General features: G+C 63.1%; 98 protein-coding genes, 1 tRNA gene and 1 pseudogene. 63 read left to right on the forward strand and 37 right to left on the reverse strand.

Annotation, left to right across the window (positions count from 1 at the left end):
- From folD to QM659_RS00025, 5 genes are all read right to left on the reverse strand, one after another.
- The coding region (gene folD / locus QM659_RS00005) for a bifunctional methylenetetrahydrofolate dehydrogenase/methenyltetrahydrofolate cyclohydrolase FolD (RefSeq protein ID WP_415186905.1) at positions 1-863 on the reverse strand (863 nt) is incomplete at its 3' end.
- 169 nt (positions 864-1,032) lie between these two features.
- Positions 1,033-1,350, reverse strand: coding sequence for a DUF167 domain-containing protein (locus tag QM659_RS00010; protein ID WP_415186906.1), 318 nt, complete (start codon positions 1,348-1,350; stop codon positions 1,033-1,035).
- A gap of 19 nt (positions 1,351-1,369) precedes the next feature.
- A complete protein-coding gene (locus tag QM659_RS00015) occupies positions 1,370-1,651 on the reverse strand; it encodes a YggT family protein (RefSeq protein WP_127077735.1) in 282 nt (93 codons plus the stop codon).
- Between the two features lie 442 nt (positions 1,652-2,093).
- Positions 2,094-3,380 (reverse strand): porin, encoded by a 1,287-nt coding sequence (locus QM659_RS00020; protein WP_415186907.1) that lies wholly within the window; start codon positions 3,378-3,380, stop codon positions 2,094-2,096.
- A 653-nt stretch (positions 3,381-4,033) separates the two neighbouring features.
- Positions 4,034-5,407 carry a (Fe-S)-binding protein gene (locus QM659_RS00025; RefSeq protein ID WP_415186908.1) on the reverse strand — a complete coding sequence of 458 codons (1,374 nt, stop codon included), beginning with the start codon at positions 5,405-5,407 and terminating at the stop codon, positions 4,034-4,036.
- A 259-nt stretch (positions 5,408-5,666) separates the two neighbouring features.
- On the opposite strand from QM659_RS00025, the gene QM659_RS00030 reads away from it, so the two are divergent.
- Entirely contained in the window at positions 5,667-6,107 is a 441-nt protein-coding gene (locus QM659_RS00030; RefSeq protein ID WP_415186909.1) for a hypothetical protein, read from the forward strand.
- Between the two features lie 52 nt (positions 6,108-6,159).
- Here QM659_RS00030 and QM659_RS00035 read toward each other — a convergent pair whose 3' ends face one another.
- The 6 genes from QM659_RS00035 to QM659_RS00060 form a co-directional block, all read right to left on the reverse strand.
- Positions 6,160-6,582 carry an EVE domain-containing protein gene (locus QM659_RS00035; RefSeq protein WP_415186910.1) on the reverse strand — a complete coding sequence of 141 codons (423 nt, stop codon included), beginning with the start codon at positions 6,580-6,582 and terminating at the stop codon, positions 6,160-6,162.
- A 7-nt stretch (positions 6,583-6,589) separates the two neighbouring features.
- A complete protein-coding gene (locus QM659_RS00040; protein ID WP_415186911.1) occupies positions 6,590-7,354 on the reverse strand; it encodes a DUF1223 domain-containing protein in 765 nt (254 codons plus the stop codon).
- Positions 7,355-7,557: 203 nt separating this feature from the next.
- Positions 7,558-8,490 (reverse strand): methionyl-tRNA formyltransferase, encoded by a 933-nt coding sequence (fmt, locus tag QM659_RS00045; protein ID WP_415186912.1) that lies wholly within the window; start codon positions 8,488-8,490, stop codon positions 7,558-7,560.
- 216 nt (positions 8,491-8,706) lie between these two features.
- Positions 8,707-10,251, reverse strand: a complete 1,545-nt coding sequence (gene proS, locus QM659_RS00050) for a proline--tRNA ligase (RefSeq protein WP_415186913.1) — start codon at positions 10,249-10,251, stop codon at positions 8,707-8,709.
- A 63-nt stretch (positions 10,252-10,314) separates the two neighbouring features.
- Positions 10,315-10,746 carry an HPP family protein gene (locus QM659_RS00055; protein WP_303484808.1) on the reverse strand — a complete coding sequence of 144 codons (432 nt, stop codon included), beginning with the start codon at positions 10,744-10,746 and terminating at the stop codon, positions 10,315-10,317.
- A gap of 102 nt (positions 10,747-10,848) precedes the next feature.
- Complete coding sequence (locus QM659_RS00060; RefSeq protein ID WP_415186914.1) at positions 10,849-12,012, reverse strand: NAD(P)/FAD-dependent oxidoreductase; 1,164 nt, start codon at positions 12,010-12,012, stop codon at positions 10,849-10,851.
- Positions 12,013-12,200: 188 nt separating this feature from the next.
- Here QM659_RS00060 and ubiE point away from each other — a divergent pair, with 188 nt between their 5' ends.
- The 10 genes from ubiE to QM659_RS00110 all read left to right on the forward strand — a co-directional run bounded on the left by ubiE (position 12,201) and on the right by QM659_RS00110 (position 22,281).
- Entirely contained in the window at positions 12,201-12,932 is a 732-nt protein-coding gene (gene ubiE, locus QM659_RS00065) for a bifunctional demethylmenaquinone methyltransferase/2-methoxy-6-polyprenyl-1,4-benzoquinol methylase UbiE (protein ID WP_303484814.1), read from the forward strand.
- 11 nt (positions 12,933-12,943) lie between these two features.
- On the forward strand, positions 12,944-13,126 hold the full coding sequence (locus QM659_RS00070) for a hypothetical protein (RefSeq protein WP_415186915.1): 183 nt from the start codon (positions 12,944-12,946) through the stop codon (positions 13,124-13,126).
- A gap of 87 nt (positions 13,127-13,213) precedes the next feature.
- Positions 13,214-13,570: an ArsR/SmtB family transcription factor gene (locus tag QM659_RS00075; RefSeq protein WP_415186916.1), complete on the forward strand. Its 357-nt coding sequence runs from the start codon at positions 13,214-13,216 to the stop codon at positions 13,568-13,570.
- Complete coding sequence (locus QM659_RS00080) at positions 13,567-14,397, forward strand: arsenite methyltransferase (protein ID WP_303484818.1); 831 nt, start codon at positions 13,567-13,569, stop codon at positions 14,395-14,397. The genes QM659_RS00075 and QM659_RS00080 overlap by 4 nt, the downstream gene beginning before the upstream one ends.
- Positions 14,398-14,414: 17 nt before the next feature.
- Entirely contained in the window at positions 14,415-14,942 is a 528-nt protein-coding gene (locus QM659_RS00085; RefSeq protein ID WP_415186917.1) for an arsenate reductase ArsC, read from the forward strand.
- The gene (gene arsB / locus QM659_RS00090) at positions 14,939-16,021 is read left to right on the forward strand and encodes an ACR3 family arsenite efflux transporter (protein ID WP_415186918.1); all 1,083 of its coding nucleotides are present in this window, start codon (positions 14,939-14,941) and stop codon (positions 16,019-16,021) included. Before QM659_RS00085 ends, arsB begins: the two co-directional genes overlap by 4 nt.
- 229 nt (positions 16,022-16,250) lie before the next feature.
- Positions 16,251-17,582, forward strand: coding sequence for a homoserine dehydrogenase (locus tag QM659_RS00095; RefSeq protein WP_415186919.1), 1,332 nt, complete (start codon positions 16,251-16,253; stop codon positions 17,580-17,582).
- Positions 17,583-17,627: 45 nt separating this feature from the next.
- Positions 17,628-18,623, forward strand: coding sequence for a class II fructose-bisphosphatase (glpX, locus tag QM659_RS00100; RefSeq protein WP_415186920.1), 996 nt, complete (start codon positions 17,628-17,630; stop codon positions 18,621-18,623).
- 182 nt (positions 18,624-18,805) lie between these two features.
- Positions 18,806-19,789 carry a polysaccharide deacetylase family protein gene (locus QM659_RS00105; RefSeq protein WP_415186921.1) on the forward strand — a complete coding sequence of 328 codons (984 nt, stop codon included), beginning with the start codon at positions 18,806-18,808 and terminating at the stop codon, positions 19,787-19,789.
- A gap of 557 nt (positions 19,790-20,346) precedes the next feature.
- A complete protein-coding gene (locus QM659_RS00110) occupies positions 20,347-22,281 on the forward strand; it encodes an ATP-binding protein (protein WP_415186922.1) in 1,935 nt (644 codons plus the stop codon).
- On the opposite strand, the pseudogene QM659_RS00115 reads toward QM659_RS00110, so the two are convergent.
- The 14 genes and pseudogenes from QM659_RS00115 to QM659_RS00180 form a co-directional block, all read right to left on the reverse strand.
- A pseudogene (locus QM659_RS00115) lies at positions 22,257-22,652 on the reverse strand (transposase); the annotation flags it as partial. The gene QM659_RS00110 and the pseudogene QM659_RS00115 sit on opposite strands and share 25 nt — an antisense overlap.
- A 50-nt stretch (positions 22,653-22,702) precedes the next feature.
- Positions 22,703-23,995 (reverse strand): NADH-quinone oxidoreductase subunit NuoF, encoded by a 1,293-nt coding sequence (gene nuoF / locus QM659_RS00120; RefSeq protein WP_303484836.1) that lies wholly within the window; start codon positions 23,993-23,995, stop codon positions 22,703-22,705.
- A 2-nt stretch (positions 23,996-23,997) separates the two neighbouring features.
- Positions 23,998-25,026, reverse strand: coding sequence for an NADH-quinone oxidoreductase subunit NuoE (gene nuoE / locus QM659_RS00125; protein WP_415186923.1), 1,029 nt, complete (start codon positions 25,024-25,026; stop codon positions 23,998-24,000).
- Between the two features lie 99 nt (positions 25,027-25,125).
- The gene (locus tag QM659_RS00130; RefSeq protein ID WP_415186924.1) at positions 25,126-25,614 is read right to left on the reverse strand and encodes a hypothetical protein; all 489 of its coding nucleotides are present in this window, start codon (positions 25,612-25,614) and stop codon (positions 25,126-25,128) included.
- 71 nt (positions 25,615-25,685) lie between these two features.
- Positions 25,686-25,964, reverse strand: a complete 279-nt coding sequence (locus QM659_RS00135) for a hypothetical protein (RefSeq protein WP_127077691.1) — start codon at positions 25,962-25,964, stop codon at positions 25,686-25,688.
- A gap of 115 nt (positions 25,965-26,079) precedes the next feature.
- Complete coding sequence (locus QM659_RS00140; RefSeq protein WP_415186925.1) at positions 26,080-27,324, reverse strand: NADH-quinone oxidoreductase subunit D; 1,245 nt, start codon at positions 27,322-27,324, stop codon at positions 26,080-26,082.
- Between the two features lie 41 nt (positions 27,325-27,365).
- Positions 27,366-28,016 carry a methyltransferase domain-containing protein gene (locus QM659_RS00145; protein WP_415186926.1) on the reverse strand — a complete coding sequence of 217 codons (651 nt, stop codon included), beginning with the start codon at positions 28,014-28,016 and terminating at the stop codon, positions 27,366-27,368.
- Between the two features lie 190 nt (positions 28,017-28,206).
- Positions 28,207-28,815 (reverse strand): NADH-quinone oxidoreductase subunit C, encoded by a 609-nt coding sequence (locus QM659_RS00150; RefSeq protein WP_415186927.1) that lies wholly within the window; start codon positions 28,813-28,815, stop codon positions 28,207-28,209.
- 8 nt (positions 28,816-28,823) lie between these two features.
- Complete coding sequence (locus tag QM659_RS00155) at positions 28,824-29,378, reverse strand: NADH-quinone oxidoreductase subunit NuoB (RefSeq protein WP_127077685.1); 555 nt, start codon at positions 29,376-29,378, stop codon at positions 28,824-28,826.
- Between the two features lie 88 nt (positions 29,379-29,466).
- A complete protein-coding gene (locus tag QM659_RS00160) occupies positions 29,467-29,832 on the reverse strand; it encodes an NADH-quinone oxidoreductase subunit A (RefSeq protein ID WP_127077683.1) in 366 nt (121 codons plus the stop codon).
- 265 nt (positions 29,833-30,097) lie between these two features.
- The gene (locus QM659_RS00165) at positions 30,098-32,188 is read right to left on the reverse strand and encodes a hypothetical protein (RefSeq protein ID WP_415186928.1); all 2,091 of its coding nucleotides are present in this window, start codon (positions 32,186-32,188) and stop codon (positions 30,098-30,100) included.
- A gap of 7 nt (positions 32,189-32,195) precedes the next feature.
- Positions 32,196-35,078, reverse strand: a complete 2,883-nt coding sequence (locus tag QM659_RS00170; protein ID WP_415186929.1) for a DUF4159 domain-containing protein — start codon at positions 35,076-35,078, stop codon at positions 32,196-32,198.
- Positions 35,075-36,031, reverse strand: coding sequence for a DUF58 domain-containing protein (locus tag QM659_RS00175; protein WP_415186930.1), 957 nt, complete (start codon positions 36,029-36,031; stop codon positions 35,075-35,077). The genes QM659_RS00170 and QM659_RS00175 overlap by 4 nt, the downstream gene beginning before the upstream one ends.
- A 15-nt stretch (positions 36,032-36,046) precedes the next feature.
- The gene (locus tag QM659_RS00180; protein ID WP_127077675.1) at positions 36,047-37,039 is read right to left on the reverse strand and encodes an AAA family ATPase; all 993 of its coding nucleotides are present in this window, start codon (positions 37,037-37,039) and stop codon (positions 36,047-36,049) included.
- A 172-nt stretch (positions 37,040-37,211) separates the two neighbouring features.
- Here QM659_RS00180 and QM659_RS00185 point away from each other — a divergent pair, with 172 nt between their 5' ends.
- The 17 genes from QM659_RS00185 to QM659_RS00265 all read left to right on the forward strand — a co-directional run bounded on the left by QM659_RS00185 (position 37,212) and on the right by QM659_RS00265 (position 58,867).
- Positions 37,212-37,958: a CoA pyrophosphatase gene (locus tag QM659_RS00185; protein ID WP_415186931.1), complete on the forward strand. Its 747-nt coding sequence runs from the start codon at positions 37,212-37,214 to the stop codon at positions 37,956-37,958.
- Complete coding sequence (locus QM659_RS00190) at positions 37,945-39,219, forward strand: CCA tRNA nucleotidyltransferase (protein WP_415186932.1); 1,275 nt, start codon at positions 37,945-37,947, stop codon at positions 39,217-39,219. The genes QM659_RS00185 and QM659_RS00190 overlap by 14 nt, the downstream gene beginning before the upstream one ends.
- An 80-nt stretch (positions 39,220-39,299) precedes the next feature.
- Positions 39,300-39,494, forward strand: a complete 195-nt coding sequence (locus QM659_RS00195; RefSeq protein ID WP_415186933.1) for a hypothetical protein — start codon at positions 39,300-39,302, stop codon at positions 39,492-39,494.
- Positions 39,495-39,668: 174 nt separating this feature from the next.
- Entirely contained in the window at positions 39,669-39,941 is a 273-nt protein-coding gene (gene rpsT / locus QM659_RS00200) for a 30S ribosomal protein S20 (RefSeq protein WP_127077670.1), read from the forward strand.
- Between the two features lie 1,051 nt (positions 39,942-40,992).
- Positions 40,993-42,501, forward strand: coding sequence for a chromosomal replication initiator protein DnaA (dnaA, locus tag QM659_RS00205; protein ID WP_415186934.1), 1,509 nt, complete (start codon positions 40,993-40,995; stop codon positions 42,499-42,501).
- 91 nt (positions 42,502-42,592) lie between these two features.
- On the forward strand, positions 42,593-43,714 hold the full coding sequence (dnaN, locus tag QM659_RS00210; protein ID WP_127077668.1) for a DNA polymerase III subunit beta: 1,122 nt from the start codon (positions 42,593-42,595) through the stop codon (positions 43,712-43,714).
- A gap of 315 nt (positions 43,715-44,029) precedes the next feature.
- Entirely contained in the window at positions 44,030-45,220 is a 1,191-nt protein-coding gene (gene recF, locus QM659_RS00215) for a DNA replication/repair protein RecF (RefSeq protein WP_415186935.1), read from the forward strand.
- A 47-nt stretch (positions 45,221-45,267) separates the two neighbouring features.
- The gene (gene gyrB, locus QM659_RS00220; RefSeq protein WP_415186936.1) at positions 45,268-47,703 is read left to right on the forward strand and encodes a DNA topoisomerase (ATP-hydrolyzing) subunit B; all 2,436 of its coding nucleotides are present in this window, start codon (positions 45,268-45,270) and stop codon (positions 47,701-47,703) included.
- Between the two features lie 306 nt (positions 47,704-48,009).
- Positions 48,010-48,813, forward strand: a complete 804-nt coding sequence (locus tag QM659_RS00225; protein ID WP_303484887.1) for an ABC transporter substrate-binding protein — start codon at positions 48,010-48,012, stop codon at positions 48,811-48,813.
- Positions 48,814-48,930: 117 nt separating this feature from the next.
- Positions 48,931-49,671, forward strand: coding sequence for an amino acid ABC transporter permease (locus QM659_RS00230; RefSeq protein ID WP_127077664.1), 741 nt, complete (start codon positions 48,931-48,933; stop codon positions 49,669-49,671).
- A complete protein-coding gene (locus QM659_RS00235) occupies positions 49,668-50,390 on the forward strand; it encodes an amino acid ABC transporter permease (protein ID WP_415186937.1) in 723 nt (240 codons plus the stop codon). Before QM659_RS00230 ends, QM659_RS00235 begins: the two co-directional genes overlap by 4 nt.
- A gap of 528 nt (positions 50,391-50,918) precedes the next feature.
- The gene (gene kdpF / locus QM659_RS00240) at positions 50,919-51,008 is read left to right on the forward strand and encodes a K(+)-transporting ATPase subunit F (RefSeq protein WP_415186938.1); all 90 of its coding nucleotides are present in this window, start codon (positions 50,919-50,921) and stop codon (positions 51,006-51,008) included.
- A 12-nt stretch (positions 51,009-51,020) separates the two neighbouring features.
- Positions 51,021-52,730 carry a potassium-transporting ATPase subunit KdpA gene (kdpA, locus tag QM659_RS00245; protein ID WP_415186939.1) on the forward strand — a complete coding sequence of 570 codons (1,710 nt, stop codon included), beginning with the start codon at positions 51,021-51,023 and terminating at the stop codon, positions 52,728-52,730.
- Positions 52,731-52,737: 7 nt separating this feature from the next.
- Entirely contained in the window at positions 52,738-54,807 is a 2,070-nt protein-coding gene (gene kdpB / locus QM659_RS00250; RefSeq protein WP_415186940.1) for a potassium-transporting ATPase subunit KdpB, read from the forward strand.
- Positions 54,808-54,816: 9 nt separating this feature from the next.
- Positions 54,817-55,452, forward strand: coding sequence for a potassium-transporting ATPase subunit KdpC (gene kdpC, locus QM659_RS00255; RefSeq protein WP_415186941.1), 636 nt, complete (start codon positions 54,817-54,819; stop codon positions 55,450-55,452).
- An 11-nt stretch (positions 55,453-55,463) separates the two neighbouring features.
- Positions 55,464-58,184, forward strand: coding sequence for a DUF4118 domain-containing protein (locus QM659_RS00260; protein ID WP_415186942.1), 2,721 nt, complete (start codon positions 55,464-55,466; stop codon positions 58,182-58,184).
- Positions 58,181-58,867 carry a response regulator transcription factor gene (locus QM659_RS00265; protein ID WP_415186943.1) on the forward strand — a complete coding sequence of 229 codons (687 nt, stop codon included), beginning with the start codon at positions 58,181-58,183 and terminating at the stop codon, positions 58,865-58,867. Before QM659_RS00260 ends, QM659_RS00265 begins: the two co-directional genes overlap by 4 nt.
- Positions 58,868-58,915: 48 nt before the next feature.
- Here the strand turns inward: QM659_RS00265 and QM659_RS00270 are convergent, their stop codons facing one another.
- Positions 58,916-59,308, reverse strand: a complete 393-nt coding sequence (locus QM659_RS00270) for a DUF4112 domain-containing protein (RefSeq protein ID WP_415186944.1) — start codon at positions 59,306-59,308, stop codon at positions 58,916-58,918.
- 413 nt (positions 59,309-59,721) lie between these two features.
- On the opposite strand from QM659_RS00270, the gene QM659_RS00275 reads away from it, so the two are divergent.
- Positions 59,722-61,041, forward strand: a complete 1,320-nt coding sequence (locus QM659_RS00275) for an Hsp70 family protein (RefSeq protein ID WP_415186945.1) — start codon at positions 59,722-59,724, stop codon at positions 61,039-61,041.
- A 487-nt stretch (positions 61,042-61,528) separates the two neighbouring features.
- On the opposite strand, the gene QM659_RS00280 is transcribed toward QM659_RS00275, so the two are convergent.
- Positions 61,529-61,602, reverse strand: a tRNA-Gln gene (locus tag QM659_RS00280).
- A 261-nt stretch (positions 61,603-61,863) separates the two neighbouring features.
- Between QM659_RS00280 and QM659_RS00285 the strand changes: the two genes are divergently transcribed.
- The 8 genes from QM659_RS00285 (at position 61,864) to QM659_RS00320 (ending at position 72,485) form a co-directional block, all read left to right on the forward strand.
- On the forward strand, positions 61,864-62,256 hold the full coding sequence (locus tag QM659_RS00285) for a NifB/NifX family molybdenum-iron cluster-binding protein (protein WP_127077654.1): 393 nt from the start codon (positions 61,864-61,866) through the stop codon (positions 62,254-62,256).
- Positions 62,257-63,169: 913 nt separating this feature from the next.
- Positions 63,170-64,483, forward strand: coding sequence for a DmsE family decaheme c-type cytochrome (locus tag QM659_RS00290; RefSeq protein WP_415186946.1), 1,314 nt, complete (start codon positions 63,170-63,172; stop codon positions 64,481-64,483).
- Between the two features lie 107 nt (positions 64,484-64,590).
- Complete coding sequence (locus tag QM659_RS00295; protein WP_415186947.1) at positions 64,591-67,146, forward strand: MtrB/PioB family decaheme-associated outer membrane protein; 2,556 nt, start codon at positions 64,591-64,593, stop codon at positions 67,144-67,146.
- A 511-nt stretch (positions 67,147-67,657) separates the two neighbouring features.
- A complete protein-coding gene (locus QM659_RS00300; protein ID WP_303484929.1) occupies positions 67,658-67,939 on the forward strand; it encodes a high potential iron sulfur protein in 282 nt (93 codons plus the stop codon).
- 281 nt (positions 67,940-68,220) lie between these two features.
- The gene (gene ccmI / locus QM659_RS00305; RefSeq protein ID WP_415186948.1) at positions 68,221-69,336 is read left to right on the forward strand and encodes a c-type cytochrome biogenesis protein CcmI; all 1,116 of its coding nucleotides are present in this window, start codon (positions 68,221-68,223) and stop codon (positions 69,334-69,336) included.
- Positions 69,333-69,797, forward strand: coding sequence for a cytochrome c maturation protein CcmE (gene ccmE, locus QM659_RS00310; protein WP_127077649.1), 465 nt, complete (start codon positions 69,333-69,335; stop codon positions 69,795-69,797). The genes ccmI and ccmE overlap by 4 nt, the downstream gene beginning before the upstream one ends.
- A 213-nt stretch (positions 69,798-70,010) precedes the next feature.
- Positions 70,011-72,011, forward strand: coding sequence for a heme lyase CcmF/NrfE family subunit (locus QM659_RS00315; RefSeq protein ID WP_415186949.1), 2,001 nt, complete (start codon positions 70,011-70,013; stop codon positions 72,009-72,011).
- A gap of 3 nt (positions 72,012-72,014) precedes the next feature.
- Positions 72,015-72,485, forward strand: a complete 471-nt coding sequence (locus QM659_RS00320; RefSeq protein ID WP_415186950.1) for a cytochrome c-type biogenesis protein — start codon at positions 72,015-72,017, stop codon at positions 72,483-72,485.
- 715 nt (positions 72,486-73,200) lie between these two features.
- Here QM659_RS00320 and QM659_RS00325 read toward each other — a convergent pair.
- On the reverse strand, positions 73,201-74,586 hold the full coding sequence (locus QM659_RS00325; RefSeq protein ID WP_415186951.1) for a S41 family peptidase: 1,386 nt from the start codon (positions 74,584-74,586) through the stop codon (positions 73,201-73,203).
- 278 nt (positions 74,587-74,864) lie between these two features.
- On the opposite strand from QM659_RS00325, the gene QM659_RS00330 reads away from it, so the two are divergent.
- Positions 74,865-76,112 (forward strand): lytic murein transglycosylase, encoded by a 1,248-nt coding sequence (locus tag QM659_RS00330; protein WP_415186952.1) that lies wholly within the window; start codon positions 74,865-74,867, stop codon positions 76,110-76,112.
- 105 nt (positions 76,113-76,217) lie between these two features.
- Here the strand turns inward: QM659_RS00330 and QM659_RS00335 are convergent, their stop codons facing one another.
- Positions 76,218-79,124, reverse strand: a complete 2,907-nt coding sequence (locus tag QM659_RS00335) for an FAD-binding and (Fe-S)-binding domain-containing protein (RefSeq protein ID WP_415186953.1) — start codon at positions 79,122-79,124, stop codon at positions 76,218-76,220.
- Between the two features lie 336 nt (positions 79,125-79,460).
- Here QM659_RS00335 and QM659_RS00340 point away from each other — a divergent pair, with 336 nt between their 5' ends.
- From QM659_RS00340 to tmk, 3 genes are all read left to right on the forward strand, one after another.
- The gene (locus tag QM659_RS00340; protein WP_303484950.1) at positions 79,461-80,486 is read left to right on the forward strand and encodes a septal ring lytic transglycosylase RlpA family protein; all 1,026 of its coding nucleotides are present in this window, start codon (positions 79,461-79,463) and stop codon (positions 80,484-80,486) included.
- Positions 80,487-80,575: 89 nt separating this feature from the next.
- Positions 80,576-81,808 (forward strand): D-alanyl-D-alanine carboxypeptidase family protein, encoded by a 1,233-nt coding sequence (locus QM659_RS00345; RefSeq protein ID WP_415186954.1) that lies wholly within the window; start codon positions 80,576-80,578, stop codon positions 81,806-81,808.
- 1 nt (position 81,809) lies between these two features.
- Entirely contained in the window at positions 81,810-82,559 is a 750-nt protein-coding gene (gene tmk, locus QM659_RS00350) for a dTMP kinase (RefSeq protein ID WP_303484956.1), read from the forward strand.
- 85 nt (positions 82,560-82,644) lie between these two features.
- Here tmk and QM659_RS00355 read toward each other — a convergent pair whose 3' ends face one another.
- Both QM659_RS00355 and QM659_RS00360 read right to left on the reverse strand, forming a co-directional pair.
- Entirely contained in the window at positions 82,645-84,228 is a 1,584-nt protein-coding gene (locus QM659_RS00355; protein WP_415186955.1) for a cisplatin damage response ATP-dependent DNA ligase, read from the reverse strand.
- Positions 84,229-84,267: 39 nt separating this feature from the next.
- The gene (locus QM659_RS00360; protein ID WP_415186956.1) at positions 84,268-84,702 is read right to left on the reverse strand and encodes a low molecular weight phosphatase family protein; all 435 of its coding nucleotides are present in this window, start codon (positions 84,700-84,702) and stop codon (positions 84,268-84,270) included.
- A gap of 307 nt (positions 84,703-85,009) precedes the next feature.
- Here QM659_RS00360 and QM659_RS00365 point away from each other — a divergent pair, with 307 nt between their 5' ends.
- From QM659_RS00365 to QM659_RS00385, 5 genes are all read left to right on the forward strand, one after another.
- Positions 85,010-85,351: a hypothetical protein gene (locus QM659_RS00365; RefSeq protein ID WP_415186957.1), complete on the forward strand. Its 342-nt coding sequence runs from the start codon at positions 85,010-85,012 to the stop codon at positions 85,349-85,351.
- Positions 85,352-85,448: 97 nt separating this feature from the next.
- A complete protein-coding gene (locus QM659_RS00370; RefSeq protein ID WP_415186958.1) occupies positions 85,449-85,883 on the forward strand; it encodes a hypothetical protein in 435 nt (144 codons plus the stop codon).
- 119 nt (positions 85,884-86,002) lie between these two features.
- Positions 86,003-86,431, forward strand: coding sequence for a FixH family protein (locus QM659_RS00375; RefSeq protein WP_415186959.1), 429 nt, complete (start codon positions 86,003-86,005; stop codon positions 86,429-86,431).
- Positions 86,418-87,803: an efflux RND transporter periplasmic adaptor subunit gene (locus tag QM659_RS00380; protein WP_415186960.1), complete on the forward strand. Its 1,386-nt coding sequence runs from the start codon at positions 86,418-86,420 to the stop codon at positions 87,801-87,803. The genes QM659_RS00375 and QM659_RS00380 overlap by 14 nt, the downstream gene beginning before the upstream one ends.
- A complete protein-coding gene (locus QM659_RS00385; protein WP_415186961.1) occupies positions 87,800-90,973 on the forward strand; it encodes an efflux RND transporter permease subunit in 3,174 nt (1,057 codons plus the stop codon). The genes QM659_RS00380 and QM659_RS00385 overlap by 4 nt, the downstream gene beginning before the upstream one ends.
- A gap of 47 nt (positions 90,974-91,020) precedes the next feature.
- Here QM659_RS00385 and QM659_RS00390 read toward each other — a convergent pair whose 3' ends face one another.
- A complete protein-coding gene (locus QM659_RS00390) occupies positions 91,021-91,929 on the reverse strand; it encodes a lysophospholipid acyltransferase family protein (RefSeq protein WP_415186962.1) in 909 nt (302 codons plus the stop codon).
- Between the two features lie 62 nt (positions 91,930-91,991).
- Entirely contained in the window at positions 91,992-93,185 is a 1,194-nt protein-coding gene (locus QM659_RS00395; protein ID WP_415186963.1) for an FAD-dependent monooxygenase, read from the reverse strand.
- A gap of 537 nt (positions 93,186-93,722) precedes the next feature.
- Between QM659_RS00395 and QM659_RS00400 the strand changes: the two genes are divergently transcribed.
- On the forward strand, positions 93,723-95,372 hold the full coding sequence (locus QM659_RS00400) for a hypothetical protein (protein ID WP_415186964.1): 1,650 nt from the start codon (positions 93,723-93,725) through the stop codon (positions 95,370-95,372).
- 104 nt (positions 95,373-95,476) lie between these two features.
- Here QM659_RS00400 and QM659_RS00405 read toward each other — a convergent pair whose 3' ends face one another.
- Positions 95,477-96,115, reverse strand: coding sequence for a hypothetical protein (locus QM659_RS00405; protein ID WP_127077630.1), 639 nt, complete (start codon positions 96,113-96,115; stop codon positions 95,477-95,479).
- A 246-nt stretch (positions 96,116-96,361) separates the two neighbouring features.
- On the opposite strand from QM659_RS00405, the gene ispH reads away from it, so the two are divergent.
- From ispH to rnhA, 3 genes are read left to right on the forward strand one after another with little or no spacing between them, the layout of a single operon-like run.
- On the forward strand, positions 96,362-97,333 hold the full coding sequence (ispH, locus tag QM659_RS00410; RefSeq protein ID WP_210210997.1) for a 4-hydroxy-3-methylbut-2-enyl diphosphate reductase: 972 nt from the start codon (positions 96,362-96,364) through the stop codon (positions 97,331-97,333).
- A gap of 21 nt (positions 97,334-97,354) precedes the next feature.
- A complete protein-coding gene (locus QM659_RS00415; protein WP_415186965.1) occupies positions 97,355-98,314 on the forward strand; it encodes a homoserine kinase in 960 nt (319 codons plus the stop codon).
- Positions 98,304-98,816: a ribonuclease HI gene (rnhA, locus tag QM659_RS00420; RefSeq protein ID WP_415186966.1), complete on the forward strand. Its 513-nt coding sequence runs from the start codon at positions 98,304-98,306 to the stop codon at positions 98,814-98,816. Before QM659_RS00415 ends, rnhA begins: the two co-directional genes overlap by 11 nt.
- A 31-nt stretch (positions 98,817-98,847) precedes the next feature.
- On the opposite strand, the gene QM659_RS00425 is transcribed toward rnhA, so the two are convergent.
- Positions 98,848-99,333 (reverse strand): peroxiredoxin, encoded by a 486-nt coding sequence (locus QM659_RS00425; RefSeq protein WP_415186967.1) that lies wholly within the window; start codon positions 99,331-99,333, stop codon positions 98,848-98,850.
- A gap of 337 nt (positions 99,334-99,670) precedes the next feature.
- On the opposite strand from QM659_RS00425, the gene QM659_RS00430 reads away from it, so the two are divergent.
- From QM659_RS00430 to QM659_RS00480, 11 genes are all read left to right on the forward strand, one after another.
- On the forward strand, positions 99,671-101,095 hold the full coding sequence (locus tag QM659_RS00430) for a murein hydrolase activator EnvC family protein (RefSeq protein WP_415186968.1): 1,425 nt from the start codon (positions 99,671-99,673) through the stop codon (positions 101,093-101,095).
- Between the two features lie 6 nt (positions 101,096-101,101).
- A complete protein-coding gene (locus QM659_RS00435; protein WP_415186969.1) occupies positions 101,102-102,460 on the forward strand; it encodes a S41 family peptidase in 1,359 nt (452 codons plus the stop codon).
- 91 nt (positions 102,461-102,551) lie between these two features.
- Positions 102,552-102,848, forward strand: coding sequence for a hypothetical protein (locus QM659_RS00440; protein WP_127077623.1), 297 nt, complete (start codon positions 102,552-102,554; stop codon positions 102,846-102,848).
- Between the two features lie 234 nt (positions 102,849-103,082).
- A complete protein-coding gene (locus tag QM659_RS00445; RefSeq protein ID WP_303485002.1) occupies positions 103,083-103,583 on the forward strand; it encodes an RNA pyrophosphohydrolase in 501 nt (166 codons plus the stop codon).
- Between the two features lie 191 nt (positions 103,584-103,774).
- Positions 103,775-104,332, forward strand: coding sequence for a F0F1 ATP synthase subunit delta (locus QM659_RS00450; RefSeq protein WP_127077621.1), 558 nt, complete (start codon positions 103,775-103,777; stop codon positions 104,330-104,332).
- Positions 104,332-105,873: a F0F1 ATP synthase subunit alpha gene (gene atpA / locus QM659_RS00455; protein ID WP_127077620.1), complete on the forward strand. Its 1,542-nt coding sequence runs from the start codon at positions 104,332-104,334 to the stop codon at positions 105,871-105,873. The genes QM659_RS00450 and atpA overlap by 1 nt, the downstream gene beginning before the upstream one ends.
- Positions 105,874-105,894: 21 nt before the next feature.
- Positions 105,895-106,755 carry a F0F1 ATP synthase subunit gamma gene (locus QM659_RS00460; protein WP_127077619.1) on the forward strand — a complete coding sequence of 287 codons (861 nt, stop codon included), beginning with the start codon at positions 105,895-105,897 and terminating at the stop codon, positions 106,753-106,755.
- Positions 106,756-107,068: 313 nt separating this feature from the next.
- Complete coding sequence (atpD, locus tag QM659_RS00465; RefSeq protein WP_127077618.1) at positions 107,069-108,502, forward strand: F0F1 ATP synthase subunit beta; 1,434 nt, start codon at positions 107,069-107,071, stop codon at positions 108,500-108,502.
- A 90-nt stretch (positions 108,503-108,592) separates the two neighbouring features.
- Positions 108,593-108,994, forward strand: coding sequence for a F0F1 ATP synthase subunit epsilon (gene atpC / locus QM659_RS00470; RefSeq protein ID WP_127077617.1), 402 nt, complete (start codon positions 108,593-108,595; stop codon positions 108,992-108,994).
- A 739-nt stretch (positions 108,995-109,733) separates the two neighbouring features.
- Entirely contained in the window at positions 109,734-111,662 is a 1,929-nt protein-coding gene (locus QM659_RS00475; protein ID WP_415186970.1) for an ATP-binding protein, read from the forward strand.
- 412 nt (positions 111,663-112,074) lie between these two features.
- Complete coding sequence (locus QM659_RS00480) at positions 112,075-112,965, forward strand: response regulator (protein WP_415186971.1); 891 nt, start codon at positions 112,075-112,077, stop codon at positions 112,963-112,965.
- 150 nt (positions 112,966-113,115) lie between these two features.
- Here the strand turns inward: QM659_RS00480 and QM659_RS00485 are convergent, their stop codons facing one another.
- Positions 113,116-113,433 (reverse strand): hypothetical protein, encoded by a 318-nt coding sequence (locus QM659_RS00485; protein WP_415186972.1) that lies wholly within the window; start codon positions 113,431-113,433, stop codon positions 113,116-113,118.
- 221 nt (positions 113,434-113,654) lie between these two features.
- Here QM659_RS00485 and QM659_RS00490 point away from each other — a divergent pair, with 221 nt between their 5' ends.
- Both QM659_RS00490 and QM659_RS00495 read left to right on the forward strand, forming a co-directional pair.
- Positions 113,655-113,825 (forward strand): hypothetical protein, encoded by a 171-nt coding sequence (locus tag QM659_RS00490; RefSeq protein WP_415186973.1) that lies wholly within the window; start codon positions 113,655-113,657, stop codon positions 113,823-113,825.
- A 155-nt stretch (positions 113,826-113,980) separates the two neighbouring features.
- The gene (locus QM659_RS00495) at positions 113,981-114,295 is read left to right on the forward strand and encodes a hypothetical protein (RefSeq protein ID WP_127077613.1); all 315 of its coding nucleotides are present in this window, start codon (positions 113,981-113,983) and stop codon (positions 114,293-114,295) included.
- A 111-nt stretch (positions 114,296-114,406) separates the two neighbouring features.
- Here the strand turns inward: QM659_RS00495 and QM659_RS00500 are convergent, their stop codons facing one another.
- Positions 114,407-115,270, reverse strand: a complete 864-nt coding sequence (locus QM659_RS00500; protein WP_415186974.1) for an outer membrane protein — start codon at positions 115,268-115,270, stop codon at positions 114,407-114,409.
- Positions 115,271-115,343 lie beyond the last annotated feature (73 nt).

The following is a 115,343-nucleotide window of genomic DNA, read 5'->3' on the forward strand; positions in this document are numbered from 1 at the left end:
GCGCGCAGATAAGCGGCGCGGCAGGTGTTGACCATCAGATAGGCCACCGTCATCGGCCCGACGCCGCCCGGCACCGGCGTGATCGCGCCCGCGACATGCTTCGCGCTCTCGAAATCCACGTCGCCGACGAGCTTCGACTTGCCGTCGAGCGCCGGCACGCGGTTGATGCCGACATCCACCACGATCGCGCCCGGCTTGATCCACTTGCCCGGAATCATGCTCGGGCGCCCCACGGCGGCGACGAGCACATCCGCGCCCGCGACGACGTCGGGCAGATCGCGCGTCTTCGAGTGCGCGATGGTGACGGTGCAGTTTTCCTGCAACAGGAGATGCGCCATCGGCTTGCCGACGATGTTCGAGCGGCCCACGACGACCGCGTTCGCGCCCGCGAGGTTCGGGTGAACGCTCTTGATGAGCTTCAGGCAGCCGAGCGGCGTACACGGCACGAAACCGGGCAGCCCCGCGAACAGCTTGCCCGCGTTCACCACATGGAAGCCGTCGACGTCCTTCTCGGGCGCGATGGCGGCGATGGCGTCGTCCGCGTCGAGATGCGAGGGCAGCGGAAGCTGCACGAGAATGCCGTCGACCGCCGGATCGGCATTGAGCCGCGCGATCAGCGCCAGCAGCCCCGCGCGGTCGATATCGGCGGCGGGGCGCTCTTCCACGGAATGGAAGCCGAGTTCGCGCGCGAGCTTCAGCTTCGAGCGCACGTAGACCTGGCTCGCCGGGTTCTCGCCGACCAGCACCACCGCGAGCCCCGGCGCGCGCCCGGTCTTCTCCGCGAACGCCGCCGCGAGCTTTGCCGCCTCGGCCTTGATTTCCGCCGCCATGGCGACGCCGTCCAGTATCTTCGCTTCAGCCATCGCGCTCACCTTCTTTCCTTACCGCACCGCCTCAGCCGAAAACCGCGTGAATTTTCCGGGGCGATGCTTTCGACGCATCGCCTTGTCCGAAAACCGCGCACCACTTTTCGGGGCGATGCTTTCGCCGCATCGGGCCATAAGAAACGCATACACCCTCCGGCGCGATGATTCAGCCCGTCTTGTCGAGAGACAGGGCAATTTTCGCGAGCAGGTCATCGGCATCGCCCGCAACCGCCACCGTCTTCAGCCGCGATTTCTGCCCCGCCGCCATGGAAACGGTCGATTTCGGCACGCCGAGCCAGCCCGCGATGAGCACCACGAGCGCGGCATTCGCCTTGCCGTCTTCCGGCGGCGTCGTGACATGAGCCTTCAACACGGGCTTGCCGTCGAACGCCTCGACGCCCGCGACGCGCGCCGAACTCGCCTTCGGCGTCAGCCGCACGTGAAGCAGCACGCCGCCGGGCTTCGGCGTCGCGGGAAGCGACATCGCGCTCAACGGACCGGCGCTAAAGGATCCACCCGAAGATGACGACATCGCGCAGGAAGATCAGGCCGAGGATCAGCACCACCGGCGACAGGTCGAGGCCGCCGAGATCGGGCAACACGTTGCGGATCGGGCGAAGCAGCGGCTCGGTCAGGCGATAGAGGCCGTCCGCGATGGTGTAGACCACGCGATTGCGGCGGTTCACCACGTCGAAGGCGATGAGCCAGCTCAGGATGGCGCTGATGATGATCACCCAGATGAAGAGCGAGATCACCATCGCGATGAAACCGAAAAATGCGTGCATGTGGCCGTGCTCCCCGCCAGCGCGGTGAACTTGACATTCGATTCACCCGTGCGGCGGGCACCCTATCGAATGTCAAATTCGTAACCGCAAAGGATTCAATAAATTGCCAGTGCTCTCAAGGCGCATGCGTTTGCTCGCGAGTAGGGAGAGGGAAAACAGACGTGCGCGCCTGAGCACTGGCTCAACGTTGCTTGTTTAGCTTGATTGGAACGGTCGCATCAAGGGGCTTTGGCTGAAGCGGATGCGCTTGCGGTGCGGCGATGCGCGCGGGAAGGCGCTGGCGCGGCGGGTGTGCGCCGGGGCTTGCGTCGGGCGGCGCGGCAGGCGCAGACATCGCCGACGCGCCGGAAGACCCGGGGGCTCTGGCGAATGACGCTGCGGCGGAGCAAAAAGAAAAGGCCGCCCGAAGGCGGCCTTTCCATGAAATCCGGTTTAAACCAGATTAGAACTTCAGACGCAGGCCGCTGATGACCGCGTCCGTCGAGTTCAGCTTGAGATCGACACCGCCCGTGTCCTTGGCTTCGAGATCGATGTGCTGATAGATCGCATAGACGTCGAGAGCAGCCGCATCGAAGGCCTGGATCACGCCAGCGCCGTAACGCTCGGCGGTCGAGGAACCGATCCGCACTCCGTCACCTGTATTGTTAGCCTTGAAGAGCGCGCCCGCAGCGTAGTCGTCATACTGGCCGTATTCGCCGTAAACCGTCGTCGCACCGTAGTCGAGGAAGCGCTTCGAGATACCGGCCTGAATGTAGAAGTAGCTGGCGTCCTGAACGGAGACAACCGCCGGGTTCGTGATTTCACGCGAGCCTGCGGCGAACGAAGCATAAAGGCCGGTCGGAACGTGCTGAGCAGAAATCGAGCCGCTCAACACTTCGATTTTCGAGCTCTTGCCAGTGCTGTTAGCCAAGATCTGGCTGCTGTCGACGCCAAACCCGACGCGGTTGTTCGATGTCGCGGGAGTTGATGCGCCATTGTTATCGCTATTGATGCCCGACCAAGCATAACCGATGCCGGCGGCGACGCGGATGGAGTTGAACTCCTTCTGGTAGCGCAGCGCGACGTCGTAGAAGTCGTTACCGGCGAACGAAGCTGAAACGATGAAGCCGTACAGCGAAGGCGTGTCGTAGCGGACGGCTTCGACGCGGCTCGAGTCCAGCGAGTTCCAGAACACGCTGGTGTTCAGGTTGCTGCGGTTGTTGCCGTCGGTGGCCTTGAAGCCGGCAAAGTAGTTGTTATCCGAGTCGGAACCGATCGTCGGAGCCAGGTTCACGTACGTGATGTCCTTCGTCGCGACGTTCTGCAGACCGACGGTCACGCGACCAAACGTCTTGCTTTCGATCCAGGCGTTGTTCTGGCGCGTGCGAAAACCGTCCGTATCCCAGTTCTTGCCAGCGGAATTGTCATAAGCGACGGTGCCGGAAGCGGCGTCACGGTATTCGAATTCCTGATAGAAGCCGGCCTTCAGGTCGGACGAGATCGTGCCCGAGCCCTTGAGGCTGATGCGCGAGGAAGACTGCGTGTTGTCAACGATGTACGCATCGCTGTTCTTGCCGTCGTCCCACGCCAGGATAGCCTTGTTGACCTGACCGGAGATCGTCAGCGAAACCTTGCGGTTGCCCTTGCGAGCCGTAGTGGCTTCGAGCTCGGCGACGCGCGCTTCGAGATCGTCAGCGCCAAGGTCAGCCGCCTTGGCAGAAGTGGTAGCGAAGGAGAGGCCGCCCATCATAAGGCCAGCAGCCGCGACAAGCGCAAAGGCGCTCGTCTTGTTGAAGATTCCCCCAGTCATGCCCATATTCCCTTTTCTCAGCGCCAAATTTGTTTGCATTGGCCGCTACGCATCTGCTTTCCCTGCGCGCTGCCATCGGTGAACCCCACGTCACCTTTTTAGTGGAGCACGCTGACAATCTACACCAACCACAGGTTGCATTGGAACCCATCCAAACTGTTCTTGGGCTGACCGGTGCAAATCGGCCACGGTGGGTCATTCCGGGTCAAGTGACGGAAATTACAGCATAATTTCGATATTTCCGTTCAGGTGTGCTCCGTACGCCTCTTTAAGCCGGGAGCGCGGCCCAGGCGTCGCCAGCGCGGCGCAGTTCGGGAATCGGGGCGGTTGCCGGATGATTTCGGACGCGATTGGGCGCCCGGCGGCGGGGACAATGATAACGAGTCAGGCTCGTTTTGGCGCTCACGCGGAAATTATTGCGATAAAGCCGGCGATGTCCGGGATGAATATTGCTCATTGATGGTTTTGAGGGCGGGTTCGGTCAGAATCCGCGCTCTAGCCACGCGGGCGGACGTTTGCCTACCTGAAGTTGAGTCGCCCCTGCGCCGGGTGGAGCGCGTCCCTCAGTGCCCTGATTGCCGATTGAGGGCGTCTCACGCTCTCCGGTATGGAGGCGCTCCGGTCTCGTCGAGCGCGTCCCGCAGAACCAGCGCGATGTGGTCTGGCTTGCGGCCGGTGCCGTTCGCGATCTGGTGGCGGCACGAGAAGCCGTTTGCGACGAGCCGCGTGTCGGCGGGAGCCGCGCGCATCGCGGGCAAAAGCGACGCCTCGGCCATGGATTGGGAAACCTCGTAATGCTCGGCTTCAAGGCCGAAGCTGCCCGCCATGCCGCAACAGCTCGATTCCACGATTTCGGCTTCCAGTCCCGGAATTGCGCCGAGCGTCTTCCTGAGCGCCTTCATTGTGCCGAACGCCTTCTGGTGGCAGTGCCCGTGCACCAACACCTTTTGCGATGCGCCATCCTTCAGCGGCAGCACGAGGCCGTTGCGCTGGATCTCGCGCGACAGGAATTCCTCGAACAGAAAGAGCTGCTTGCCTGCCGCGCCCACTTCCGCGCCGAGGCCGAGGCAATAAAGCTCGTCGCGCAGCGACAGGAGGCACGACGGTTCGATGCCGATCACGGGCGTTTTCGTCTCGATGGCGGGGCGCAGCGCGGCGAGCACGCGGGCGCCTTCGCGGCGCGCTTCGTCTACGAGCCCGTGGGTGAGGTAGGTGCGGCCGCAGCAGAGCGCGCGGTCTCTTTCCGCATCGTCGGGGGCGGGCGAAAGCACGCGCACGCGATAGCCGCACGCGGTCAGCACTTGCGTCGCCGCCGCCGCGATTTCCGGCTCGAAATGCGTCGCAAAGCAATCGGCGAAGAGATAGACATCGCCGCGCGGCGCGGGCGTTTCCGCAACTCGATGCTCGTATTGCCGCCGCGCGGGCATCGGCAGCGGCGCCTTTGCGGCGATCCCGAACAGGCGCTCGGCGAGCTTTGCCGCCAGCTTCGAGCGGTTGCGAAAGCCGATGGCGGCGCGCAGGAGCCCGCGGTGATAGGTCGTCCAGCGCGGCAGGTTCGCGAAAAGCCACGTGCGCCGCGGCACGCCCTGCACGGCGTTGCGCTGCGCAAGATATTCCGTCTTGATGAGCGTCATGTCGACCGCGCTCGGGCATTCCTTCTTGCAGCCCTTGCAGGACACGCACAGGTCCATTGCCTCGGCGAGCCGCGCGTCCGTGAACGGCTCGGCGCCATACTCCCCGTTGAGCGCGGCCTTGAAGGCGGCGACGCGGGCCTCCGGCGAATGCGCCGGGTCGTCTGTGACGCGGAAGCTCGGGCACATGAGGCCCTTGCCTTTCTTGCGGCAGTCGCGGCTGTGCATGCAGACCGCCACGGCTTTCGCGTAATTGCCGCCGGTGGCGGGAATGCCCGAGTAGGCGTCGCCGATGCCATAGGTGTCGTAGGCCGACCAGTCGAGGTAGGTTTTCATACAAAGGCTCCCGTCAGGGGGGCAGAAGCAAGAAGGCGGCCATGCAGGAGGGAAATTGCCCGATTTCGCTTCACGCGCGGCGACGAAGCGCGGGGCCTATCTCATATCTTTTCCGGCGCGTGAAACCCATTTATAATGTGCTGCAAGGTTCGGCCCAAAGAAAGAGGTTAGAGAATAGTCTTCGATCCGCTTTTCCGGCTCGGTCCGCCGGGGAGGCGTCAGCGCTTTGACAGGCGGTAAGCCTGAGAAGGAGAGAGCGATGGGAGGCAACGAAACCACCAAAGTCGATGCGAACTCTCAGAGCGAAGAGATTGCCGCCGATCCAGCCGCTGGCGTTGCGAGCGGGCAGGAGGACCGGCCTTTGGCGGCCGCGATAGAAGATGCCGCCCTCGCGTCGCCGAACCCGGATGACGTTGCTGAGGCCGAGACCGCTCGCGGCGACGATGCGCGTGCAGTGGAAAGCGAAATTCCGCCGCCCGATGGCCAGCCCGCTCATCACGAGACTTCGTTGGCGGATGCCGCGGAGGCTCGTCAGGAGGCACCGGCTGCGCAGCCAGCAGCTTCGCATGAGCCGCCGCCGCCCGGTGCTCCCGATCTGATCCTCGACGAGCGGCTTTCGTCCGCAGCCGCCCCATTTCTTTATCTTCTGGCGATCATCCTGCTCGCGGTGGCAGGCTATCTTGTCTATTCATTTTTATAAGATAATTCAGTAATTTATAAGACAGTGCCGGTCGCCGTTCCTGTCGGCGTCATCACGCAGGCTTGTAGCCCCCCATGCGGCAGACGATGTCCCATTCTTCGGGCTTGACGGGCTGAACGGACAGCCGAGAGTATTTCACCAGCGCCATATCGGAGAGCTGCGGTTCGCTCTTGATTTCGGCAAGCGTGACGGGCTGGGGAAAAGGCGCGACCGCAACGACGTCCACGCAATTCCACCGTCCGGTCGGATCTGTCGAATCCGGGTGAATTTCGTTCAGGACGCGGACCACGCCGACAATGCGCTTTTCATGCACGGAGTGATAGAAGAAGCCGAGGTCGTCCTTTTTCATCGCCCGCATGTGTTTCTGCGCGAGCGCGTTGCGGACGCCGCTCCACTCCTCGCCCTTGGCCCCGGCCTTGAGTTGATCGTCCCAGGAAAATGTCCCCGGTTCCGTCTTGAAAAGCCAGTACGCCATTGCGCCGTCAGTTTCCGTTGAAGCCCATGTCCACCAATGTTGCGGCAAGTATGGGACCGAGTTTTCCCGTCTGCAAGAACACGACGAGCATGTCGCCGTCTTTCGACAGCGCGTCTACCGGCAGCGAATAGGAAGTGGGCGCGCCCAGCCAGTCTCCGGCATCCGTCAAGCGGCGCACGACGTTTGTATAAGCAACCATTTGTCCGGCATTATCGCCCGCGCCGATTTTCTCCGACCGCGAGCGGAGCACGGTTGCGACCCAGAGCTTGCCGCTGCGATGGCGCGAGGGAGTGGCGCTTTCGCCGACCTCTATAAAGAGATTTCCATCTTCCTGGCGGACGGAGAGAGACACGGACTGGCTCGCGAGCGTGGCCGATGTGGACTTGATCGCCGCGTCGATCTCGCTGAGGTTGCTGCCGACGCAATTGCGCATGCCGTTCACGACGGCCAGCGGCGTGAAAACCTCGCCCCTGGTGAGAAGAGCTGCATAATCGCGCTGGCGTTCGCCATATTCGGGGCGTGCCAGCGTGTCTTTCCAGCCGAGATAGTCCCAGTAATTGACCGGGAAACTCAGCACCACGATGCCGGGCCGACGCGAAAGCTGTTGCAGTATCCTGTGCGCGGGCGGGCAGCGGGAGCAGCCTTGACTCGAGAACAATTCCACAACGGATGTCTTCTCGCTCGGCGAAGCTGCAAGCGTCGCGCTTACCGCGCACATAATGGCGAGAGCGCCAGTGAGGAAAAGCTGGCCAACCGATGCTAAGCGCGTCAAGAGAGCCTCCGAAATCGATGGTCCGCTTTCTACCTTGCGCAGGAAGACCTTCAACTGCCAGTCACGACTCCCTGTTTTTCTTCACGTTTCGGCGATGCAAACTGCGAAAGCTATGCCGTGAATGAGATGGCATGCGGCAAGTTTCTGAAATTATGAGATTTTCTTCGCAATCGGGCTGCTTCGACGCGCCTTTGGGCACGTCGTTACTCGAATTGTGTGCCCTTGCCGAGGGGGAAGCCGCGCAGGAACTCGTCGCCGCCTACAGCACGCTTGCCCGCGCGCTGCACCCTTGTGAGCCGCACGGCCTGCGAGCCGCATGCGACCGTCAGATGCCCGTCGAGAAGCTGTCCCGGATCGCCCTTGCCGGGCACCAGCACCGAACGCAGCACCTTGACGCGCTCGCATTTGCCTCCAAGCAGCGCCTCGAACCAGGCGCCGGGATATGGAGAGAGTCCGCGGATCTTGTCGTGCACTTCGGGCCCCGGACGCGACCAGTCGATCCGCGTTTCGTCCTTCGAGATCTTGGCGGCGTACGTCACGCCTTCCTCGGATTGTGGCGTGAAGGCGAGTTCCCCGCGCGGAAGCCGGTCGAGCGCCGTCAGCATCAGCGGCGCGCCCATGAGCGAAAGGTGATCGTGGATTTCGCCCGCAGTGGCGTCGGCGCCGATGGAAATCCGGTCCGCGAGCGCGATAGGGCCGGTGTCGAGGCCCTCCTCCATTTTCATCACCATCACGCCGGTTTCGGCATCGCCCGCGATGATCGCGCGCTGAATGGGCGCGGCGCCGCGCCATCGCGGCAAAAGAGAGGCGTGCAGGTTGAGACAGCCAAGCGGCGGAGCGGCGAGCACCGGCTTCGGCAGGATCAGCCCATAGGCGACGACCACGGCCACGTCCGCGCCGAGCGCCGCGAACTCCGCTTGCGCCTCGGGCTTTTTCAGCGATTTCGGCGTGAGGACATGCAAACCCGCTTCTTCGGCGAAGGCATGGACGGGCGATTTTTTCGGCTCCATGCCGCGCCCGGCGGGTCTCGGCGGCTGCGTATAAACGCCGACGACATCATGTCCGGCGGCGACGATTTCGCTAAGGGTGGGAACGGAAAAGTCCGGTGTCCCCATGAACACGACGCGCAGAACCATTGGATCGGCGTCTCCTGAATGCTTTTTCGGCTGATCGCGAGCGCGGTTTTACGCGCTCGTAACGATCCGTGAGAGGGTTGTTAAAGCGCGCGGGGGTTGATTTTGCAAGCCGTAAGCGCGCGGACGTCGCGCAAAACGGGGAACACCGACATTTCAAGCGAGCTGTTCCGAACAAACCCGCAGTTTCGGCACCCGTCGCGCGGTTCCAGAAGTTGGTCAATAAGCCCGAGAGATGATGATGTCTTCCACTGCCGCGCCGCCGGTGAAGAAGCAAGTCGCGTCCGTAGTTTTCCCGTCGAGCGGCGTGTTGCGAATGGTGAGCTTCAGCGCCTTGAGCTTGTCGGCGATCTGTTCGAGCGCGGGGCCGGTGGGACGCGACCACGATACGCGCACCCAGCCCTTGAACGCGCCGCCCTCGTCCTCTTCGGCCGGGCCGAAATACGTGGCCAGTTCGTCGAAGCTCTTGATGTCGGAGCGGATGTTCGCGTCGAGCCGCTTCTTCGCGTCGGTGTATAGGGCGTTCTGGATCTCGCGAAGCAGAGCCTCGACCCCGGCGACGAACTCCGCGCGGGGCAGCGCATGCGATTTCACCTTGGGGCCATCGCGCAAGGCATCGCGGCGCGTGAACGTGACGTTGCCGCCGCTCGCGTCGCGCGGGCCGATTTCGAGGATGAGCGGCGCGCCGCGGCGCACCCAGTCCCAGCGCTTGTCGGCCGATTTGATCTTGCGGCTGTCGATATGCGCGCGGATCGGCTCACCGAATGCCGTCTTCGCGTTAAGCTCCGCCGCGAGGCCCGTACAGAATTCGACCACGGCCGCGTCTTCCGGCTTGTCGCGCAGCATCGGCACGATGACGATCTGTTTCGGCGCGATGGCGGGCGGAAGGCGCAAGCCGTCGTCGTCGCCGTGCGTCATGATCACGCCGCCGATGAGCCGCGTGGACACGCCCCAACTCGTTGTATGGCAGAGAGCGAGTTCGCCCGCCTCGTTCTGGAAGCGGATGTTTTGCGCCTGCGCGAAATGCGTTCCGAGGTAATGCGAGGTTCCGGCCTGAAGGGCCTTCCCGTCCTGCATCATGGCTTCGATCGAATAGGTGTTTTCAGCGCCGGGGAAGCGCTCGTTCTCGGGCTTTTCGCCCGCTACGACCGGCATCGCCAGCACATCCTCGGCGAAGCTGCGGTAGACTTCCAGCATGCGGAGCGTCTCGGCCATGGCGTCGGCCTTGTCGGCATGCGCGGTGTGGCCCTCCTGCCAGAGAAACTCCGCCGTGCGCAGAAACATGCGCGTGCGCATTTCCCAACGGACCACGTTCGCCCACTGGTTGATGAGGATGGGCAGGTCGCGGTAGCTCTTGACCCAGCGCTGGAAGGCGTCGCCGATGATCGTTTCCGACGTCGGGCGCACGATCAGCGGTTCCTGAAGCTCGGCTTCGGGATCGGGTACGAGCTTGCCATCGATGTTCTTGAGGCGGTGATGGGTGACGACCGCCATTTCCTTCGCGAAGCCTTCCACATGCTCCGCTTCCTTGGCGATGAAACTCATCGGGATGAAGATCGGGAAATAGCAGTTTTCGTGCCCGGTCTCCTTGATGCGCTCGTCGAGCCCCTTCTGCACCCGCTCCCAGATGCCGTAACCCCACGGCTTGATGATCATGCAGCCGCGCACGGGGGAGATTTCCGCAAGATCCGCATCGCGGACAACGGCCTGATACCACTCGGGAAAATTCTGTTCGCGCGTTACGGAAAGGGCGTGCTGCGACATGGCGAAAACCTGTTCCTGGGGCGGCGCCTGCGGCCGCCCGAATGTCCGGTGTGTGAAGGCGGCTTACTCGTCGCGGGTTGCGAGCGTCAGCGCGTGTGTGAGGTCGGTGCGAGAGATGAAGCCGACAAGCTTGCCCTCGTCGAGCACGGGGAAGCCGCGCGTGCGAAGCTTCACCATGAGTTCCAGCACCTTGGTCAGTGGCGTTTCCGGCTCGACATGAACGATGTCCTTCATCATCACTTCGGCCACCGTCTTGGACATCACCTCTCCGTAATGCGGCATGAGGTGGCTGGTGTCGAAGATGAACGCCTTCAGGAAGTCGAGCTTCGTGACGAGACCGACGAGCACGTCGTCGTCGACGACCGGAAATGAATTGTAGTCGTTATGATCGAACAGCGCGCCGAGTTCGCGGAGTGTCAGCGACGAAGGAACGGATTCGACGTCCTTCGTCATGAACTGACTGGCATGCCACTCAAGAAAGCGATGCATCGGCATGGAAAGTCTCCGTGTCTCTCAAAAGGCGGTTCGGAAATCTCGTCATCCGGCGCGGGGTCATCGCGCCGTTCGACATTTCGTAAAACACACGCCTTCCCAGGTCTACGGGATATTTCGCGGAGCGACGCCGTTGGCGGTAAACGGCGGCCTTTCGAGTCCGTTGAGCCTTGCCTGGAAGTCGGCGAAGCTGATGCCCTTGCCGCCGCGTTCGCGGAAATAGACGTGTTGCGCGAACCTGCGCATGGGGGCGGTGCCGAGCGCGGCCGACAGGAGAGCGTTCGGCGGTGCGAGGTTGAGCGCGAGCCGCGTCAGGTGGCTGAGGCCGAAGCGCGGCAATTCCTTCGCGAGCGCCACCTCCGGCGATGGCCCGAGATGCAGGAGGTGATCGGCCACGACTTGCGCCGCGCGCCGCCCGTACTGGAAGGCGAAGCCGACGCCGCCGCCGGTTGTCGGCGAAGCCATGCCCGCCGCGTCGCCGATCAGCGTCACGCCGTCGGTGGCGAACGGACGAACCACGCCGCCGCACGGAATGCGCCCTGTCCGCCGTTCCACGAGACTTGCATCCTCGAAACCGAAGATCGGCGCGGTCTTGGCGAGGAAGGCGGCCAGACGCGGGCGGCGCCCCGGTCGGGCGGCAAGCCCCGCATGAAAAAGCGAGGGGCCGGGCGCAACCCAGGCGATATGCCCCGGCGCAAGCCGCGAATCGAGGAAGCAGTGCAGAAAGCGCGGGTCTGCATTCAACCCGTCATATTCGTGCTCGGTGGCGAGCATGAAGCGCTCGTTCAGCCCAAGCCCGAAGGCTCGCGCCACGGCCGACTGCGCGCCATCCGCGCCGATGATGTGCCGTGCGGAGATGTTGACGCCCTTGAAAACGAATACGCCGTCCTTGCGCTCCGCGCCCTGAAACGGGGTACGCCAGAGGATTTGCGCCCCCGCCCGCTGCGCTTCCTGCGCGAGCCAGCCGAGGACGCGCCCGGTATCCGTTGTCACAAAGAAGCTGTCCGGCGCGAACAGATCGACGTGGCGGAGGTTGGGAGCGTAAAGCCGCACGCCGTAAACGCGCCGCGTCAGGGTGTAGGGGAGGTCGATTTCCTGCGCCGCTTCCTTGGTCAGGATGCCCGTCGAAGACACATGCTGGCCGGCTGCTGCCTTCGGTTCGAGCACGGCCACTTTCAGCCCGCGGATGGCCGCCGTCTTGGCGGCTACCAAGCCTGCGAAGCTTGCACCGGCAATGACGAGATCATAGGGATGGGGAGTGCGTACCATGGCTTAAAATTTTCTCTAGGATGCAAACAAACTATCCTCTCCGAGAAATGTGGCGGTTGTACAGTCCTATTGCACTGCAACACTCTGCTCGCGGTTAATGCCTTCAAGCATAATGACGCGTTTACATTGTGCCGCCCGTGCGCCACATATCGCATCAAATTTTCTCACTCGCCCCCGGAGCGAACGGAATGACTGCTTACGATCACAAAATCCAGAACCTCGGCTTTCAGGGGTTCGTCAATACCGTCTTTGACCGCGTCGCCACACGCTACGACCTGATGAACGATCTGATGTCGGGCGGCGTGCACCGCATCTGGAAGGATGCGGCGATCAACTGGCTCGCTCCGTCGAAGTCGAGCGCGTCGCTCTTGATCGACGTCGCGGGAGGCACCGGCGACATCACGAAGCGGTTCCTCAAGGCGGCCGGTCCCGGATCGCGTTCGATCATCACCGACATCAACCATTCGATGATGGACGCGGGCCGCGACAAGCATCCCGAGTTTGCGGGCAAGGTGTCGTTCGTGCAGGCGAACGCCGAGAGCCTGCCCTATCGCGACAACACGTCCGACTTCTACACGATCTCCTTCGGCATCCGGAACGTGGACAACAAGCAGAACGCGCTGAACGAGGCTTTCCGCGTGCTGAAGCCGGGCGGGCGCTTCCTCTGCCTCGAATTTTCGCGCGTGCAGGTGCCCTTGTTCGACAAGGTCTACGAGGTCTATTCCGATGCCGTGGTGCCGCCGCTCGGCCGCGTGGTGGCGGGCGACGCCGAGCCCTATCGCTACCTTGTGGACAGCATCCGCGCCTTCCCGGACCAGAAGAAGTTCGCCGGCATGATCGAAAAGGCAGGCTTCAGCCGCGTGCAATATCGCAACCTGTCGGGCGGTATCGCGGCCATTCATTCCGGCCTGAAGCTCTGATCAAACATGACGTGAGGCCCGTCCCGCCGTTCAGGCGGGACGTTTTAGGTCAGGTAGCCGGTCTTCTGTGGCGCGACCCGCGCCTCGCCGTGCCCGCGCCGCGCCGCCTGACGCTATCCTGTTTGCAGCCCGAACGCCGCGTGAAGGCCGTCGCGCAGCCGAATACCGTGCTGGTCGTCCCGATTCTGTTCTGAACGCCGCGCGAGCGCTGTCCGCTCGCCCGAAAACCCTTGCATTTCCATATTTCTGTATTTATAGAAATACAGGAATTGAGGGCGACAATGGCTGACACTACGCAGGACGAACAGATCGCGCGCTATGCCGACATGATGGCAGCGCTCGGCACCGAGACGCGGCTTCGCATCGTGCGCCTTCTTTTGTCCGCGCACCCTTATGGCCTCGTCGTCGGCGAAATCGGCTCGGAACTCGGCATTCCGTCCTCGACGCTCTCCCACCATCTCGAAAAGCTGAAGAACGAGGGCCTCGTGAAGGTCCGCCGCGAAAGCACGTTCCTTCGCTACACGGCGAATACGCAGGCGCTGCAGGACATTCTCGCCTTCCTCTTTGCAGAATGCTGCACGCGCAACCGCGCCATCAGCCCGGAAGAAGTCACCTGCTGTCAGGAGCACACACCATGAGCGACACCGATGTGAAGGAAGCCGTGCGCGACCGTTACGGCGAAGCGGCAAGGCGCGTGAGCGAGGGGCGGTCGTGTTGCGGCGGCAATGCGGCGCTCGAAGGTTCCGCCCCGATCACGTCGAACCTCTACGACGTGTCCGAGAAGGGGATGCTACCCGAAGCGGCGGTGCTGGCTTCGCTCGGCTGCGGCAATCCCACGGCGCTGGCGCAGCTCGCGCCGGGCGAAACCGTGCTCGACCTGGGCTCAGGCGGCGGCATCGACGTGTTGCTTTCCGCGCGGCGCGTCGGACCCACCGGCAAGGCTTACGGCCTCGACATGACCGACGACATGCTGGCGCTCGCCCGCGAGAACCAGCGGCAAGCGGGCGTCGAGAACGTCGAGTTCCTGAAAGGCGAGATCGAAGCCATCCCGCTGCCCGACAATTCGGTGGACGTCATCATTTCGAACTGCGTCATCAACCTCTCGGGCGACAAGGACCGCGTGCTGCGCGAGGCGTTTCGCGTGCTGAAGCCGGGCGGGCGCTTCGCCGTGTCCGACATCGTCACGCGCGGCGAAATCCCGGACGACATCCGCAGGAACGTGCTCGCCTGGGCGGGCTGCATCGCGGGCGCGCTGGAAGAAGGCGAATACGCGCAGAAGCTCGCCGCCGCCGGCTTCGAGGCCATCGGCATCGAGCCGACGCGCCTTTATCGCGGCGAGGACGCGCGCGAGTTCCTGAGCGGCAAGGGCATCGATGTGGACGCGATTGCCGGGCAACTCGACGGCAAGCTCATGAGCGCCTTCGTGCGCGCGGTGAAACCCAAGAAATCGTGCTGCTGCGCGTAAGGCAGGAGAGAGAAGAGATGACCGATCCCGTTTACAATGTCCTGTTTCTCTGCACGGGCAACACGGCGCGCTCGATCCTCGCGGAAGGCATCCTGCGCAAGGACGGCGCGGGCCGCTTCAACGCCTTCTCGGCGGGCAGCCAGCCGAAAGGCGTCGTCAACCCGTATGCGCTGAAGACGCTGGCGGCATACGACTACCCCGCCGACGGCTTCCGCTCGAAAAGCTGGGACGAGTTCGCCGCCGCCGATGCGCCGAAGATGGATTTCGTTTTCACCGTCTGCGACAACGCGGCAGGCGAAACCTGTCCCTTCTGGCCGGGGCAGCCGATGACCGCGCACTGGGGCATCGAAGACCCGGCGGCCGTCGAAGGCACCGACATCGAGAAGCAGCGCGCCTTCAATGATGCGTTCCGTTACCTGCGCAATCGCATCCAGGTCTTCACCGCCCTGCCGCTTCGCACCGTCAGCAAGCTCGCCCTTTCCGACACGTTGCGGGACATCGGCCGCATGGAAGGCGCAACGGCGAAGGCGGACCGCAGCGAATGAGCGAAGCGTCCGTGAAACTCGCCACAGCCGAAGCGCCCGCCGCGCTCGGCATCTTCGAGCGCTGGCTCACTCTGTGGGTCGCGCTCTGCATCGTCGTCGGTATTGCGGCGGGACACTTCGCGCCGTCGCTGTTTCAGACCATCGGCGCGGCCACGATGGCGGAGATCAACCTTCCGGTGGCGGTGCTCGTGTGGGTGATGATCATCCCGATGCTGCTTAAGATCGACCCGGCGGCGCTGCGCGAAGTCGGCGCGCACTGGCGCGGCATCGCCACGACGGTCGGGGTGAACTGGCTCGTCAAGCCGTTCTCGATGGCGCTGCTCGGCTGGCTGTTCATCGGCTACCTCTTCCGTCCGCTTCTGCCCGCTGACCAAATCGACAGTTACATTGCGGGGCTCATCCTGCTCGCGGCCGCGCCTTGCACCGCCATGGTGTTCGTGTGGTCGAACCTCGTCGATGGCGAGCCGCATTTCACGCTCAGTCAGGTGGCTCTGAACGACGCAATCATGGTGATCGCCTTCGCGCCCCTCGTCGGGCTGTTGCTCGGGTTGTCCGCGATCATGGTGCCGTGGGAAACGCTGCTGCTTTCGGTGCTGCTTTACATCATCATTCCGGTGCTGATCGCGCAAACCTGGCGCGCGGCGACGCTGCGCGTCGGAGGACGGGCGGCGCTCGATCGCACGCTGAAGGCGCTTGGGCCGTTTTCGCTGGCCGCCCTGCTGCTGACGCTCGTGCTGCTGTTTGGTCTTCAGGGCGAGCAGATCGTGCGGCAGCCTTTCATTATCGCGCTGCTTGCGGTGCCGATCGTCATCCAGGTCTATTTCAATGCGGGGCTGGCCTACTGGCTGAACCGGCGTTTCGGCGTGGCGTGGTGCGTGGCGGGGCCGTCCGCGCTCATCGGCGCGAGCAACTTCTTCGAGCTGGCCGTGGCGACAGCAATCGTGCTGTTCGGGTTCCAGTCCGGCGCGGCGCTGGCAACCGTGGTCGGCGTGCTGGTGGAGGTGCCGGTGATGCTGTCCGTGGTGCGCCTCGTCAGGTCGTCGCGCGGCTGGTACGAGCGCGGCGGGGCTCGCGCTTAGGCGCATGTCACATCCATACCGGAGACGGCCGGGAAAAGTCTGCCTCGTCGATGGCTGATGAACCCCGCGTTCCGAGGCAGCCGGTCGCTGTCACGCAGACGCTCCCTAATTGCATCGCCCGAGAGATACCGATAATGATGTGATTTGGTGTGCGTCAGCCTGTAGCCGCGCAGGGTGACTGCGCTTGCCGCCAAGGCTCCAGGGGACGCGCGATAAGGATCGACGAGACATGACTGATCTTCCCCCGCTTCGATTGGGCATCGCCGGTCTCGGCACGGTGGGCGCGGGACTGGTGTCCCTGCTGCACGAAAACGGCGCGGCCATCGCCGAACGCTCGGGGCGCAGCATCGAGGTCGCTGGGGTGTCGGCACGCAACCCCGGCAAGGATCGCGGCGTGGACCTCACGGGCATTGCGTGGTTCGCGAATGCCGCAGATCTCGCAAAAAGCGACGCCATCGACGTATTCGTGGAGTTGATCGGCGGCGAGGAAGGCCCCGCGCTTCAAAGCGTGGAAGCCGCGCTCGAAGCGGGCAAGCATGTCGTGACCGCGAACAAGGCGCTTCTCGCGCGCCACGGCGTCTATCTCGCCGGGCTTGCCGAGAAGAAGAACCTCGCGCTCAATTTCGAGGCGGCCATCGCGGGCGGCATTCCCATCGTGAAGGGGCTGCGCGAGAGCCTGCTCGGCAATTCCATAAGTCGCGTCTACGGCATTCTGAACGGCACGAGCAACTATATCCTGACCCGTATGCAGCGCGAGAAGCTGCCCTTCGCGGAGGTGCTGGCCGAGGCGCAGGCGCTCGGCTATGCGGAAGCAGACCCGAGTTTCGACATCGACGGACAGGATGCGGGCCACAAGCTCGCGCTTCTCGCGGCGCTCGCCTTCGGCGTCCGCCCGGACTTTGGCTCGATTCACCTCGAAGGCATCCGCCGCATCGAACCGTTCGATTTCGACGCCGCCGAGGAACTCGGCTACCGGATCAAGTTGCTCGCCGTCGCCATCCAGACAGAGGACGGCATCGAGGCGCGTGTCTCGCCAACCATGATCCCGAAGACAAGCGCTCTTGCCCGCGTCGACGGAGCGCTGAATTCCGTGGCCGTCGAGGGCGATTACGCTGGGCTGATCATCCTCGCCGGGCCGGGCGCCGGCGCGCGCGCGACCGCGTCGTCTGTGGCGGGGGATATCATCGACATCGCCCGCAACCATATCAGCCCCCCCTTCATCCTGCCCGTTGCGAGGCTTCGCCCCCAGACGCGGCCGGGCATGTCGTCGCATGAGGGCGGCTTCTACATTCGCCTCTCCGTCTACGACCGCCCCGGCGCCATCGCCGCCATTGCCACGCGCATGGCCGAACAGGATATCTCGCTCGAAAGCATCGTTCAGAGGCGCGCGCCGACCGATCTGCCCGGTTTCCGGCGACCGGGTAACGGAGCGGAATCTACGCCTGTCGTCCTCATCACGCATCGCACGCGCGAGGAACGTCTTCGCGCGGCGCTCGACGCTATCGTCGAGGATGGGCATGTGTCCGGCGTGCCCCAAACGATACGGATCGAGGCACTTTAAGTGCTACAGCTTTAGCCACCTGAGTTTCGCGGGAGGGCCAGGACCATGGCAAACGAGCCGTCATTCGCCAGACCGGCGAGCAGTCTCATGCGCACGCTTTCGCTCGATATCGCCCGTGTGACGGAGGGCGCCGCGGTCGCGGCGGCCAAACTCCGCGGGCGGGGCGACGAACGGCAGGCGGACGCCGCCGCCGCCACGGCCATGCATCGCGAGCTTGCCGAACTCGCCATCGACGGCCGCATCGTGGTCGGTGAGGGCGAGCGGGACGAAGTGTCTCTTCTCTACGAGGGGGAGGAACTGGGCGTCGGCGGGCAGCCCGTCGACATCGCGGTCGATCCGCTCGAAGGCACGACGCTCTGCGCGAAATCCCTGCCGGGCGCGCTGGCGGTCGTGACGATGACCGAGCGTGACTGCATGCTCAAGGTGCCGGACGTCTACATGGAGAAGATCGCCATCGGTCCGGGCTATGAACCGGGGCTGGTGAGCCTCGACCGCCCCATTGAACAAAATCTCGCGCGCCTCGCATCAGCGAAGGGCGTGCGCGTTTCCGAACTGACGGCATGCGTGCTCGACAGGCCGCGCCATGCGAGGCTGATCGAGGAGATCCGTTCAGCCGGCGCAGCCGTTGCTCTGATCGGCGATGGCGACATAGCGGGCGTGATCCAGACCTGCAAGCCGGACGAAACCGGCATCGATATCTACCTCGGCACGGGCGGTTCCGCCGAAGGCGTTCTCGCAGCCGCCGCGCTCGCCTGTCTCGGCGGCCAGATCGAGGGGCGGCTCTGGGGCCTCAATGACGAGCAGGTGCGGCACGCGGAGACGCTCGGCATCGAAAACCCCCGGAAGATCTTCCGTGTGGAGGATATGGTCTCGGGCGACATCATCTTCGCCGCGACGGGCGTAACGGACGGCCCGCTGCTGCCGGGCGCGCGCTTCTTCGACGGTCGCATCGAGACACACACCGTGATCATGCGCTCATCCACTCGCACCGTGCGCTGGATTCGCGCCGAGCATCTTGACGTCCGCAAGTTCCACCGCTGAATTCTGGCGGCTCCGTCTCACGTATGTGTAAGCAATTCAACATCGGAAACAAACATCGGCCCCAAAGCTGCGTTTGATGAACTCCCCGGCAAGAGCCGACACGCGCGTGTCGGCTCTTGCCATGCGAACCATCGTTCGCCGGAGAACTTTGCGTAAAGACCGCCGAGGCAGCGGGGGCATTGATGAAGATTGGGTTGCTTGGTTTATGGGCCGTCGTTCTGTTTCCGGCTCTGGCTGATGCGAAAGAGTGCGTCTATGCCGAAAACAAGAGCTTCCTCGCGCGCGTGGTGGCGGTCGACTCGGCGAAACGACATGCCTATGGCGGCGAGCAGAACGCGGGCGAGGTGATGGCCGAACCGTCTTTGCTCGGTGAGAAGGAAATCGTGCTTTTCTTCGAGCAGGGACCGCACAGCGCCTACACGAAATATATCCTCGACATCCTCGACAAGCACTGCGTCAAGGCAACGTTCTTCCTCAAGGGAAGCGCGGCGCTGGCAAATGCCGCGACCGTGCGCGATGTGGCGCGACGCGGTCATACGCTGGCGGCGGGCCTCTGGCCGAAAGCGGGCGCGACGGAAGCGGTCAAGTTCGAAGACGCCAGAAATGAGACGGAGAGCGGGCTCGCCGCGGTCGCAAAGGCGTCGAACGAAGCGGTGGCGCCGTTCCTTCGCGTGTCGCAACGAGCGCTCACGCCCGAGTTGCGGGCCTATCTCGAAGAGCGGGGCGTCAGCCTCTGGCATGCCGACATCGAATCGGGCGATGGCGATCCGGGCCTCACTCCGACTGCTTTCGCCAACCGAACCCTTGCAAGGCTCAAGGAAGCGGGCAAAGGCGTCCTCGTTTTTCGCGATACCAGCAAGACTACCGTCGACGCGCTCGACAGCGTCCTCGTCAACATGGAAATCGAAGGCTTCAAGATCGTTCAGATCGTGCCGGCCGCCAATTTCGTACCGAAGCCGGATATTCTCGCGAAGCTGTCGATCCCTGCGACTGTTTCAGCGCCCCGGGTAGCGAGACCCTCCACGGATCAGGCGGAGGAGCGACGTCGCGATATGTCTCCGCCGGCACGCGAGACCCAGCGCTCTGCTGGCCCGGTCCCTCAGAGCCGGTCGGACGAGCGGAGGAACGCAGCGCAACGAGCCGGAAGCGAAGACGTGCGCCAGTGACGCCGTAACCCGGAGGCCGAGCGCCCCGGAGCCTACCCGCTTTTGATTGGATCGAAAGCGCGCGCTCTATCTTTCCAGTTTGTCGCGCGTTTTACCGGAAAAAAGCCGTTTCACACGTATGCGGGACGCGGTCCAGGCAAGGTCTTGGCCGGCAGCCGGGCTGGGTCCAGGAAGCGAAGCATCTTCATGCAATTTTCACTGCGGGATCTCCTCGCAGGTGATCGATTTCGGATCTTGGTTTTTGTGGAATATGTCCTTTTTCGCGAAGGATATACTTTCTTGTTTCAATGAGTTAGGTGTCATGCGCGAAGTAATTTGCTAAAATTGTATGCCAATCGTTAGTTCGGTGCAAGCAGTGACCTCTCCATTTATGGCATTTCACTTGACCCTGACGCTCAAGCGCGCAGTTTGATGACAAATAGATGGCACTTTGTCCGTTGATGCCGCCGCCGCAATATGTCGTTGCCGGTGGTTATGTTGATCCCGCTGTTCGGATTTCGAGGATGATCCTGCAAAACCTTGCAAAGGAAGAATTGTGCGCTCCGCCGGATGACGGCATGCGAGACGCTGTCGTCGTAACGGACGAGACGGGCAAATTCCTTTGGGCCAACGCCGGCTTTGCGCAGCTCACGGGAGTTCCCCCGCACGAAATCGCCGCGCGCACTCCGTCTTCGCTGCTTCAATCGCCCGGCTTGAACGAGAACGTGGTGGCTGCCGCTCTCCTGCATGCGCTCGAAGCGCGGGAGCCGGTAAAGACACAGGTGCTGGGCGAAAGACGAGGCATTCCCGTCTGGTTCGACCTCGAAGTGATGCCGCTTCTCGACGCGAAAGGACACATCCGCGGATTCGTCGCTATTCAGCGCGATATCACCTTTTGTGTCGGAAGGGATTGCGACGTCACCAAGGCCATGCTCGGCAGCAGCAAGGCCGAAGGGCGTTTGCGCGCGGCGGTCGAAGCCATTTCGGACGGTTTCGCCATTTACGACGAAAACGATCGGCTTCTCATCGCCAACGAGGCGTTCACCAAGCTTCACGAGGGCATCGAAAACACCATCGGACCCGGAGCGTCCTTCGAAGATCTGTTGCGAGGTACGGTGGCGAAAGGGCTCGTCGATATCGGAAAGGAAGATCCAGATCGCTGGATCGATCGTCAGCTCGCCGCCTCCAAACACTCATTTTCCGAGATGCACATGCGGTTTGCTAACGGTTGCTGGATGTCGCGCCGCCACAAGCGGATGGAAAATAACGAGACCGTTCGCATATGGACGGACATCAGCTCCTTGAAACGCCAGCAGGCCGAACTTGAGGAGGCCCGTCTGCGCGCCGAATCGGCCGACAGGGCAAAGAGCCAGTTCCTGACCAACATGAGCCACGAAATGCGTACGCCGATGAATGGCATCATCGGGTTCAACGATTTGCTGCTTCAGGGCGATCTGAGCGACACGCAGCGCGATTATGCAACTCTCATCCAATCATCATCGAAGTCGCTCATGTCGCTGATCGACGAAATTCTAGACCTTGGCAAGATCGAGCGAGGCACGCTTGAAATCCAGAGTGCACCTTTCAAGATGAGCGAGCTGATTTCAACGGCGCGCTCCCTTCAAGCCCTGGCCGAAGAGAAATCTCTCGGCTTGAAGATCTCCTGTAATCTGTCGGGACAGACAATAGCCGTCGGCGACTTGAAGCGTATTCGCCAGATTCTCGTCAATCTTCTCGGCAATGCGATCAAGTTCACCGAAACCGGTTCTGTGACGCTTTCGATAACGGCCGAGAGCAACGGACTTGCCATTTCCGTCAGCGACACGGGACCGGGCATCGCGCAGGACCGGTTGCGCAAGATCTTCAACCGTTTCTACCAGGGCGAGGACTGCTCCGGAAAGGTTCGGGGCAGCGGCCTGGGCCTTGCCATCGCCAAGGAACTCGTCGAACTGATGGGCGGAGTGATCACGGTGGCAAGCGAGCGCGGAGAGGGCTCTACATTCCGGGTCTGGCTGCCGCTGTGGCTCGACACCGAACAGGCGCAGTTGCCAGCTTCTTCAGGCAGCCACGCGGGTGAGGAAGAAACGGCGCGACTCACGCCCTGCGTCTACGATGTGCTCGTAGCCGAAGACCACCCGATCAACCTCAAGCTCGCGCTCGCGCTCCTGCAGGCCGCCGGATGCGAAACGCATTCGGCGGAGAATGGCCAGCAGGTTCTCGTGAAGCTCGAAAAGCGCGATTACGACCTCATCATCATGGATAGCCAGATGCCGATCATGAATGGCGTCGAGGCTATCCGGATCATCCGTCACCGCGCCGACTGGAAGCGGGATATTCCGATCCTGTCCCTTACGGCCGATGCCATGAAGGGGGCGGAAGAATATCACGCGTCTGCTGGCGCGGATGGGTATATGGCGAAACCGCTCAAGAGCGATTGTTTCATCTCGACGGTCAAGCGCCTGGCGGAGCGGGGCCGCGATCTGCGTCTGCGCAACCAGAGCAGGGCCGCCTGACGCATTCCACCTCGGGCGGTCTTTTCATATCTCGTCGCGATTCGTCGAAACTGTTTGAGCTTCGAGGAACATCATTCGCATGAGGTGACGCTGGGCATGGAGATGGTTTGTCCAGCGGTTGCGCGCGAGGATTGCAGGGGATGATCGCCACGGCGCCTTTTTCAGCGATCACATCGCGCAGACGATCGCTGTCGTAAGCCGTAACGGCCGTCACGACGTCGGCGGGCAGTCCTTCAATCAGCCGCCCGCGTCGCATCGCCTTTCTGGCCTGCCGTGAGCGTGAATCGGACAGGGCAGCCGAGACCGCGGACAGCCATGTGGACTTTGGTGCTCAGGCTGCCACGCGATCAGCCAAGGGCCTGATCTTCAGCCAGGCCGAATCGGGAACGCCGGACCTGGTCATCGACGCTCCCCTGACAGCCTATTCCGCCGCGACGCGCGCCTTGTGCTGTGCGTGGAACGCGTCGATGCGTGCTTCCATCTCGTGGCGGAAGTGCCGGATCAGGCCCTGCACCGGCCACGCGGCGGCATCGCCCAGCGCGCAGATGGTGTGGCCTTCGATCTGCTTCGAGACGTCCCAAAGCATGTCGATTTCTGCGTGCTCGGCGCGTCCTTCGACCATGCGCTCCATCACGCGCCACATCCAGCCGGTGCCCTCGCGGCAGGGCGTGCACTGGCCGCAGCTTTCGTGCTTGTAGAAGTATGACAGGCGCGAGATGGCCTTCACGATGTCGGTGGACTTGTCCATCACGATCACCGCAGCCGTGCCGAGGCCGGAGCCGACCTTGCGCAGGCTGTCGAAGTCCATGCCGAGGTCGTTGCACATATGCGCCGGAACGCACGGCACCGACGAACCGCCGGGAATGATAGCGAGCAGATTGTCCCAGCCGCCGCGAATGCCGCCCGCGTGCTTCTCCACGAGTTCGCGGAAGCTGATGCCCATTTCCTCTTCGACGTTGCAAGGCCGCTCGACGTGGCCCGAGATGCAGAAGAGCTTCGTGCCCGTGTTATTCGGCTTGCCGAGGCTGGCGAACCATGCCGCGCCGCGCCGCAGGATGTCGGGGGCTACCGCAATGGATTCGACGTTGTTGACCGTCGTCGGCGCGCCCCACAGGCCCGCATTGGCCGGGAACGGCGGTTTCAGGCGCGGCTGGCCCTTCTTGCCTTCGATGCTTTCGAGCTGCGCCGTTTCCTCGCCGCAGATATACGCGCCCGCGCCATGGTGAACGTAGATATCGACGTCCCAGCCGTGGATGTTGTTCTTGCCGATGAGGCGCGCTTCATAGGCCTGATCGATGGCGGCCTGCAGGCGCTGGCGTTCGCGGATGAACTCGCCGCGGATATAGATGTAGACGGTGTGCGCCCGCATGGCGAAAGCGCCGATGAGCGAGCCCTCGATGAGAAGGTGCGGATCGTGGCGGATGATTTCGCGGTCCTTGCAGGTGCCCGGCTCGGACTCGTCCGCGTTGACGACGAGGTAATGCGGGCGGCCGTCCGATTTCTTGGGCATGAAGGACCATTTCATGCCGGTGGAGAAGCCCGCGCCGCCGCGCCCGCGCAGCCCGCTCGCCTTCATCTCCTCGATGATCCAGTCCTGCCCCTTTTCGAGGATCGCCTTGGTGTTGTCCCACGCGCCGCGCTCGCGCGCGCCTTTCAGGCCCCAGTCGTGCTGTCCGTAAAGGTTTTTGAAGATGCGGTCTTTATCGGAAAGCATGCTCAGTCCTTATCTTTCGGCTCGGTCTCGCGTCCCGCCGCATCGGGGGCGACGCCGCCCGGCGTATCCGTTTCGATCAGCGCTTTCGCGGCCGCGAGCCACTCGGCCGTCTTGCCCTTGAAACGAGGATAGCGCGTTTCGATCCACTCCACATCCTCTGCCGTGAGGCGGCCAACCTGGCCGTAGCGGGTGATGCCGATGGCGTTCAACGCGTGCTGTGCGTCGGGGTCTAGGTCGGCGAGCTTCGTCAGGTCGTCCGGGTCGCCTTCCGGCCGCTCGAAGCGCGCGCGCTCTTCCGCGACCTTCTCCACATCGCCGGACTTCGCTTCCGGCGGCTGAACCGGCGAGGCGGCCTCTACCGCTCCCTGAACTTCCGCCTGCGTCTGAGCTTCCCCGGCGGCGCGCTCCGGCTGCGTCTCCCGGGACTCGTCGTCATCGCGGAAGAGAAGCGTCGTCGGCCCGCCTTCCGGCGCCGAGAACTGACGCCCGATCTGCGAGCCGGGCTTCACCTCGCGCCCGCGCCGAAGCCCCGAGAGCACGGCTTCGAAGTTCTCCGGCGTCAGGTCTTCGTAATAATCGTCGTTGATCTGCACCATGGGCGCATTCACGCACGCGCCGAGGCATTCCACCTCGACCCACGAGAAAACGCCTTCGGGCGTCACCTCGCGCTCGGCGCCGATTTCTCGCTTGCAGACCTTCTTGATCTCTTCCGCACCGCGAAGCATGCAAGGCGTCGTGCCGCAGACCTGCACATGATAGCGGCCGACGGGCGACAGGTTGAACATCGAGTAGAAGGTCGCGATCTCGTAAACCCTGATATAGGGCATTCCGAGCAGATCGCCGACATAACGGATCGCGGGTTCGGGCAGCCAGCGGTCGTTCTGCTCCTGCGCTCGCCAGAGAAGCGGGATGACGGCGGCCTGATGGCGGCCTTCGGGGTATTTCTTGATCTGCTCCTTCGCCCACGCCAGATTTTCGGGCGTGAATTCGAAGTCGCTCGGCTGATTCGGATCGAGGCGTCGGACGGACATGCGGGTTCCCAGAAGTTCTGGCAGGTTAATAACCGAGATGCGCCGTGTTCGCCAGAGGTTAAGCGGGCGCAGGGTGCAGGAATATCGGCGGGAAAGCGCTCAGGATGGCAGCATGTTGGTGTATCCCAGAGCGACGAGGACGAGCGAGACAAGCGTCGTGAAGAAACTCGCCGCGAAACAATAGGTGCCGCGGCGGAAAGAGCGGATGACGCGGCGGAGCGTCTCCTCCATCTCGTTTTCGCCGAGCGTCGAAAGAAGATGATAGTTCGTTTGCGGATTTCTGATCGCGCTCCACCCGACCGACAGCGTCAGGCAGCGCAGATAGAAAAAGCACGCGACCACGATGAGCGTGGCGTCTACGGCGAGCACCGTGGCGTAGAGCGCGCGGTGCGGCGACGCCGGATAGACGAGCGCGTTGAAGAAGTAGATGCAGACCGCGAACAGGATCGCAACGAATTGCAGAAGCGAGCCCGAATTGTTCTGGATGCGGCCGATTTCGAGGAGGTGAAGGCCAAGACGCTCAGGCGAGGAAAAGCGGTTATCGGGAGTGGCGACCACCACCTCTTCCGTCTCTGCCAGATCCGTCATCTGCCCCTCCCGCACGCGCCGCGCCGGAACCTTCCGGAAAAGGAGCCCACCGCCGCGCCCATTTCCGAGCGTCAGACGTTCTTCATCGCCGACAGCGCGCCCGCGAAGAAGATGGCCGCGTCGACGAGGATAGACGGGGAAGGCGGCGCGATCCTGAGGCCGCGACCGTCGCCCTTGTCGCGCATGTTGATGCGGAACTGATACACGAACGAGATCAGCAGCAGCGACAGGAACATGAAGACGACCGAGAACGGCCCGGCGTCAATGCCGAGGATGCCGGTAGACTTCGCAAAAGCGCCGAACCCTGCGCCAACGACGGCGGCAAGCACCCAGGCAACCACGTTCCACATTGTGCCGCTTCCCCCCAACTATTGCGTTTCGTTTAACCCCTGAGCGCTGCGGTACGGCCTCCGAACGCGCGCCCTGTCCCTTCAAGGCATCCGCCGGCACCTGCCACAAAAGCGATCAGCGGTCGATCTCGCCGAACACGATATCGATACTGCCGAGAATGGCCGACACGTCCGCCAGCATGTGCCCCTTGCAGAGGAAATCCATCGCGGCGAGATGCGGAAAGCCGGGTGCGCGGATCTTGCAGCGATAGGGGCGGTTGGTTCCGTCCGCCACGAGGTAGACCCCGAACTCGCCTTTCGGCGCTTCCACGGCCGCATAAACCTCGCCTTCCGGCACGCGAAAGCCCTCGGTATAGAGCTTGAAGTGATGGATGAGCGCTTCCATCGATCGCTTCATCTCTTCGCGGCGCGGCGGCGTGACCTTGTTGTTCGGCAACAGCACCGGTCCCTTGCCCGCGGGCGAATTCAGCCGCTCGATGCACTGCTTCATGATGCGGATAGACTGGCGCATTTCTTCCATGCGGATGAGATAGCGGTCCCAGTTGTCGCCGTTCTTGCCGATCGGGATGTCGAAGTCGAGATCCGCATAGCATTCGTAGGGCTGGCTCTTGCGCAGATCCCAGGCCCCGCCGGAGCCGCGTATCATCGTGCCCGTGAAGCCCCACGCCATCGCGTCGTCGAGGCTGACGACGCCAATATCGACGGTGCGCTGCTTGAAGATGCGGTTATCGGTAAGGAGCGTATCGAGGTCGTCCAGCACCTTGAGGAAGCTGTCGCACCACGCCTCCATATCGTCGATGAGCGCCTGCGGCAGATCCTGATGGACGCCACCGGGGCGGAAGTAGTTCGCGTGAAGTCGCGCGCCGCTCGCCCGCTCATAGAACACCATGCCTTTTTCGCGTTCTTCGAACCCCCAGAGCGGCGGCGTCAGCGCGCCGATGTCGAGCGCGAAGGTGGTGACGTTCAGGAGGTGATTCAGGATGCGGCCGAGTTCCGAATAAAGCACGCGAATGAGCTGGCCGCGAATGGGCGCGGACACGCCCAGCAGCTTCTCGATGGCGAGGCAGAAGGCGTGCTCCTGATTCATCGGCGAGACGTAATCCAGCCGGTCGAAATAGGGGATCGCCTGAAGATAGGTCTTGTGCTCGATGAGCTTTTCCGTGCCGCGATGCAGAAGTCCGATATGCGGATCGACGCGATGCACGACCTCGCCGTCAAGTTCGAGGATCATCCGGAGCACGCCGTGCGCGGCCGGATGCTGCGGCCCGAAATTGATCGTGAAGTTGCGGTTCTCCGGCGGACGTTCGCAGGTCGTGGAATCCAGTTCGTGCGACACAACGGTCGCGCTGCCGTCAGCCATTTCTCTAAGCTCGTCTTGCAGTGGGCCTGTTAACCCAACACTTATGCAAGCCACGAAGGCATCATGTCTAGCCTAAAAAGTTTCATGAGGATGAACTCCTGCGGGCGAAGGTATTTCAAATATATCTTTGTCGCAGACGGCTTGACTTCGTTCGCCGTCTGGCCGGTTCCCAGAGTGCCGGAGAACAGAACGCGGCGGCGATAAACAATCACCGGGGTCAAATTCTGGATAAAGGGAGAGAACACACGGACGGCCCCCTCCATAGTTTCCATGCCGGGGTGCGCGAAACCTCGTGTGTTGTTTTTGTTGGGCCACAAATCGTAGGTAAAAATGAAAAACCTGCCATCTGCCAGTTCGCACAGGCGCTGCAGGAATGCTTCCGGATCGTCGAGCCAATTGATGACGCCCAAAGCCGTCAGAACGTTGAACGGCGCGTCGGGGAGCGTGAATGCGGGCTGGTTGAAATCCGCAACGTAAGTCCCCGGTATCGCATCGTAACAATCCACGGGGATGTATCCGACGCCGGCCGGCAAGACCTGTTTGAACGATTGGGAACCGGCGCCAAGGTCGCAGACGACATCCCCGGTCCGCAGAAGCCGTGCGGCGAGAGTTGCCCTGTCATGCCAACTTTCGCGATGAGGCCCGTTCGGCGACCATCCCGTCGTCCGAGGAAAATTCTTTTCGACCAACATAAAACGCTCCGCCCAAGCTAAATAACCAAGGCAGATTTAGACGATGCACGCCGATGTGCAAATGAAATGTAACCGAATGTAACTTGCTTGCAAAAGACTGGCACCGGCCTGCAACACAGACACAGCCCGACCGAACCGGGACGCCATGCGCCGGCCAGATCCGGAGTACCGCCGCTGAATGTAATCGACCTTAGTTCGTCGCCTTCTCGTCACCGGGAAGCAGGTAATCCGCTCCTTCCCAAGGAGAGAGAAAGTCGAAGCTGCGGAATTCCTGCGGCAGCTTCACCGGCTCATATACGACGCGCTTCTGCTCTTCGTCGTAACGCAGTTCCACGAAGCCCGTGAGCGGGAAGTCCTTTCGCAGCGGATGGCCTCGGAAGCCATAGTCGGTAAGGATACGGCGCAGGTCGGGATGGCCCTGGAACAGGATGCCGTAAAGGTCGTAAGCCTCGCGCTCGAACCAGTTCGCAGCGGGAAACACGCTCACGAGGCTCGGCACCGGTGTCGACGCGTCGGTCGCGGTCTTGAGCCTCACACGCAAATTCTGATACACGCTCAACAAGTGATAGACGACATCGAAGCGTTCCGCGCGCTCGGGATAATCCGCTCCGCAGATGTCTATGAGAGTCGTGAAGCGCCAGGCCGGATCATCGCGCAGAAACGCCGCAAGGGCGGGGATATGGGCTCGATCGGCAACCACCGTCAGTTCGCCGAACGCGAGCCGCGTCTCTTTGACGCCTTCCGGAAAGCCGCCCTTCAGAGCTTCGCCCAGCGCTTCGAGCTTCGCCGTATTCGTCATCGATTCGCCTATCGTTCAATCGTGCCGGTGCGGCGGATTTTCTTCTGGAGAAGCATGATGCCGTAAAGCAGCGCTTCGGCGGAGGGAGGGCAACCGGGGATGTAGACATCGACGGGCACAATACGATCGCAGCCGCGCACCACCGAATAGGAATAGTGGTAATAGCCGCCGCCATTGGCGCATGAGCCCATGGAGATGACGTAGCGCGGCTCCGGCATCTGGTCGTAGACCTTGCGGAGCGCAGGCGCCATCTTGTTGCACAGCGTGCCGGCCACGATCATCAGGTCGGACTGGCGCGGGCTGGCGCGCGGAGCGGTGCCGAAACGTTCGAGATCGTAGCGCGGCATCGACACCTGGATCATTTCCACGGCGCAGCATGCGAGGCCGAATGTCATCCACATGAGCGAGCCGGTGCGCGCCCAGTTGATTACGTCCTCTGTGCTCGTGACAAGAAACCCCTTGTCCGAAAGCTGAGCATTGAGTCCGTCGAAATCGACGGCTGCCCCGGCTGGCGAGCGGCCGGGGGTGTCATAAAATGGCTGAGGAAATCCGAGCGTGGTCATCGATCCAACAGTGCGCGCTTAACCCTGGTCGATATATGGCGAGATGGAGGCAAACGCCAAGCGGTTTTTACGATTCGGCGGTGCTTGCTCAATCCCAGTCGAGCGCGCCCTTCTTCCATTCGTAGATGAAGCCGATGGTGAGAACGGCAAGGAACACCATCATCGCCCAGAAGCCGGCAAGACCGGCCTCCTTGAAGGCTACCGCCCACGGGAAGAGGAAGGCGACTTCCAGATCGAAGATAATGAAAAGGATCGCGACCAGATAGAAGCGCACGTCAAACTTCATGCGGGCGTCGTCGAAAGCCGGGAAGCCGCACTCATAGGCCGCGACCTTCTCGGGATCGGGATTGTTGGGCGCAACGAAGAACGGCGCGACAAGCAGGCCAAGCCCGATAACGAGCGAAACGCCGAGGAAGATCACAAGCGGAAAATATTGCTGAAGAAGTTCGGTCATCGAGGCTCGTTCGCGAATGGGAGATGCAGCGCTTCGCGCGGCTATCCTGCTTTTTTGCACCATTTACGCAAGCGGCGCAACGTTGCTTCGCTGGTGGAAGCCGTGCGAGCGACAGTGTCCAGCGTCATGCCGTAAATCGGCCGCCTCCGCTGCGTCTCCGGGGTCATGCAAATCCGATTGCGCTTCAAACCGGACGGTAAACGGTGCTGCCTGCAAGCGCCCGAGGGGTTCCCCGACAAAGGCTGCGGAACCGACCGGCCGGAGCCTAACGGCCCTCGCGATACCACGTCAGTGCGAGGAGGCCGAGCGCGAGGCCGAGCGCGGCGAATCCCGCCACGAGCGGCGTGTAGGACACGGCCTTGACCTCAAATGCGTCCTGCGCCTTCAGGCCGAGCCACGTTCCACCAGCGAAGCGATGACCGGATTTCACCATTGATATCGAGGGCACGTCCTTCGCCGGCGCGTTCATCGTGCCGCCGAGATAAAACGCGCCGCCGCCGGTCTTGTCGAGGATTGGCCGCATCGGTTCGTCTGTTGCGATAACCTTGCGGAATTCGGGCGAATTCAGGTCGCCCGCGATGGCTACGGCTGTGAGTCCGTCCATCGCGACCCGATGCACTCCCGCCTCATTCGTCGGTATCGTTTTGGAGAAGCGACCCGGTGCGGTTTCGTCGAGGGCAACCTTCACTTCCTTGCCCGAGGGCAGGGTCAGCGTCGCCTCGCCGATTTCGCCTTTCACGGAGCGGCGTTCCACTGTGATCTCGCTCCGGCCCGCGCGCGCCGAAAGCGCCTCCTCTTCGAGGTCCGGTTCCTTCATCAGCCAGTGCGCGAGGCGTCGCAGCAAATCCACATGCGGGCCGCCGCCTTCATAGCCACGCGCCCAGAGCCAGGCGTGATCGGAGAGCAGCAGCGCCACGCGGCCCTCGCCGCGCCTGTCGAGCACGAGCAAAGGCTTGCCTTCTGCGCCGCTCATGACAACCTCGCCGCGATCGGCCTGACTATCCACCACGCGGAACCAGTGGCCCCATTTCGGTTCCTGTCCGTCCTTTTTCGGCGAGCCGGGAAGCCCCGCCGTGACGGGATGCTTTTCGCCTTCCTTGGTGATGGAGGGGCGGAACGGTTCCTCCACCACGCGGCCGGTCGGACGGGCGGGCAGCACCTGACCGAGCGGCGTCCGCGCGAGGCTCACGGGCGAGGCGTAATCCGCGCCAGCCGCCACGAGCACCGCGCCGCCCTGCTCGACATAGCGCGCGACATTATCGAGATAGACCATCGGCAGCACCGCGCGGCGCTGATAGCGGTCGAAGATGATGAGATCGAACTGGTTCAGCTTCTCGGAGAAAAGCTCGCGCGTCGGAAACGCGATCAGCGAAAGCTGGTCGATCGGCGTGCCGTCGTGTTTCTCCGGCGGCCGGAGGATGGTGAAATGCACGAGGTCGACCGCCGCGTCGGAGCGCAGCAGGTTGCGCCACGTGCGTTCGCCCGCATGCGGTTCGCCCGAAACTAGCAGCACGCGCAAGTTCTCGCGGACGCCATGCGCCTGAATGACGGTCTTGTTGTTGATCGTCGTGAGTTCGCCCGGCTCCGCCTTCAGATCGATTTCCACGATATTGGGCCCGGCGCGGTCGAAACGCATCCTGATCGGCACGGTCTTGCCGTAAGGCGCGGTAATGGTCTCGACCGGTCCGGAAGCGCGGCGGATCGAGATGGTTGCCATCCCGTCGCCGTCCTTGCCGCTTTTCTCCGCGCGGATCTCGGCGGTCTGCTCGGAGCCGACAAGGCCGAAGCGCGGCGCGGAGACAACCTCGATACGATTGTCCTTTTCGTCGGGCGCGCCCGCGATCAGCGCGTGAACCGGCGCATCGAAGCCGAGCCGCGTCTTGTCGGCTGGCACGTCGTGTATCTGTCCATCGGTGACGAACACGGCGCCCGCTACGCGTCCCGGCGGGATGTCGCCCATGGCCTTGTCGAGCGCGGCGAAAAGTTCGGTCGACTCGCCGCCTTGCTGGTCGGTTGGCGCGGCATGCACCCAGCGCACTTCGAGATCGGGAATCTGGGAGAATTTTTCCTTCAGCGCCGCTTCGATGTCGCGGGCGCGGTCGGCGCGACCGGCGAGCTGCATGCTGGAGCTTTCGTCCACCACCACCACGGCGATGTTGGAGAGAGACTGACGCACCTCGTTCTTCAGATTGGGATTGGCAAGCGCGAGAAGGAGGCAGGCGAGTGCGAGCGCCCGCAGGAAAAGGCCGCGCCGGTTGCGCCAGGCCGAGAGCGCGAGCACCACAAGGCAGGCGAGTGCCAGCGCGATCAGCACTTCGCGCGGGAAAAACGGGAAAAACTCGAACGACCAATTCATCGCGTGCCTAATGCCCCAGTCGTTCGAGGATGGCGGGCACATGGACCTGATCGGCCTTGTAGTTCCCCGTGAGCGCGTACATCGCGATATTGACGCCGACGCGGTACGACATTTCGCGCTGATCCTCCCCGCCGGGCACGACAGCGAACATCGGCCGGTCCGCGTCGTCCATCGCCCAGGCGGAGGCGAGATCGTTCGACGTGACGATGATGGAGCTGACGCCGTCCGACTTCACGCCGCGCCGCGCCGCGTCGCCGGACTCCTGCCGCGCCTCCACCCATGGATCGCCATTGTCCCAGCGGCCTGGGAAGGATTGCAGCAGATAAAACGACCGCGTGAGCACGTGATCGTCCGGCACGCGCTGGAGCGGCGGAATGTCGAGCTTGCCGAGAAGCTGAGACAGCGGCGTCCGGCCGCCACGGGCAAGCAGACTCTCGGGGTTCGCCTCATCGTTCTTCGTGTCGAAAATGATGAGGCCGCCCTGTTTCATGTAGGCATCCACTTTCGCCAGCACGTGATCCGGCAGCGGTTCGGCGTTCGCCAGCACCGGCCAGTAGATGAGCGGGAAGAACACGAGTTCGTCCTTCGCCGGGTCGACCGCGATCGGCTCGCCCGGCTCCACCGCCGTGCGCGCGGACAAGATGCGGGAGAGCCCCGCGAGGCCCGCCTGGCTCACGCTGTCCGCCTCGGAATTGCCCGTGAGAACGTAAGCGAAGCGCGTTTCAAGCGAGGCCGCCATGGCGAAGTCGGCGGCATCCTTGGAGAGGTCGGACGCATTCGCGGCAGGCTTGGGCGCAACGTTGCGGGCTTCTGCGCGCGACTCGGGCGCGAAGCTGAGAGCGAGGCCCAAGCCGAGAGCGAGCGCGGCGGCAGCCGGTTTTCTCCAGCGCGGTGCGCTGCGGCCGAGGAAGAGCGCGCATGCCACGCCGTCGAGCAGGAAGAGGCAGAGCGCGGCGAGGAAAAGCCAGGGCGCGAGCGCGATGGTCTTGGCCTCGGTGAATACGGACACGCGCGCGCCGTCCACCGCCTTGAGCGCTGCGAAGGTGTCGCCGTCCTGAACGGCGTTCAGGGCGCGCACTGCGTTCTGCGGGCCGTAAAGCCCGGGCGGGTTCGCTGCGTTGACCCGGGCCGTATCGGCGGCGCCAGCCGCTATTGGCTGCGCGCGTTCGCCCGGTACGCCAAGCTTTCCAAATCCGTCGAGGACGCGCCAGGGTTTCAGCGGAGCATCCTGATTGAGGGCGGCCGCCTGCATGTCCACGGGATCACCCCCCGTTTTCGAGGTCGGAGAGAACTGCAACGGCGACGCTTCAAGTGTTTTACGCATCATCTCGACGAAAAGACCCGAAATAGGTAGATTAGACCAATCCGGGTTCGCGGTAATGTGAAAAAAGACTAAAGTTCCGGTGCCGCGCCGCGCCGCAGTGACAAGCGGCGTTCCGTCGGAAAGGCGTGCCCAGACTTTCGTTTCTCGTGGCATCTTGGCCGGGTCGGCCAGAACCTGCCGCGTTATGGCGACATCCTTCGGGATCGCCAGCCGGTTGAACGGCGACTCCTCCTCGAAGGCTGCGGGCGTCTGGGGCGATGTCCACGTCATAGCCCCGCCAAGCGTGCGCCCGCCTTCGCGCAACGGCGCGGGAAGAAGCGTATCGCCGCCCTGTTCGAGCCTCGGCCCGGCGAAACGGATGAGCATCCCGCCGCCCTCCACGAAGGCGTTCAGCCGTTCGCGGACGGAACCGGACAGGCGCCCCACGTCGGAAAGGATGATCACCGAGGGCTTCGCCGCCACCAGATCGGCGGTCGCGACGTCGAGATTGGCGGTGCGCGGACGAACGATTTCCGCGAAGGGCGTCAGAGCGCGTTCGAGATAATAGGTCGGCGACAGGAGCGGCTGCGCTTCGTCGTTTCCTTCGGTCGCCACGAGGCCCACGCGACGGCGCTGCGAGCGCCCGTCGAGCAGAAAAACAGCGCCCGCTGACGCCTCGCCCACGATTTCGAGCCGCGCGACCTGATTGCGAAGATCGAGCGGCAGGTCAAAGGCGACTTCCGCCGATGACGCCCCGCTCCTGACATCGAAGGACGCCACGGACAACCGCTCGCCGCGCGCCGTCAATGCCGCGACCTGACCGCTCTGGGGCGACGAGTCCGCTCGAAGGATCTTCGCCGCGATCGGTCCGGCATTCGCAGACGTCGCCCGGGTCAGCGCGAGCGCGCCGGCGCCGTTCGGATCGCCGTAAAGGTCAATGACACCGCCGGCAGCAACGTTCGCCAGCGCCTTGTTGAGCGCCGAGGCGCCGCTGTCCTCGATGCCGTCCGCGAGCCAGGCCACGGAAAGCTTGCCGCGCTGCGCGCCAAGCTCGCGCTCCACCTGCGCGGCAAGCCCCGCGCGGTCGCCGGGGTACGGCTGCGGCAAGAGCGAGGCGAAGCGCTGGCGGAATTCCACGGGGGTCAGCGGCTGAAGCGGCGCGGCTGGGCCGGCTGTGACTCCAAGAAACAGCGTCTGTCCACTGCCTTCGGCGAGAGCGGCGAGTTGCTCGGCGAAGGCACGGCGCGCGGCCCAGCGGCTCGCGCTCTGCCAGCCGTTGTCCACGACGACAAGGAGCGGCTGCGCGAGCGACGAACTGGCCGTTGCCGGGGGCTTGATGTGCGGCCCGGCGAGCGCGCCGATCACGGCTGCGGCAACGAGAATGCGCAAGGCTGTAAGCCACCACGGGCTGCGCACGGGCGTCTTCTCGCGATGCTTCAGCCCGACAAGGATGGAGGTCGGCGGGAAGGCGACGGTGTCCGGGCGCGGCGGCGTAGCGCGAAGCAGCCACCAGATCAGCGGCAGCGCGGCAAGCCCCGTCAGCATCCAGGGCGCGGAAAAGCTTAGCGATTGAAGCGTGCCGATCATGGATCGTTCCCCGCCTGCGGTTGGCCCTTCACGAAGCCTGTCGCACGGTAGGCTTTTTCGAGGCCCGACAAATGCATGTGCAGCGCGAGCAGCGCTTCAGTCGCGGCGCGATCGGTGTGATGCAGAAAGGGCGACCAGCCGACGGCACGGGCATGCTGGGCAAGAGCGGCCTTATGAGCGGCAAGTCTCGCGCCATAATCGTCCCGCAGGCTTTCGGCGCGCTCGGCGACATAATGCTCGCCGTTTTCGGCGTCCACGAAGTCGACGCGGCCCTGATAGGGAAGGCTCTCCTCCGCGGGGTCGAGGATACGCATGAGATGGCCGCGCGAACCCTGGCGCGCGAGGAGCGCGAAACGCGCCGCGAGCGAGGCTTCCGGCTCAAGAAAATCGCTGAAGATCACGATTTCCGAATGACGGCTGACGCGTCGGCCGCCTTCCGGCAGGCCGTCCAGCGCGCCGATGCCCCGCACAATCGCCTCGACCATCGCGGTGGCGGCGTTCCGCCTCGTCTTCGGCTCCATGAGCCCCGGGATGCCGACACGCTCGCCCGCCTCGGAAAGGAGCGTCGCCAGCGCGAGCGCCAGAACCACCGCCCGCTCTGCCTTCGATTGCGATGCCAGGTGCGAGCGAAACATCATGGACGGCGAAAGGTCGATCCAGATCCAGACCGTGTGCGCCGCCTCCCACTCGCGTTCGCGGACGTAAAGGTGGCTCGAACCGGCGGAGCGCCGCCAGTCGATCAGCGCGGACGGGTCGCCCGCCTCGAAAGTGCGGTATTGCCAGAAGGTTTCGCCAGGCCCCGCGCGCCGCCGTCCATGCGTTCCCTGCGCGACCGTGATCGCCACGCGCCGCGCTTCCATCAGAAGCGCGGGCAGTTTGGCCACGAGATCCTGCGATGCGCCTTCGAGAGCGAGGGCCGAGGGCCGCGAAAGGAGTTCCGACGCAGTCGTCAAAGGGGGCGGCCTCGGCTATTTCAGCTTAGCGAGCAGGGAATCGATGACCTCGTCGACGGTGACGTTCTCCGTGCGCGCCCCGAAGGTCAGCGCCATGCGGTGGCGCAACACGGGCTTGGCGAGCGCAATCACATCGTCGATGGACGGCGCGAACCGGCCGTCGAGCAGAGCGCGGGCGCGGACCGTAAGCATGAGCGACTGGCTCGCGCGCGGACCCGGACCCCAGGCGACAAGTTCGTTTACGCGCGGCCCGGCTTCCTGCGTGTTCGGACGCGCGGAGCGGACAAGCCCAAGGATGGCGTCGACCACGCTGTCGCCCGCCGGAACCTGGCGCACGAGCCGTTGCGCCGCGATCACTTCGTCTGCCGTCAGCACGGGCTGCACGGTGCGGTCCTCGGTGCCGGTGGTGGAATAAAGCATGCGGCGTTCCGCGGCCGCGTCGGGATAGGACACGTCCACCTGAAGCAGGAAGCGGTCGAGCTGCGCCTCGGGCAGCGGATAGGTGCCTTCCTGCTCAAGCGGGTTTTGCGTCGCGAGCACGAAGAAGGGCGACGGCAGCGGGTAGGTCTGCCCGGCATAGGTCACCTGCTGCTCCTGCATCGCCTGAAGGAGCGCCGATTGCGTCTTCGGGCTGGCGCGGTTGATCTCGTCCGCCATGAGAAGCTGCGCGAAGACCGGCCCCGGCACGAAGCGGAAGCTGCGGCGACCGTCTTTCTCCTCAAGCACTTCGGTGCCGACGATGTCGGACGGCATGAGGTCGGGCGTGAACTGGATGCGCTTCGCGTCAAGTCCGAGGGCAGAGCCCAGCGCCTCGACGAGCGAGGTCTTCGCGAGGCCCGGTACGCCGATCAGCAGCGCGTGGCCGCCGGACAGGATGTTGACGAGCACAAGCTCGATGACGGCATCCTGCCCGAAGATGACGCGGGAGATCGATTCCTTGACGCGCGCAACTTTTGCGCGAATGTCGTCCACGCGGGAAACGATGTCCGGCTCGGAGGGATGCAGCATCGATTCAAACCTGCTGGGTTAAGACGCACTTCGATAATGAGAGTATATGCTGCCGCGCCCCGGTGATACAACCGCCGGGGAGCAGCCTTAACGCCTGGCGGCGCGCTTTGGCAGCGGCTCACATTCTGGAAGAGCGCTGCATCACTTTGTTCGTTTTGTGGAGACGGTGCCCATGGCAGGGCTTTCGGCGCAGGTATCCGGGCTTGAGATAAGTCCCTTTTCGCCAACGGGTTTTTCCGCCCTGGCGCATTCGCGCGGCATCGGCCTCGAAAAGGCGGTCTGGATGACGAAACAGCCGGTTACCTACGGCATCGACGCGGGGCGGCGCCTCGACGAGACGGGTAATCCTAACGCAAATTTAAGGCTCGAATTTCTCATTCCCCCCGAGAAATGGCGCATGGCGGCGGTGCTCGTGCCCATCGTCGCGCGCGAGCCCGAGGTGACGGTGCTGCTGACGCTGCGCACGGCGCATCTGTCCGCGCATGCCGGGCAGGTGGCGTTTCCGGGCGGGAAAATCGAAACGTCGGATCCGACGCCCATCCACAGCGCGCTGCGCGAGGCGCGCGAGGAAATCGGCCTTCTCCCGGAATTGGTGAAGCCCCTCGCGCTGCTCGATCTTCATAACACCGGCACGGGCTTTCGCGTCATCCCCGTGATGGGGCTGGTGGACCCGTCTTTCGTGCCCCAACCTGAGCCGAACGAGGTGGCAGACGTTTTCGAGGTGCCGCTCTCCTTCCTCATGAATGAGCAGAATCATCTGCGCCATTTGCGCGAGTGGCAGGACTACCGCATCCTGTTTCACGCGATGCAGTTCGAGGAGCGGTTCATCTGGGGCGCGACGGCTGCAATGTTGCGCAACCTTTACGAAAGGCTGTATGCCCCGCGATACGAGGGCGAGACGACATATGACCAAGCTTGAAAACGTGACTGTGGCGGATGCGGCGTGGTTTCGCGCGCCCGAGGTGCGGGCCGTGTTCGCCTGCCTCAACCGCGAGGGGTTCGAGGTGCGCGCGGTCGGCGGCGCGGTGCGCAACGCGCTTCTCGACGAGCCGGTGATGGACGTCGATTTCGCGACGACCGCGAAGCCGGACGACACGCTTCGCCTTGCTGCCGCCGCCGGCATCAAGACGGTGCCGACCGGCATCGACCATGGCACGATCACGCTCGTGGTGGACGGCGTTCCCTTCGAGGTGACGACGCTGCGCCGCGATGTCGATACCGACGGAAGACGCGCGACTGTGGCCTTCGCCGACAATTGGGCAGAGGACGCACGCCGCCGTGATTTCACGCTCAACGCCCTTTATGCAGACGCCGCCGGTGCGGTTTACGATCCGCTCGATGGACTGCCGGACCTTCTCGCGCGACGCGTGCGGTTTGTCGGCGACGCGGATACGCGCATCCGCGAAGACTATTTGCGCATTCTGCGATTCTTCCGCTTCAGCGCCGACTATGCGAATGGCGACTTCGACGCGGACGGCGTGGCCGCCGCGATTCGCGAGCGGCATGGATTGAGGCGCCTTTCGGCGGAGCGCGTTCGCGCGGAAATGCTGCGGATTCTGGTGACGGTGCGCGCCCCCGACGCGATTCGCGTCATGGACGAAAGCGGGCTCCTTCTCATCGTGCTCGGCGGCATCGCCCGGCGCAGCCGATTCGAGCGCATCGCTGCAATCGAGGCTGAACTTGAGATGATGCCCGATCCGATGTACCGGCTCGCCGCGCTCTCGATCTTCGTCGAGGAGGACGCAGAGCGGCTCGCGGGCAGGCTGCGGCTATCGAACGACGAGCGAAACGATCTGATGGGGCTCGCTTCCGTTGCGCCGTGGTTTCGGGCACCGCTGGGCAAGCGGGATCTCGAAACGCTCCTCTATCGAATCGGCGCGCGCACCTATCTCGGCAGCGTGCTGATCGGCTGGGCTGCGTCCGGCGCGCCTTTGGACGATGGCGCATGGCGATTCGCGGCCGAACTGCCGCGCGAATGGCAGCGCCCCAAATTCCCGGTCAACGGCGCGGATCTTCTGAACGAGGGGTGGCTGCCCGGTCCTGGGCTCGGCGCGCATTTGCGCTATCTCGAAGAGCGGTTTATCGCCAGCGGCTTCACGCTCGACCGCGAGGCGCTTCTTGCGCTGGAGGAGAGGAACGCGCGCCCGAACGGCGTGGCGGGATCGAAGCCGGGAACTTAAGACTTCTCAGACCTCCCTCCCATACCTTAGTCTTGCAGGTGACATTCTTGTCATTCGCGTCGTTTGATAGAGAGGGGCCGATGCGGTACGGAACAGGTCGCGGCAACGAGGACAGCGATGATGCAGGCAGCGTTTCGGACGTGATCGGCACGATCGGTCTTTTTTACATTGCGCTCTTGCTGATCGCCCTGCTTGTGGTCAAGATGGAGCCGCTGCGGATCGATGACGGGCCGCGCAATCCGCGCGCGGTGGCTCTTAACGTTCTCGGCTCGTGAAACCAGAGCGTTACCGAGAGAGAAATGTGGCTTCACGCCGCCCGACATTGACGCTCGCCGGCTTCGCAGGTATATGCAGGGCAGGTTGCTGCCCAAGGGGCTAGCGGACACGGTATTTCATTCCCGAAATAGCTCGAAGGCGCGGGTTGTTCGCTCGCGAGAGGACTACGTCATATGGCAAATACGAAATCGGCCAAGAAAGCCGCCCGTCAGGCGGAACGCCGCACGCTGATCAACAAGGCGCGCAAGAGCCGCGTGCGCACCTTCGTGCGTAAGGTTGAGGAAGCGATCGCGTCCGGCAACAAGGAAGCCGCAAATCTGGCGCTTCGCGAGGCACAACCTGAGATCATGCGCTCGGCCTCGAAGGGCATCCTCCACAAGAACACCGCGTCTCGCAAGATCTCCCGGCTGTCGGCTCGCATCAAGGCTCTCGGCCAGGCTGCCTAGATTTCTGAAAGCTGATGCGGAATTGCATCAGTAACTTAAGCGAGCGTTTCGCTCCCGCTGAAAAGATGGAGCGAAATTTATAACGGTTTCAGATGCTTAGTGCTCCGTGCACGAAGGCGCCCATTGCGCTGGGCTAGTTGCGCTTCTCCGGCCAAAGAAAATCAGCAACCAATGCGGGAGCCGCCGACAGGCGGCCCCGCATTTTTTATCGCGGCGCAAAAGTAAACGAATCGTTAACGATTCCAGTTGCTTGCGAGCCATTTTCCGTGTCGGCGCGAAGAGCGAAATGCAATCTTGGCGTGTGGATTTAGAGCTTGGGCCGAGGGGGAGGCCACTTGCGCAGGGGCTCCAGCCTTTGTATTGTTGGGTCTCCGAACGGGGGTGTTCCCCTCCTGAAAGTGTAACCTTGTAATGCGTACCGAGCTGAGCCAAGTGGGGTGGCCTCCACGGGTGCAGCGCGATGTCCATGATCAGGCAATGGATAGTCGGTGCGCGCCGGACTTCGTCCGGAGTTGTGTTCACCTTCTGTCCGCAAGGCATTGGGCGGGAGGAAGACGTATGCGAAGTGAAAGCATCGCGGCTCTGCCGCAATCTGTATGTGTTTATGCGTGGAAGTTCCCTGTTACGCGCCATATGCGTCCGGTTCTTTCGGATCAGGCGCACGGACTCGTTCCGCGACATCAGCGTCGCCATCGGGTCGAAACCTCGAAGGCCGAGCATCCTTCCCTTCCATGGAAGGCTTATGTCGCATCGAGGGAGTTCCAGAATCTGGCATCCGAACTCGCCGACGCGGTCTTTGTGTCCGCCCCGGCCAGCCATCCTTCCCAGCATGAGCCTGATCGTCCTTCCAGCCTGATCACGCGACGGCGCCCCGGAAAGGCGGCGCGGCCGCATCGTATTCTGGCCCCGGTGATTCCGGGGTGTCAGGACGCTTTGCTCGATATTGACGACGGCCGGGCGCTCGCCTTCGCGGCGTAGCGCGTATTTCCAAGGCCGAACAAACATATCTGATGAAACGCTGAGGCCCGGAACGGGCCGCGAGGATGTTGAAATGGAAGCCCTGAATCTCTCGACAACCTCTTCGATCGAACAGACGTCGATCGAACACAAATGGCGGCGTATACAGAGCCGCCTGCGCGCCGAACTCGGCGAAGACGTCTTTACGAGCTGGTTTGGTCGCGTCGAGCTGGACTCATGCGATGGACGCGTGGTGCAGGTTTCTGTTCCGACGAAGTTTCTGCGCAACTGGCTGCAATCTCACTATTCCGACAAGCTGCTTGCCTGCTGCGGCACGGAATTGAACGGCGTCAACCGCCTCGAATTCCGCGTTCGCCAACCTCATCTCGCTCCGGTGGAGAAGATGAAGCCGTCGCCTGCCGCGGCCACTGCCACGGCCGCGGTGGAGCCCGTGATGCCGAAGGCGCAGGCCGCACCGTCGCCCGCCGTGCCGCTTCGCATCGTCAACACGCCCGCCCGCGATGGCCGCACCGGGCTTGAGGGCTTCGAGGGGTCGCCGCTCGACCCGCGCTACACGTTCCAGTCGTTCGTGGTCGGCTCGCCGAATCGGCTCGCTCACGCGGCAGCGTTTCAGGTCGCCGAAAGCACACCCGATCAGCCGCTGAAGTACAATCCGCTTTACATCCACGCGCGTGTCGGGATGGGCAAGACGCATCTTCTCCACGCCATCGCGTGGGAAATGAAGGCGCGTAATCCGAACGCGAAGGTGCTCTACCTCACCGCCGAGCGTTTCATGTACAGCTTCGCGGAAGCGCTTCAGACGCGCGACGCGCCCGCCTTCAAGGAAAAACTGCGCACCATCGACCTGCTCATCATCGACGACATGGAATTCCTGCAGGGACGCACCTTCCAGCAGGAGTTCTGCCACACGCTGAATTCGCTCATCGATGGCGGCAAGCAGGTCGTCGTCGCGGCGGACTGCGCGCCCTTGCTGCTGGAGAGCTTCGACGCGCGGATGCGCTCGCGCCTGTCGGGCGGTCTCGTCGCGGAGATGTCCGCGCTCGATTTCGACCTTCGCCTCAAGATCCTTCAGCGCAGGACGGCGGAAAAGATCGCGCTTTCGCGGGGGTTTGAAGTCCCCGGCGATGTGCTCGAATATCTCGCAACCCAGCTCACCGAGAATGGCCGCGAACTCGAAGGCGCGATCACGCGTCTGCACGCGACGTGGCAGTTGACGGGCGAGAAGGTGACGGTCGACGCCGCCGAAAACACCATCGGCGATTTGATCCGCTCGAAGGAGCCCAAGCGCGTCAAGATCGATGACATACTTCGCATCGTCGCCAAGCACTACGGCGTCCAGCGCGGGGATCTCCTCTCCAGCCGCCGCAACCAGTCCATCGTGAGACCTCGTCAGATCGGCATGTATCTCGCGAAGACACTCACCTCGCGCTCGCTTCCGGAAATCGGCCGCCGGTTCGGCGGACGCGACCACACGACGGTGCTGCACGCCATCCGCAAGATCGAGTCGCTGAAACAGGCGGATGGTGTGCTGAAGGACGAACTCGACTCGCTCTCTCGCATGCTGAAGGACGGCAACGTCTGACAAGCTGTTCGGGCTGCGCTTGACTCTTCGTCGCCGCGGCCTTCAAATGCTTGCCTAACAAGGAGAACACCGCGTCAGCGGGGTAGTTTTTATGCGCTTTGTTGTCGATCGGAACGCAATGCTCCGCGCGCTGGGGCATATCACGGGCATCGTCGAGCGGCGGAACACCATTCCGATCCTGAGCAACATCCTTATCGGTGCGGATCGCGATGGCGGGCTGACGTTCAAGGCGACCGACCTCGACATCGAGGCCATCGAAAGCGTGCCCGCGAAGGTCGAAGTCGCGGGCGCGGTAACGGTGCCCGCGCACACGCTGCACGATATCGTCCGAAAGCTGCCGGAAGGCGCGGAAATCAGGATCGAGCGCAAGGGCGACGAAGGCCGCCTCAAGGTGGCGGCCGGGCGTGCGAGCTTTGAGCTGGCGAGCCTTCCCGCCGACGATTTCCCCGACATGGGACAGACCGAGCTGCCGACGCGGTTCACCGTGGACGCCGCCGAACTCAAGCGCCTGTTCGAGAAGGCGCGCTTTGCCATCTCCACGGAAGAGACGCGCTATTATCTGAACGGCATCTACCTTCACTCGGTCGATGGCCCGGAGGGCGCGAAGCTTCGTGCCGTGGCCACCGATGGACATCGCCTTGCTCAGGTCGAGACGGCACGCCCGGAAGGCGCGGACGGCATGCCCGGCGTGATCGTGCCCCGCAAGGCGGTCGGCGAGGTCATCAAGCTGCTCGAAGCGGGCGCCGCGCCTGTCGAGGTAACGCTGTCTCCAGCGAAAATCCGTTTCGCCGTCGGCGACGTCGTGCTCACATCGAAGCTGATCGACGGGGCATTCCCCGATTATGCGCGTGTCATTCCGACAACCAACAAGAAGCTCCTGCTACTCGAAAATGCCGATCTGGTGAAAGCGGTGGATCGCGTCTCGACCCTTTCTTCGGAGAAGGGCAGGGCGGTGAAGCTCAACGCGGCGGAGGGGCGTCTGGTCGTCTCCGCCAATAACCCCGAATCGGGGTCGGCGACGGAAGAAATCTCGGCAGATTACCAGAACGACCCGCTCGAAATCGGCTTCAACGCACGCTATCTGCTCGACATCACCGGGCAGATCGATGGTACGAAAGCGCTGTTCAAGCTTGCCGACGGCTCTTCGCCCACACTGATCTCGGATGAGGCGGATGCGACGTCGCTTTATGTCCTCATGCCGATGCGCGTTTGATGCGACTGACCGTGGGCTTGGCAAGGGGTTTTGCTGCTTCAGACCGTGAATGGGCCTGAGCCCGTCAGCCGAAAGCCCGGTTCATCATCCGCGTGTCGGGTCGCCATTGCGGTCTTTCTTGCCTTTGTCCCGGTTCGGCGTGCACTCTAATTCGCCAATCAGCGCTCGTTTTCGAAGGACAGCGCGCGGGCTACCGCATTCGAGCAAGGATCGTAAATTCGGCGTCCAGTTTCACGGAAATGCTTTCCAGCGATTTCAGTAAAAGTGGGAACCGGTTTTCCGTCCGCAATTGCGTTTCCCACCGACCGGATTTCGATGCAACCAACCGACCGAATCGCCATTGCCAAACTGACGTTGACCGATTTCCGCAATTACAGGGCGGCGACGCTCCTTACGGGGGCGGGACCGGTCGTACTTGCCGGGGCAAATGGCGCCGGGAAGACGAACTGCCTCGAAGCGGTGTCGTTGCTGACGGCGGGGCGCGGGCTTCGCTCGCTTCCATTTCCTGAACTTGCGCGAAGCGGGGGCTCGGGCGGCTGGGCCGTGGCCGCAGAGCTTGGTGTCGCGGGTGAGGACATGCATATCGGCACGGGAATTCAGCTCCCGCCCGACGGTATGCTGACCGCGCGCGCCGCGCGCACCGTCAAGATCGATCATGCGCTTGCGAAGGGATCCGGTGCGCTGGCTCGCATCCGCATGCTCTGGCTCACGCCTTCGATGGACGGGCTGTTCACCGGCCCGGCAGCCGACCGACGGCGCTTCCTCGACCGGCTGGTGCTCAGCCTAGACCCCGGCTATGCCGCTGCCGCCGCTGCTTTCGAGAGGGCCATGCGGCAACGCAACAAGGCGCTCGAAGAGTTCGATTCGCCGCCGATGCTGACCGCCATTGAGGCGCAGATGGCCGAGGCCGCCGTGGCGATGGCGGTCGCGCGGGCACGGGCCGTCTCGGCGCTTTCCGCCGAGATCGAGGCGGAACGCGCCCGCGATCCCGACTCGCTCTTCCCGTGGGCGGCGCTTTCCCTCGTCGGCACTCTGGAAGAACAGGCTGGCGCACTTTCAGAAGATGCCATGCGCGAGGGCTACGTCCGCTCGCTGGCGCATGGCCGCGACCGTGACCGCGCGGCGGGGCGCACGCTGGCCGGTCCGCACCGTTCGGACCTCGACGTAACCCACGGGCCGAAGGCGATGCCCGCGCGAATGTGCTCGACGGGCGAGCAGAAGGCGCTGCTGGTCGGCCTCGTTCTGGCGCAGGCGCGGCTCATCAAGCGCGCGGCGGCCGGGATTGCACCGTTGATTCTGCTTGATGAAATCGCCGCCCACCTCGACATCGGCCGTCGCGAGGCGCTATTTTCATCCATCGTCGCGCTCAACGCGCAGGTGTGGATGACGGGGACCGACCTCGCCACCTTCACGCCACTGCGAAGCGCCATAGAAACGCAGCTTTTCGTTGTTTCAAACGGCTCTATAATGCCCGCGAATGATGCAGAACGCGCTGCGAAACACTAGATAAGAGAATGTCTTCGTCGCCCAGGGCGGCACAACCAGGTGCATTTATGGAAGCAGCAAGACGCAGGGACGCTGAGGTGGAAGCCTATGGCGCCGACAGCATCAAGGTTCTCAAGGGCCTCGATGCGGTGCGCAAGCGCCCCGGCATGTATATCGGCGACACGGACGACGGGTCGGGCCTCCACCACATGGTCTATGAGGTGGTGGATAACGCCATCGACGAGGCGCTGGGCGGCTATGCGGATTATGTGTCGGTCACGCTGAACGCCGACGGCTCCGTCACGGTGGAGGACAACGGGCGCGGCATTCCCACGGAAATCCATCCGCAGGAAGGCGTCTCCGCAGCCGAAGTCATCATGACCCAGCTCCACGCGGGCGGCAAGTTCGACCAGAACTCCTACAAGGTGTCTGGCGGCCTGCACGGCGTGGGCGTGTCGGTGGTGAATGCGCTGTCGACGCGGCTCGAACTCACGATCTGGCGCGGCGGGCATGAGCATTTCATGGCGTTCGCGGACGGCGTTCCGGTCGAGCCGCTGAAGATCGTCGGCGCGGCGCCGGATCGGCGCGGCACGCGCGTGACCTTCATGCCAAGCGCGGCGACGTTCACCATGGTCGACTTCGACTATGCGACGCTCGAATTCCGGCTGCGCGAACTCGCCTTCCTCAACTCCGGCGTTTATATCAGGCTCACGGATCTGCGTGGCGTCGAGCCGGTGAAAAGTGAATTCAAGTACGAGGGCGGTCTCAAGGCTTTCGTCGAATATCTGGACCGCGCGAGAACGCCGCTCTTCCCGGTGCCGGTTTTCGTCCGGTCGGAGCGCGACGGCGTCGCGGTGGAGGCCGCGCTGTGGTGGAACGACGGCTACCACGAGAACGTGCTCTGCTTTACGAACAACATTCCGCAGCGCGACGGCGGCACGCACTTGGCGGGCTTCCGCGCGGCGCTGACGCGCACCATCAACACCTATGCCGCATCGACCGGCGTGGCCAAGAAGGAAAAGGTGCAACTCACCGGCGACGACGCCCGCGAGGGGTTGACCTGCGTCTTGTCGGTGAAGGTGGCCGACCCGAAGTTCTCCAGTCAGACCAAGGACAAGCTCGTTTCGTCCGAGGTGCGCCCCGCCGTCGAGAGCACGATGACGGAGACTCTTGGCACATGGTTCGAGGAGCATCCGGTCGAAGGCAAGCTGATCCTGCTCAAGGTGGCGGAAGCGGCGGCGGCACGCGAAGCGGCGCGGAAGGCGCGTGAACTCACCCGCCGCAAGGGCGTGCTCGATGTCGCGAACCTGCCCGGCAAGCTTGCCGACTGTCAGGAGCGCGATCCATCGAAATCGGAAGTGTTCCTCGTCGAGGGCGACAGCGCGGGCGGCTCGGCCAAGCAGGGCCGCGACCGTTCCAATCAGGCCGTGCTGCCTCTTCGCGGCAAGATCCTCAACGTGGAGCGCGCGCGGTTCGACAAGATGCTCTCGAGTCAGGAAATCGGCACGCTCATCACGGCTCTGGGCACCGGCATCGGTCGCGACGACTTCGACCTCTCGAAGCTGCGCTATCACCGCATCATCATCATGACCGACGCCGATGTCGACGGCGCGCATATCCGCACGCTGTTGCTCACGTTCTTCTATCGGCAGATGCCGCAGCTCATCGAGTCAGGGCACGTCTACATTGCGCAGCCGCCGCTGTACAAGGTGAAGCGCGGCAGTTCCGAAAACTATCTCAAGGATCAGCGCGCCTTCGAGGACTTCCTGATCGACGGCGGGCTGGAAGGCTCGGTGTTTGTCAACGGCCACGGCGAGCGTCGTTCGGGCCGCGATCTGCGTCAGGCCGTGGAGCGCGCTCGCTCCTTCAGCCATGTGCTCGACGGGCTGCATCTGCGCTATTCCCGCGCCGTTGTGGAGCAGGCGGCGATCGCTGGCCTTCTCAATCCGAAGCTTCTCGACGAGGACGAAGATGAGGCCGCGCGGCTCGCCGACAAGGTGGTCGAACGGATGAAGGCACTCTCCGAGGAAGCCGAGCAAGGCTGGTCGTGGAGTCGGGGAGCGGACGGCGGCTTCGTGTTCGAGCGCGAAGTGAGAAGCGTCCGGGAAGCGCATGCCATCGACAGTGCCCTGTCGCATTCCGCCGATGCCCGCAAGCTGCATTCCTATCACCCGGAGTTTGCGGAGCTTTTCTCCGGCAAGACCGTGCTTGAGCGCAAGGGCACCGAAACGCCCCTGCACGGGCCGCGCGACCTCCTGAACGCGGTCTTTGCCGCGGGTCGCGTGGGCGTCACCATGCAGCGCTATAAAGGGTTGGGCGAGATGAACCCGGAGCAGCTCCGCGAAACGACCCTCGATCCGAATGTGCGCACGCTCCTTCAGGTGAAGCTCGGCGAGCTTGCGGACGCGGACGAGATTTTCGCCAAGCTCATGGGCGACGTGGTGGAGCCGCGCCGCGACTTCATCCAGCAGAACGCGCTGTCGGTGTCGAACCTGGATATCTGACCGGCGACGCTGCTCCGGCTGCGGCCCCTGGTCCGCCGACCCAACACAGCTGCGCGGCGCGGCTATAGCGGTTGCGTGGCGGCTGTGGAAGCACCAGAGGTTCTGGTCAAACCCGCAGCGCTTGAAAAATCATGCCAACGGATGACACATGGCACATCTGCGCGTGGGATTAATTTCTAGTATTTATATCGAAAAACAGATATATGCTATAGAAATGGGCAGATGGCCTTTCACTCCGTGTGACAGGACGCTGGCCTGCTCTGATCAAATGGTCGTTCGACCGCGACCCAATTGGGGGATGTGCTTATGCTTAAATTCGGCCTTGTGGCGCTCGCCACGCTTCTCACCATCGGCACGGCCAGTGCCGACAAGCTCGACGACATCAAGAAAGCCGGTGTGCTTCGCGTGGCAGCCTTCGACAGCAACCCGCCGTTCGGATTCGTCGACCCGAAGACGAGGCAGATAACCGGGCTTGATGTCGACTACGCGCAAGCGCTCGCCGATAAACTCGGCGTCAAGCTGGAACTGCGTCCTACGAATCCGGCCAATCGCATCCCGCTGCTGACGTCCGACAAGGTCGATCTGGTGCTGGCAAACTTCACCATCACCGAGGAGCGCGCCAAGCAGCTCGATTTCAGTATTCCCTATTTCTCATCCGGTCAGCAGTTTCTGGCCAAGAAGGGCACGCTTTCCTCGCGCGAACAGCTGAACGGTCTTCGTATCGGTGCGGACAAGGGCACAACCAACGAGATCGTGCTCAGGCGCGACTACCCCAATGCCGTGATCGTTGCCTTCGACGATACACCGTTCGCCTTCACGGCTCTGCGCAACGGCAATGTGCAGGCGATCACGCAGGACGGCCCGAAGCTCGTCGGTCTTCTGGCCAACGTGCCCGATAAGGAGAACTACGAGATTCCGGCCTTCACCATCTCCGACGACTATATCGGCGTCGGTATTCCGAAGGGTGAAAAGCGCCTCGTCGACTTCGTGAACGAGACGCTGGTCGAACTCGAAGCCAGCGGTCGGGCCGCCAAAATCTACGATGCCTGGTTCGGCCCCAATTCCAAGGCACCGTTGCCGCGCCTCTTCAAAATCGGCGACAAGTCGTAATAATTCCACGCATAGAAATGGCAGCCGTCGCGCGAGTTGCTCGGGCGACGGCTGCTTGCAGTCCTCCCCCCTCCCAGCGTGACGTCACCGGGTCGACGCAAGCCAAAGTGAAAGTCCATGGAATTTTTCGGCGAGCCGATGGCAATGCGCTATCTGCTCTGGCTGCTTCAGGGCTTCGGCATGACGATTGCCCTGTCGGCGGCCGTTATCGTTGCGTCGACGGCGCTGGGAATCGCGGTCAGCGGCCTGCAGCTCAGCGGATACCGCCCGCTGCGGGCGTTGCTGGACGGCTATATCAGCGTCATCCGCAATACGCCTCTGCTGGTCCAGCTCTTCTTCTGGTATTTCGGCGTGACTTCGCTGCTGCCGTCCGGCCTCGTCGCCTGGCTCAACACCCAGCATGTGCTCGACCTGCATCTGTTTTCGCTGCGATGGCCAGCCTTCGAGACGCTGGCCGGCTTCTTCGGTCTGACACTCTATGCCGCTGCATTTATTGCGGAGGAGGTCCGCGCCGGTATCAATGGCGTGAAATCCACCCAGCGGGCAGCCGCCATGGCGCTCGGCATGACTGATTTCCTCGTGTTCCGGCTGGTGGTGCTACCGCAAGCGCTCCGCATCGCCTGGTTGCCGGTCGTCGGGCAATATCTCGGCACGATCAAGAACACGTCGATCACCATGGCGATCGGGCTGGCGGAGCTTTCCTATGCCTCGCGCCAGGTCGAGACTGAAACCTTTCTCACCTTTCAGGCGTTCGGGGTCGCAACCGTCCTTTACATCCTCCTCGTCGCGCTGACAGAGGCTGCCGGACACGCTGTCGCGCGCAGCACTCCTTTCGCCTCGGCGGCAAGAAGCCGATGAATTTCTCCGTCATCCTCGACAACCTCGACTACCTGCTCATCGGGGCATGGCCAGACGGTCCCCTGGGCGGGCTTGCGCTGACACTGATCCTGTCGGTTCTCTCCGCCATCGCCTCCGGGGTGTTGGGGCTGATCTTCGGTATCGCGCTCGCGATGAGTTCCGGGCCTGTCAAGACCGCGCTCGTGATCTTCCTCGGCTTCTTTCGCAGCATTCCGATCATCATGCTGATCTTCTGGAGCTATTTCCTGCTTCCGATCCTGATGCGCGTGTCCGTGCCGGAAGTGGGGACCGTCGTTGTGGCTCTGTCGCTCGTCGGCGGGGCGTATCTGGCGTACACCGTGGCGGCAGGTATCGAGAGCGTCGATGCGGGGCAGTGGAACGCCGGCTATGCGCTGGGCTTCGGGCGCTGGCAGATCCTCGCCATCATTGTCCTGCCCCAGGCCCTGCGCGTGATGGCGCCGTCTTTCGTGAACCAGTGGGCATCGCTCGTGAAGGATACGTCTCTCGCCTACGTCATCGGTGTGCCTGAACTCTCGTTCGTGGCCACGCAGGTGAACAACCGCGCGATGATTTATCCGACGGAAATCTTCCTTTTCATCGGTGTGGTCTATTGGTGCCTGTGCGCGGCAATCGATCGCTTCGCCACATGGCTCACCGGGCGAAGCGGGTACTCCCGCAACGAGGTGGCTTCCGCAAAGCTGAAGGTGTCGAGCACCTGAAAGCGCGTGAAATCGGCATGGAAATCGTACAGCCCGGACAAGTGGCTTCCTTTCAGGCCAACGCCACCCTGGCCTCGAAGATCGGCGGCTCTTCGAGATCGTCAGATGCTCGCGGCGCGTAAAGTCGAGCCGATGCCCCTCCTTTGGAAGACATGGCCCAAGAGCGCCGCATGGAAAGGGCGGTATGCCGTCGCCCATTCTCGGAGTAACCGCAATAGTTAAAAGCGAAGCACCCGGCGAAGGGTTCTTCAGGCCATAGGCATCTAGATATGCCGCTTACGGTCTCCCCGCCAAGGGGACGACAGCGAAAGCGCGCAAGGCCCGTGGCCGTTCGTATATGAGAATCCTATTTTTTCGCGCTCTCTCCTCCGTCGAACACATATGCCCCTCCGACTATCCTTTCCCGTGTGAAATTAACTCATCGGGTGAGGAGTCCCATGTTCGAGGTTTCTATGCTCTGCATCGGCGTCGCGTTTTTCGCGGCGGCCGTGCTCTATGTCCGCGGCTGCGAGCGATTGTGAGGCGGCCATGCTGTTCGATTATCTGCTCGCGGGCGACGTGACGGCGGCGCTCTTCGCCTATCTCGTCTATGCGCTTCTGAAACCAGAGAAATTCTAGGAAACCACCGCCATGACCCTCGCAGGTTGGGCGCAGATCCTCGTGTTCTGCGCCATCGTGGTGCTGCTCGCAAAACCCGCAGGCGCGTACATGACGCGCGTGTTCGCGGGCGAGCGCACGCTATTTTCATTCGTTCTTTCTCCCGCCGAACGCGTCGTTTACGCAACTGCGGGCGTCGATCCGAAGACCGAGCAGCGCTGGAGCGCCTATGCGATCTCCATGCTCGCCTTTAACTTCGCGGGCTTCCTGTTGCTCTATGCGATCCTGCGGCTTCAGGATCTGCTGCCGCTCAACCCGCAAGGCATGGAGGGCATGCCGGCCGATCTCGCGCTGAACACGGCGGCGAGTTTCGTCACCAACACGAACTGGCAGAACTACGGCGGCGAAAGCACGCTTGGCTATTTCGCGCAGATGGCCGGGCTTACGGTGCAGAACTTCGTCTCCGCCGCGACCGGCATCGCGCTTGCCGTTGCCCTCATTCGCGGCTTCACGAGGCGCTCGGCGGCGGGAATCGGCAATTTCTGGGCCGATCTCACGCGCTGCACGCTCTATATCCTGTTGCCGCTTTCCCTCCTGATCGCGGTCGCGCTGGTGTGGCAGGGCATGCCGCAGAACCTCAACCCCTACGTCGAGGCGACAACACTCGAAGGCGGCAAGCAGGTGATCGCGCAAGGCCCCGTCGCGAGCCAGGTGGCGATCAAGATGTTGGGCACCAATGGGGGCGGCTTCTTCAACGCCAACGCCGCGCACCCCTACGAGAATCCCACGCCGCTTTCGAACATGATCCAGATGATCGCGATCTTCGCGCTCGGCGCGGGGCTGACCAACGTCTTCGGCCGCATGGCGGGCGATCAGCGCCAGGGCTGGGCGATCCTTGGCGCGATGGGCGTGTTGTTTCTGGTGGGCGTCTCGCTCGCCTATTGGGCCGAGGCAAACGGCAATCCTCTGTTAACCGCGCTCGGCCTCGACGGCGCGCCCGGCAACATGGAAGGCAAGGAGACGCGGTTCGGCATAGCGGCGTCGGCCCTCTTCGCCACGATCACGACGGCGGCGTCATGCGGAGCCGTGAACGCGATGCACGCCTCGCTGACCCCGCTCGGCGGCCTCGTGCCTCTCGTCAACATGCAGCTCGGCGAGGTGGTCGTCGGCGGGGTCGGCGCGGGGCTCTACGGGATGCTTCTGTTCGGCATCCTGTCCGTGTTCGTCGCCGGGCTGATGGTCGGGCGCACGCCGGAATATCTCGGCAAGAAGATCGAGGCGCGCGAGGTGAAGCTCACCATGCTCGCGATCCTGTGCCTGCCGCTCATGATGCTCGGATTCACGGCGATTGCGGTCATCGCGCCAAACGGCCTGTCGAGCATATCGTCAGCCGGTCCGCATGGCTTCTCGGAGGTGCTCTACGCCTACACGTCAGCCGCGGCGAATAATGGCTCAGCGTTTGCGGGGCTGTCGGGGAACACCCTGTTCTACAACACGACGCTCGCCGTCGGCATGTTGGTGGGGCGTTTCTTCGTGATCGTGCCGATGCTCGCCATCGCTGGCTCGCTCGCCGCGAAGAAGATCGTGCCGCCCTCGTCAGGCACATTCCCGACGAACGGGCCCCTGTTCGCCGCCCTCCTCATCGGCGTCGTCGTCCTCGTCGGCGGGCTGACCTTCCTGCCTGCGCTCGCACTCGGGCCCATCGTCGAACATCTCGCGATGATCGCCGGACAAACCTTCTGAGGCACCCATGAAAACGTCGACCCTTTCCGCGCGGCCGTCCGCGCTTCATCCCGCCATTCTCGCCCCCGCGCTTGCGGGCGCCTTCCGCAAGCTCGCGCCACAGCACATGATCCGCAATCCGGTCATGTTTCTGGTCGAGGTGCTCGCGGCGCTCGTCACCGTGCTTTTCATCCGCGATGCGGTTGCGGGAACGGAGAACCTCGGCTTTCCGCTTCAGGTCATCCTCTGGCTCTGGTTCACCGTGCTGTTCGCAAACTTCGCCGAAGCGGTGGCCGAAGGGCGCGGCAAGGCGCAGGCGGCGAGTCTCCGGGCAACCCGGACCGATGTCGTCGCCAAACGGCTGAAAAACGCGGCCCGCGAAAGCGATTACGAGAGCGTGCCCGCGCTCTCGCTGAAGCCGGGCGACGTCGTTCTCGTGGAGGCGGGCGACATCGTTCCGTCCGACGGCGAGGTGATCGAGGGCATCGCTTCAGTCAACGAAGCCGCGATCACGGGCGAATCCGCGCCAGTGATCCGCGAATCGGGCGGCGACCGCTCGGCGGTGACCGGCGGCACGCAGGTCATTTCCGACTGGCTCGTCGTGCGCATCACCGCCGCGCAGGGCTCCACGTTCCTCGATCGCATGATATCGCTTGTGGAGGGGGCGCAGCGGCAGAAGACGCCGAACGAGATCGCGCTGAATATCCTGCTGGCCGGAATGTCGCTCATCTTCGTCCTCGCCGTGGCGAGCATTCCGAGCTTCGCGGCCTATGCGGGGGGGCAGATTTCGGTGCTGGTGCTCGTGGCGCTGTTCGTGACGCTGATACCGACCACCATCGGCGCGCTGCTGTCGGCCATCGGCATCGCAGGCATGGATCGGCTGGTTCGCTTCAATGTGCTTGCCATGTCGGGCCGGGCCGTCGAGGCGGCGGGCGATGTCGATACGCTGCTGCTCGACAAGACCGGTACGATCACGCTGGGCGACCGGCAGGCAACGGCGTTCATTCCGCTCGCAGGGGTGAGCGAACGCGACCTCGCGGATGCGGCGCAGCTTTCCTCGCTTTCGGACGAAACGCCGGAAGGGCGCTCCATCGTCGTGCTTGCGAAGGAGAAATACGGTCTGCGCGGGCGCGACCTTGCCGGACATGCCGTGCAGTTCATCGCTTTCAGCGCGCATACCCGCATCAGCGGTATCGATATCGATGGCGAGCCGATCCGCAAGGGCGCCGTCGATGCCGTTCTGGCGCATATCCGGCAGGTGCGGGCAGATCCCGTGATCGGACTGCCATCCGACCTGCGCGCCGCCGCCGAGACCATTGCCAAATCGGGCGGAACGCCGCTTGCCGTCTCGCGCGGCGGGCGTCTCCTCGGCGTCGTCCATCTCAAGGACATCGTGAAGGGCGGCATCCGCGAGCGCTTCGCCGAGTTGCGGCAGATGGGCATCCGAACGGTAATGATCACCGGCGATAACGCGCTGACGGCGGCAGCAATCGCGGCGGAAGCGGGCGTCGACGATTTCCTCGCCGAAGCCACGCCCGAAGCGAAGCTTAGGCTCATCCGCGAGGAGCAGGCGCAGGGCAAACTCGTCGCCATGTGCGGCGATGGCACCAACGACGCGCCCGCGCTGGCGCAAGCCGACGTTGGCGTTGCCATGAACACGGGCACGGTCGCCGCGCGCGAGGCGGGCAACATGGTCGACCTCGACAGCGATCCGACCAAGCTCATCGAGATCGTCGGCATCGGCAAGCAACTGCTCATGACGCGCGGCGCTCTCACCACCTTCTCCATCGCAAATGACGTGGCGAAATATTTCGCGATCATCCCCGCGATGTTCATCGCCTTCTATCCGCAGCTCGGCGCGCTGAATGTGCTCGGCCTCGCCACGCCGGAAAGCGCGATCCTCTCGGCGATCATCTTCAACGCGCTGATCATCGTCGCGCTGATCCCGCTGGCACTTCGCGGCGTGCGCTACCGGCCCCGGCCAGCCGCGCAACTCCTTCAGCGCAACCTGCTGATCTACGGCGTCGGCGGGATCGTCGCGCCGTTCGTCGGCATCAAGTTGATCGACATCGCAATAACCGCCATTGGATTGGTCTAGAGGCTCACCATGCTTGCAACACTCCGCCCCGCCCTTGTCATGATCCTTTTCATGACCGCGCTGACCGGGATTGCCTATCCCCTCGCCGTGACGTCGCTCTCTCAAGCCGTGTTCCCGGAGCGCGCAAACGGCAGCCTCCTGACGCGCGACGGCCATGTCGTCGGATCGGCGCTGATCGGCCAGACCTTCACATCGGAGCGCTATTTCCAGGGCCGCCCCTCGGCCACGGTCGCGCCCGATCCAGCCGACCCGTCGAAAACCGTATCCGCTCCTTATAATGCCGCGAACTCTGCCGGATCCAACGCGGGGCCCACTTCGAAAACGTTGGTCGACCGCGTTCAGACGGGCGTCGCCGACTACCGACAAGCCAATGGCAGCGCGGGGCCGGTTCCCGCGGATGCAGCCACCACATCGGCCAGCGGCCTCGACCCGCACATCTCGCCAGCGAATGCCGCCGCGCAGGTGGAGCGCGTGGCAACCGCCCGCAACCTGCCACCCGCTCGCGTCCGGGCCCTCGTCGAGGCCGCAACGGAAGAAAGAACGCTTGGCTTCCTTGGAGAGCGGCGCGTTAATGTCCTTCTGCTCAATCTCGCCTTGGACGATGAGCAGAAGGACTCCCAGCAGGCTTCCATTCAGAGCCGGTGAGCGCAAAGCCGATGGCCGACGCCAGGGAAACGAACCGTCCGTCGCCGGACGCCCTCTTGGAACTGGCCCGCGATGAAAAGCGCGGGCGGTTGAAGATCTTCCTCGGCGCGGCTCCCGGCGTCGGCAAGACCTACGAAATGCTTCTGTCGGCGCGCGCGAAGCGCTCCGAGGGGGCGGATGTCGTGGTCGGCGTTGTCGAAACGCATGGCCGCCCGGAGACGGCGGCGCTTCTCGCCGGTTACGAGATCGTCCCGCGCAGGGCCGCAAGCTACAAGGGCCGCGTCATCGAGGAAATGGATCTCGACGCCATTCTGGCGCGGCGTCCGCAGGTGGCGCTCGTCGACGAGCTTGCGCACACGAACGCGCCCGGCAGCCGCCATCCCAAGCGCTACCTCGACGTGGAAGAACTGCTGGCGGCCGGCATCGACGTCTACACCACGCTGAACATCCAGCACGTGGACAGTCTGAATGACATCGTCGCGCAGATCACGCGCATCCGCGTGCAGGAGACGGTGCCCGATTTCGTGCTCGACAAGGCCGACGACATCGAGGTGATCGACCTCGCGCCGGACGAACTGATCCAGCGGCTTCGCGAGGGCAAGGTCTATGTGCCGGAGCAGGCGAAGCGCGCGCTTCAGCACTATTTTTCGCCGGGCAATCTGACGGCGCTCCGCGAACTGGCTCTCAGGCGAACCGCGCAGAGAGTGGACGAGCAGCTGCTCACACACATGAAGGCGCACGCCATCGAAGGGCCATGGGCCGCCGGTGACCGCGTTCTCGTCTGCATCAGCGAAGATCCGCGCTCGGCGGGGCTCGTGCGGTATACGAAGCGGCTCGCGGATCGCCTGCGCGCACCCTGGACGGCGCTCTACATCGAGACGCTGCGCAGCCAGGAACTCTCCGTCGCCGAGCGCGACCGCATCGCGGATACGCTCCGACTGGCGGAGCGGCTCGGGGGCGTCGCGGCCACGCTGCCGGGGCGCGGACGCGTGGCGGACGACGTAATGGACTTCGCGCGGTCCAACAACGTCACGCAGATCGTCATCGGCAAGTCGGAGCGCTCGCGCTGGTTCGAACTGCTGCATGGATCGGTGGTTCACGAGCTTGTTCGCCGTTCCGCCAACATCAGCGTGCATGTCATCGCGGGCGATGCGCTGAACAAGGAGACGATCCCGCGCAAGACGGTGCGGACCGCCGCCACGTCGCGTCATACCAATCCGCTCGGCTATATTGCCGCGATTGTCACCACCGCCGGTGTCGTCCTCGTGGCGCGCCTCGCGCAGTCCTTCATGGGCGGCGAAACGATCCCGCTCCTGTTCCTTATGGGCGTTCTCGGCATCGCCTACTATTTCGGGCTGGGGGCTTCGCTGTTTGCCGCCTTTGCCGCAATGCTTGCCTACAATTTCTTTTTCCTTCCGCCGCTCTACACCTTCACGATCGCGGACCCGATCAACGTCTCCGCGCTCGTCTTCTTTCTCTGCACCGCGCTTGCCGTCAGCAATCTGACCGCACGCGTGAAGCGGCAGGCGGAACTGGCGCGAAACAGGGCCGCAATCACAAGCGCGCTCTACGCCTTCTCGAAAAACCTCGCGAGCAATGTCACTCTCGACGATCTTCTGTGGGCGGCCGTCTCGCAGATCGCGACGTCGCTGAAAGCGGATGTGGTGATCCTGTTGCCCGATCAGGATGGACAGTTGAGCGCTGCCGCCGCCTTTCCTCCCGGCGACACGATCGAGGACTCGGATGTCGGCGCGGCCAAATGGTCGATCGATAACGGCCTTGCGGCGGGCAGGGGGGCGGACACTCTGCCGGGCGCGCGGCGCTTGTTCCTGCCGCTGAGAACCGGGCGCGGAATCATCGGCGTCGTGGGGCTTGGACCCGGCTTGCGATCCGACATCATCCTCACGCCGGACGAGCGGCGGCTGCTCGACGCGCTGATGGATCAAACGGCTGTCGCCATCGAACGTGTGAAACTCGCGAAGGAGATGGACGACGCCCGCGTCGCTGCCGAGGCCGAGCGGCTGCGCGGCGCGCTCCTGACATCGCTGTCGCATGATCTCCGAACGCCGCTCGCTTCCATCCTCGGGGCGGCGAACTCTCTTCGGGAATATGGCGACCTGTTCGACGCGCAGGCAAAATCCGATCTCGTCCTTACCATCGAGGAGGAGGCGCAACGCATGTCGCGGTTCGTAGCCAATCTGCTCGACATGATGAGGCTCGAATCGGGCGCAATCCAGCTCAGGCTTGAGCCGGTGGACGTAGCCGAAGTTCTCGGTGCCGCCGTTCGCCGCGTTGCCGCGCTGCTCAAGCACGGCTCTGTCGAGTTCGATATCGAGCCGGATTTGCCGCTGCTGAACCTCGATCCTGTCCTCATGGAGCAGGTGTTCGTCAACCTTCTCGACAATGCAGGGAAATATGCGCCCGCCGGATCGACCATCACACTGAGAGCCCGGAAGGAAGGTTCCTCGGTCCGCATCTGCGTGATCGATGAGGGCCCCGGTATTCCCGAGGACAAGCTGTCGGCGGTCTTCGAGAAATTCCACCGCGCGGATAACGGCGACCGCCAGCGCGCTGGCACCGGCCTCGGTCTCGCGATCTGTCGCGGCTTTGTGGAAGCGATGGGCGGCGCCATTTCGGCCGCGAACCGGTCCGACCGGACGGGGGCGATCCTCGCGATTTCCTTTCCGGGCTCCTCTGCCGTCCGACCACCTCGCGAGCGGGGCGACACATGACAGTTGCAGACCGCACTCTCGTTCTCGTTGTGGAGGATGAGCCTCAAATCAGGAGGCTGCTGCGCACAAGTCTTGGTGCGAATGGATTTGCCATCATCGAGGCGACGAACGGCAAGGCGGCGTTGGAGACACTCGTGCGCGAGCGGCCCGAAATCATCCTCCTCGATCTCGGACTGCCCGACATGGACGGCCTTGCGATCATCGGAACGCTGCGAAGCTCAGGCGACAAGACGCCGATCGTGGTGCTTTCAAGCCGTGGCGAGGAAGCGACCAAGGTCGAAGCGCTGGATCTCGGTGCTGACGACTACGTCACCAAGCCTTTCGGCGTAGCCGAACTGATCGCGCGGCTTCGCACCTCGCTGCGCCATCGCGTGCAGGCCGAAGGCGGCGAGCCGGTTTTTGAAAGCGGCAACCTGCGCATCGACCTCGTCCATCGCCGCGTGACGCTTTCCGGCAGCGACGTGAAGCTTTCCCCCAAGGAATACGATATTCTCCGCCTTCTCGCGCTTCATGCCGGGAAAGTCCTGACGCACAAATTCATCATGGCCGAGCTTTGGGGCGCAAACGCCGACGTGCAGTATCTGCGCATCTATGTGCGCCAGCTTCGCGCGAAGATCGAAGCGCATCCCGAAAGCCCCGAGCACATCATCACCGAGACCGGCGTCGGCTACCGCCTGAAGTAGAAGCCGCTTTGAATGCGCGGCGCCGTTCGTCTTTCCGCAAGAGCCGAACTATGCCAAGGGCGCGCGTTCCCTGCGGATTTCATCCATCAGCAGACCAACGTTTCGCAGGTTTGCCCGGAAGGAAAAATCGAACACCGTGCCGGCAATCGGAACGACCCCTGCCAGCGCGTCGATCCCCGCATTCAGCGCCATGCGCCGCAGAAGCGCCGGAGATGCGCCGAGCTTTCGGGCCGACGAAATGATCCTGAGCGACAGCGCGAGCGCGGCGAGATCGCCGACGATGGGCACCAGTCCGATAACAGGATCCCACCCAAAGCGGAGTCTCGTCAGCGGCAGCCGGAACTGTGAGTCCAGCAAGCTGGCGAGTCGGTCAGTGTGGTCGAGAGCGCGGAGGTACTCGGCAGGAACCGGTTCTTTCGCGGTAGGTATCTGGTATGTCATGCCTCATATGGCGGCTGTGTGTTTCGCGCTGTGCAGGGGCGCGACCTTACCGGCACGGCGTCCATCACGCTTTGCGGCCTCAAGACGCCGGTGACGATCCATCGAAATGGGACCCCAAACCCTCGACGATAATTTGAACCCTATCATCAAAGGCAACTTGAGGCGAGGCGCTGCCGCAGCGCGCGAAATTTCCCGCCCTCGGTGTGAATGCTTGTCGGCATCTTCGGCGCCCGATTTGTTCCGGGCATCGAGATGCGCTCACGGGGAGTGCTTCGCCCCATCGTGGAACTCGTCGATCACCACGGCGGATGCAGCCGTGCATCTGGTAGAAACCCGGGGTTGCCTCGAACGTAGAAGCCTGTAGTGTCGCGCGCTCCCAGAAGCGGCGCCAGCGCCAGTTCGAGAGCGCGATCATGAATTCTTCGATCGGTATCGATTTCGGCACCACCAACACGGTGCTTGCCATGAAGACGGCGGATGGAAACGTGCAGCCCGTCAGGTTTCCGCACGCCGATGCTGAGTTTTCGTCTTTTCGATCCGTGCTTGCCTTCTGGCGGGAAGAAGGCGAATGGCTGCCCGAAACGCATTGCGAAGCGGGGCCTTGGGCTATCGAAGCCTTCATCGCCTACCCGACGGACACGCGCTTTTTCCAGTCCTTCAAGACCTACGCCGCCAACCGGAGTTTCCAGAACACGCAGGTGTATGGAAAGCGCTATCTCTTCGAGGACATTCTGGCCGCGTTCTTCGAACAGGTGAACAGGCGCTCCGGCGATTCCGCGACCCCGCCGCGCCGGCTCGTACTTGGAAGGCCGGTGAAATTCGCCGGACCCAAGCCGGATGCCGCGCTCGCCCAGCAGCGCTACGAGGCGGCGTTCAAGCGCTTCGGGTTCGAGGAGATTCATCATGTCATGGAGCCGATCGCAGCCGCCTACTACTATGCCCACAGGCAGACGCGGGCCTCGACCGTGCTGGTCGGCGATTTCGGCGGCGGCACGAGCGACTTTTCCATCGTCTCGTTCGAGCCGACGCCGAGCGGCATGCACGCCCGGCCTCTCGCATTCTCCGGCGTCGGCGTGGCAGGCGACACGTTCGATTTCCGCATCATCGATCATGTCGTCGCGCCGGTACTCGGCAAGGGCTCGAAATACAGGAGCTTCGAAAAACTGCTCGACATGCCGCAAAGCTACTACCACAGCTTCGCGCGCTGGAGCGATCTCTGCCTCATGCGCTCGTCCGGCGCGGTCGCTGAGCTGAAAAGACTGGCTGCGGCGAGCGTCGAGCCGGAGAAAATCGAGCGCTTCATCGCGCTCATCGAGGGCAACGTCGCCTATTCGCTTTACAAGGCGGTGTCCGAGGCCAAGACGCGGCTGTCTCGCGACGCAAGCGCCAGGCTGACGTTTTCGGCGTCTGGCGTGGAGCTTGATGCTGAAATTGCCCGCGCCGACTTCGAACGCTGGATCGCGAGAGACCTCGCCCATCTCTCCGCCAGCATCGACGACGCGCTCGCGAAGGCCGGACTTGCGGCGGATGCCATCGACCGGGTGTTTCTCACCGGAGGAACGTCCTTCGTCCCCGCCGTGCGGCGGCTGTTTACGAAGCGTTTCGGTGTCGAGAAGGTCGATACCGGCGACGAGTTCGTTTCGATTGCCAACGGGCTTGCGCTGATCGCCGAGGAAGAGGACATCGCGCGCTGGACAGTGGACGAATGTGCCGCCGCGAATGGCGTGGCGTAACGCCGGCGCGCCGTTGCATAGACATCGCCGCCCGCGTCGAACGTGAGTGAGCCGCTCGAACGGTGAGGGCCGCGTCGATGGCGTTATCTTTCCCCGATTTCAACGCGACCGAGCCGGTCGGCCAGTCGAGCGGTGCGGCCACCTCGATGGCGCCGCCTGCGTTGGCCGCGAGGGTGTCCGAGCCGAGCGACAATGCGGCGTTGAAGGCGATGTCCGAACCGGCGTTGAGTTCGATGCGGTTGCGACGAAAGCTTCGCGCCGGTGATGTCGCCGGCCGGTCGCCATGGCAAGCAGCATGGAGCGGCGGCGCCCTCCCAAGGAAATATTCACGGCCTTGATGGCCTTCTCTGGATAGTACCGGAGTTGGCAGCCGAACTCTCAGACTGCAAGATCAACGGGTGTGAAGCCAGGGACACACATGGGTACGCGGACCTTGTGTGGCCTGCTATAAGTCTCTGATGTGTGAACTTCTGCGACTAATTTAGGTTGGCTGGGGAACCTGGATTCGAACCAAGACTAACGGAGTCAGAGTCCGCTGTTCTACCATTAAACTATTCCCCAGCAGCGGGCGGCGCGCCGACCGCTGATCAGGGCCGGACAATGGAGCAGTTTTTGCCGCTTCGCAAGTCTTTGTTGCGCGTCGGGTCGACAAACACGCCTTTTGCGGCGCAGTCGGGATGCCGCCCGGCCGTTCGCTTCCGTAGCCCCTTTTTCCGGCGCTTACGAAGACCCGAAAGCGCCGGATTTTGCAAAATTGGGGGCGACCGTCCGATAATGCGGTATAAAATGCCCGGAGATTTTTTCACGAAACGAGGGCGCAGCATGAAAATCGCAATCGCAACGAAAGACTGGCAAAGTGTCGCCGGACATGCGGGGCAATCGCGATTCTGGTTGCTTTACGATCTTTCCGAGGTGAAGGCGGGCGACCCTTTGCCCACGCCACGGCATATCCAGCTCACCAATGCTCAAATCCTGCACTATTTCGAGGATGATGCGCCGCATCCATTGGATGGCATCGAGGTGGTAGTGGCAGGCAGCGCGGGCGACGGTTTCGTGCGGCGCATGAAAAAGCGCGGTGCCGATGTATTGCTGACCGGCGAAACCGATCCCACGGCGGCGCTGAACCGAATCCTTGCAGGCGAGGCGCTGCCGGATCAGCGCTTCGACATCACGACGACACTTTGCAAACTGCGGGATTTGTTCTCCAAGCACTGAGGTCAGCCTCGCTTCATCGGTGCCGATCTGGCTGAGACAAGTCGAACGTCTGCATGAGTCTACAGCGTGGCGCCGCGCTCGATTTACGGAATGATGCTGTAGAGTTTTCGGATTTTCTGCGCCGTTTGCTTGCCGCCCCGCCCATGTCGGATCAACCTCCACCCGGCTTGCGAATTATATATCCGAGCGGATGCGGACGGTGCGGGGGGCGAGGGATGCCTTGCCTGTCGTCCCGGGTGGCATGCGCGAAGTGTCTGAGCGGTTTGAATAAAGCACTCGGCGGGTTTTATCTGACGCCACGGCCCGGCCGAGAAGGCCGAGCGCCTCTTCCGTCGGCATGGGCTTGATGGTGCCGCATGCGCCGCCGCTGCGTCGGAGCGAGTGTCCCCGGCGGTTCATCCGCTTGCGCTCGTTTCCCGACTGTTGCGCCGCGCCCAAAATGATTCGGCATTGCCGGCTTTTGCATCCACTTTTTTCCTTCCCGCTCACGCGCAGGGGAAGATCATTTATGCAACGAAGGATTGCATTCAAATAAATGATGCAAATCAAAGGTTGAGATTATTGTTCCCGTTCCTTGTCATCCTTTGTAATTTTGTTGCGTTACTGCAACAGGGCTTGTCCGATTTTCTTATAATCGTTCCACATCCAAAGAACGGCGGAATGCGATCTTGCGCATATGATTGCTGCTTCGTAATAATCTGACCATAGCGCGCAATATATGGGCGATAAAGGACCGCTTCTCAGTCGGGTCCGAGCGCGCAGAAAACGGGCAAGGAGGGGGCGCATGTTTTTCTCTAATTTGACCGGCTCTTCGTGTGGAGAGCCGGAGCGGGGGCGTTTGCGCCTTCGAAAGCGAGCGATTTGGACCCTGCCGGCACTTGGCCTTCTGGTGGCTATCGCGGGCGGGCAGGCGGTGGCAGGACAAAGCGCCGCGATCGGTTCCGACGTTTTCGTTTATGCGATGCAGTCTCAGGCGGGCGAAAAGCCGCTTCCGGCAGGGCATCCCGACGTGTCGGGCATGACGCCGGCCGATGCGCATGGCGCCAAGAGCGCGCACGGAGCGAAAAAAAGCGCGCACGGGGGCATTGGCACAAATCCGCACTCGGGTCTTTCCTTGTCGAAGGCGAGCCCAGCGAAAGCGCTGCTCAATCATGCGCTCTTCACGCCCGAAGCCGGTCTGGTCGGTAGCTCGGGCAGCTCCGGCGGCGGCGTCGACGCCGAAACCGAACATCTGATCATGGTCGCGGAATCCGTCCCGCCCGCCAAACCCGACACAGCCAAGCCGGACGCGGCCAAGGCTCCCGCAGGCAAGGCGCAGGCCGCCGAGGCCGCTCCCGCCGCCGATGCGAAGGCGAAGGTCGTCCGTGCCGCGCCAGACGATCCGGAAGGCCGGTATTACGTCGGCTCGGAGCCGTGCAAGGTCTGCCACGCCTATCTGTTCGACGAATTCAAGTTCACGGTCATGGGCCGCAATTTCGAGGCCGGCAAGGACACGCCCAAAGGCAAGATGGACTGCGAAACCTGCCACGGCCCCGCATCGGCGCACGTGAACGGGGGTGGCGGTCGTCTCGGCGGCGGCATCCGCTCGTTCCGCAAGTCCGATCCGCGCACGTCCGTCGCCGACACGAACGCCGTCTGCCTGCAGTGTCACGAGAAGAACGACCGCACCTACTGGAAGGGGAGCACGCACGAGACGCGCGATGTCGCCTGCACGGACTGCCACACCGTCATGCGCAAGACTTCCCCGCGCTTCCAGCTCGCGAAGGGCACGGTCCAGGACACCTGCTTCCAGTGCCACAAGGATCGCCGCGCGCAGAGCCTCCGCAGTGCCCACATGCCGATGATCGAGGGCAAGATCAGCTGCTCCAGCTGTCATAACCCGCACGGCAGCGCTTCGGAAACGGCGATGCTGAAGGAAGCGACCATCAACGACACCTGCTACCAGTGCCACGCCGACAAGCGCGGTCCGTTCCTCTTCGAGCATGCGCCGGTTCGCGAGAACTGCATGAACTGCCACGAGCCGCACGGCTCCATGCACAACAGCCTGCTCGTGGTGGCTCGCCAGCGGCTTTGCCAGCGGTGCCATACGGTCCCGCATGCGACTGCAGGTCTGGCCGATCCCTCGGTGGCGAACAACATGCGCCGGACAGTCAGTCTGGCCTGCCAGAACTGCCACAGCAATATCCACGGCTCGAACGCGCCGTCGGGATCGAGATGGCACCGGTAGCAATATAAACCAAGCAAGAACAATAACCTGACCGGTCTCGGGCGGACCGGTCAGGAATGGGCGGAGACGGATCAGGAGAGGCGCCTTGGGCGGCGCGGGAGGGGATCATGGAGTTTCATGGCAGGGTAGTGCTGACGAGTATTCTTTCGATTGCGGTGGCATCGTTCGCCGTGCAGTCGGCGCGAGCGGGCGACAAGCCGGCCCCGGCTCCCGCCGCGCCCGCAGCCGAAGAGAAGATCGAACTCGACACCTGGGGCGACATCGAGTTCGGCGGGCGGTACTTCATCGAGAAGCCGCGCGACATCGGCAGGGCCTGGGTCACACCGAGCGTTCAGCGCCCGGACAAGGGAAGCATCGCTAAGTACGAAGAATATGGCAACGTTCCTGAAGGCGCCTATCTCGAGAGGCTGACCGCCGGCGCCCAGACCAAGGACGGCGCGTACGTGGCCGAGCTTCGCGCGACCGATGTGGGCAACAACAACCAGCGCTACATCTTCGACTGGGGAATCACCGGTGTGCTGACCGGCACCGTGACGTGGGACCAGATCCCGCATGTCTACAGCACGACCGCGCAGAGCATCTGGAACGGCGTCGGCACCAACTATCTGACGACGAATGTCAATCTCAGCGAATTGGCGACGAAGTACGCGCAGGCCGACTTTATCAATCCGCTCAGTGCCAACGGCATCGCGGCCAAAAATCTGATCAACAGCACGTTGGCGGCAAATCTGAAGACGATCAAGATCGGCATCGACCGCGATCGCTTTGAAGCGGATCAGCGCTGGACGCCAACTCCCAACTGGGAAGCGCGTGTCCAATATTTCCATGAAAAGCGGGAAGGCACGCAGGTCGCCGGCGTAAACTGGGGCGGCGTCGCCGGTACACAGATGGTGCAGGTACCGCGGCCGGTCGATGACACCACCCAGAATGCGAAGGCGTCCGGCGAGCGCTCCGGCGACTGGGCTTACGGCCATTACAACGTCAAGATCACGGGCGGCATATCCACGTACGATAACGAATACAGCTATTACACGGTGCAGAATCCGTTCTATACGCTGCCGACCGGTGGAACCAAGGCAGACTGCGCCAGTACGTACAATGCGGCGTTGAACGCTTCGCCATGCGCACGCGTCAGCCTCATGCCAAGCAATCAGGCGTATTCCGGCAATATCACCTCCGGTATCGACCTGCCGTTCAGTTCGCGTTTCATGAACACCGTCCAGTACACGACGATGCGGCAGGACGAGCCGTTCATGCCGATGACGATCGCGACCGGGAGCACGACGTTAAACACGTACAACTCGCCCTTCTATGACGCCACGACCGGGCGCACGTACAACACCGCCACCAGCCTCAATGGCGAGGTCAATGCGCTGCTCGTCAACAATGTGCTCAACACGCGCATAACCGACGATCTCAAGTCTACGCTTCGTTATCGATACTACGACAACGATAACCAGACTCCCGAGACCTTCTGGAGATGGGTCTCGGAAGATACGGCCCTGAGCGTGGATAGAAGAAACTTCGGCTATTCCTATACCAAGCAGAACGCGTCCGGGGATTTGACTTACCATGTTCTCAAGAACGCCTCGGTCGGCGGCTCAGCGGGCTGGGAGAGGATCGAGCGCGACAACCGCGAAGCGCTTCGCACCGACGAGTTAATCGGCAAGGTCTACGCAGATGCACGCTGGAACGACATCGGCCAGTTGCGGGCAAGCTACCAGTACTCGGAAAGGCGCTACGATCGTTACGATCCACAGGCTTGGTATGCGACGATCTACCCGGACGGCACAGGTGGCACATCGAACAACTGGGGCGAGCGCAAGTTCGACCTCGCGAACCGCGACAGAAACAAGGGCAATGTGCTGTTCTCGTTCGACAATATCCCGTACCTGTCGAATCTCTCGTTGACGCCAAGCTTCGGAATTCGGAATGACGACTATCTGACGGACCCGAACAAGGCATATTCCCGCAGCGTGACCTTCAACAACACGACAACCACCTCGACGACTTACGAGATGGGATTGTTGAAGGATTACAGCTGGAACGGAGGTATTGAGGCGGCTTACTCGTTCAAGCCGGGCACCAGCATCGTGTTTGCCTACGTTCATGAGAATTCCGACAGGGATCTCGTCGGCAGCAACACGCTGCAGAATACCGCAACAGGCGCCATCGCGGCTGTGAATACCCGCTGGGCCAGCAACATGAAGGAGGACGTGGACACCTTCATCGTCGGCGCGAACATCGCCCTGAATGATCAGTTTGACTTCAGCGCGAGCTATTCGATCGCCTTTGGCAAGGAGAACTGGACGGCCACCGACCTCTCGGGCAACAGCGCTTGCGCAACACCGGGCTCGGCTGCTTACCTCGCCGGTTGCATTCCCTATCCAACCGTTAACACGAACCTTCAGCGTGTCGATGCGGTACTGAAGTACAAGTTCGACTCGGAACTTGTTACGAAAACGGGCTTCGATGGCGATGTATACTGGAAACTGAAGTACAGCTGGGATCACTCTCGCGTAGACAACTGGCAGAACGATCTTGTGACGCCATACATGTACCTGGTTGATCCTTCGGCTCAGGGGCGCGATATCTCCATGGCCGCTTACAATCCGAACTACGATGTTCACGTCGTCGCCACGTCGCTGAACTTCAAATGGTAAATGCCGCGCCCCGCCCAAAATATACGGCGGGGCGTAACCTGACTTCATCTTTCGTGCGCCGGGTCATGACGTCCCCACAGCGGCCCGGCGCACGGGAACGGATTTGCGGCGACTGGGGCGCGAGGCGATGCCCGGCATTTCAGTGGCATCGCCCGTTGGCCGTATTTTACTCGATTTCGATCTTTCCGCGAAAAATTCGACAATTACTACCTTGGAATTATTCTCGTTCGGCTTGACGCCGAGCTTAAGCACACTATAAAGTCTATCTCGGTAGAATTGTCGGATTGGCGCCAGTTCTACTGAAGTTATGATCGAAAAATACACCTGCTGCAAGTGCTGACGGGTAAAGCCTAGTCTTTTAGCGGGGTATTATTTCGCCGCTTCAGGCGCGATGCGACGCGGAGGCATGGAACGATTATCGCAGCCAAGGGAATTTCCGCGGCGGCTGCCAATAGCGAAGAACCGGAAAACGGCGCAACAAAAACCAACAAAAGGAAAGAGGAACGCTCCCATGGAAGATACCAGCAACAAGGCCGGAAACACGCGCCGCGAGGTTTTGAAATTCGGTGCTTATGCGCTCGGCGCGCTCGGTGCAGCCGGCCTCGTGGCCGGCAGCGCGGAGGCGCAGGTGGCGAAGAAGGCGGCGCAGGCGGCCGTCGGTTATCAGGGCTCTCCGAACAGCGGCAAGCACTGCGCCCTTTGTCAGCACTTCCAGGCTCCGTCAAGCTGCCGCGTCGTCGAAGGCACCATCAGCCCGAACGGCTACTGCAAGATCTTCTCGAAGAAGGGCTAGCGCGGGTCGACGCGGTTTTCCGATGGCTCGACGGGACCGATTGCCGCGCCCGAAGGCGCGTCGCTCCGGCGGCGCGTCCTTTCGGCGTCGGGGCGCGGAGGCCGTGCCTGCTTGGCTTGGTTCGTCTTTCGCCGTGTGACGGCCTTTGGAGCCTCCCGGCGAAAATCGCCGCGACCGGCTTCCGCCAATGAGCGAGGCGGCTTGAACAGCTTGATCTCGTCCCCATTAACTGGTCTTTCACAGCCTTGACACCCGAAGCTGTCGGAGTACTGTCGCGCGCGATGATCTGGATAATCTTTGCTTTATTGACGGCCGGCGTAATTCTGGCGGTGACGCGTTCGCTCAGGCGCGCGCCCGCCAATGCCCATGCGGGCGCGTCAGAGGTGGAAGTCTACAAGGCGCAGCTCGCCGAACTCGACCGCGAGGCCGAACGCGGCACCGTCGGGCAGGAGGAAACCCGCCAGACGAGGCTTGAACTTTCGCGGCGCCTGCTGCGCGCCAGCCGGCAGGGCAACGCTTCATCGCAAGGCGTGGGCGTGGGGTTCGGCGGAAACAGCGCGGTGGCCGCTGCCGCCACGGCCGCGCTGCTCGCGCTCGGCACCATCGCGACCTATGTCGTCTATGGACAGCCCGGCTTGCGGGATATGCCGCTTGAAGCCCGTCTGAACGTGCCGCCCGAGAGGCAGACCGTCGACGTCTATATCGCGAAGGCCGAACGCGAACTGCGTGCGAACCCGAAAGACGTAGCCGGTTGGATGCGCATCGCGCCGGTCTATTTCCGTAACGGTTTGTTCGACAAGGCAGCCGATGCCTATTCTCGCGCCATCGAATATGGCGGCATGGACGAGGAGAAGCTTCTCGGCCTTGGAGAGGCGCTGACCTTCGCCAATGATGGCAGCATCAACGATCGCGCGCGGCTCGCTTTCGAATCGGCGGCCAAGCTCAGCCCTACGTCGCTTCGCGTCCGCCTCTGGACCGGCCTTATCGCCGAGCAGGATGGCCGCAGAGGCGAGGCCGAGAAAATTTACAAGGCGATGCTCGCCGGTGAACTGCATCCCGGGCTCAGGCAGCTTGTGAACCAGCGCCTTGCAGCTCTTTCCGCGCCGGATCAATCGAACGATGTCGCCCAGGCAAGCCCCGAAGAGCAGGGCAAGATGATCCGCGGCATGGTGGACGGGCTTGCCGCGCGCCTCAAGGAGAACAAGTCAGACCTCGAAGGCTGGATAAGGCTGATCCGCTCCTACGCGGTTCTGAAGGAAAACGACAAGGCTAAAGACGCCGCCGAAACCGCGCGGCAAGCTTTCGCATCCGATGCGAAGGCTCTTCGAGAGATCGAAGCCGCCGTAAAGGAAGCCGGGCTTGGCGCCAACGGGCAGGGAGGGCAACCGAGGACATGACGAGAAAGAAACGCCGCGCGGTTTTGATCGTAATGGGCCTTGCGCTGATCGGTGTGGCCTCGACGCTTGTGCTGAGTGCGCTCCAGACGCAGGTCACTTTCTTCATGAGCCCGGCCGAGGTGGCCAAGGCCGCGCCCGATCCTGCCACGCGTTTCCGACTCGGCGGCCTCGTTGCAGCGGGCAGCTACAAGCGCGAAGCCGACGCGGTGAATGTTTTCTCCGTCACCGACAACGCGGCTTCCCTGCCCGTGAGCTACAAGGGCATCCTGCCCGACCTGTTCCGCGAGGGGCAGGGCGTGGTCGCGGAGGGACGCCTTGTGAACGGCGTGTTCGTTGCCGATACCGTGCTCGCAAAGCACGACGAGAATTACATGCCGCCGGAGGTTGCGGACGCGCTGAAAAAGAACGGCCATTGGCAGGAGAAGAGCGGGAAGCAACCCGCGCCGACGCCCGGCACCTGACCGGGCGCGCTTGGAACCGGGAGCATTGTCAGCGAAGCGATTTCGGCTCGCGAACGAGAAGCTTTCAAATCGGAAGGCTAAAACCTTTCGATGAACCTTGCGAACCGAGGAACGCAACCGGATCCTGGCAAAGGCGTGCGGACCTCGGCAACGACAGACAATCACGCGAAACGGCGACCGAAAACGCCGGAGGCGCATGGGAGAAAGAAGACCGTGATCGTTGAACTGGGCCACTTCGCCCTCATCCTCGCTCTCTTCGTCGCCGTTGTGCAGTTTGCCGCGCCGCTCGCCGGTTTGCGCACGCGCGATACGCGCCTCATGGCCATGGGCGACGCCGCCGCTCCGATCGCTTTCCTGCTGATCGCGGGCTCCTTCGCGGCGCTGCTCTGGGCGCATATCAATTCCGATTTCTCGGTGGCGAACGTCTGGGAAAACTCCCATTCCGCGAAGCCGCTTCTCTACAAGATTTCCGGCGTGTGGGGGAACCACGAAGGCTCGATGCTCCTGTGGGTGCTGATCCTCGCACTGTTCGGCGCGGCGGTTTGGCTGTTCGGCCAGAACCTGCCGCTCGATCTGCGGTCGGCGGTGCTCTCCATTCAGGGGCTGATCCTCTTCACATTCACGCTGTTTATCGTCGTGACATCGAACCCCTTCGTCCGCATCCCGAATGCGCTGTTCGAAGGGCAGGGGCTTAACCCGATCCTGCAGGATCCGGCGCTCGCGATCCATCCGCCGCTGCTCTATGCGGGTTATGTCGGCTTCTCGATGGCCTTTTCGTTCGCCATTGCGGCGCTGCTTCTCGGGCGCGTCGACAGCGCATGGGCGCGCTGGGTGCGGCCGTGGACGCTCGCCGCGTGGATTTTCCTCACCATCGGCATCGCCATCGGTTCCTGGTGGGCCTATTACACGCTCGGCTGGGGCGGCTGGTGGTTCTGGGATCCGGTGGAGAATGCCTCGCTCATGCCGTGGCTGACCGGCACGGCGCTGTTGCATTCCGCCATCGTGATGGAAAAGCGCGACAGTCTGAAAGCGTGGACGATCCTGCTTTCGATCCTTACCTTCAGCTTCAGCCTGCTCGGCACCTTCCTCGTGCGTTCGGGCGTGCTGACTTCGGTGCACTCCTTCGCGTCGGACCCGTCGCGCGGCGTCTTCATCCTCGTCATCGTGAGTCTGTTCACGGCGGGCGGCCTGCTTCTTTTCTCCTGGCGCTCGAATTCGCTTGCCGCCAGCACGGCCTTTTCGGTGGTGTCGCGCGAATCGAGCCTCGTGCTGAACAATCTGTTCCTCACGGTCTCCTGCGGCGTCGTCTTTGTCGGCACCCTCTATCCGCTCGCGCTGGAAGCTGCCACCGGCGACAAGATTTCGGTCGGCGCTCCATTCTTCAATTCGACGGTCGTCTGGATCTTCCTGCCTCTGCTCCTACTCCTTCCGTTCGGCATCTTCACCGCGTGGAAGCGTGGCGATCTCGATGAAGCGGCGCGCCGCCTCATTCCGGCTGCGGTCGCTGCTGTTCTCGTCGGCATCGCGTCCGTCATGGCGGGAGCCGGCTTCAAGACCGGTCTCGCGCTGACGCTGGGCGCATGGGTGTTCGCGGGCGCGGTGTGGGAAGTGCTCTGGCGCGCGCGATTTGCCCAGGTTTCCTTCGGCGAGACGGCGCGGCGCATCGCCAACATGCGGCGCAGCCAATGGGGCGCGACGCTCGGACATGTCGGCCTCGCTGTCAGCGTCATCGGCATCGCGGGCACGACCGCATGGAATGCCGAGCATCTCGCGGTCATGAAGCCCGGCGACAGCATCGATGTCGGCAGCTACAGCATCACCTTCAAGAAGGTCTATGACGAGCCGGGGCCGAACTACACGGCGCAGGCTGGCGACTTCGAGCTGAAGAGCGGCGATCGTGTGATAGGCACCATCACCTCGGCGAAGAAAAAATACGATGCGCCCCCGCAATCCACCACGGCGGCGGGCATCGCGGTGCGTCCGTTCGCGGATGTCTACGTGGTGCTCGGGAACGAGGCGCCGGGCGGTGCCTATTCGATCCGTGCCTATTATCACCCGTTCGTGCGGTGGATCTGGGGCGGCGCGGTTCTCATGTTCATCGGCGGGTTCCTGTCTCTGCTCGACCGGCGCCTGCGCATCGGCGTTGGCCAGCGAGCGGGGAAGCCGCCGCTTTCGCAATCGCCCAAGATCGGCCCGGCCCTGCCAGCGGAGTAAGCCATGCGTTCCTTCCTTGCACTGCTCGCCCTGACGTTCGCCGCCGCGGTCACGCCCGCGCTCGCCGTCGATCCGCAGGAGCAACTGAAAGACCCGGCCCTCGAACAGCGCGCGCGCGACATTTCCGCCGGGCTTCGCTGCCTCGTCTGCCAGAACCAGTCCATCGACGATTCCGACGCGCCGCTCGCCAAGGATCTGCGAATCATCGTCCGCCAGCAGCTCGAAAAAGGGCGAACGAACGCGGAAGTGCTTGACTACGTGGTGGCGCGGTACGGCAACTTCGTGCTTCTGAAGCCGCCTTTCACATTCAACACCCTGTTGTTATGGGCAGCGCCTGTGCTGCTTATCGGGGGAGGCTTGTTGCTTGCCGCGCGTCTCGTCCGCCGCAAACCCCTCGAAGCGGCGGGTGCGAAGCCGCTCACGCCCGAAGAACAGGCCGAATTGCAGGCCCTTCTCGGTGAAAAGCGTTCCTGAAGGCCGAGTCTGGCCACGGAGAGTGCACCGCAAAAGTGTGACGGGGTATTCCGTCAAGACGCGATAAACAAAGGATCGAGCGCGCCTTTGATACCTATCAAAGGCGGTGCCTCTGGCGTAATCTGCGGTCGGCCCGAATCGGGCGCTCGGGGCAGGCACCCGCGACGCTGACCAAAGGTCCGCGAATCTGCGCTCGACGCGCCGCTTGTTTCCGCGATTTTCGCCCGTGATTTCCAGGCCCGCGAACACAGCGTCGTGCCCATCCGGAAGCGGCAGGGCGCCGAATGTTCGGGTGTCGATCAGCTTCTCTGCCGTCAAATCGATGCGACCTAACGCAGGCTGATCCGTTGTACCTGCCGAATTCCGCGCTCGCAGGCCAAGAGGTCGAAAAGCGCGTTCCTGATGGGCGATGTGGGATCTGGATCAGCCCTGCGTCGAATCGGATGGATCGCACGCGAAGAAGCTCGATCGATCGTACGCGTTGCGCCGTTTCCGGGTTCCGCCGCGACACCGTGAGGCGCCCGCGCTTCCGGCGCTTTGCAAGACGGTTTCGAAGCGCAAACCGGTTCACCGGCTCGCCCGCGTCGCTCGGCCGGGGAGCCACCGCATTTCGCCGATGGCCCGCGCGTGCGCGAGCGTGACGGCTTCTTGTTCGCCCCGCCGTATGGCAGCAGCCGATGGCCCGCGCGTGCGCGGGCTTTACGCGCGGCGACGGTCAGCCGCCCGACGGGCCGTTCGACAGCGGGCTCGACGCCGGAGTCGTGGCCCGCGCCTGATCCAGCGACTCTGTCGCCTTCTTTCCCGTTTGCGGCAACTGACCGTGGAGGAGGGCCAGCGCGGCCTGAAGCTGGTTGTCCTTTTCCTTCTCTTTCGGCACGTAGGAGATGCTGCCACCCCCTTCCTCCGTCGCTGCGGCGTTCTTGAGATGGCCGCGCAGCTGAGCCTCGGACTCGAAGGGCACGCTGGCGAGTTGCAGCTTCAGCTCCGGCGGAAGTTCGGGCTCCACAACATAGTCCGGCTCGATGCCGGTCGCCTGTATCGAGCGGCCCGACGGCGTGAAATAGCGTGCGGTGGTGACGCGGATCGCGCCCTTGTTGGCAAGCGGGATGAGCGTTTGCACCGATCCCTTGCCGAATGAGCGCGTGCCGAGCAGCGTCGCGCGATTGTGGTCCTGAAGCGCGCCCGCCACGACTTCCGAAGCCGATGCCGAACCGCCGTTGAGAAGCACGATCACCGGCTTGCCATCGGAAATATCCCCCTGCTTCGCGGTCGTGCGCTCGATGTCGTCGGAGCCGCGACCGCGCGTTACGACAATGGTGCCCTTGTCGAGGAACGCGTCGGTCAGGTCGATGGCCTGATCGAGGAGACCGCCGGGATTGTTGCGCAGGTCGAGCACATAGCCCGAGACCTTGCCGTCGAGCGTCTTCTTGATGTCTTCGACCGCCTTCTGGACATACTCGGTCGTATGCTCATTCTCGAACGATTTCACCTTGATCCAGCCCGCGTCGCCCTCGACGCTATACGCCACGGGGTTGACCTTGATGATATCGCGGACGACTTTCACGGTGATCGGGGCGGTGGCGCCCTTTCGCTGGATCGTGAGCGTCACCGGCGAGCCGACCGGTCCGCGCATCCGGTCCACGGCCGCATCCATGCTGAGCCCCTTCACCGATTGGCCGTCGAGCGCCGTGATTGCATCGCCCGCGAGCACGCCCGCACGGTCGGCGGGCATGTTGTCGAGCGGCGCGATGACCTTGATGGCGCCTTCTTCCATCATCACGTCGATGCCGAGGCCGCCGAACTCGCCGCGCGTGTCGGCCTGCTCGTCCTGATATTCCTTGGGCGTGAGGTAGGCCGAATGCGGATCGAGCCCGTTCACGAGGCCCTTGATCGCGTTTTCGATGAGTTTCGCGTCGTCGGGCTTCTCGACATATTCCGCGCGCACGCGCTCCAGCACGTCTCCGAACAGTTCGAGTTTCTTGTAGATTTCGGGGCTCGTCGCCTGAGCGGGTTGGCGCTGAACGAGCGGCATGGAGAGAAATCCGCCGGTGACGACCAGCGCGACGAGGAACGCACCCAGCGCGAGTTCCTTTTTCCGCATTACTTATCAACCTTCCAAATTGCTGCAAGCTGAAGGGCCGGTCACCTGAACGGAAAAAAGGTAAACGAATCCTTGCTTCGACGAAAAGACCACTGCTCTCCATCGAAGGCAATTTTTAGGCCAAGGTTGGGGATGGTTAATTCCTGCCACCTTCGGGTGTGGCCCCGTCTGCGCTCGGAGGGCCGGAGCGCCGAACTTCATTCACCAAAATTCCATGATGTCCTTGATATTAAAGGCACGACCACAATTTCGCTGTTGTTTTCGGCAACCTCGACGCGATGACCACGAATTTCTCACGCAGAGCGGTGCTTCAGGGCGCGCTCGCCACTCTGGTTTCCGGCGCTTGTGGAATCGGCGCCGTTGCCCCCTCGGCTTTTGCACAATCCGCGCGCATGCCGTTCTCGCAATGGGTAGAGGCGTTCGGCGCTCGCGCACGGTCGCGCGGCATCTCGGGTGCGACCTATGCGCGTGTCATGGGATCGCTCAAGCCCGACACCTCCGTCTACGCGCTCGACAAGGCGCAGCCCGAATTCAAGGAAGAAGTCTGGCAGTACCTTAATCGCCGCGTGTCCGACTGGCGAATCGGCATCGGCATGGAACGCGCGCGGGAATATGCGCCGCTGCTGGAGAAGATCGAGCGTACCTATGGCGTCGACCGCTACGTGATGCTCGGCCTCTGGGGCATGGAAAGCGCGTTCGGCGATGTCGTCACGAACCCGAAGCATATGCGCCCTGTATTCCCGGCGCTCGCCGCGCTCGCCTGGGGCGAACCGCGCCGCCGCAGCTACTGGGAGCAGGAGCTTCTGAACGCGCTCGTCATCGTGGATCGCGGCTGGGCGAAGCCGGAAGAGATGATCGGCTCGTGGGCAGGCGCGATGGGGCATACGCAATGGATGCCCGAGGTCTGGCTCAACATGGGTGTGGATTTCAACGGCGACGGCAAGATCTCGCCCTTCGGCTCGCCTGATGACGCGCTTGCGGGCACTGCCCAATATATCGCCAAACGCGGGAAATACCGGCGCGGCGAGGGCTGGGGTTACGAGGTGCGTGTCCCGGAAGGATCGGGCGGCGCGGGCGGCTGGAAATCCATCGCGGCGTGGCAGGACAGGGGCGTGACGCGGGCGAACGGCAAGCCCTTCCCAAGGCCCACGGAACAAGCGCGGCTCTGGCAGCCGGTGGCGCGCGGCCCGGCGTTTCTCCTCACGCGGAATTTCGATGCGATCAAGTCGTACAATCCGGCGAACACCTACGCACTGGCGATTGCCCACCTCGGCGACCGGCTGAAGGGCGAAGGGCCGTTCGTGCAGCAGTTCCCGGGCGGGGAGCGCGCGCCCACGCTGGCGGAGGTTCAGGAACTGCAGAAGCGGCTGACGGCAGCAGGCTTCGACACGGACGGCACCGATGGCCGCGTCGGCAAGGATACCATGAAAGCCATTCAGAGTTTTCAGCGGAAGGTCGGCATGCAGCCAGCGGACGGCTATGCCGGGCTGAAGGTGCTGGCGCGGTTGCGGGCAGGCGGCGTCTAGATCGCTGCGTCAACGCGGGTCCGAGTCGGCGCAGGCAAGCTCGGCAATCGACATTGGCAGCGTCGGTCGCGTCCGAGTTACCGCACGACGCGGTAGCGCCGCACATTACCCTACGATTTCCGCGTCGCCTTTCAGCGCAAGGTCGAGCAGCATGGCGGGATGGCGCGCGGGGCGGCCCAGCCCATCCTGTATCTGTTTGCGGCAGGAATAGCCCGTGGCGGAAACGAGCGCGTCACGGCCCGCCTTGCGGATCGCGGGAAACAGCGCCTGCTCGGCAATGGCGAGCGATGCGTCCAGCGTGTCGGGCGTCATGCCCATGAGGCCGTTCAGCCCGCAGCAGGACGGCGGCGCTGGCGTTATGGCAAGGTCGGGAATGAGGCGCAGCACCGCTTCGGCATGTGCGTCGACGCCGTGGGCGCGTTCGTGGCAGTGCGAATGCAGCACCACGGTCGCCTCGATGGCCTTCAGCGGGAGCGGGAAGCCGTCTTCGATGCGCCGCGCGATGAATTCCTCGAAGAGCAGCACGGGCGGCGGGTCCGCGACCGCAACGCCGAGCGCCGCATATTCGTCGCGCATCATCAGCACGCAGTTCGGTTCGAGGCCGATGACAGGCACGCCGCGCTCGGCATAGGCCGCCGCCGCGCGGGAGAGGCGCATCGCCTGCGCCCGCGCCTTTTCGATGTCGCCGGCATCGTAGGCGCAGCGCCCGCAGCACAGCGCGCCGTCTTCACCGTCGGTGAAGGCAACGACGCCGTAGCCCGCCGCTTCAAGCACGCTCTGCGCCGCGCGGAGGTTCGCCGTCTCGAAGGAGCGGTTGAACGTGTCCGCGAACAGCGCCACAAGCCCGCGCGGCCCCGGCTCGGCGTCGGGGGCTGCGCGGAACCGCCGCCCGGCCCAGCGCGGCCATGGGCGGTCGGCGGCTAGCCCGAGCTTCCTCTCGGTGAAGCGGGCCAGCCCCGGCAGCAGATCGCGGAGGGCGAGAAACCATCGCCAGCGGGCCGCTCGATCGGTGTACTCCGCGAGGTTCGCGTAAAGCTCCTGCGCGCGCGAAAAGCGGCCCGCCGCGCGCGCGGCGGCGAGCGCCTCGATCTTCATCTTCGGGATGTCGATGCCGAATGGGCAAGCGGAGTTGCACGCCTTGCACGACACGCAAAGCGCCATGGTTTCGAGCATCGCGGGCGAGCCGAGCGCCTCCTCTCCGAGCTGGCCCGAAAGGGCGAGCCGCACCGTCTGCGCTCGGCCGCGCGGGGACTCGCGCTCGTCATGCGTCACCGCATAGGACGGGCAGGCGAAACGCTGTTCAGCCGTCCGGCAGAGCGCGTGCCCGGCGCAGCGGCGCGCATGCTCCAGCGCGCGCGCGGGCGTCGCTTCGGCGTCCCATGAAAGGGCGACCGCCACATCGGCAGGCTTCCCCTCGCGCGGGGCGCGGAGCAGCGCCGCATCGTCGAAATCCGGCGGGCGTATGATCTTGCCGGGGTTCAGAACGAAGCCCGGATCGAGTTGCGCCTTCAGATCCGCGAACAGCCGCAGCGCACCCGGAGCAAGCGCGCGCTCCAGCGCCTCGCTTCGGGCGATGCCAATGCCATGGCCGCCGCTCAAAACGCCGCCATGGCGGACGATCAGCGCCGCCATCTCGTCGGACAGCGCGCGCATGCGCTCCCGGTCGTTCGCATGGCGCAGGTTCAGCACGGGCCGCACGATCAGGCAGCCGCGCCCCGCGCTGCCATAGAGCGCCGAGCGGACGCCGTGCCTGCCGAGCAGCGCCTCAAGCTCCGCTCCGTAAACGGCGAGGCGGTGGAGCGGCACCGCGCCGTCCTCCATGAAAGACAGGGGCTGTGCCGCCGACTTCATGCGCCACGCCCGCGTCACAGCGTTGTGCCGGAGCCGCCAGAGCGCGGCACGGTTATTCTCGCCAATGATTTCCACAAGCGGGAAGCGGCCCTTGTCGGCCTCGGCCACGGTGTCGGAGAGGCCCTTGAGGAGCCGCGTGTTGTCGACCGGGTTTTCCTCGTCGAACTCCACGATCAGCAGCGCCTCGGGATCGCCCTGCAGAAGGCGGGCGGCGTGCGGGTCGCGCCGCGACGCGACGATGTCGATCAGCGTGCGGTCGAGGAGTTCGATGGTGGTCGGGTTCAGGAGCGCGATCTTCGGGATGACGCGCAGCGCGCCGCCGAGATCGGCGAAGCGGCAGACCCCGAGCGCGCGCGTTCGGGGAAGCCGCGCAAGCTTCAGCTCGATGCTTGTGGCGACGGCAAGCGTGCCTTCGGAGCCAGCAAGAAGACGCGCCAGGTTCTGGTCTTCGGAATAGGGCAACAGCGCGCGCAGATCGTAGGCGGGCGGCTCCGGCGTTCCCGGCGCGCGCAGCGGAAACTCGCGCGCGATATCCTTTTCGTGCGCTTCGCCGAATTGCAGGAGGTCGAGCAGCCGGTCGCGGCCGGGGAATCTTGCCGTTTCATCCTCGCCGATGGCGCGGAAATGCACGCGCTGCCCGTCGGCCATGAGCGCCATGGCCGAGAGGATACGGTCGCGCATCGAGCCGTAGCGCAGCGCCCGCAGGCCACTCGAATTGTTGCCGAGCATGCCGCCGATCGTCGCCGATTGCGCGGAGGCGATCTCCACGGGGAAGAAAAGGCCGTGCGGTTCGAGCGCCGCCGCGAGCGCCGCCGGCGTGCATCCGGGTTCCACCACGCACCGCGCGTTCTCCGCGTCGATCGCGCCGATGCCGCGCATGTATTTCGTAAGATCGAGGACGACACCCTCGCCGAGCGCCTGCCCCGGCGTCGACGTGCCGCCGCCCCTCGCAATGACGGAAAGCCCTTCCTCACGCGCCATTTCGAGGACGATGGCCACGTCGCTCTCGGTCTTCGGGCAAGCCACTCCCGCCGGGAAGCTCTGATACATCGATGCATCGGTGGCGTAGCGGCCTCGCGTGAAAAGGTCGCTTGAAGCGTCGCCCTCGATCTCATGGGCGAGCCTTTCCCAGAAAGCGGGCGACGCCTTGCGCAATGCCATCGGTCCTTGAAAAGAAGCGCGGTGGTCGCGTCGGCCCGCCGCCAGCCGCAGACAATGACCGAGAGTCTCAGCGAGCGCAACGGTCTGTTAACCACCCGCGGTTAGCCTCAACGCAGCTTTAAGTTGTGTCCGGGTTTTGCGTGTCCCATGAGCCGAGTTTGCATCTGCGACTGTTGCCCGATGGCGTCCCTGCAGCAAAAAGCGGCGGCAAACGCGCGAGTTTGGTGCAAGAAGAAAACCGCGCCCAGCATTCGCCCGAATCTGCTTACTGGACTTGTTTCTCCCCGCCTTCGGTTCGAGTTGCGGGGCGTTGTCAACAAATCCTTAAGCAGGGTCATGATCGTCACAGCGCTTGTAGCATCGCTTAGTGCGTGTTCTACCCAGAAGGGTCCGGTCGACGAAACCCACACGCTCAGTCCGCGTGTGATAAAGGTGGGGGATCCGGTTCCGAAGGGCGGCGGCGAATACAAGCTCGGCAGCCCCTATCTCGCCAACGGCAAGTGGTACACCCCCGTCAACGACGTGAATTACGATCAGGTCGGGCTTGCGTCCTGGTATGGCGATTTCTTCCACGGGCGCAAGACGGCCAACGGTGAAATATACGACATGGGCGCGCTGACCGCCGCGCATCCCACGTTGCCGATGCCGACCTATGCGCAGGTGACGAACCTCGAAAACAATCGCACCGTGATCGTGCGCATCAATGATCGAGGCCCCTATCACGACGGGCGCATCATCGACCTGTCGCGCAAGGCGGCGGAGCTTCTCGGCTTCCATGGACGCGGCACCGCCGCAGTGCGCGTGCGCTACTTCGCGCCCGCTCCGCTGAACGGCGACGATCACTTCGAGCGCTCCATTCTTGCCAAACAGCCCTGGGCCACGCATTCGGTTTCGAGCGTGCAGACGCCCGCACGCCCGCAGGTGGCAAGCGCTCCGGCATCGTCAAGCGTTCAGATCGCCGCCGCCACCGCCGTTCCCACGCGCAAGCAAGCAACCGCGCCCGCTGCGCCGGTGCGCGCGCAGTCGGCTTCAGCGCCCGTGGCCGCGTCGGCCACGATGACCGCCTGGGCTCCCGTGGTCACGACGACCGTCCCGACGCGTCAGGCCACCGCTGCGAAAGCCGCCGCGCCGGCGAAAACGGCGCCTCCGGTAAAGGCGGCCGCTGCTACACCTCCTCCACTTCCGTCCGAAACGTACATGGCATCGGCCACGGTTTCCGCAGCTTCGGTGGAACCCTTTGACAAGCCTCTGGTCGTCAAGAAAGGGGGCTTCGAGGCCTCGGTTCAGGACACGGGCAGCGGTTGGTCGACAAACTCGCGGCCTGCCTTCTCCACGGGCATGGCTTTTAATGGCGGCCGGTGAGACTATGTAAAGGGACATTGGCCTGAACCTTAGCCAACAGGCGGTCGGTTTGTTATGATTTCCCTGCCGACTCACCGGGACCGACGCCCATGCGCCTTGCCCTCTTGTTTTTTGTTTTCATCCAGATTTTTCAGCCAGCGCTCGCCCAGTCTTCGGGCGGCTATCAGACGGCTGCGGCGGAAGCGACGCTGATCGACGTCGACTCGGGCGCGACCCTCTTCGAGAAGAACGCGGACAGGCTGTTTGCGCCCGCGAGCATGAGCAAGATCATGACGCTTGCCGTCATCTTCAAAAAGCTCAAGGCCGGCGAGATTACCATGGACACCGAATTCCCGGTGAGCCTCTACGCATGGAGAAACGGCGGCGCGCCCTCGCGGACGACGTCGATGTTCATCCCGCTCAATCAGACGGCAAAGGTCAGCGACCTCATACAGGGCATCGCGGTGCAAAATGCAAACGACGCCTGCATTGCAGTGGCGGAAGGCATTTCAGGCACGGAAGACGCTTTCGCCAAGCTCATGACGGAAGAAGCCCGCGCGATCGGACTGCAGAAATCCACGTTCGGCAACTCCACCGGCCTGCCGCATCCCGGCAACCAGATGACCGCGCGCGAGCTGGCCGCGCTTTCGATCCACGTCATCAAGACCTATCCGGAATGGTATCCGTTCTTCGGGCAGAAGGAATTCAAATACCGAACCTTCAACTTCAAGAACCATAATCCGTTGCAGGCGACCGCCATCGCCGCCGACGGCCTCAAGCCGGGATTTACCGAAGGCGTAGGCTACAGCATCGCGGCATCCGCAGTGCGCGACGGGCGGCGGCTGGTACTCGTGATGAACGGCCTCGAAAGCGAGCGTGATCGCCGCGAGGAAGCGCAGAAGATGCTCAACTGGGGCTTCGTGAACTTCAAGCCCTATAAGGTCTTCGACAAGGACGAGGTGGTGGGCGATGTGCGCGTGTGGGGCGGCCAGAAATGGACGCTCCCGGTCAAGGCGAAGGAAGACGTTGTCGTTCTTCTCCCGGTAAACGCAAAGGATCAGCGCATCCGCGCCCAGATCGCCTATCAGGGGCCGGTCAAGCCGCCGCTGAAGGAAGGCGATCCGGTCGGAGAGGTGCGCATCACGTCCGAAGCGGGCACATCGAACAGCGCGCCTCTCTACGCGGCGGCCGATCTCGAAGCGGGCGGGATCATTGCCAAGGGCGTCGACTCGCTGCTGCTCGGCGTGAACGCCTATGTCTCGCAGGCCGTGACGAAATATCTGAAGAAGCCGCACACGCAGCCCGTGAATACGGCGGTGCCCGCCGTCACGCCGAAGTCCTGACGTGCGCGGCCGCTTCATAACGCTGGAAGGCGGCGAGGGCGCTGGCAAGACCACGCAGGCGAAGGTGCTCGCGGAACGTCTTCGCCGCAAGGGCATCAATGTGCTCCTCACGCGCGAGCCGGGCGGAACGCCCCGCGCTGAAGCCATCCGGGACGTGCTGCTGTCGGGCAAGGCGAAGCGCTACGGCGCGCTCGGCGAGGCGGTTCTGTTTTACGCCGCGCGGGAATCGCATCTCGAACTCGGCATTCGTCCTGCGCTCGCACGCGGCACGTGGGTCATCTGCGACCGCTTCAGCGATTCGACGCGCGCCTATCAGGGGGCGGCGGGCGGCTTGCCGCTTTCGGTGATCGAGACGTTCGACAAGGCTGTCGTCGGCAACACAAAGCCCGATCTGACGCTGATTTTCGACCTTCCCCCCGAACTCGGCCTCAGGCGCGCGGCGGAGCGGCGGCGCGAAAGCGTGGCTCCTGCCGCTGCCGTCGATGAAAGGGCGGAACAAGCCGCCTCCGCTGGAGGCTTTCCCGGCGTGGCGACGGGCAGCGATGTGATCGCGCGCGCGCCCTCGGTCGACGCTCCTGCTCCGGATCGCTTCGAGACGATGAACCTCGCCTTCCATCGGAGCCTGCGCAGCGAGTTCCTCGCCATCGCCAAGGCGGAGCCGGAGAGGTGCGCTGTGGTCGACGCGTCCGATACGCCGACGCGCGTCGAGGATAAGGTCTGGTCCATCGTCCGCGACCGTTTCCGGCTCTGACACTGCCGAAGGCTTGATCCGCGTCGCGCGTTCCGGGTCTACCGCATCCTGCGCAACTCACGAGTCCGACTTAAAGCAGGCCAACCTAATCCACCCACTTCAGGAGCGCGCTCAGCTCGTCCGCGTCGCGCGCGGGCTTGTCCCAGCGGATGCGATTGATGCGCGGGAAGCGCAGCGCCACGCCCGACTTGTGCCGCGTCGAGCGATGCACGGCGTCGAAGGCCACCTCGAACACGAGCGCCTTTTCCACCTCGCGCACCGGCCCGAAACGCGCCACCGTGTGATGCCTCACCCACTTGTCGAGTTCCTTCAGTTCCTCGTCGGTGAAGCCGAAATAAGCCTTGCCGATGGGCGAGAGCGCGCCGTCTTGCCAAAGGCCGAACGTGTAGTCGGAATAGAAGGACGAGCGCCTGCCCGTGCCTCGCTGCGCGTACATCACCACCGCGTCGACGAGCATCGGGTCGCGCTTCCACTTGTACCACAGCCCTTTCGGGCGCCCCGCGACATAGGTGCTGTCGAGGCGTTTCAGCATAAGCCCTTCGATATGCGGCGAGGCGAGGGTGGCGGCCTCCGCGCGAAGGGCTTGCAGATCGCCCGGATTGCGGAATGTCAACGGCGCGGCGAGTTCCATGCCGTCGGGCCGCGCCGCCTCGAACCAGCGCGTCATCTCCACCTTGCGTTCGGTGAGCGGCAGCGCGCGGAGGTCGCGGCCGTCGATGTCGAGCGCGTCGTAGAGAATGACGTGACCCGGCCAGGCCGCGATGAGCTTCGGATCGGGCGACTTGCGGTTCAGCCGCTGCTGAAGGTGGTTGAAGCTCGCGATCCGCTCGCCCTCGCGAACGATGAGTTCGCCGTCGAGCACGCCGCGGAAGCCGACGCGCGCCAGGACGTCCGGGAACGCGCCCGAAATGTCGTCGCCCGTGCGCGAGAAGAGCGCCTTGCCGACGGGCGTGGACACGATCTGCACGCGGATGCCGTCATATTTCCATTCGGCCATGAAGGCGTCTGGGGTGATCGCCGCCAGCTCGGTTTCCTCGATGGCATGCGCGAGCATCACGGGATGGAACGTCACGGCGTCTTTCGCCTGGGGTTTCGGTGCGCGGCCTTCGAGCCACGCGAACAGATCGAGATAGGGCGGTGTTTGCGCGTGCCACACCTCCTCGATCTCGCCGATTTCAACGCCGCCGAACTCCGCCAGCACGTGCTTCACGGAGCGGGCCGACATGCCGATGCGCAGCGTGCTCGTGCCGAGCTTGAGGAGCGCCCAGCGCTCGGGCGGCGTCATGTTGTCGAGCAGCAGCGCGAGATACTCGCGGATGGCGGGCTTGCCGCGCGTGCGAAATTCGTGGATCGCCTCATGCAGCGGCGGCAGGCGGTTGAGGATCGTGCGGTGCGGATTGCGCGGCCAGATATGCGCCACCGCCTCAGACATCTCGCCCACGTACTCATACGACAGGTCGAACAGCACCGGATCGACACGCTCGGCCACGAGATCGCGCACAAGCGCACGCTTGAACAGCTCGAACGTCACCGTGCCCGCAATCACGCCCACCGCAAAGCCGCGATCCGGGTCGGGCGTCCGCGCGAGATACGCCTTCAGGACGGCGGCCTTGTCGTTGATCGAGTGCGTGTAATAGAGCCGGTCGAGAAGGGCGGCGAAGGCTTGCATGCGGGAGATGTGGGGATGCGTGGGTGAACCGGAAAGCGCTCAAGCCTGCGGCATGCCGGAGATGTCGAAGCGTTTCTTGATGCGCTCGAAAAGCTGGTCTCGCACGGCGCGGTAGCCTTCGAGGATCTGCTCGCGGTTGCCGGTGCCGGCGGAGGGATCGAGCGTCGGCCAGTATTCGACATCCACGGCCATGGTGCGCGTGAACTCCAGCGCCTTGTGGTGCGCTTCCGGCGCGAGCGTCACGATCAGGTCGAAGGACGTGTCCTCCAGATCCTCGATTATGCGCGGCTGGTGGTGGGTGATGTCGATGCCGATTTCGTCCATGACCGCGATCACGAAGGGATCGATTTCGCCCTCGCGCACGCCCGCCGAGCGCACATAGATCCGGGTTCCCGCGAGGAAACGCAGGATCGCGGCCGCCATGGGCGACCTGATCGCATTGTAATTGCACGCAAAAAGTACGGCCTGGGGCAAGTCTTCCTGTCGCTGCGCAAAAGGGGTTACATAGAAGCCTATAGTGTGACCGAACGGCGCTTCTCAAGCAAAGTCAAAGGTGCGAATTCGCGCCTTTGCGGTCGGCATCGATATAGCGCCTGAGCGAAATGTGTAAAAGCCGCCATCGGTTGCGGCATGGCTGGCCTTTTGCCGGAGAATGCTGGCCGTGGGCGCTAGGCGGATTCGCCCTAAGTCTCGTTGATGGCGCGGCCGGTCATCCGTAAGGAGTGGTCAACCGGCGGACAAGTCGGACCAGGGAGCCTTGCTCCGGACAAGAGGGGAGGGGATGGTGCGGAAAATCGGCGTCATCATGATTTCGTCGGTGCTCGGCGCATGCGCCACGGGCGGCGACACGCGGCTCACCGCGGGCACATCTGGCGCCGCATCCGAGCCGGTTTCCGCCGAAAAGGTGGCTGCCATCGAACCGGCGAAGGTCAATCCCGCGCCCTATAAGGGCTTCAGTTGCGAGAGGCTTGCGGGCGACAAGGCGCGCATCTCCGAAGACCTCGCCGCCGTCTCGGCCGGAAAAGCGGGCTCGCAAGCCGCCGACGTCAAGGGCCAGATCGCACGCCTCAAGGGCGAGGAGATCGCCGTTGCGAGCGCAATGCTCTCGAAGAATTGCAGATGATCCTTCCCTGCGCCGATGTGTGCGTGGCTGCCCCGGAACCGGAAGGGGCTTGACGCCACCGCTTCGGACGCCATAGTTCGCAGGAGGGAGCGCGCCCATGCGAAGACTGTTGGCCCTGATCGTGACGCTTTGCCTGGTCTTCGCACCGGGCGGCCAGGTCATGGCCGCGAGCGGCACACAGAGCGCTCCGCATCACGCCTCCGCTGTTGCGGGCCACGCAGGCCAGACCGGTTCCTCCGCATCCGGCCACCACGGGCAAGCGCTAGGCGCATCGGTCGGGAAGACCGGCGGATGTCATGAACCGTCGGCCCGATCCACACCGGACACCGTGCAGAAGGATTGCGACCATTGCTCCGGCAAGGGGAAATGCGCGCACCAATCCTGTTCCTGCATCAAATGCTTCAGCGCGGCTGCGATCCTGAAACCCGCCGACACCGGCGCCCGGCTGGTCGTCGTCCGTCACGAGATCGCGCATGTCGCGCTTCCGCCGGGAAGCGTGCGCCAGCCGCCGCCCCCTCCTCCCCAACTCTGATCCCGTTCGCCACCCGATAGCAGTGCTCCCGCGTGCGCGTTAGCGCCGGTTCGCGTCCGAACGCCGAGTTCGGAGCGTCAGGCAGCGCGCCGCATATCCGACGAACAGGATTTGAAACGATGACTTCGAAATTTCTCGCTGCCGCCGGCTTCGGCCTCGCGGCGCTGACGGTCGCCTGCCCGGCTTTCGCAGGCGCAACCGACTACGAATTCCATGCCGCGACGCCCACGGTGAAGGTCGCCGACGACCAGCCAGTCGCGGTGCATCTCTTCGACAAGCGCACCGGAAAACCCGTCGAGAACGCGGTGATCTTCCGCGCCCGCCTCGACATGGAGCCCGACGGCATGGGCGACATGGCCGAGCGCGTGACGAGCGAGCCGTCGACAGAAAAGGGCGTTTATCGCTTCAAGGGCGATTTCACCATGCCGGGCCGCTGGGCGCTGAAGCTTCAGGCGAAGGTGCCTGGGGAAAGCGAGACAGTGTCAGGCACCGTCGTCGTGACGGCGGGCGATGCCTCGGCTACGCACAGCGGCCATGGCGCGCGCTAAAGCTCTCGCGGGGGCCGCCGCGCTGGCGGCCTTCGCGTCGTTCGTCGCTCTCCATCGATATGAGGCGGGCGCGGACCAAGGCTTCTCGCTCCTGGCCGCGAAGGCGGCCGGGCGCGCGGCGCTCTATTACAAAGACCCGGACGGAAAGAACGACTTCTCGCCCGAACCGAAGAAGACGAAGGACGGACGCGCTTACCTTCCCGTGTATGAGGAGGACGAGCCGACCTTCAAGGCCGCCGAGCCGAAGAAGCTCAAGGGCACGGGCAAGATCCTCTATTACCGGAATCCAATGGGCCTGCCCGACGTTTCGCAAACGCCGAAGAAGGATTCCATGGGGATGGATTACATCCCCGTTTACGAGGGCGACGCGGACGACGACGGCGCGGTGACGGTCGCGCCCGGAAGGCTTCAGCGCACGGGCGTGCAGACCGAGGCCGCCACGCGCCGCGTCATCGCGACGGAAATCCGCGCGCCGGGCACCATCGCTGCGGACGAGCACCGGCAGACGGTCGTTGCCCTGCGCTTCGACGCTTTCCTGGACGACCTCGCGCATATCACAACAGGCGCGAAGGTGAAGAAGGGCGAGCCGCTGATGCATGTCTACAGCGCGACGCTGTCGGCGGCGGCGGCGCAATATGTCACCGACCTCGGCATCAAGGACACAGCCCTGCCGGCGGGTCGCGGCGCGCGGCAACGCCTCGAAAATCTCGGCGTGCCCGATGAGATCGTCCGCCAGATCGAGAAGTCCCGGCAAGGCTCGCTCACCGTGACGTGGCCCGCGCCTCGCGACGGCTATGTGATCGAGCACAACGTGGTGGAAGGTCAGCAGGCGAAGGCGGGCGACGTGCTGTTTCGCATCGCGGATCTGTCCGTGGTGTGGGTGCTGGCGGACGTTTCCGAGCGCGACATCGGGCTCGTCGCGGCGGGGCAGCCGGTTACGGTGACGCCGCGCGGTCTTCCGGGCAAGGCGTATGGCGGCACCATCGCGATGGTCTATCCGGTGTTGAACAAGGAGACGCGGACGCTTCGCGTGCGCATCGAGCTTCAGAACCCCGACACGCTCCTGAAACCGAACATGTATGCCGACGTGGTCATCGGCGCGGGTGCGGGCAAGCCGGTGATCGCGGTGCCGGAAAACGCGGTCATCGACAGCGGAGCGCGCCGCGTCGTGCTGGTTGAGAAGGGCGAAGGACGGTTCGAGCCGCGCGAAGTGGAGACCGGCCAGCGAGGCATTGGCCTTGTGGAGGTCAAGAAGGGCCTCCGGGACGGTGAGAAGGTCGTGACTTCGGCGAATTTCCTCATCGACGCGGAAAGCAACCTCAAGGCCGCGCTGAAGGGCCTCGCCGCCGCGAACGCAGGAGGCGGACAATGATTGCACGCCTCATCGAATGGTCGTCGCGCAACATCCTCGTTGTGCTCGTCTCAACCCTCATCGCGAGCGCGGGCGGCATCTATGCACTGCGTCACCTGCCGCTCGACGCCATCCCCGACCTCTCCGATACGCAAGTGATCGTCTACACGCCCTGGTCCGGGCAGGCACCGCAGGTGGTGGAAGATCAGGTGACGTATCCGCTCACCACAGCGATGCTCACCGTGCCGAAATCGAAGGTCGTGCGCGGCTTTTCCTTCTTCGGCGCGTCCTTCGTTTATGTCATCTTCGAGGACGGCACCGACATCTACTGGGCGCGAAGCCGCGTGCTCGAATATCTGAACGCGGCGCAGGGGCGGCTGCCGCAGGGCGTCGCTCCGACGCTCGGGCCGGACGCGACGAGCGTCGGCTGGGTGTATCAATACGCCATCGATTCGAAGACGCTGAACCTCGCGGAGGCGCGCTCGCTTCAGGATTTCACGCTGCGCTATGGCCTTGCCAAGGCGGGCGGTGTGGCCGAAGTCGCGAGCGCTGGCGGCTTCGTGCGGCAATATAATGTGGTGGTCGACCCGCAGCGACTGCGCGACCTCGGCATCTCTCTCGACACGATCCGCGCCGCCATCAAGGCCAGCAACGCCGATGTGGGCGGGCGCACGCTTGAGCTTTCGGAGTTCGAATATGTCGTGCGCGGGCGGGGCTATCTGCGCGGGCTGGACGACCTGCGCCGCATCGTGGTGAAGGTGGACGGCGGCACGCCGGTTACGCTTGCCGACGTCGCACGCCTCGAAATCGGCCCCGACGAGCGGCGCGGCATCACCGAGCTTAACGGCGAGGGCGAGGTGGCGAGCGGCACCATCCTCCAGCGCGTCGGGCTGAACGCGCTCGACGTGATCGACAACGTGAAGGCGAGGCTCAAGGAACTGGCCACGGCGCTGCCCGCCGGAACGGATATCGTCCCCGTCTACGACCGTTCGAACCTCATCCATGCCGCCATCGACACGCTGAAGTCGACGCTCGTAGAGGAAAGCATCGTGGTCGCGATCGTCTGCGTGATCTTCCTGCTGCATATCCGCAGCGCGCTCGTCGCCATTTTGATGCTGCCGGTCGGCATCCTGATCGCCTTCGCCGCCATGCGCGGGCTCGGTCTCGGCGCGAACATCATGAGTCTCGGCGGCATCGCCATCGCAATCGGCGCGATGATCGACGGCGCCATCGTGATGATCGAGAACGCGCACAAGCACCTCGAACGCGACGGCGGGACGAAGCCGCGCCTCGACATCCTCATCGATGCGGCGAAGGAGGTCGGCCCCGCGCTGTTCTTCAGCCTCCTCGTCATCACGGTGTCGTTCCTGCCGATCTTCACGCTTGAATCGCAGGAAGGGCGGATGTTCGGGCCGCTCGCCTTCACGAAGACATTCGCCATGGCGGCGGCGGCGATGCTGTCCATAACGCTCGTGCCGGTGCTCATGATCCTGTTCGTGAAGGGACGCATCATCCCCGAGCGGAAGAACCCGGTGAACCGCGCGCTGATCTTCGTCTATCGCCCCTTGATCCGGCTGGTGCTGCGCGCGAAGACGCTGACGGTGCTGCTCGCGCTTGTCGTCCTCGGCGCGAGCTGGTGGCCGGCATCGAAGCTCGGCTCCGAGTTCATGCCCGCGCTGAACGAGGGCACGCTGCTCTACATGCCGACGACGCTGCCGGGCCTCTCTGTGACGAAGGCGGCGGACCTGCTTCAGACGCAGGACCGCATCATCAAGAGCTTCCCCGAGGTGCAAAGCGTCTTCGGGAAAGCGGGGCGCGCGGAAACATCCACCGACCCCGCGCCGATGGAAATGTTCGAGACCGTCATCCAGTTGAAGCCGAAGGATGAATGGCGACCGGGAGTCACGCTCGAAAGTCTTACGGCGGAGATGGACAAGGCGCTGCAATTCCCCGGCGTGTCGAACGCCTGGACGATGCCCATCAAGGCGCGCATCGACATGCTGGCGACGGGCATCCGCACGCCGGTCGGCATCAAGGTGATGGGACGCGACCTCGCCGAACTCGACGCGGTGGCGCGCCGGATCGAGACTGTCGTGCGCAACGTACCGGGCACGACGAGCGCCTATGCGGAGCGCGTCATCGGCGGCTATTACCTCGACATCGCGCCGGACCGCGACGCGCTCGCGCGCTACGGCCTTCTCGTCGGCAGCCTTCAGGATGTGATCGCGGCGGCGCTTGGCGGTCAGGCGGTCGCGACGACGGTGGAGGGCCGCGAGCGCTATACGGTGAACGTCCGCTATCCGCGCGACCTGCGGGACCAGCCGGAAACCATCGCGCGCGATGTTCTGATCCCGCTTCCGGCGGGCGGCGCGGTGCCGCTCGGCGAGGTGGCGAAGGTCGAGCGCACGCGCGGACCGAGCGCCATCCGCACCGAGAACGGGCAGCTTGCCGTCTACATCTATGTGGACATGCAGGGCCGCGACATCGGCTCTTATGTGGCCGAGGCGCAGAAGGCCGTGGCGGGCGAGGTGAAGCTCCCGACAGGCACTTATGTGCAGTGGAGCGGCCAGTTCGAGTATATGGAACGGGCCATCGCCAAGCTGAAGATCGTCGTGCCGCTCACGCTCGCGATCATCTTCCTGCTCCTTTACCTCAACTTCGGCAGGCTCGCGGAAACGCTGATCGTGATGCTGTCGCTGCCGTTCGCGCTTGTGGGGGGGCTGTGGCTGATGTGGTGGCTCGCCTTCAATTTTTCGGTTGCGGTCGCGGTCGGCTTTATCGCGCTCGCGGGCGTTGCGGCGGAAACCGGCGTTGTGATGCTGATCTATCTCGACCATGCGCTCGCCGAGGTTCGTCGCCAATGCGAGGCGGAAAGCGCGCCGCTCACGAAGGCCGATCTTCACCGCGCGATCATGCTTGGCGCGGTGGAGCGCGTGCGCCCGAAAATGATGACGGTGGTCGCGATCATGGGCGGGCTGCTCCCGATCCTCTGGAGCACCGGCGCGGGGTCGGAGGTGATGCAGCGCATCGCCGTGCCGATGATCGGCGGCATGGTGTCGTCAACCGCGCTGACGCTGATCGTGATCCCGGCAATCTATGGGCTCGTGAAAGGCTGGGGACTACCGAGCGGCGGCTCTGCGCCTGCCACACCGGCCATGGCGACATCGGCGCGCGCCGCACTTGACGCGTAGCGGCAGCCGAAGAGAAGAGCAGGCGGCGGCAGGCTGCCGTCTGCTCGTCAATGGTGCACGCCCTCGAAGGCGGCCTCCGGCCAGCGCTTGTTGGACCACATCCATTGCGAGGGGTGCTCGCGGATCCACGCCTCGAACTCCCGCTGGATGGCGGCCGTCAGCACCTTGATGTCTTCGTTCGCATCGCCGGTGCGCGGAACCTCCAGCTCCTTGAACGCGATGGAAAAGCGCGACTCCTTGCCGATACGGATGCAGCGGCCCACGGCGAGCCGCGTACCGGCGCGCCGGGCAAGCCACGCGGGCGCTACCGTCGCATACATGGGATGGCCGAAGAACGGCACCTGCACGCCGCCCCAGTCCGCGAGGTCGGCAAGCATGCCGAGCGCGCCACCGCTTCGCACATGCGTGGCGATGCGCATGATGGTTGCGAGACCCTCGTTGCTCTTGCTGGCGAAAAGGCCGCCCGGATAAAGCCGCGCGCGCTTGTTGCGGATGTAGCGGTCGACATAGGGGTTTTCGACGAGGCGATACACGCCCGCCGTGTTGGCGCCGATGGTAAGAAGCGGCAGGATGGCGATTTCCCAGTTGCCCATATGCGGCGCCGCGACGACGAGCGGCCCCATCTCGCTGCGGTACTGCTCCAGCAATTCCGGGTTTTCGATCGCGAAACGCGAGCGATCCTTCAGAAGTCTGTCGAGGAGAAAGGTTTCCGCCATGACGCGTCCGAGATTGTCCCACATCTCGTCCACGATGGCCTCGCGCTCGGCGCGCGTCGTCTCCGGCATGGCCTTGGCCAGATTGCGAAGCGCCCGGCCCTGACGGTGGGTCTTCGGTGCAAGGAATCGCCAGGCGCGCGCCGAAAAAGCCGTGGCCACATCGAGCGGCATCGCGCGGAGAATCGCCGCGATGGCCAGAACGGCGCCATATTCCAGCCTTTGACGGAGATCGAGAAACATGATGGGGAACGCGCGGTAAGAGCCTTCCGCCTGTCTTGCAGCCGCAAACCGAGCCGTCAAGCCTAAACGAGACCGGCGGGAGCCATGCCGCGCCGCATGAAGACCCTTCGCAACGGCCTGATCGCGCCGAGCGCATAGAGGCCGAGGCCGCGCGCCGCTTGCATCGGGAGGAAGCCGGACAGCAGGCTGCGGTTCAGGAGGTCGACGCCGAGCGTCCGGCTGACGATGTCGCCGCGACGTGCCGCCGAATAATCGCGCAGCAGATCTTCGCCGCCGAGATCCCCATTCGCCGTCTTTGCGTTCACGAGAAGGCCGAGAAGCGCTTCCACATCGCGAAAGCCGAGGTTGAGCCCTTGCGCACCGATGGGTGGCACCGCGTGCGCCGCCTCGCCGACAAGCGCCACGCGCGCGCGGCCAAACTCGCGCGCCATGAGTGCCGAAAGCGGGAAAGCCCCGCGCGGGCTGAGATCGAAGATGCGACCGAGCGCGTAGTGCGACGCCTTTTCCATCTGCCGCGCGAAGGCGTCGTCGTCGAGCGCCATCAGACGCGCGGCCTCGGCCGTGCGCTCCGTCCAGACGAAGCTCGACCGGTTGCCGGGCAGCGGTATGAGCGTGAACGGTCCGCCGTTCCGGTGAAATTCGATGCACAGCCCCTTATGCGGGCGTGCATGGCTGAAGCTGGCGGCCATGGCGGTCTGCTCGTAGGACCAGGTCAGCGCGCGTATCCCCGCGGCCTCGCGTGTGGCCGAGTTTCGACCGTCTGCGGCAATGGCGAGCGGTGCATAAAGCTCGATACCGTTCTCGAAGGTGAGGATCGCGCGCGTTGCGGATTCATGGAATGAGCGAAGCGGCCCCGGCGCAAGAATCGCTATGCCCATTTCTTCGGCGATCTCTTTCAGAACGCGGGCGAGATCGGCGTTGGCGATATTGCAGCCGAAAGCCTCCTCGCCGATTTCGGCGGCCTCGAAAAGCGCGTCAGGCGCCCTAAAGCGGCGCCCCGTGTCGTCAATGAACTGGAGCGCCCGGAGCGGCTCCGCATGCGGGGCGCAGCGATCCCATATTCCAAGCCGCGCAAGAAAGGCGACGGTCGTGTTGAAGAGCGCGGCACTGCGCCCGGTCGCGGCACGGGCGGACGCAGCGGGCGACGTGTCGACGACGGTTGCGGTAAGGCCAGCATCCCGGCAGCCGATTGCCGCCGCAAGTCCCGCAGGACCAGCGCCGACCACGATGACATCGGACCTCTGTGTGAAGCTCATTTTTCGCTCCCTGTTCGACGACTGCCGCGCAGCTTATCGCACCGGACCTGAAACCGGGAACGCCCTCCCGATCATCTTTGCGCGAGGCGACGCGTATCGGGAGAAAACCCCGAATCGAAACAGGTTTCACGATGAGGGGCCTCATCGATCCGATTCGCGAACTGCAACCCGCTTCGCTGCTGCGGTGAGCGGATGATCGATGTCATGCAAGTATAAATGATGTTGAGTTGCATCGCGGCTGTCATTCAGCACAACTCACTACAAGTAAAATTCAGCATAGGTTGCACTGCGGAGCCCTTCGTTGCGCATGCGCCACAAATGTCCGCAAGTTAAATTCAATTTTAAGTTGCATTGTTTACGAATGGGTAAGACTCGGATAGCAACCAAAAGTAGTAACGGCCCTTCGAAAGATCGCAGGCCAATCGAGTTTGTCTCAGCACGAGTGGGGCCTCGCGGCTCGAAAGAAAAGGAGGCGGTGGCGCACAGCTCTCCGCCAATTAAGCCCGTGTTTGCCCAACGCATTGAAGGGAGAAACAGATGGTCGGCGGACTCGTGAGCAGAACGAGCCTTATCTGCGTTGCAACCTTTGGCGTTGCGCTGGGTTGCGCTCAGCTTCCTGCGATGGCGGCCGATACGGATGCGAAGCCGGAAAAAAAGGTTACCCAGTCTGCGCTTGGCGGCGATTGCTGCGCCGACCTCGAAGAGCGCGTCGCGGAACTGGAGCTGACCACTGTTCGCAAAGGCAACCGCAAGGTTTCGCTCGAACTTTCCGGCTGGGTCGACAAGATCCTGCTTTTCTGGAACGACGGTAAGCAAAGCGATGTCTACGTCGAGGACAACAACTTCGCTTCAACCCGTTTCCGGATGAAAGGCGTCGGCCAAATGGCGCCGGACTGGAAGGCCGGGTTCCTGCTGGAATACGAATTTCGCGATGCGTCGTCGAATCTGGTCGATCAGCTCACCGAGCAGAACCGCAATATCGAGACGGCGCTCCGCATTCGTCAGGAAAATTTCTTCGTCGAAAACGAAACGTTCGGGCGCGTCACGCTCGGCTTCCAGAACACTGCGACGAAAGACTTGACGCTCATCAATCTCGGCGGCGGTTTCAGCAACGTCGAGAACTACCACTCCGCCGCCTTCTTCATCCGCGACAACACGCTGCCGAACAGCTCCTGGTTCAATACGACAACCAATACTTTCGTGACGACCGCGCCCACGTCCGGCGCTCTCCCCAACTCCACGCGAACTGTGGCGCCGACCCTCAGCGCCACCAATTCGGGGACTGTCGTCGCCTTTGCACCGGGCGGCCTCGTCTGGAATAACCTGTCGAACGCGCTCGACAGCCAGCGCATGGAGGCGCTCCGTTACGACTCGCCGACGATCTGCGGCTTCATCGCTTCATTCGCCTGGGGACAGAACGATTTCTGGGACGCGGCGCTCCGCTATCAGAAGGAGTGGAACTCGATTCGCGTCGCGGGCGGGATCGGCTATCAATGGTGGGGCGAGCGTTCGCTGACGCTCGGCGCGCCCTGGGCGGCGAATTCGATCTATCAGGGTAGCGATCAGTCAAACCAGCCAAGCATGACGGCGGGACCGAGCGGTGGCGTGGCCGCGTCGCAACTCATCTCGAACGCCAACAACATATATGGCGGCGCGCGTTACCGCGTGAATTCGAAAATCGAAGTCGTGGAAGGTAACCTCTCGGCCATCCATCTGCCGACCGGTCTCTACGGCAGCATTGTCGCAGGCACGCGGCACATCGAAAACTCGCCGGTCGAGCCTCTCAACAAGGATGCGACCTACTGGTACACGCAGGTCGGTATCACGAAACGTGTCTTCGAGGTGGGCGCGTCGACGATCTATGCGGAATACGGCAACTACGACGATTTCGCCGCAGCGGCGGTCTATTTCCAGGTGTGGAATTCCGCCAATGGCAACACCCTCAGCACGACGCGCGTCCGAGACTCGAACGTCGACCGCTTCGGCATCGGCGTGACGCAGGCCTTCGACGGCGCGGCGATGGAAATCTATGGCAATTATCTTCACTACAACGCCAGCATCACGACCTCGACGTCTCTCGTCGGCAGCACGACCGGTGCGTCGGCGACGACCGGCTTCAACAACACCGAGCGTCGCGCGCCGGAAGACTGGGATGCGTTCTACACCGGCGCCCGTCTGAAATTCTGAGCGGCCACTCACGCCAATATGTATGAAAGCCGCTCCTTCGGGCGGCTTTTGTGCGTCGCAGCTGAACCTTGCCGACCAGCCGGAACTCGAATACCGGATTGCCCCTAAGCCGCTCCCGGTCCCTTCTTTTCGAAGGCGAACGAGACCGTGTAATCTTGCGGGGTCGTGCCGTCGCGGACGGGAATCGCGACGTCCCGCACCAGAGCGAAGTATGAAATCGGGTTCTGCGTGGTGATATTCACGGAGACGTTGAACGTCTCGGACTTGACCTTGTTCTTCGCCTTGTCGAGCACCTGCATCGTGATGGAGAGCGCGACAGCGCCCGGCTTGCCCTTGGGGCCGAGAAGCACACGGCCGGCGAGGCCGTATTTGACCTGCACCACACCCAACGTGGCCTGACACTCGCGCGCCGTCTTCGTGATTTCCGCGCGATGGATGACCGCAGACGCATCGCCGATGCGGTTGCTTTCATAGATCGTCACGTAACGCTGGCCGCCCTCGACCTGAAGGGGAGGGCATCCCGCCGCCGCCGCCATTTCCACCGGGCCATCCGAGTTCGTGCGCGCCGCCGTGATCATACTGTCTTCAGTGATGATCGGGGTCCACGACGGCTCCGCCTTCTTGCTTGAGAAGATACCGCCATCGCCGATGGACGGCATTTGCGACAGCCCGCAGGCGCTTACCGACACGGCGATGCAACCGCAACCGAGCAGCCGCGACACTGCCGTTAAAGACCCCCTCATATGCCCCATCGTTCCTTCTTTACCAAAGGTTTGAACGCTTCCCTCAAAGCCCGCGACTTTGAGTAGCGTTGCTTTTTTATGGTTTGTCGCGCTCATTATTGCTACAACATGGCACCGGATTTCGAGCGCGCGCCGCGAGCCTAACGAGCCGGAGAGAGGGCTGCAAGCTTCGACGCTCCCCTTCCCTGCCAAATTTGACCTTTTTGCGGAGTTCCGCACGCCTTTTGCGATCGCTCAGTTCTGGAGATGGACCTGATGACGGAAAAACCACGCCTTGAAGTTCTCCTCGCCGCGCCCAGAGGGTTTTGCGCAGGCGTGGATCGCGCCATCCAGATCGTGGAAATGGCGATCGAGAAATTCGGGGCGCCGGTTTATGTCCGTCATGAAATCGTCCACAACCGCACGGTCGTCGAGAGCCTCGAAGCGAAGGGCGCGATCTTCGTCGAGGAACTGAACGAGATTCCAAATACCGACGCGCCGGTCATTTTCTCTGCGCATGGCGTCCCGAAGGCGGTGCCCGTGGAGGCCGCGAAGCGCAATTTCTTCTATCTCGACGCCACCTGCCCGCTCGTCTCCAAGGTGCATTTCGAAGCTGAACGCCATCACAAGGCGGGCCTTGAAATCATCCTCATCGGTCATTCGGGCCATCCGGAAGTGATCGGAACGCTGGGCCAGCTTCCGGAGGGGGCCGTCACCTTGATCGAGCAGGTCAAGGATGTGGAAAATTTCAAGGCGCGCGATCCGGCGAAGCTCGCCTATATCACGCAGACGACGCTTTCCATCGACGATACCATCGAGATGATTTCCGCACTCAAGGCGCGTTTCCCGCTGATTCAGGGACCGGCCAAGGAAGACATCTGCTACGCCACGACGAACAGGCAGCGCGCGGTGAAAGCCATCGCCAGCAAGTGCGACGCCATTCTTGTCGTCGGCGCCCCCAACAGTTCCAATTCAAAGCGGCTCGTGGAAGTGGCGGTGCGGGCGGGCTGTCCGAAGGCGATGCTGGTGCAGAAGGCGTCGGAAATTCCTTGGGACACCATCGAAGGCATCGGAGTGCTCGGCTTGACGGCCGGGGCATCGGCACCCGAGGTGCTCGTCGACGAAATCATCGAGAAATTCAAGGCGCGCTACGAAGTCACCGTCGAAATCGTTCGTACGGCAACCGAGGACGTGATCTTCAAGATCCCCCGCGCGCTCCAGCAGGCCGCCGCGCAGTGAGCGCAGCGCGAAACGCGTAACATGGCTGTTTACACCGAAGTTTCGGTCGAAGATCTCGACGCGTTGCTGGCGAAATACGACATCGGACAAGTGATGGCCTTCAAGGGCATCGCGGAAGGCGTCGAAAACAGCAATTTCTATCTGGGGACGGACAAGGGCCAGTACATCCTCACGCTCTACGAAAGGCGTGTGGCTGCGGGCGATCTGCCGTTTTTTCTCGGCCTCATGGAGCATCTCGCGCAGAAGGGGGTGAATTGCCCGTTGCCGGTGCAAGACCGCGAGGGGCGCATCCTTCAGACGCTCGCGGGCAGGCCGGCGGCGTTCGTCACTTTCCTGCCGGGGTACTCCCTCAGGCGGCCGCGGCCCGCTCATTGCCATTCGCTGGGGGAAGCTCTCGCGCGCCTCCATCTGGCCGGACGCGACTTTGCGCTTCACCGCGACAACGCTTTGTCGGTGAGGGGCTGGCAGGAGCTTTTTGCGAGCATAGAAGGGCTTGCCGACAGGCTCGTGCCGAAGATCTCCGTATCGCTCGAACGCCATCTCGCCGATATCGCCGCGCACTGGCCGACTGAACTCCCGCAGGGCGTCATCCACGCGGACCTTTTTCCCGACAACGTCTTCTTCCTCGATAATCGTGTGTCGGGCCTCATCGACTTCTACTTCGCGTGCAACGACCTGTTCGCCTACGATCTGGCAATCTCGATGAATGCGTGGTGTTTCGAAGGGGACGGCGCTTTCAACGTCACGAAGGCGCGCGCCTTGTTCGCCGGCTACAATTCGGTGCGCGCGCTGGAAGCGGACGAGGTGGCCGCGCTGCCGCTCCTCGCGCGTGGGGCGGCGCTCCGCTTTTTCCTTACGCGCGCCTTCGACTGGTTCAACACGCCGGACACTGCCTTCGTGAAACGGAAAGACCCGATGGAATACTGGCGCAAGCTCGCCTTTCACGACGGCGTGAAGCACGCTGGCGCCTATGGCCTCTGAGGCCGAAGCCCCGCGCGAGGGCACGGTCGTCGTCTATACGGACGGGGGCTGCCACGGAAACCCCGGTCCCGGCGGCTGGGGCGCGGTGCTCGTCTACAAGGGCCGCGAGAAGGATCTCTGGGGCGGCGAGCCGCTCACCACCAACAACCGCATGGAACTCATGGGCGCGATCAAGGCGCTCGAAGAATTGACACGCCCGTGCGAGGTCGATCTCTTCACCGACTCCCAATATGTGCGCAACGGCATCACCCAATGGATCGGCGGCTGGAAGGCGAACGGCTGGAAAACCGCCGCGAGGAAGCCCGTCAAGAATGCCGAACTCTGGCAGCGGCTCGACGCGGCGCGGCAGCGTCACGACGTGCGCTGGCACTGGGTCAAGGGGCACGCCGGCAACGCGCTGAATGAACGCGCCGACAAGCTCACGCAGAAGGCCATCGCCGAGCAGAAAGACATCATCAAGGGCGGCGGCGCTCCCGTCTCTCTGCCAGATGATGCCGTTTAGTTTGCGTCCGGTCGCTGCGGCGGCGATGCGCTTAAAGCTCGGCCAGTAACTTCTCCGCGCTCGAAGCCTCCGCCACGGAGGGGTTCTCCTCGACATGGAGCGCTTTCACGACACCGTCCTCGAGCAGCATCGCATAGCGCTTCGAGCGCAGGCCGAGGCCGAACGCGCCCGCGTCGAGATCGAGCCCGGTCGCCTTCGCGAAATCGCCGCTGCCGTCGGCGAGGAACACGATCCTGTCCCCGGCTCCGGTGGATTTTGCCCACGCGTCCAACACGAACACGTCGTTCACGGCAGTGCACGCCACCACGTCGACGCCCTTCGCCTTGAAGTCGTCCGCGTGCTCGATGAAGCCGGGCAGGTGCGCGAGGCTGCATGTCGGCGTAAACGCGCCGGGAACCGCGAAGAGCACGGCTTTCTTGCCGCCGAAAAGCTCGTCCGTGGAAACATCGGCCGGGCCGGACGCGGTCATGATCTTGAATGTCGCATGGGGGAGGTGAGTGCCGGGTGCGATCGTCATGATTTCTCCTCTGCGCCGCCATTGGGTGGCGGACTTGCGCTTTGAAGGAAGCGGGCCGCGCATTGTCGGAACACACCCTTCCGGTAGCCACGTATGAAGCAGGGCATTTCCCGACAATCCGCCGGATGCCGCTTCACGATGACTTGAACGCGCGCCAGCCCGCGCAAGACCAACTCGCATAAGACCAACCCGCCCATCCGACTTTCGGGGAAGGTGGCGGAAAGCCTCGCTTTGGTCCAAAAGATGTTGCCGCTTACAGCGTCGGCTCATACTTTCGCGCCAATCCCGGTGCGAGAACCGGACGCGCCGCATTGCGTCATTGTTTGGGGGAAGGCGATTGGCTCGTCGGTCTTTCGTTCTGTTCGTCTTTTGGGGCATGCTTCTGGCGTGCTTGCCCGAGGCTGCCCTCGCCGCCGACGACTTGATCAGCAACATCTTCGGATCCGGCGACTCCGAAAAAGCGGGTGCGCAGACACCTCCGCAGCGCCCCCCAAGGCAGGCCGCGCCCAGGGCTCGAACCCCCAGGCCCGCAAACAAGGGCATCGAGAACCGGATCAACCCGAACCGCCGCTCAGGCAAGGAGGGATCCGCCGAGGCGAAGCTCGATATCGAGCAGGCGCGCGAGCTTTACATCCGCCGCAAGACGCGTCTCGAAGAGATAAAGGCGCGCCAGGGCGAACTGTCACGGGACAAGCGCACGCTGGCGAGCAATCGCGCCCGGCTTCAGGCGCGGCTCGTAGAGACGGCGCGCTCGCTGCGGCTGTCCGAGAAGCGCCTTTCGGAGCTTGAGGCACAACTCGCCGAAACGCGCGAAAAGATGAAGGACCAGCGGACGAAGCTCGAAGCCAAGAGCCAGCAGCTTTCTGCGCTCTTTGCTCTCATGCAGGGACTATCGCGCCAGCCGCCGCCGCTTCTCATCACGCACACGCGCGACGCGTTGAAGATGATCCGCAGCGGCATGGTCCTCGCGACGTTTTACGCTGACGTCGAAAAGCTGGCCGCTCAGCTCACGGCTGATGTCGATGCGCTGGAAGCGACCGAGAGGGAGGCCGCGCTTCAGGAACAGCGCAGGAGGAACGAGCAGGCGCAGAACGTCAGGATCAAGGGGCAACTCGATCTTCTGCTCGCTGAGAATCGGGAGCAGATCCAGGCGAACGCCGCCACTCTGGAGAGATTGGGCAGCGCGACGAAGATCAACGTGGCCGGGATCAAGAGCCTCGAAGACATGCTTCCAGCCGTGAGCGCGGCCGCAAGCAAAGATGAAGCCGCCGGCAAGTCGAGCGAACTCAAGCCGGATGCAACGCGGGTTGCACTTCAAGGCGGACGGATGAAACCGTCGATCCCCTTTGCTGCGGCGCAAGGTCTCCTGCCCATGCCGGTGCAGGGAAAAGCGCTTGTCAACTTCGGGCAAACAACCGAAGATGGCACCCCATCGAAGGGTATTCACCTAGAGTCGCGCCCCGGAGCGCAGGTCATATCGCCTTGCGACGGTCAGGTTTTGTTCGCCGGGCCGTTCCGCTCTTTTGGTCAACTCTTGATTATCGATGCCGGTGGGGGCTATCATGTTGTAATAGCAGGCATGGAGCGGATCGAGGTCGAGCAGGGTCAATTCGTTCTCGCCGGCGAACCCCTGGCAGCGATGGGCACAGAGACCCGCGCTGACGGGATGACGCCGAAACGCCCATCACTCTACGTGGAATTTCGTAGAGATCAGCAGTCTGTCGATCCCGCACCGTGGTGGTCCGCGGGAGGAAAAGGTTGAATATACATGCGCAAATCCGACCTCGCGCTCGGTGCTCTTCTTGTTGCGCTGGTTTGCACAGCCAGCTTTTTCATACTGCAATCCACGCGCCGGGATCAGGCTATCGCTGCGAACGCGGAAATCTACCGCCAGCTCGACCTGTTCGGAGAAGTGCTCGAGCGCGTCCGCGCTGAGTATGTGGAGAAGCCGGACGACACCAAACTGATCGAGAATGCGATCAACGGAATGTTGCAGGGGCTCGATCCGCATTCGAGCTACCTCACGCCGAAAGAATTCCAGGACATGCAGGTCCAGACCCGCGGAGAGTTCGGCGGGCTCGGCATCGAAGTCACGATGGAAGATGGCGTGGTCAAGGTGATTTCGCCCATCGACAACACGCCTGCCGATCGTGCGGGCGTGCTGGCGGGCGATTACATCACGCATCTCGACGGCGAGTCCATTCAGGGGCTGTCGCTCAACGAGGCTGTGGAGAAGATGCGCGGGCCGGTCGATTCGCCGATCATGCTCACGATCATGCGCAAGGGTGCGAACGCCCCGATCCAGACGCGTGTCGTGCGTGACATCGTTCGCATCAATCCGGTGAAATACAGCGCCGAGGATGATGTCGGCTGGATCAAGGTCAAGACGTTCCAGAGCGAGCACACCTACGAGTATATGAAGCAGGGTATCGAGGATCTCAAAAAGACCATCGGGCCGAAGCTCAAGGGTTATGTCCTCGACCTGCGCAACAATCCCGGCGGTCTTCTCGATCAAGCCATCGCGGTGTCCGACGCTTTCCTCGACAAGGGCGCGATCGTGCTGACGAAGGGGCGCAATGCAAGCGAGTCGAGCCGCGCGAGTGCCAAGGCCGGCGATGTGACCGATGGAAAGCCCGTCGTCGTTCTGATCAATGGCGGTTCGGCCTCTGCTTCGGAGATCGTGGCGGGCGCGCTGCAGGATCATAAGCGCGCCGAGGTCGTCGGCACGCGTTCATTCGGCAAGGGCTCTGTTCAGACCATGATCCCGCTCGGCGCAAATGGCGGCCTTCGCCTGACGACGGCGCGTTATTACACGCCGTCCGGACGTTCGATCCAGGCAACGGGCATTTCGCCGAACTATCTGGTGGAACCCGAGCTACCCGACGATCTCAAGCAGCAGATGGCATCCTTCACGCCGAAGGGCGAGGCGAGCCTGCGCGGGCATCTCAAGAACGAGGGCGCGCAGGAGGCTTCCGGCAGCATCTCCTATGTTCCGAAGGAGAAGGAAAAGGACGTGCAGTTGAAGGCAGCTATCGACCTTCTGCACGGAAAGAAGATCGAAGTGGCCAAGAAGGTCGAGAATGCTGCGGCCCCGGCTGCAGCGGCGGCGGCGGAAGTTCCGAATTAAACTTTCGCATTCGCGTCTGCGATCCTATAGTGAAAAGGTTCATGCGAGAGCGTGAGCCTTTTTTGCTTTCGCCGAAGCACAGGGGTGCTCAATGAGAACGCTTTTGATCGTCGCCGGGCTTTTCTTCACGCTTTTCGGAGGGGCAATCACATGGTTCGCCTTGTCCGATCCCGGGCATGAATACGACATCAGTCTGGTGATCCCGATCGATACGCGGCACATGCCGCGCCAGGTCAACATGCCGAAGGTTGAGGCCGCAACAAGTGAAGCAGGGGACACGGCGCCCGCGGATGGGCGCGCGGAAGCGGGAAGCGCACCCGTTCTGCCCGAGCGTCCTCCCGTTCAACTCAACTATTCCAGCGGGGCCGCATCGGAAGCGCCGCGATAGGCTCACCTCCGGGACTCGTTTGATCGCGGAAATCCCGCCCTTTCATATGTGTCGTTGAGATAGTTTCCCCGACGGCGTCACTCGGTCCATGCCGACAGCCAGACAGCGGTTCGAAGCGCGTTCGAGCGAACGGATCTTGCTACAGTGAACGAGACGCCTCGAACAGGAGAGCCCGCATTTCGGGAGCAACATCCGCCCGACAATCCCCCCGCAGCATCATAAGGAACAACCGCGATGCTCATCCAACCCTCCACTCTTCCATACCGGCTCTGTGCCGGGATCGTGCTTCTGAACGCCGAACGCCGCGTCTGGATCGGTCACCGCACGAAAGACTTCGCTTCGGGTGAGGCGAATCGGCGCTGGCAGATGCCGCAGGGCGGGATCGACAAGGGTGAAGACCCCAGGGCAGCCGCGTTGCGCGAACTTCACGAGGAAACGGGCGTGACGAGCGTGTCGGTCCTCGCGGAATCGCGGGACTGGATCTACTACGACCTTCCGTCCGAATCCGTCGGCAAGGCCCTGAAGGGTAAGTATCGGGGACAACAGCAGAAATGGTATGCGATGCTGTTCACGGGGGACGAGTCCGAGATGAATCTCAAGCTCGACGGGCACAAGCCCGAGTTCGATTCCTGGCGCTGGGCAACGCCAGCCGAAGTCATCGACGAGATCGTGGGTTTCAAGCGCGCTGCGTATGAGGCGGTTTTCGCTGAATTTGCTGAACTTCTCGTTCCATGAGGAATGGTCTTTCGCAAAGGCGAAAAACGATCATTCAATTCGCTGCACCGGGTTGCAATGCGTGAAGGGTCTATGCTAGAAGCGCGTCAGGCATAAGCCGGGCTTCAAATCCGGACATTTAATCACCTATTTCAGAGCATGCATCGACGCTCTTCGCGTTCGGCGGCTCTTTGACTGTTGGAGAGCACGTCTTGGCGCGGACCATCGCAGGATCGACGGTAGCTGAACGTTACGCAGGAGCGCTTTTCGATCTGGCACGCGCGGATAACGCGGTCGGCAGCGTCGAAGCTTCTCTCGAAATTTTCCAGAAATCGCTGCGCGAGAGTGACGACCTTCGTCGCCTCGTGCTGAACCCGACATTCTCCATCGCAGAGCAGGAAAAGGGCCTTTCGGCCGTGCTCAAGGCGGCGGGGATCGAGGGGCTTGCGCGCGACTTTCTTATCGTTCTCGCGAAGAACCGGCGCCTTTTCGCCGTCGAGAACGTGATCGCGGCCTTCCGCTCGCTTGCTGCCGAGGAGCGCGGCGAGGTCGAGGCTGAAGTCATTTCCGCCGTCCCGCTGAGCGAGGCCCAGACACAGGATCTGGTCGACACGCTTCGGCAGAAGCTCGGCAAGACGCCCAAGCTTACGGCGATTGTGGATTCGAAGCTGCTCGGCGGGCTTGTCGTCCGCGTCGGCAGCCAGATGATCGATACGTCCTTACGTACGAAATTGAAAAACCTCGAAAAGGTGATGAAAGAGGCCAGCTGATGGAGCTAACGGAAATCCGCCCGTCCGAGATTTCTTCGATCCTGAAGGAACAGATCAAGAATTTCGGTCAGGAAGCAGAAGTCTCCGAGATTGGGCAAGTGCTCTCCGTGGGCGATGGTATCGCTCGCGTTTACGGTCTCGATAACGTCCAAGCCGGCGAAATGGTCGAGTTTCCGGGCGGCATCCGCGGGATGGCGCTGAACCTCGAAGCCGATAACGTCGGTGTGGTTATCTTCGGCTCGGACACCAACATCAAGGAAGGCGACACCGTCAAGCGCACGGGCGCCATCGTGGAGACGCCGGTCGGCAAGGGCCTGCTCGGTCGCGTGGTGGACGGTCTCGGTAACCCGATCGACGGCAAGGGTCCGATCCAGTACACCGAAAAGCGTCGCGTTGACGTCAAGGCGCCCGGCATTCTTCCCCGCGAGAGCGTGAAAGAGCCGATGCAGACGGGCATCAAGGCGATCGACGCGCTGATCCCGATCGGCCGCGGTCAGCGCGAGCTGATCATCGGCGACCGCCAGACCGGCAAGACCGCCGTCGCGCTCGACGCGATCCTCAATCAGAAGTCCGTGAACGCCACGGGCGACGAGAGCAAGAAGCTTTACTGCATCTATGTGGCGGTCGGCCAGAAGCGCTCGACGGTCGCTCAGTTCGTGAAGGTTCTGGAAGAGCAGGGCGCGCTGGAATACTCCATCGTCGTCGCGGCTACCGCTTCCGATCCGGCGCCGATGCAGTTCATCGCGCCCTATACCGGCTGCGCGATCGGCGAATGGTTCCGCGATAACGGCCAGCACGCGCTCATCATCTATGACGATCTGTCGAAGCAGGCCGTGGCCTATCGCCAGATGTCGCTGCTGCTCCGTCGTCCGCCCGGACGTGAAGCCTATCCCGGCGACGTGTTCTATCTGCATTCCCGCCTGCTGGAACGCGCGGCGAAGCTCAACAAGGATCATGGTTCGGGTTCGCTGACCGCTCTTCCGGTCGTCGAGACGCAGGCGAATGACGTGTCCGCCTACATTCCGACGAACGTGATTTCGATCACTGACGGTCAGATCTTCCTTGAGACGGACCTTTTCTATCAGGGCATCCGTCCGGCGGTGAACGTCGGCATCTCGGTGTCTCGCGTGGGCTCGTCGGCGCAGATCAAGGCCATGAAGCAGGTTGCGGGCGCCATCAAGGGCGAGCTTGCGCAGTACCGCGAAATGGCGGCGTTCGCGCAGTTCGGCTCCGACCTCGACGCCGCGACGCAGCGGCTTCTCGCTCGCGGCTCGCGCCTCACCGAGCTTCTGAAGCAACCCCAGTTCTCGCCGCTCAAGGTGGAAGAGCAGGTTGTGGTGATCTATGCCGGCACGCGCGGCTTCCTCGATCCGATCCCGGTTTCGTCGGTCGGCGAGTTCGAGCGCGAGTTCCTGACGCTGCTCCGCAACGAGCACAAGGACCTGCTGGACACGATCCGCGACTCCAAGGCGCTTTCGCCGGATTCGGAGCAGAAGCTTAAGGACATCCTTACCGATTTCTCGAAGCGCTTCTCGGCGTAATCGGGCCCAGCGGAGACACCAATGCCGAGCCTGAAAGACCTAAGAGGCCGCATCGCGTCGGTTAAGGCCACGCGCAAGATCACGAAGGCCATGCAGATGGTGGCCGCCGCGAAATTGCGCCGTGCGCAGGACCAGGCCGAAGCGGCTCGTCCCTACTCCGAGGGTCTGGACCAGATCCTCGGCAAATTCGGCGGCAAGGCGATACCGAGCGGCCCTCTGCAACTCCTGTTGCAGGGGACCGGCAAGACGCAAACGCATCTGCTCGTGGTCGCCACCGGCGAGCGCGGGCTCGCAGGCGCGTTCAACTCGAACATCGCCCGTCTTGCCCGAGACCACGCCCGCCAGCTTCTCGCTGAGGGCAAGTCCGTCAAGATCATCACCATCGGTCGCAAAGGCGCGGACGTGCTGCGTCGCGATTTCGGCAAGCTGATGATCGACCATATCGACCTGCGGAGCGTGCGCCAGATCGGCTACGTCCATGCGCTCGATATAGCGCAGCGTGTCGCGAAGCGCTTCGAGGCAGGCGAATTCGACGTCGCTACTCTCTTTTATTCGCAGTTCCAGAACATCATCACGCAGAAGCCGAAGGCGAGCCAGCTTCTCCCGGTGGAACTCACCGCCACCGAGGGGAACTACGAGTTCGAGCCGGACGAAGCGGAAATCCTGATCGACCTCGTGCCTCGCGCGCTCGCGACGAAGATTTTCAGCGCCCTGCTGGAGAACAACGCGGGCTTCTACGCGTCGCAGATGACCGCGATGGACAACGCAACGCGCAACGCGGGCGACATGGTCGGCCGCTATACGCTTGAGTATAACCGCGCGCGTCAGGCGATGATCACGAAGGAACTGATCGAAATCATCTCGGGCGCGGAGGCGGTCTAGCCTCCGGTTCCGAAGGCGCGTGCGTTTGCGCTCGCGCCGCTCCGCCGGGCAACGCGTTTGTTTCGGCTGTTGTTTTTGGGTCGTTTCCGTCCTATTCAGATGGTGCGGCCTGTAGAAACGCAGGATTTCGGCTCCCGGCGCGGCGTCCGTCGCGAGGGGTGCTTATCGCGTCGGTCCCGCGACCGGCCAGGGAGGCAGCCGAAGCAAGCGACCCGTAAGGGTTGCGCGGCGTGAAATGAATTGAGTGCGGCATCGGACGCTCGGAGTTCGTCGTCGCATCTGACAAAGATGGACCGGTTTTGGGGAAGACAAGATGAGCGATAGACGAGTTGGCCGTATCAGGCAGGTCACGGGCGCCGTGGTGGACGTGCAGTTCGATGGGCCGCTGCCGTCGATCCTGAACGCGCTTGAGACACAGAACCACGGCAGCCGCCTTGTGCTTGAGGTTGCCCAGCACCTCGGCGAAAGCACCGTCCGCACCATCGCCATGGATTCGACCGAAGGTCTCATTCGCGGTCAGGAAGTCACCGACACCGGCGAAGCGATCTCGGTTCCGGTCGGCGAAGAGACGCTCGGCCGCATCATGAACGTCATCGGCGAGCCGATCGACGAAGCCGGCCCGATCAAGTCGAACCAGCGCCGCCCGATCCATGCGCAGGCGCCGTCGTTCGTCGATCAGTCGACCGAAGTCGAAGTGCTCGTCACCGGCATCAAGGTCGTCGACCTGCTTGCGCCTTACTCGAAGGGCGGCAAGGTCGGCCTGTTCGGCGGCGCGGGCGTCGGCAAGACGGTGCTCATTCAGGAACTCATCAACAACATCGCGAAGGGCCACGGCGGTTACTCCGTGTTCGCGGGCGTTGGCGAGCGTACGCGTGAAGGCAACGACCTTTACTGGGAAATGATCGAGTCCAAGGTGAACGTGGACCCGCACGAGAGCGGTTCCGCACAGGGTTCCAAGTGTTCGCTGGTTTTCGGCCAGATGAACGAGCCCCCCGGAGCGCGCGCCCGCGTGGCTCTGACCGGTCTCACCGTAGCCGAATATTTCCGCGACCAGGGCCAGGACGTGCTGTTCTTCGTGGACAACATCTTCCGCTTCACGCAGGCGGGTTCCGAAGTGTCCGCTCTTCTCGGCCGTATCCCGTCGGCCGTGGGTTATCAGCCGACGCTCGCGACCGACATGGGCGCGCTTCAGGAGCGCATCACGTCGACCTCGAAAGGCTCGATCACGTCCGTGCAGGCCATCTATGTGCCCGCCGACGACTTGACCGACCCGGCGCCTGCGGCTTCGTTCGCTCACTTGGACGCAACGACGGTGCTTTCGCGCTCGATCGCGGAGAAGGGCATTTATCCGGCGGTTGACCCGCTCGACTCGACGAGCCGCGCGCTTGAGCCGCGCATCGTCGGCGAGGAGCATTACAAGGTCGCTCGTCAGGTGCAGGCCATCCTTCAGCGCTACAAGGCGCTTCAGGACATCATCGCGATCCTCGGCATGGACGAACTGTCCGAAGAGGACAAGCGGACGGTGGCGCGCGCCCGCAAGATCGAGCGCTTCCTGTCGCAGCCGTTCCACGTCGCCGAAGCGTTCACTGGCAAGCCGGGTGTGCTCGTCGACGTGAAGGACACGGTGAAAGGCTTCAAGGGTCTCTGCGAGGGCGATTACGATCATTTGCCGGAGCAGGCGTTCTACATGGTCGGCACCATCGACGAGGCCATCAAGAAGGCCGAGGAACTGGCCGCCGCGGCCTAAGGCAGTAACGGCCGCCTTCGCACGCGTCGTTTGGCGCGTGTCCGGGCGGCCTTCGGATTTTTACGGACCAGCGCCGGAGAACGGACCGAGATGGCCGATACCATTCATTTCGAACTTATTTCACCGGATAAGCGGCTCTTGTCCGCCGATGTGCTTGAGGCTGTGCTTCCGGGGCAGGAAGGCGACCTTTCTGCGCAAGCGGGACGTGGCCTTCTTATTCTCAAGTTACGCCCCGGCATCCTGACGACGCGCGCAAAGGACGGCGAAAAGCAGTTCTTCCTGCGTGGCGGCTTTGCCGATGTCGGGCCCGAAAAGGCGACCGTATTGGCTGAATTCGCCATTCCGCTCGAAGAGCTGACGGGGGCTGTCCTGACAGACGAGATCGCGCAGGCTCAGCAGGAACTCGACGAGGCGAAGGACGATGCCCGCAAGATCTCGTCGTGGGATCGGCTGGAGCGCTTGCAGACCTTGAAAGCACGCTTGGCCCTTTAAGTGGCGTCGGCACCGCACGCAGCCTTGCGATGCGCGTGTCGGTTTCGGCAAGGCACGGTGTTCGCGCGTGGGGGGAAACTCCCGCGCGCTTTTCTTTTGTCCAGCTCTGTCGACGTGGCCGGGATCTCGTCGCGCCACGCGCGCCGATGGAGCGCGCACCGACAAGCGAGCCACTGATCCCGACGGTAGCCGCACCGTCGCTCGATTAACCGCCCCATCACAATAATCTTCAAAAATTCGCTGAAACGCTTTTTACTGTGTGGAGAAAAAGTCGTTTCAAGGCTGGACGTCTGCGCAGCTTCAGCTAAGCATATGGAGCAGAGCGGATAGCCGTGCGCGGAGCGGATAGGCATGGGAAGCGAGACAGGCGTTGTCGTCGCGCTTTGGGTGTGGGCGTATGGGACGAGGTCGGGTGCTTTTGGAGAGACCACGAGATCGAGCCGACCCGGCGTCGCTTCGGAGCGAAGCTTGAACACGCCTCGGCCAGCTTCGGAATGCGTGGCGAGTGGCCGCCACGGCCGCTGCCCGCTACGGCGACATTCCTGTGGGGCGCGCCGCGCTTCGACGCAATCGATCCCGTCTTTCGGAGGTTGCAGACCGCATCCGGCGAGCGCGTGCGAGCCAGCCGCCGGACGTTGTGACCGATCCTTTCATTCGTCTTCCCTTGCACGTGCCCGCCTCAATCGATCCTCCCTGACAGCGGACGCGAAATATACCCTCAAGTCTCGAATTACACACCATGGCTGGTAAGCGGCACGGTCTCAGGCTTGACAGGCGCCACCGCATACGGCGTTCGGGCGCCAAGCTGAGGCTTGCGGTCGCGATCTCCGCATGCGGTGTGGTGATAGGCACCATCCTTTTTTTCTGCGCTGTCGTGAACGAGGCGCGTTCCTATGCGGAGAGCCGGGCCTGGAACGATGTCTCGACCCTCTCGGCCGCTTTCGAAGAGCAGGCGCGCCTGAACGTCGAGATGGTTGCGAGCGCGATCCGATTCCTGAAGCCGAAACTCGCAGCGCAGGGAACCAGCCTCAACCTCGCCGACTGGCGAACGTACCTTCCGGCCCTGGCCACGGCCTCAACCACGGTGCAGATCTCTTTCGTCGGGCCGGAAGGAAAGCTGCTTTCGTCGTCTCTCAGCCAGAACCCGCAGCCGGTAGACTTGTCTGACCGCGACCACATACGCGTCCATTTGGAGGGTCGGCCGGGGCTTTATTTCGGGAAGCCGGTGATTGGCCGCATCTCGCGGCAGTGGACGATCCAGATCACGGACCGGGTGGAGGGCCCGGACGGAAAGCTTGCGGGCATTATCGTTTTCTCGCTTTCGCCGGAATCGCTGACGACGCTTCAGCGATCGATCAACCTCGGCAAGAGCGGCAGCCTGATGGTTCTGGGCACCGATGGTGTTATCCGTGCCTCCTTTGCGAACTGGCAGGAGTCCGACCGTGCGCTTCTGGGAGCGGTGTACCCTGACTTGCAGGCTCTTACGGGCGGTCAGGACGCCGGGCTCAAACGCGCCCGTAATCCGCTGGACGGTTCCGACACCTTTTTCCGCTGGCGCAAGGTTGGCGACTATCCGCTTCTCGTCATGTCCAGCATCGCCGAGCGGGACGTTTATGCGTCCGTCGACAGCAGCGTGGCGAAGCTGGGGGTGCTGTGCGCTGGTGTTCTGGCTCTCCTCCTCACGCTGAGCTGGGTTCTCGTTCGGGAGATCGGTCGTCGCGTGGAACGGGAAGTCGCTCTTTACGATGGAAGCCGCAGGCTCGCGCTGGCAAACGATAGCCTGCGACGCCGTCACCGCCAGCTTGGTCGAACGAGCGCGGCTCTGGCGGCAGAGCGCGGGCGGCTTCAAAACATCAACGCCGAACTGGAAGCGGCGAAGGAACAAGCCGACGAGGCCAACCGGCTGAAGACCGCGTTTCTCATGAATATGAGCCACGAGTTCCGGACGCCGATGCACGCGATCCTGAACTACGGCTCGTTCGGGTTGAAGGCGGCGCGCGGAGGAGATCAGGCCCGGCTGGAGAAGTGCCTGACGAACATACAGACAGCGGGCGAGCGCCTGCTTGGCATGCTGAATGCGCTGCTCGATCTGTCGAAGCTCGAATCGGCCTGGTCGGATCTGCACAAGGAGCGCGGAAGCCTGATGAGTGTGGCCCGCAAAGCCGGGGTCGAACTCGGCTCACTTGTCGAAGACAAGGCTCTCTGCTTGAGTTTTGAGGCGCAAACCGGCGACGTTGAGGCGGTGTTCGATGCGCGGCGCATGATGCAGGTTTTCGTCAATCTGTTTTCAAACGCGATCAAGTTTTCTCCAAGGGGCGCAACCATCACGGTCACATTCGCCGACGCAGTCATGCCGGACGGCAGCGAGGCCATTCACTGTCACATAAAGGACCACGGTATCGGCATCCCGGAAGGAGAACTCGATCGCGTGTTCGACAAGTTCACCCAAAGCAGCAAGACGGATACGGGAGCCGGCGGCTCGGGGCTCGGTTTGACGATATGCCGGGAAATCGTTCGGCTGCACAGCGGCCGCATCTGGGCGGCCCCTTCGGAATCGGGGGCCTCAATCCATTTCATGATCCCGAGAGGCCGCGACAGTCGGGTTGCCGCATCCCGTCCGGGAGAACCGGCAGCAAGCCCTGAAAACTCCCCGCGCGAGGGCGACTAATCTCGGGTCAGGCGCAGATTTATCGGTGAAGTTGCTTTCTCCAAGCTTTCTATTTTCATCCGTTTCTTACGGAAATGGTTGGACCCGCTATCCCGAAGCAGTCAGCAGCCATGCCGTCGCGGGAGAGTCGCTCACCCGGCGAACAGTGGCTCACTCTGCCTGATCGGGGGGAACCGCGCTCGGCCTGTCGATCTGGCAAGACGATCGTTTCCGCGCACGGCGCAGGATATCGGGGGCGAACGGCCGGAAGAGGCTGGGACGGCATCAAACGCGTGCTCCCCGCGCCATCCGAGCCATTCCTCGCATCGTTCGCTCAATCCATGGAACCCTTCAGGGCGTCTTCAGTTTTTTGTAGTTCCTTAGACTGAGGGCGACCCGCCTTCGGACATCATCGCTGGTTCGCGGATTTCATATGCGCAAGATCCTTTATGTCGACGACGATGCGCTGAATCGGGACATCCTGCGCGAGCTTCTTTGCGAAGGCGGCTACGATGTCGTGGAGGCCGACGACGGCGACACCGCGCTCAAGCGTCTTCACGACACGCCCGGTATCGATGCCGTGCTGCTTGACCGCATGATGCCGCGCATGAGCGGTATCGAAGTGCTGAGAGCGGTGAAGAAGGATGCGCACCTTGCCGATATTCCGGTGATCATGCAGACGGGCGCGACGGCACGCGACCAGATCCTTCAGGGCATCAGGGCGGGGGTCTATTACTATCTCACAAAGCCTTATGAAGATCAGATGCTTCTCGCCATCGTCGGCGCCGCACTTCGGGATGCCGCGCAGAAGCGGCGGCTTCGCGAGGAGGTCGCACAGCATCGCACCTTGATGGGACTTCTTGAACAGGCTCGCTTTCGCTTCCGTACCCCGCAGGAGGCGCGCAGCCTCGCTTTCCTCATCGCCAATTGTTTCCCCGAGCCCGAAGCGGCCATTTACGGCCTGCACGAAATGCTTTCAAACGCGATCGAGCACGGCAATCTCGGCATCACCTATCGGGAAAAGACGCGCCTCATGCTTCAAGGGCGCCTGCAGGAGGAAATCGAGCATCGGCTTGCCCTGCCGGAGAACCGCGAGAAATGGGCCTGGCTGAGCTTCGAGACGGACAGCAAGACGCTTAGGGTGCGCATTCGCGACCAGGGGGCCGGGTTCGACTGGCGGCCCTATCTCGATATAAGCCCCGAACGGGCCACGCATCCGCACGGTCGCGGGATCGCCACGGCACGCAGGATGTCTTTCAGTTCGCTGGACTATATCGGCTGCGGCAACGAGGTGGTCTGCACATTCATCGCGGACGAAGCGTAGAAGCGCCGAGAGCAACAGCGCCATGTCGAAAGCCGCTTGCGGCACGACGCTGTGGAAGCCGGGGCAAGAGCGCCGCGCCTGCGCTATGCACGCATGAAAACGCCGCGCTTTTCGGCGCGGCGCAGGCGATCACCCGAAGCTGCGATGGCTTCAGCGAGAAATACCGCGAAAACCGGGCATCGGCGAATAGCCGTAAGGCACCCCGCTGTTCGCCGGGTTCTGCTGCTGGAAGCCGAAGGGGCTCTCGGACAGGCCGCTGGTCGCGCCGCCCGAAACGTAGAAACCGCTCTTGAATTCGCTCTTGCCGTCGACCTTGTCCTGAAGCGCTTTCAGCTTGTCGTCGTCGTTGAGAGCGGCTGCGGCGTCACTGTTCTGCTGGACGGGTTCGGTCGACCACGCCCAAACCTGCGCCGGCATCCAAAGAGAGACCGCGATGGCGGCCAGACCTGCAAAAGCAACTTTGCGCATTTTTTCCCTCGCTCGCAATTGCTGTTGTTTACCTAACATGCTCCGAAGCGTTTTGTACAGATTGTCGCTAAAGTTGTATTACATGAATTCGTGCCTGCAGAAGCTGCGCTCAAGGCCGGGAGCGCTTTCCGCGTCGAAGCTCTTAACGATTTATTCACATCGCGCTTTTGCGCGCGTCAAGATGGGTGCAGCATGCGCCCTTCAAAGGGAGGATGAAGACAATGTCGAAAGAGCATACGCCCGACACCCTCATTCGCCGCGCGAAAGAGACGCGCGCACAGGCTGAAACGCTTGACGAAATCTGGCTGAAGAACGCCCTCGAAGACATGGCGCAGGCTTACGAATGGCTCGCATTGAAGCTCGCAGTCGCCCCGACAAATTCGATAAACTGACCTGCGCCGCAGCCAGCGGCCTGGCTTCAAGGCCGGGTGCGGAGTGCATCAGTTTACTTAAATCGTGGGATATTCTTAACAAACACCAGTGTGTCCCGGCGGTTGCGTCCTTTGCCCGTCGGCATTACAAAACTGGCCAGATCAGGATGGAAGCGATGCTGTTTTTACGTGTGTCAGGATTGACGCTGTTGATCGGCGCTTTCGCCGCGCTCGTCTACGACGGCATCCGGCTGGTCGGCAGTCCGGGCCGTGCCTTGCCTCTCACATCGCTCTCGGCGCAACTTGATCGCGCTCCCGATACTCATGAAGCAGTGCAGCGGTTTTTTCTCGATAACGCGCCCTCATACCTCTGGAACGGGGTTGTGGAACCGCTCCTTGTGCTTCCGATCTTCCTTCTTTTCGGCGTCTTCGGGGCGCTTCTCTATTTGGCGGGTCACCGGGAGCCGCCGCCCGAAATCGTCAGCGACTGATCGATTTTCCTCCTCGATCTGGCGCAGACAGGCTGATCTTCGCGACAGAAAAGCGCCGCGCGTCAAAGACCCACGGCGCCCGGTAGAATTTGCGCGTTGTACCCGCGATCGCTACTTCAGCGGAGCCGGGGGCGTGAAGACGGCATAGTTCACGCCGAGCTTGAACGAGTTGGCCGTCAGATCGCCGATGTCCTTAAAGTCTGCTTTATAGCGGCTGAACGTTTCCCCAGGATATGTATAGCAGCACGCGCCGCCGACGTTCGGCTCGCCGAAATTGAAGTACAGATATTCGGCCTTCACGGACCAATTGTAATTCCACTTGTATTCAAGGCCGCCGCCGACGGTCCAACCGGCAAGCGTATTGCCGTTGTCGGTCGTGGAACTCCAGTCGTAATTGTAGGCGTTGCCGTTTTCGCGGAGAATACCGGCGCGCACCGAGTTGTTGAGCCACGCGAAGCCGCCCTTCGCGTAAATCAGCGTATTGCCCGCTGCATAGCCGAGGCGCCCCGTGATGTCGCCGTAGAAGCCGCCCTTGCTCGTGAAGCGGATGCGAGTGGAGGCGTTGGGATCGAGGCCGCCACGGTCGTCATCGATGTAGAACGTCTTGCTCGCGTCATCACGCCAGCCGCCGATGTCGAGTTCGATGCCGTAGACGTAGTTGCAGCATTGGCCAAACTGCCAATTATAGCCAAGGGTCAGGCCACCGAAGATGCCCGATCCACTCAAGCCGCCATTGTAGTCGTAGCGGGTAAAATTGTCCGCATCCCGCCAATAGTCATAGTGGTTTCGGCCCAGGTCGATATCGGTCCAGCCGCCGCCCAGATGCGCGCCGACATAGAAACCCGTCCAAAGCGGCGGCGGTGGCGCAATATCCTTGTAGCTGGCGGGGATGCCGTCTGCATGGGCCGGGAGCGCAGCGATTGCCGCTGCGCCAAGTGCGGCGGCGCCTGCCAGAATCGTATGCTTGAGAGCCATTTCTCTCTTCTCTCGCTTGAGTTGCCAGTAGAATCAACGCCGAACGCCTTTTCTTGCGATACTCGCAAACAAG

The organism is Rhodomicrobium sp., from assembly GCF_047605405.1.
Lineage (GTDB): Bacteria > Pseudomonadota > Alphaproteobacteria > Rhizobiales > Rhodomicrobiaceae > Rhodomicrobium > Rhodomicrobium lacus.

Bases quoted from the DNA above. Each gene is read 5' to 3' on its own strand.
- QM659_RS00010 (WP_415186906.1), bottom strand. From the start codon at position 1,350: ATGTCGCTTCCCGCGACGCCGAAGCCCGGCGGCGTGCTGCTTCACGTG.
- QM659_RS00015 (WP_127077735.1), bottom strand. From the start codon at position 1,651: ATGCACGCATTTTTCGGTTTCATCGCGATGGTGATCTCGCTCTTCATC.
- QM659_RS00020 (WP_415186907.1), bottom strand. From the start codon at position 3,380: ATGATGGGCGGCCTCTCCTTCGCTACCACTTCTGCCAAGGCGGCTGAC.
- QM659_RS00025 (WP_415186908.1), bottom strand. From the start codon at position 5,407: ATGAAAACCTACCTCGACTGGTCGGCCTACGACACCTATGGCATCGGC.
- QM659_RS00030 (WP_415186909.1), top strand. From the start codon at position 5,667: ATGGGAGGCAACGAAACCACCAAAGTCGATGCGAACTCTCAGAGCGAA.
- QM659_RS00035 (WP_415186910.1), bottom strand. From the start codon at position 6,582: ATGGCGTACTGGCTTTTCAAGACGGAACCGGGGACATTTTCCTGGGAC.
- fmt (WP_415186912.1), bottom strand. From the start codon at position 8,490: ATGGTTCTGCGCGTCGTGTTCATGGGGACACCGGACTTTTCCGTTCCC.
- proS (WP_415186913.1), bottom strand. From the start codon at position 10,251: ATGTCGCAGCACGCCCTTTCCGTAACGCGCGAACAGAATTTTCCCGAG.
- QM659_RS00055 (WP_303484808.1), bottom strand. From the start codon at position 10,746: ATGCCGATGCATCGCTTTCTTGAGTGGCATGCCAGTCAGTTCATGACG.
- QM659_RS00060 (WP_415186914.1), bottom strand. From the start codon at position 12,012: ATGGTACGCACTCCCCATCCCTATGATCTCGTCATTGCCGGTGCAAGC.
- ubiE (WP_303484814.1), top strand. From the start codon at position 12,201: ATGACTGCTTACGATCACAAAATCCAGAACCTCGGCTTTCAGGGGTTC.
- QM659_RS00075 (WP_415186916.1), top strand. From the start codon at position 13,214: ATGGCTGACACTACGCAGGACGAACAGATCGCGCGCTATGCCGACATG.
- QM659_RS00080 (WP_303484818.1), top strand. From the start codon at position 13,567: ATGAGCGACACCGATGTGAAGGAAGCCGTGCGCGACCGTTACGGCGAA.
- QM659_RS00085 (WP_415186917.1), top strand. From the start codon at position 14,415: ATGACCGATCCCGTTTACAATGTCCTGTTTCTCTGCACGGGCAACACG.
- arsB (WP_415186918.1), top strand. From the start codon at position 14,939: ATGAGCGAAGCGTCCGTGAAACTCGCCACAGCCGAAGCGCCCGCCGCG.
- QM659_RS00095 (WP_415186919.1), top strand. From the start codon at position 16,251: ATGACTGATCTTCCCCCGCTTCGATTGGGCATCGCCGGTCTCGGCACG.
- glpX (WP_415186920.1), top strand. From the start codon at position 17,628: ATGGCAAACGAGCCGTCATTCGCCAGACCGGCGAGCAGTCTCATGCGC.
- QM659_RS00105 (WP_415186921.1), top strand. From the start codon at position 18,806: ATGAAGATTGGGTTGCTTGGTTTATGGGCCGTCGTTCTGTTTCCGGCT.
- QM659_RS00110 (WP_415186922.1), top strand. From the start codon at position 20,347: ATGCGAGACGCTGTCGTCGTAACGGACGAGACGGGCAAATTCCTTTGG.
- nuoF (WP_303484836.1), bottom strand. From the start codon at position 23,995: ATGCTTTCCGATAAAGACCGCATCTTCAAAAACCTTTACGGACAGCAC.
- nuoE (WP_415186923.1), bottom strand. From the start codon at position 25,026: ATGTCCGTCCGACGCCTCGATCCGAATCAGCCGAGCGACTTCGAATTC.
- QM659_RS00130 (WP_415186924.1), bottom strand. From the start codon at position 25,614: ATGACGGATCTGGCAGAGACGGAAGAGGTGGTGGTCGCCACTCCCGAT.
- QM659_RS00135 (WP_127077691.1), bottom strand. From the start codon at position 25,964: ATGTGGAACGTGGTTGCCTGGGTGCTTGCCGCCGTCGTTGGCGCAGGG.
- QM659_RS00140 (WP_415186925.1), bottom strand. From the start codon at position 27,324: ATGGCTGACGGCAGCGCGACCGTTGTGTCGCACGAACTGGATTCCACG.
- QM659_RS00145 (WP_415186926.1), bottom strand. From the start codon at position 28,016: ATGTTGGTCGAAAAGAATTTTCCTCGGACGACGGGATGGTCGCCGAAC.
- QM659_RS00150 (WP_415186927.1), bottom strand. From the start codon at position 28,815: ATGACGAATACGGCGAAGCTCGAAGCGCTGGGCGAAGCTCTGAAGGGC.
- QM659_RS00155 (WP_127077685.1), bottom strand. From the start codon at position 29,378: ATGACCACGCTCGGATTTCCTCAGCCATTTTATGACACCCCCGGCCGC.
- QM659_RS00160 (WP_127077683.1), bottom strand. From the start codon at position 29,832: ATGACCGAACTTCTTCAGCAATATTTTCCGCTTGTGATCTTCCTCGGC.
- QM659_RS00165 (WP_415186928.1), bottom strand. From the start codon at position 32,188: ATGAATTGGTCGTTCGAGTTTTTCCCGTTTTTCCCGCGCGAAGTGCTG.
- QM659_RS00170 (WP_415186929.1), bottom strand. From the start codon at position 35,078: ATGATCGGCACGCTTCAATCGCTAAGCTTTTCCGCGCCCTGGATGCTG.
- QM659_RS00180 (WP_127077675.1), bottom strand. From the start codon at position 37,039: ATGCTGCATCCCTCCGAGCCGGACATCGTTTCCCGCGTGGACGACATT.
- QM659_RS00185 (WP_415186931.1), top strand. From the start codon at position 37,212: ATGGCAGGGCTTTCGGCGCAGGTATCCGGGCTTGAGATAAGTCCCTTT.
- QM659_RS00190 (WP_415186932.1), top strand. From the start codon at position 37,945: ATGACCAAGCTTGAAAACGTGACTGTGGCGGATGCGGCGTGGTTTCGC.
- QM659_RS00195 (WP_415186933.1), top strand. From the start codon at position 39,300: ATGCGGTACGGAACAGGTCGCGGCAACGAGGACAGCGATGATGCAGGC.
- rpsT (WP_127077670.1), top strand. From the start codon at position 39,669: ATGGCAAATACGAAATCGGCCAAGAAAGCCGCCCGTCAGGCGGAACGC.
- dnaA (WP_415186934.1), top strand. From the start codon at position 40,993: ATGGAAGCCCTGAATCTCTCGACAACCTCTTCGATCGAACAGACGTCG.
- dnaN (WP_127077668.1), top strand. From the start codon at position 42,593: ATGCGCTTTGTTGTCGATCGGAACGCAATGCTCCGCGCGCTGGGGCAT.
- recF (WP_415186935.1), top strand. From the start codon at position 44,030: ATGCAACCAACCGACCGAATCGCCATTGCCAAACTGACGTTGACCGAT.
- gyrB (WP_415186936.1), top strand. From the start codon at position 45,268: ATGGAAGCAGCAAGACGCAGGGACGCTGAGGTGGAAGCCTATGGCGCC.
- QM659_RS00225 (WP_303484887.1), top strand. From the start codon at position 48,010: ATGCTTAAATTCGGCCTTGTGGCGCTCGCCACGCTTCTCACCATCGGC.
- QM659_RS00230 (WP_127077664.1), top strand. From the start codon at position 48,931: ATGGAATTTTTCGGCGAGCCGATGGCAATGCGCTATCTGCTCTGGCTG.
- QM659_RS00235 (WP_415186937.1), top strand. From the start codon at position 49,668: ATGAATTTCTCCGTCATCCTCGACAACCTCGACTACCTGCTCATCGGG.
- kdpF (WP_415186938.1), top strand. From the start codon at position 50,919: ATGCTGTTCGATTATCTGCTCGCGGGCGACGTGACGGCGGCGCTCTTC.
- kdpA (WP_415186939.1), top strand. From the start codon at position 51,021: ATGACCCTCGCAGGTTGGGCGCAGATCCTCGTGTTCTGCGCCATCGTG.
- kdpB (WP_415186940.1), top strand. From the start codon at position 52,738: ATGAAAACGTCGACCCTTTCCGCGCGGCCGTCCGCGCTTCATCCCGCC.
- kdpC (WP_415186941.1), top strand. From the start codon at position 54,817: ATGCTTGCAACACTCCGCCCCGCCCTTGTCATGATCCTTTTCATGACC.
- QM659_RS00260 (WP_415186942.1), top strand. From the start codon at position 55,464: ATGGCCGACGCCAGGGAAACGAACCGTCCGTCGCCGGACGCCCTCTTG.
- QM659_RS00265 (WP_415186943.1), top strand. From the start codon at position 58,181: ATGACAGTTGCAGACCGCACTCTCGTTCTCGTTGTGGAGGATGAGCCT.
- QM659_RS00270 (WP_415186944.1), bottom strand. From the start codon at position 59,308: ATGACATACCAGATACCTACCGCGAAAGAACCGGTTCCTGCCGAGTAC.
- QM659_RS00275 (WP_415186945.1), top strand. From the start codon at position 59,722: ATGAATTCTTCGATCGGTATCGATTTCGGCACCACCAACACGGTGCTT.
- QM659_RS00285 (WP_127077654.1), top strand. From the start codon at position 61,864: ATGAAAATCGCAATCGCAACGAAAGACTGGCAAAGTGTCGCCGGACAT.
- QM659_RS00295 (WP_415186947.1), top strand. From the start codon at position 64,591: ATGGAGTTTCATGGCAGGGTAGTGCTGACGAGTATTCTTTCGATTGCG.
- QM659_RS00300 (WP_303484929.1), top strand. From the start codon at position 67,658: ATGGAAGATACCAGCAACAAGGCCGGAAACACGCGCCGCGAGGTTTTG.
- ccmI (WP_415186948.1), top strand. From the start codon at position 68,221: ATGATCTGGATAATCTTTGCTTTATTGACGGCCGGCGTAATTCTGGCG.
- ccmE (WP_127077649.1), top strand. From the start codon at position 69,333: ATGACGAGAAAGAAACGCCGCGCGGTTTTGATCGTAATGGGCCTTGCG.
- QM659_RS00320 (WP_415186950.1), top strand. From the start codon at position 72,015: ATGCGTTCCTTCCTTGCACTGCTCGCCCTGACGTTCGCCGCCGCGGTC.
- QM659_RS00325 (WP_415186951.1), bottom strand. From the start codon at position 74,586: ATGCGGAAAAAGGAACTCGCGCTGGGTGCGTTCCTCGTCGCGCTGGTC.
- QM659_RS00330 (WP_415186952.1), top strand. From the start codon at position 74,865: ATGACCACGAATTTCTCACGCAGAGCGGTGCTTCAGGGCGCGCTCGCC.
- QM659_RS00335 (WP_415186953.1), bottom strand. From the start codon at position 79,124: ATGGCATTGCGCAAGGCGTCGCCCGCTTTCTGGGAAAGGCTCGCCCAT.
- QM659_RS00340 (WP_303484950.1), top strand. From the start codon at position 79,461: ATGATCGTCACAGCGCTTGTAGCATCGCTTAGTGCGTGTTCTACCCAG.
- QM659_RS00345 (WP_415186954.1), top strand. From the start codon at position 80,576: ATGCGCCTTGCCCTCTTGTTTTTTGTTTTCATCCAGATTTTTCAGCCA.
- QM659_RS00355 (WP_415186955.1), bottom strand. From the start codon at position 84,228: ATGCAAGCCTTCGCCGCCCTTCTCGACCGGCTCTATTACACGCACTCG.
- QM659_RS00365 (WP_415186957.1), top strand. From the start codon at position 85,010: ATGGTGCGGAAAATCGGCGTCATCATGATTTCGTCGGTGCTCGGCGCA.
- QM659_RS00370 (WP_415186958.1), top strand. From the start codon at position 85,449: ATGCGAAGACTGTTGGCCCTGATCGTGACGCTTTGCCTGGTCTTCGCA.
- QM659_RS00375 (WP_415186959.1), top strand. From the start codon at position 86,003: ATGACTTCGAAATTTCTCGCTGCCGCCGGCTTCGGCCTCGCGGCGCTG.
- QM659_RS00380 (WP_415186960.1), top strand. From the start codon at position 86,418: ATGGCGCGCGCTAAAGCTCTCGCGGGGGCCGCCGCGCTGGCGGCCTTC.
- QM659_RS00385 (WP_415186961.1), top strand. From the start codon at position 87,800: ATGATTGCACGCCTCATCGAATGGTCGTCGCGCAACATCCTCGTTGTG.
- QM659_RS00390 (WP_415186962.1), bottom strand. From the start codon at position 91,929: ATGTTTCTCGATCTCCGTCAAAGGCTGGAATATGGCGCCGTTCTGGCC.
- QM659_RS00395 (WP_415186963.1), bottom strand. From the start codon at position 93,185: ATGAGCTTCACACAGAGGTCCGATGTCATCGTGGTCGGCGCTGGTCCT.
- QM659_RS00400 (WP_415186964.1), top strand. From the start codon at position 93,723: ATGGTCGGCGGACTCGTGAGCAGAACGAGCCTTATCTGCGTTGCAACC.
- QM659_RS00405 (WP_127077630.1), bottom strand. From the start codon at position 96,115: ATGAGGGGGTCTTTAACGGCAGTGTCGCGGCTGCTCGGTTGCGGTTGC.
- ispH (WP_210210997.1), top strand. From the start codon at position 96,362: ATGGACCTGATGACGGAAAAACCACGCCTTGAAGTTCTCCTCGCCGCG.
- QM659_RS00415 (WP_415186965.1), top strand. From the start codon at position 97,355: ATGGCTGTTTACACCGAAGTTTCGGTCGAAGATCTCGACGCGTTGCTG.
- rnhA (WP_415186966.1), top strand. From the start codon at position 98,304: ATGGCCTCTGAGGCCGAAGCCCCGCGCGAGGGCACGGTCGTCGTCTAT.
- QM659_RS00425 (WP_415186967.1), bottom strand. From the start codon at position 99,333: ATGACGATCGCACCCGGCACTCACCTCCCCCATGCGACATTCAAGATC.
- QM659_RS00435 (WP_415186969.1), top strand. From the start codon at position 101,102: ATGCGCAAATCCGACCTCGCGCTCGGTGCTCTTCTTGTTGCGCTGGTT.
- QM659_RS00440 (WP_127077623.1), top strand. From the start codon at position 102,552: ATGAGAACGCTTTTGATCGTCGCCGGGCTTTTCTTCACGCTTTTCGGA.
- QM659_RS00445 (WP_303485002.1), top strand. From the start codon at position 103,083: ATGCTCATCCAACCCTCCACTCTTCCATACCGGCTCTGTGCCGGGATC.
- atpA (WP_127077620.1), top strand. From the start codon at position 104,332: ATGGAGCTAACGGAAATCCGCCCGTCCGAGATTTCTTCGATCCTGAAG.
- QM659_RS00460 (WP_127077619.1), top strand. From the start codon at position 105,895: ATGCCGAGCCTGAAAGACCTAAGAGGCCGCATCGCGTCGGTTAAGGCC.
- atpD (WP_127077618.1), top strand. From the start codon at position 107,069: ATGAGCGATAGACGAGTTGGCCGTATCAGGCAGGTCACGGGCGCCGTG.
- atpC (WP_127077617.1), top strand. From the start codon at position 108,593: ATGGCCGATACCATTCATTTCGAACTTATTTCACCGGATAAGCGGCTC.
- QM659_RS00475 (WP_415186970.1), top strand. From the start codon at position 109,734: ATGGCTGGTAAGCGGCACGGTCTCAGGCTTGACAGGCGCCACCGCATA.
- QM659_RS00480 (WP_415186971.1), top strand. From the start codon at position 112,075: ATGCGCAAGATCCTTTATGTCGACGACGATGCGCTGAATCGGGACATC.
- QM659_RS00485 (WP_415186972.1), bottom strand. From the start codon at position 113,433: ATGCGCAAAGTTGCTTTTGCAGGTCTGGCCGCCATCGCGGTCTCTCTT.
- QM659_RS00490 (WP_415186973.1), top strand. From the start codon at position 113,655: ATGTCGAAAGAGCATACGCCCGACACCCTCATTCGCCGCGCGAAAGAG.
- QM659_RS00495 (WP_127077613.1), top strand. From the start codon at position 113,981: ATGCTGTTTTTACGTGTGTCAGGATTGACGCTGTTGATCGGCGCTTTC.
- QM659_RS00500 (WP_415186974.1), bottom strand. From the start codon at position 115,270: ATGGCTCTCAAGCATACGATTCTGGCAGGCGCCGCCGCACTTGGCGCA.